The organism is Rheinheimera tilapiae (assembly GCF_042432165.1).
GTDB lineage: Bacteria > Pseudomonadota > Gammaproteobacteria > Enterobacterales > Alteromonadaceae > Pararheinheimera > Pararheinheimera tilapiae.
On record NZ_JBHLXP010000003.1, the window covers coordinates 536,901 to 652,243 of the forward strand.

The following is a 115,343-nucleotide window of genomic DNA, read 5'->3' on the forward strand; positions in this document are numbered from 1 at the left end:
AATTTATAATTATTCTGGGCCATCGGGCATCTCCTGCTGATCTCGGCTATCACTTATCTTTCTGATGTATTTCAGTTACTTGTTATAGGTCCCCCGAGCGGTCTGCTCTGATACTAACCCGCTTGGTTGCCGCTGTCATAAAAATCGGGGCACGGGTAAATCAGTGACGGCACGCTCAGACTGATAGCGTTACTTTAGGCTGAACTGATGAAATGTTAATCTGTACCTTAGTACTATAGAGATACCTGCCCTGATGGCTCAGACTCAGAAAAAACCGAATCAAGGACCTTTTTTATGCTGAGTTTAACCGGCTTGCTGCTTGGGCTGTGCCTGCTGATCTGGCTGACGATGCGGGGGCTGAACCTGTTTATTCTGGCGCCTTTATGCGCTTTATTCGTCGCAGTCACCAACGGCATCCCATTTTGGCAAACCACTGGCAACGCCGATTTTATCCACGCCTACATGAATGGGTTTTCCGGTTTTGTCGCAGCCTGGTTCCTGATGTTTTTGTTAGGTTCCCTGTTCGGCAAACTGATGGAACATAGCGGTGCCGCCGATGCCGTCGCCTTGTGGATTGTGAAAAAACTGGGCCGGGCACATGCAGTAGCCGCAGTGGTACTGGCCTGCGCTGTACTGACCTACGGCGGCGTGTCGGTGTTTGTCGTCGCGTTTTCTGCTTACCCGATGGCCGTCAGTTTGTTTAAAGATGCCAACTTACCGCGCCGTTTTATTCCGGCTGCGCTGGGCTTAGGCTCAGTGACCTTTACCATGACCTCAGCCGGCTCGCCGGAAATTCAAAACTGGATCCCGATCCAATATCTGCACACCTCGCCTTATGCTGGCTGGGAAGTCAGTATTGTCGTGGCGATATTTATGGCGGCTTTTGGTTACGCCTGGTTAAGCAAAATGATCCGCAGCGCAGTCGCGCAAGGTGAAGTGTTTATTGGCCGTGACAGCGACCCACAGCTGACCGACCGCGCCCTGCCGCACCCGTTAATGGGACTAATCCCTCTGCTGGTAGTGCTGGGATTATCGAACTGGCTGCATCACAGCCTGCAGCAGGCGGCGCTGATTGTAGCGCTGAGTGGCGGTGTGCTGACGCTGTATTTATTAAACCGGCGTTTTATTCAAAACCTCGATAAAGCATTGAATGAAGGCGTGATGGGCTCTTTGCTGGCGATTGGCAACACGGCGGCAGTGGTTGGTTTTGGCGCTGTGGCGAAACTGACACCGGCTTTTACTGATATTGTCCAGACGATGACGCATCTGCCTGGGCCTGAACTACTCGGCGCTGCGGTGGCGGTCAGTGCCATTGCCGGCCTCACCGGCTCTGCTTCCGGCGGTCAGGCCATCGCGCTGCCGGAACTGGCGCCGGTGTATCTGGACCGTGGCGTCGACGCTGAAGAACTGCATCGTGTTGTCGCCATTTCTTCCGGCGCTTTGGATTCTTTGCCGCATAACGGTTATGTGGTCACCACCATCCGGGCGATTTGCGGCGAAACCCATCAACAGGCCTATTGGCCGGTGGCGGCGGTCACAGTAGTCGTACCGGCGCTCGGCACTGGCTTAGCGATTTTATTATTTCAGTGGTTTTAAACAGGATAGTTTCGCATGCGAAATCTAATAAAATCGGGCGCTCTTTTACTGAGCTTAGTACTGAGCTTGCTGCTGTGCAGTATTGTCGGTCAGGCCGCAGAACTGCCGCTGGTAAAAAAACAGCGCTTTGAACTGGCGACGTTTACCACACAAAGCGGCACGACGTTAAAGCAAGTTCAGGTCGGCTGGGAAGCCTACGGCCAGCTCAATGCCGATAAATCGAATGTCATTCTGATCACACATTATTTCTCCGGCACTTCGCATGCGGCCGGGCGTTATCAAGCAACAGACGCCGCGCCTGGTTATTGGGATGCCATTATTGGCCCAGGCAAAGCCATTGATACCAATCAGTTTTATGTCATCAGCGTCGATACGTTGGCCAATGCTAATGTCAAAGATCCGCAGGTGATCACCACAGGCCCTGCCAGCATCAATCCGGCAACTGGCAAACGCTACGGCCTGAGCTTTCCGGTGGTCACCATCACCGATTTTGTCGAAGTGCAAAAAGCGTTATTGGACAGCCTTGGCATTCACAAACTGCATGCGGTGGTCGGTGCCTCAATGGGGTCTTTTCAGGCAATTGAATGGGCGCAGCGTTATCCAGCGCGGGTGCAGCGGCTGGTGCCAGTGATTGGCACCGCTTATATCGATGCCTACAGTGCGATTAAGTTAGAACGCTGGGCCTATCCGATTAAAATGGACCCGCATTGGCAACAAGGCGATTATTACGACAAGCCACAGCAACCGACTGCCGGGCTTGCGATGGCACTGGCCTGGATCACGTTAGACGCGCTGAATCCAGCCGGTTTTAACCAGAAATACCCGGATTTGCGCGCAGATAAAGCCGCCCATCTGGATATCCGCGCCAGTTTTAGCGCACTGGATCAGTTGCTCGCCGTCGCCACGCAGCGTGCGTCCCTACAGGACGCCAATCACCTGCTGTATCTGGTGCGCGCCTCGCAATTATGGCGCGCCGGTATGGGCGATAACTGGCAACAAGCCATCAAAAACATCAAAGCACCGGTGCTGTGGCTGCCGGCCGCCGGTGATTTATTGCTGACACCGCAGATGGCGCAGCAGAGCCAGCAAGCGCTCAGCGCGGATGGCACCCGCAGCACAGCAAACCAGCTATCGCTTATTCCCGGCCAGATGGGCCATTTAGACGGTTTATTCAATATTCAGGCAATCGCGCCTGAACTGAAAGCGTTTTTACAACAACCGCTGTGATCAACCCTGTTCTTCCTTGTCCTGCCTGCCCCGGCGTGGCCTATTCCTGGCACGCTGTTGGGGCCTACCGTGGCAAAGTTATGCCGCTTTGCCCGGTTTTTTCTTCTGCGTGAAATTTGTGCGATACTGCAATTCCGGTGGTCTTGGATGGCGTGCTGTGCTGCGAAACTCTTCTGTGCTGACCTTTGTGTTAACCATGCTGATTGCAGGCAACCTGCAGGCGGCTCAATCCGCAATTGCGCTGGATAAACCTGTTGCCCTGCGTTTTTGTTACGAAGACAAACCGCTGGAGCCGTATTATCGGGGGTCTGGCGCACAGGTCCCGAAAGACTTTCCCGGCGCCACCATCGAGCATTTACATCAGCTCACAGCCGCAATCCCCGGGGTGACCCTGCAACTGGAACGACGTCCTTGGAAACGCTGTCTGTCAAAACTGCAGACAGGGGAAACTGATGCCTTAGTGGCCAGCTACAGGCCGGAACGGGAACAAATTGGTAACTACCCGATGCTGGATGGCAAACCGGATCCTAGTCGCGCCTTTAGTGAGCACCACACTTGTCTGGTGAAAAAAGCAGACAGTACATGGACTTGGGATGGTGAACGGGTGCGCGGTATTGATAGTTTGGTGGTCGCAAGACCGCTCGGCTATGCGCCGCTGATAGTGCCGGGCCCCCAACAAGTCAGCATGCATTACACTTTATCCGGCACCATGGATCTCGACTTACTGCAAGCGGGTCGGATCCATGCGGTCACAACACTGTGTAAAATTGCCGGCCAAGCTGTAGTTTCATCCGTCATTAGCGACCTTGGCTTACAAGTGTTACAGCCCCCGCTACACAGCAATACCGGCTATCTGGTTTTCAGTAAGCAATTTTCAGCGCGCCACCCACAGCTGACCGCGGCGCTCTGGCACCAGTTACATCTGAATAAAGCGATACCGGTGTACCACGCTTATCTGAAGCTTCATTTTCTGCAACCATCGGCGGAAAAGAACACCCAATGAGCCAGCTCAGCTCTGATCCCAATCCATTCACCAACCGCGTGACAATGGTGGCTTTGCAGCTGACAGCTCAATAGCTCACCATGCTCAAGCCTGAGTTCGTAGTGGTAGCAACTGCCGCGAAAGGCGGTATTGATCACCTGCGCCTTCAGCGGGCTGACATCATCATGTTCGATATCTTCCGGGCGAACCATGAGCCAGCGGGCATCGTCTGGGACTGTGACAGGTAAAGGGCCTAAAGCAGTGAAGTACTCACCGCTGTGGCTCCGCTGTACCGACAGCAGATGCCCTTCGCCGACAAAATCCGCGACAAAACGGTTTACCGGTTGATGATACAATTCATATGCACTGCCCCACTGTTGCAATCGCCCTTGCTGGATCACGCCGAGCTGATCAGCCATCGCAAAAGCTTCATGCTGGTCATGGGTCACCAGCAAAGCAGTAATACCTTCATGCTGTAAAATCTGCCGGATATCTTTGGCCAACGCTTCCCTTAAATCGGCATCTAACCCTGAAAACGGCTCATCTAATAACAACAGTTCGGGTGCCGGCGCCAGCGCACGCGCCAGCGCTACCCGTTGTTGTTGTCCACCGGATAACTGATGGATCGACCGTTCAGACAACTCGGCGAGACCGACTAATTCAAGCATCTGGGCGACCCGTTGCCGGCGGATCGACGCATTGCTGCGAAACAGGCCAAAACCGACATTGCCGGCCACGGTTAAATGCGGAAACAGCGCATAATCCTGAAACACCATGCCGACTTTGCGCGCTTCCGGACGCAATTGCACCGCCGCGGATCCGACACAGGTTGTTCCCAGAAATATTTCACCGGCACTTGGCAACTCAAAGCCGGCAATAGCACGCAGGATGGAACTTTTGCCAGAGCCGGACGGGCCCAGCAAACAACCAATCTGCCCTTTCGCCAGTTCCACACTGAAATTCTGCACGACCGGTGTGGAACCATAATGCAAATCCAGCTGTTTGATTTTTAACATCAGTCTGTTCTCCTGCCGGGGTTCGGTCAGCGTTTCAGCGCAGCTCTGTTGAGCAATATCACCGGTAGTAAGCCCGCCAGCACGATCGTCAGAGCCGGCACTGCAGCCGATGCCAGCTGCTCGTCCGAAGCCAGTTCAAAAGTCCGTACGGCGAGAGTATCGAAGTTAAAGGGACGCAACAGTAAAGTCGCCGGCAGTTCTTTCAGCACATCGACAAAAACCAGCAATGCCGCGGTCCATAAAGACGTTTTCAGTACAGGCAAATGCAGACGGAACATCACTTGAGCACGCGAGCAGCCCAGGCTCGCCGCCGCCTGATCCATGCTGGGTTTGATTTGACTCAGCCCGGACTCCAGCGACTGCATCGCCACCGCCAGGAAACGGACCAGATAAGCCAGCAGCAAGGCGACAACGGTACCGGACAGCAACAGTCCGGTGCGGATGCCGAATTGCTGTTCCATCCACTGGTCGACCGCATTATCGATGGCGCTCAGGGGCCACATCACGCCAATCGCAATTACAGTCCCGGGTACCGCGTAGCCGAGACTACTGAGCCGGATCAGGAGTTGTTGCCAGACCGGCAAACGCTGTCGCAATCCATACACCAACACCATCGCGACAACCAGTAATAAAACGGTGCTGGCCGCAGCCAGACTGATGCTATTGCCGAGGAGCTGCAGATAGTCCAGCGACAGCCAGGTTTGCGGCGTTTCCAGACTCCAGACTAATAAGGCCAGGGCAGGCCAGAAAAACGCAAACCACAGCACAGTGACAACAGCACCGGTCGCCAAAGCTGCCCGCACACCGCGAAGACGTTTTGCTGCGACCGGCCGACCAGCCTGACCCGTATGGTAAAACCTGAGCTGACGCCGGCTGTATAACTCCAGCAGCATCAGGCACAAGGCTAAAATACACAATAAAGACGCTAACTGCGCCGCGCCGGCACGGTCATTCATACCAAACCAGGTGCGGAAAATACCGGTCGTCAGGGTCGGGATACCAAAATACTGCACAGTGCCATAGTCAGCGAAGACTTCCATCATCACCAGCGCCATACCACCGAACAAAGCCGGTCGGGTTAATGGCAATAACACTGACCAGACATAACGCCGGCGGCTGACGCCAAGAGTTTGCGCAGCTTCCTGCCAGCGGGGGCTATGGCCGGCCAGAGACGCCCGGGTCAAAAGATAAACATAGGGATACAGCACCAGCGTGAACATACAGATCGCGCCGCCAACCGAGCGGACAGAGGGAAACCAATAATCGCCAAATCCCAGTCCGGTCAGGTGCCGGATCCCGCTTTGCACGGGTCCGCTAAAATCCAGCAATGCGGTATAGCTGTAGGCGATGATGTAAGCAGGAAATGCCATTGGCAGTATCAACAGCACATTAAACAGTGCGCGGCCGGGGAACTGGTAAGCATGTAACAACCACGCCAGCCCTCCGCCAAGCAGCAATGCCAGCAAGCCCGAACCGCCAGCAAGCAACACCGAGTTCCACAGATAGTCGGGCAATACCGTGGCCGCCAGATGGGACCACAGCTGCGGCTCAAACTGTCCCCAACTGGCAAATACAACCAATAAGGGGACCAGTAAGATCCCCGGCAACAGCGATCCCCGCAGGTTTAACAGCGCAGCTTTCATCAGTCGCTCAGCAACAACGCCATGCTATTTCCAACCTGCTTTATCCATCACCTGGATCGCTTGTTGGTTCAGCTCACCTAATTTGACCAGCGGAACATTGTCGGCTTTGAACTCACCAAAACCCTGCAATACGCTGCTGCGGGCAACACCTGTCACCACCGGATATTCATGGTTCGTTTGGGCATACCAGGCTTGCGCCTCTGCACCACTCATATATTCCAGTAACTGGGCAGCTTGCTTGGCATTGGGTGCATGTTTCGCAACAGCGGCACCTGAGATATTAATGTGCACGCCACGGTCAGCTTGATTTGGCCAAAACACCGAGACAGCTTTTGCTGCCGCTGCATCTTTTGGATCATCAAACATCGCCGCAAGGTAATAGGTGTTCGCGATAGCGATGTCGCAAACGCCGGCCGCCGCCGCTTTGATCTGGTCACGGTCGCCGCCTTTGGGTGGCTGGGCAAAATTCTTCACCAGACCATTAGCCCAAGCCTGGGTTTTTTCTTCACCCAACACGGCAATCATGCCGGCCAGCATTGATTGGTTATAAATGTTGTCTGATGAGCGGATACAGATTTTGCCGCGCCATTTCGGTGCGGCTAAATCTTCATAGGTACTGAGATCTTTCGGGTCGACTTTCCCGGTGACATAAATAATAGGCCGCGCTCTGGTGGTTAAGCCGAACCAATGACCGGCCGGATCACGTAAACCAGCAGGAATGGCCTGCTCCAACGTATTTGATTTCAACGGTTGCAGCAGCCCCAGTTGCTGCGCCCGATACAAACGGCCCACATCAGTACTGATTAACAAATCAGCCGGGCTATTGCGCCCTTCACTTTGCATCCGGCTTAACAACTCATCCGGTTTACCGGTGATCAGATTTACTTTAATACCACTTTGCTGGCTGAACTTATCGAGCAAAGGTTTAATCAGTTCTTGCTGACGCGCGGAATACACATTCACTTCGGCCGCCTGTACCGCGGTCAGGCCGGACATCACTAAAACAAGGCTTAATAATCTGAATTTCATAAAAATCCATCATCCTGTGTGTTGAAGACAACGCAGTATATCGGGAAAAATTGCGAAACTGAGCACATCTATCGGTTTTTCCTTGCAGTCAGCCTCAGCCGCACTCTCTGCGGCGGTCATGCTGTTGCTAAGCCTGTGTAGCTTCACCTATGCTAGCGACTGTTCTTCAGTCCGGGTTCTATATCTATGTTCCGACATTCTCAGATCAGTTTATGCGCAGTTGTTTTTCTCGGGATGAGCAGTCAGGTGTATGCCAGTACGCCGGCACCGCTGACGGCCACCGATTTATATCAGGTACAAAAACCGGCTGGGATGCAGGTGTCGCCCGATGGGCTGCGGGCCGTATTCAGCCTGAACCGCTATGATCTGGCGAAAAATAATAGTAATACTGACCTGCACGTACTGGAGCTGGGTTCTGGCCGCCAGACCCAACTGACTTTTCATCCGGCAGCCGACAATCAGCCTACCTGGAGCCCGGACGGCCGCCAGCTGGTGTTTGTCTCCAAACGTGATGGTGAAAAAAACCAGCTGCAAATGCTGACTTTGGGCGGCGGCGAAGCACGCCAGCTGACCGATTTACCGGTTGGTGTTAGTCATCCACGCTTTTTCCCGGACGGCAAAAAAATTCTGTTTAGCGCCGAAGTGCCGGCTGGTTTTGCCGGTGATTTTAAGTTGTTAAAGGACGAAAAAAAGCCGCTGCACTCGGCCAAAGTCAGTGAAAACCGCATATATCGCTACTGGGATCATTTCCTGACTGACGACAAAGTCACCCAGTTTTTCGCTTACGACATTCAAAGTGGTGATATTCAGGCACTGACGCCAGGCTGGACACAATGGACCAGTCTGGATGGCGGGCCGGAATTCGATTTGTCCCCAGACGGTAAGCAGCTGGCACTCAGTGCAGTCAGCAGCAAACCGCCGTATAACAGCCTGAATTTTGATGTGTACTTAGTGCCGACCGACGGCAGTGGCAAAGCGGTGAATCTGACCGAAGCCAACCCGGCGGACGACAGTAAACCGGTGTTCAGCCCGGATGGCCGCAGCCTGCTGTACGGAGCGCAGAAACGCACCGATTTTGGCAATGACAACGTCAAACTGACGCGGTTTGATCTCGCAAAAAAAACCGCCACAGTACTGGCCGGTAATATCGATTTATCACCACAGCAATGGTTCTTCAGCAAAGACAGCCAGATGCTGTATTTCCTCGCTGAAGACAAAGCCCGGGTGTCATTATTCTCAGTGCCGGCCGCCGGTGGCCCGGTAAAACAGGTGTTGCGTCAGGCCAGCAACGAACAGGTACAAATGGCTGGCCCGCAAAGATTTGCACTGGTGCAACACGGCATCAGCCAGTTGCCGGAGATCTTTTTACTCGATAACAAAAGCCGTACGTTAAAGCAAATCAGCCAAATCAACGCCGCACTGCAGCAGAACACCCAGTGGGGCAAAGTCGAAGAGATGAACTATCCGGGCTCGGATGGCAAACCTATCCAGATGTTTGTGATTTTTCCGCCGAATTTTGACACCAGCAAACGCTGGCCACTGCTGAGCCTGTTACACGGCGGCCCCCACAGCGCTTTTAATGACGCATTTGGCACCCGCTGGCATCCACAGGTGTTTGCGGCGATGGGTTATGTGGTGATTATGCCAAATTTCCATGGTTCCACCGGTTTTGGTGAAGCTTTTACGGCTTCGATCCACGGCGATCATGCCACTAAACCGTTTTTTGACAGCGAAGCCGCCATCGATTACATGACCTCACGCGGTTATATCGACGAAAGCCGGGTCGCTGCGGCCGGTGGTAGTTATGGCGGCTATCTGGTCAGCTGGATCGCTGGTCACAGCACCAAGTACAAAGCGCTGGTTAATCACGCCGGTGTCTACGACCTGATGGCGCAGTTTGCCTCGGACAGCACGCTGTTGCGCACTCATGCCTATGCCGGCTCACCGTGGAAAGACAAAGAGAATGTACTCAAAGCCAGCCCGGCGATGTTCGCGGAAAACTTTAACACGCCAATGCTAATCACTCATGGCGAACAGGATTACCGCGTGCCGGTGACACAAGGTCTGGCGCTTTATGGCGTGCTGAAAGGCAAAGGCGTCGATGCACGGTTGGTGTATTTCCCGGACGAAAACCACTGGATCTTAAAACCGCAAAACTCGATTTACTGGTACCACGAATTTGGTCAGTGGTTGGAGCGATATCTTGGTAAAGGGCCAACTGAATAAGTGACAGTGCGCACTGAAAGCAGTCGGCCAGACTCGGTAAAACGTCGTTACCAGTCCGCCGTTCAGACCGGCCAGTTGAGCGCTGATCCGGCGCAGCAACAGCTGGTCAGTCAGCTGGATCTCCTGCAACAGCAGGTAGCAAATGGCGAAGCGAGCACAGGGATTTATTTGTACGGCCCGGTTGGCCGTGGCAAAACTATGCTGATGGACTGGTTTTTCGATGGCACTGCAACACCGCGTAAATTACGGCTGCATTTTCATCATTTTATGGCGGCAGTGCATCAGGAATTACGCGAAAGGCAAGGTGAGGCCGATCCGCTCGTGCAGGTCGCGCGCAGCTGGGCCGGGCAATATCAGCTGTTATGTTTTGACGAGTTTTTTGTCAGCGACATTGGTGATGCGATGTTACTCGCCACTTTATGGCGCCAGCTGTTTGCTGAAGGTGTGGTACTGGTTGCCACATCAAACTGCGCACCGGAAGATTTATACGCCAACGGCTTGCAGCGCGCCCGCTTCCTGCCCTTTATCGCCTTACTACAACAGCATTGCCACATCTGTAACCTTGATACCGGCATTGACTACCGCCGCCAGCAACCAACCGACTGGCGCTATCTCGGCATCAATAAAACGAGCGATTGGCTGCGACAACAAGCAGAACAGCTGTATGGCGCTGTCGAACCCTGCCCGCAGATCCAGCTGCATGGGAGGCCGATCCAGGCGTTGTGGCGCAATGATCAGGTGATTGCCTTTGATTTTATGGCGCTTTGCAGCGGACCGCGCAGTCAACTCGACTACATGGCACTATGTCAGCCCGATCAGAGCAGTCAGGATCAGAGCAAACAGTATCGGGCCATCGCGCTTGTCGATGTTCCGCAGTTTCTGCCCGAAAGCGACACCGCCATTTTGCATGGTGTGGAAGAGAGCTATCAGCGCGAACACAGCAATGTGTTTGTCAGCAAACTCGACAATGAAGCCCGCCGGCTGATCGCGCTGGTCGACGAATGTTACGAGCGCGGGGTGTTGTTACTCTGTACGGCGACCACGCCACCTGAGCAATGGTATCAGGCCAGTCAGCTCAGTTTTGCTTTTGAACGCACGGTGTCAAGGCTGCATGAAATGCAGCGCTGGTAGGTGGTGAATCCGGCTTTGCAGCCTTCACAATAGCGGCTGGTTTAGTGGGGCTTTGTGTCAGTTGCAGACTTTGGCGACACCCGTTGTGCGACAACCGGTGTGCGACACCCGGTGGGTTTCGCTTCGCTCTACCCACCCTACCAGCTAGCTGCCCGATCGTAGGGTGCAATGAGCAAAGCGAATTGCACCTTTGATACCCGTCGCAGCATCAGACAGCCTGAACCGAACATCTGCAAATCACTCATACCAGCTATTCACCGCATCATTTGAACTGAGCTGCCGCTTTGGCAACCCGGCTCAAGACTCACCCGAACACCATTATTTCGCCGGATCAAACCGGCGCTGGTGGGCACTGAAATCCGGGACAGAACGCTGATAATCGGTCTGGAATAGACTGGAATGCACAATAAAATCCGCGGTGGCTTTGTTACAGGCCACCGGGATATTCCATACCACCGCCAGGCGGATCAGCGCTTTTACATCGGGGTCGTGTGGCTGGGAACTCAATGGATCCCAAAAAAATACTAACCAGTCGATTTTCTGCTCGGCAATTAAAGCACCGATTTGCTGGTCGCCGCCGAGTGGCCCGCTGGCAAAACAATGCACTGGCAGCTGCAATTTGTCGCTGATCAGCCGCCCTGTAGTGCCGGTTGCGTACAAGGTTTTATGTTGGAAAAAACCGGCATGAGTGGCGACCCAATCCAACAGTTCAGCTTTTTTACCGTCATGGGCGATGAGCGCGATCGATTTCATTAAGAACCTTCTGTTTTATCAGTTGGATGTGGATGTATCACAGTGCAATGTCTGGTGTGTTTCGCGTTGCTCTACACACCCTACCCGCTAAATGTCATGTAGCACCATAAATGGTGCACATAATAAATTGCCTGGAGCAATTTTTAATAACGCAAAGCGTTGGCCCGTAGGGTAAGCGCCATAGATGGTGCTCATCACCGAAAATTGCTCCTGCATTTTCGGTGTACCGTACTTCCTGTACATAAAAAAAGCCCGGCAAAGCCGGGCAAACAACCAAGGTCCACGTAAAAAACTCAGTGTGGGGTTGGTAGCGCTACTTAAGCGCTAACTACAATCCGCTTCATCGCGGTCATGTAACCCCGTAATGTCTTGCCAACGATTTCCACCGGGTGATTGCGGATGGCATCGTTTACTTCAATCAATCGCACGTTATCAACACCGTTGCTGCCTGCAGCTAAACCTTTACCCAGCAGCTCAGGGCTGATGTTGTTCACCAGGTCGCGCAGCATCGGCACTGCAGCGTTGCTGAACAGGTAGTTGCCATATTCAGCAGTGTCACTGATCACCACGTTCATCTCATACAGACGTTTCCGCGCAATGGTATTGGCAATCAGTGGCGTCTCGTGCAGAGACTCGTAATAAGCAGATTCTTCGACGATACCGGCTTCCACCATGGTATCAAACGCCAGCTCTACCCCTGCTTTGACCATGGCGACTAACAAAATCGCCCGGTCGAAATAATCTTGTTCTGCGATGTTTTCACTAGATACCGGTGCATTTTCAAAACCGCTTTGACGGGTTTCTTCGCGCCAGCCAAACAGTTGTTTGTCATCGTTCGCCCAGTCCGCCATCATGGTCTCGGAGAATTTACCGGAGATGATGTCGTCCATATGTTTAGCGAACAGCGGCTGCAGAATGCCTTTTAATTGCTCAGCTAAGTCGTACGCTTTGATTTTCGCCGGGTTCGACAGGCGGTCCATCATGTTGGTGATGCCACCATGTTTCAGCGCTTCAGTGATGGTTTCCCAGCCGAACTGGATTAACTTGGCAGCAAAACCGGCTTCGTAACCATCAGCAACCAGCTTGTCATAAGCCAGGATCGCACCGGTCTGCAACATGCCGCACAGGATGGTCTGTTCGCCCATCAAATCTGATTTCACTTCAGCGACGAAGCTGGATTCCAGCACGCCGGCACGGTCGCCGCCGGTAGCTGATGCGTAAGCTTTGGCGATGGCCAGGCCGTTACCATTCGGGTCGTTTTCCGGATGCACCGCAATCAGCGTCGGCACACCAAAACCACGTTTGTATTCTTCGCGCACTTCAGTACCCGGGCACTTCGGCGCCACCATGATGACGGTGATGTCTTTGCGGATTTGCGTGCCTTCTTCAACGATATTAAAACCGTGTGAGTAAGCCAGCGTCGCGCCTTGTTTCATCAACGGCATTACCGCTTTAACCACTGAAGTATGCTGTTTGTCCGGCGTCAGGTTCAGTACCAGATCAGCCGTTGGGATTAATTCTTCGTAAGTGCCTACGGTGAAACCATTTTCACTGGCTTGCAGGAAAGATTTGCGTTTTTGCGCAATGGCGTCAGCCCGCAGTGCATAAGAAATATTCACACCAGAATCGCGCATGTTCAGGCCCTGGTTTAAGCCCTGAGCACCACAGCCAACGATGACCACTTTCCAACCTTTGATAAAGTTACAACCGTCTGCAAACTCTGCTTTTTGCATAAAACGGCATTTGCCCAGCTGCTTTAACTGCTGGCGTAAGTTCAGTGTGTTGAAATAATTAGCCATGTGTCGATCCTAAAAATTCTGTATTTGCCGGTCCGGGCAATGTGGCTTCAAGCAACGACTGCGGGACGTTTCGGCAGAACAACGCTCTGTGCGCTGTTTTGATAAAGCCAGCATACGACGCTGGTTTCATTGCGTGAAGTGATATATTCTCAAAACAGTATTTCACTTTTTGCAATTAAGAATAAGCATCTGATGGATATCCGCAGCGCTCAGCTTTACCTGCACCTGGCCAGCAGCCTGAACTTCACTAAAACCAGCGAACAGCTATATGTGTCGCCGTCGACGCTGACGCGGATTATTCAGCGGCTGGAAGAAGATTTAGGCGTGCAGCTATTTAGCCGCGACAAAAGGTCAGTGCGGCTGACGCCGGCCGGCGTGCGCTTTGTGCAATTTGTGAAACAATATCTGGCGGACTGGCATCAGTTGCAGGTCGATTTGTCATTGACCTCGGACGCACTACTGGGCGAGATCCGGCTGTTTTGCACGGTGACCGCGAGTTACAGCCATTTGCCGGCCATTCTGGATAAATTCCGCCTGCTGTGCCCCAAAGCAGAAATCAGCCTGACCACCGGCGATGCGGCGCTGGCGCTGGAGAAAGTCAAAAACGACGAAGCAGATATTGCTTTGGCGGTGTACCCGCCGAATTTACCGCTGAATATCGCGTTTGCCAGCATCGCTAAACTACCGCTGCAGCTGATTGCGCCAGTGATCCCTTGCAAGGTCAATGATTTACTCAATGAAGCGGTACCAGATTGGGATAAAATCCCACTGATAGTGCCGGAACATGGCCCGGCGCGCAGTCGCCTCGATGCCTGGTTAAAGCATCAAGGTATCACACCGAATATTGTCGCCAAAGTAGAAGGGCACGAAGCGATGGTCAGTATGGTGGCGCTTGGCACCGGCGTGGCAATTGCGCCCGATCCGGTGGTGCAGCACAGCCCGGTGCGCGACCGGGTGCGCGTGCTGGCGCTCGATTACCAGTTTGCCCCTTTTGATTTGGGCATCTGCATGCAATCCAAACGCCTGCACGAACCGTTGATGCGCGCCTTCTGGCAAGTCGCCTCAGGTGGCCCGGCCCTGCAGCAATAAGGCGATGGGCTTTTGCAATAAGCGCAGCGCGGGCAGCGCGGTCGCCAGCAGCACCAGCGCCAGCATAATCACCAGCGCCGGCAGCACAGCGCTGTGCTGAAACACCGGCGCCCCGAGTTTGCCACTGAGCCAGGGCGAAAGCCCCCAAAGCAACAAAGCACAGACCGGGACACTGAATAGCAATAACCCCAGCTGATGGCCACATAAGCGGCTGATTAAACCCGGTACTGTAGCGCCGACTGCCAGTTTGGTTGCCAGTAAACTTTGCTCTAACAGCAGCTGGGTTTTCAGCTGATAATACAAACTTAACGCGGCCAACAAGCTAATCACCCCGGCTAACAGCAACGAGATGCGGGCAAAAATCCAATAGGGTTCATTCATCTGCTCAAGTTGGGTGGCCAAAGTGCCCCTGTAGCTGATGTCTAGATCCTGACCCTGCCGGTCGGCCCAGTCTTCCAGTGCTGTGGTCACTTCATCGACTAACGCCGGGGCGGTGGTCAAAGTCAGATTGCTATACGGCATAAAACCATTGGGTTTTAGCTGGCTATACATTATTGGTATCGATGCAGCAGCAACCCCGCGATGCGGCAAATTATGAATGACCCCACGGATTTGTGTCTGCACAGAAAAAGGTACCATATAGCTCAACGTCGTGCCGGGTAAATCTGCATAAGTCTGGCCAGGCTCCAGTAAACGATCAGCCAGTGTCTGGTTGATTACAATACTATCGCCGTCTGTTGCTGTATCACCCGCTAACAGCTCAGCACCTAAAAATTGCAGATAATTACTGCTGACCATCACACTGCCGACAAACACCTCAAGGCTATGCCCTGCGACTGTCGTCGTCAGTTTTCGTTCTTCAGGCTCAGTAAAGGGCACAGACAATGCGACTTGCTCTGGAGTATAAACCCCAAATTCACCACGTTGCAGCTTCGCATCAGGCTGAATGCCCGGATTTAATCGTAACTGCAACTCTTCGAATGGTAACCAGCGGCTGATGGTTTTTTCCTGTTGCAGCAATTGAAACTGCAATGACAAAGCCAGCACCAACGCCAGACCGGCAAAACTCAGTTGCAGCACCTGCTGCGCCCACGCCAGCCGTTGCTGCAATAAGTTACGCTGGCCTTGTCGATTACGAAACATCCGGGCGCGGCGCAGCAGCCACAGTAGCGGCAGCTGGCTGCACAGCAGTAAAAATACAGTCAGCCCCAACACAGCAATGGCGGCATAACCCCAATCAAAAGGCACCCCAGCGCTGCCAAAATACTGCTGATACACCTTGAGCCCGGCCAACAGGCCTGCCCCCTGCCAATACAACAATCCACCAATAGCGACAGCTGCGCACCAAAGCGGTAACTGCTCCAGCGCCAGCTGCCGGCTAAGCTGTAGGCTGCGGGCGCCCAACACCTGACGCATGCCCATTTCATGCTGGCGCTGTACCAGCTGACCTATCAGGCAAAATACCAGGTTAATAGCCACTACGGCGCCGCACAACAAAGTCAGGCAACACAGTAACCAGAATTGCTGCAATAAGTCAGCACGCTGCTCCGGAAAAAGCTCAATGCCAGGAATAATGTCGGCCTGATGTTTATCTTCCAGCATTTTAAAGGCTTGCAGACCCAACCATTCGACTGACATGGCGTCATAATTTTGGGCAAGCTTTGTTAAGTCTGAACCGGCTTTGTACTGAATAAAGCCTACGCTGTCAGGCATATTCTCAGTAAATGCTAATGCTTTAGGCCCGGGCCCCTTAGCAAGGTTATTACCTTTATCCATCTGACTATATGGCAGGAACCGGTCTTCCCAGGGTAACCACAAGCCAGGCCGTTTTTCGCTAAAGCGGTCCAGTGCTGGGGGTAACACAGCAGCAATCACATAGCGTTTGTCATTTTCACGGACCAATACATCGAGGCCCTGCACCTCTGGTTTGCCCAATAACTGCCAGAGCCAGTGACTTAGATAAACCTGCTGCGCCTGCCCTGCATCCGGACGGGTAAAAGGTGCTTTAAGGCCTAACACTGCAGGCAGATTTTCGCTGTAATACATCAGCTTAGTGCGGTCGATATTCTGTTCGGCAATCCGCAGCTCGCTGCCCTCAAATTGCGCGATAGCCAGCGCCGTCACTTCAGGTTGCCGCTTTAACCGATACAACTCCGCATTGCTAACGGGCCGATAACGACCTTGCGGGTCGGTGCGGTGCACAGTCGCCACTAAATCTGCCGGCTGCGCCCACCCCGGCAATGGTGTGCGCAGCTGTGGCCCTAATTGCAGTAACAGCAGCAATAAGGCACTAAAACAACCTAAGCCAAGCGCCAGTAAACTCCATTGCAGCCGTTGGCCCCGCCACAAGCGCCAGCCAAACTTCAGCGTGAACAGCAAATGCATTAGCTGGCCCTCTGCTCGGTTGCTGCTGTAGTCATTGACATAGGCACTGGCGCAACAGCAGTTGGCGGTGTCGCTGTAAGCGGCGCTGATGCTGTAGCGACAAACTGACCATCAGCCAGATACAAACGGCGCTGCGCGCGTACTGCCAGCTGTGGGTCATGCGTCACCATCAGCACAGTCGCGCCATCCTGGTGCAGTTTGCTTAGCAGATTCATCACAATTTCGGCACTTTGGGAATCGAGGTTACCGGTCGGTTCATCTGCCAATAACAAACTCGGGTTAGTAATCAGCGCCCGCGCTATCGCCACCCGTTGTTGCTGACCGCCGGATAACTGCTCCGGATAAGCATCCAGCTTGTCTGACAGCTCCACCTGGGCCAGCACTTGCGCTGCGCGGCTGCGGTAGTCGGCTGCTTTGACACCGGCTAAATATCGCAGCGGTAAACTGACATTCTCCGCCACTGTCATGCTGCTGATGAGGTTAAAATTTTGAAAAATCCAGCCAATATGACGGTTACGCAGCACACTATGCTGATAAGCCGACAAACCCGGCACCGACTGGCCAAGCAGCAAATACTCACCGGCTGAAAAGCTATCAAGCAAGCCGATAATGGATAACAACGTCGATTTACCACTGCCGGAACGGCCTTCAATCGCAACAAACTCGCCGCGTGTTACCTGAAAATCCAGTGCCTGTAACACCGGCAGTTGCAGCTTGCCCTGAGTAAAAACTTTAGACGCCTGCCGGATGTCGATGAGGGTTTCCGCCTGATGGGTTGGTGTGTTATTGGCTTCAGCCATTGAGATCCTCCGGTGCAATCACTTCGTTGTTTAACAGCGCCGCCGGCACCTGCAATAGAATTTGTTCACCGGCTTTGACACCGTCTAACAGCTGCATTTGTTTGTTGGTCAGGCTGCCGATCAGTACTTCGCGGCGCTGGTACTGTGCCGAAGACGCATCCCAGACAAACAGCGCCTGGCGTTGTTGTGGCTTTTGAATATAAGAAGCGCGGTCACTGAGCAGCGTCTGCTCGTTGGCACCGACATTGATATCTGCCTTCACTTCAATATTGGCGCGGGCGGTATCCGGTAGCTCACTTAATAAAGCCACATCGACCCGTAAAAAGTTATCCACCACATTCGGCGACACCCAGCTCACTTCACCGAGCATGGGTTTGCCTTTGATATTCAGCGTCACCGCCTGGCCGGGCTTCACTAAAGCCGCATCGACAGCACCGATTTTCAGCTCCGCTAACAATTGCCCGGGCTCAGCTACTTGCCCCAAAGCTTGCCCCGCCACCACCTGACTGCCCGGTTTTAAGCTTTCATCGAGCGCAATCAGCTGGCCGCTGATATCGCTGCTGACGGCCAACGCCAGCACATCCTGTTTGGCGATATCCCGTTGTTTTTCTGCGCGTTGCCGGTTGAGTTCGGCTGCAGCCAGCCGGTTTTGGCTGGATCTGGCAAAGCCTTTGAGTTTCTCTTCGGCCAGCATTACTTTTTGTTTGGCCTGCGTCAGCAATGCTTCGCTTTGGGCAAAATCCAGTGCTGAGACAATTTGCTGGCGAAACAGCTCTTGTTTGGCGGCCAGCTGGGTTTGCAACAGTTGTTGCTCGGCCTGAGCCAGCCGTAAATCATGCTGCAGTTGCAACTGTTCTTGCTCCAGCTGCTGCTGCAGCAATAAAAATTCGGCCTGCTGCGCTTGTAATGCCAGCTCCTGCTCTTCCAGCTGGCGCTGTAATTTTGGATTGACCAGCTGCAAAATCGGCTGGCCGGCCTCAAGCATAGCGCCGGGTCTTTGCGCCAGCTGCAACACCCGGCCTTCGGTCATCGCGATCAGGCTTTGCACTTTTTGTGGCACTAAAACGCCGAAAGCGCTGATAGTAGCGTCTAGTATTCCTGCTTGAACTTTTGTAGTGAAAAGTAGTGGAGGGGAAGCAGTCATTTTAGGAAATAAGATAGTCGTAAAAACTAATCCAAAGATTACTACTCCTGCTAACAATACGATACGATTACTGGTCGCTTTCCCGCGGTCTGCTGGAATTTCCATTTCAATCACCCACTACCCAAAATTCTTCATAAACATTCATCTAGAATTAAGGCTCAAAAATATGAATCAGTATTTCAAGTCGAAAAAGTCTAGTAAAGTCGGGCCAAATAGGCCCGACACTCATAACATTAATTAGTCTTTTCCCACTCACATGTCATGCCGCCTGGGCCACCGGAACAACACAGTTTTTGCCCCGCATTTTCAATACACTGAATTGTAATCGGCCCCTCTGAATCAGAAACAGGCAATAATTCAGTTGCATATACGCTCGCACTCAGAGCCATCGATACTAATGCAGAAGCAACAACTACTTTTGGTGAAAGACTATTTACCTTAAACATATAAATTTCCTTTTTAAACAAAGCAATAGATTTACACTTATTTTGAAAGTGCGGTATGAAATTAATTAACAGAGACAATCAAAACCTTACCGAATCATGATAAAGACCTAATAAATAAACGACATGTACGTTTTTTTAAACTGGTAAATTACCTAAGATTCTGGCACTCCGAAATTTGCCGAAACAGCAAATAAGCCTAAATAGTCAGTAGTGGAATTACTTTTGTCACTACGCTGCCCACCCCATCAATTTCTTGTTATTTCACATTCCTTACCATTATCGGTACAGCACAAAATTCGGTCGCCATTGACCCTTACACAGCCATTTGGGGTTGTCATTGAATCCTCCACGTCTGCCGGAGTTAATTCAATTGCAAACACACCAACGCTAAAAACTAACGCCGCAGAAGTTAATCCAAAAACACTTTTAGGCGATAAAAGCTTGAACTTAACCATTTCATTTTCCTTATTAATCAAAAATTTAGATAAGCATTATTTTAAACAATGCTTGTCTAAACTACGGAAACCGTTGCCTTGTAACTTCATAAAATTCTGATTATTTTCTTATAAAGCCCGACTTTGCTTATTTATTTGCCTAAATCATTCGTTGCTTTACCCAACCTTTACCTGCCTTTTCGTCGCATTGACGCAGCAATGGCTAGACTCAGCAGTATCTGAGACCAAGCCAAAAAGGTGTTGATATGAACAAGGTTGTGAACTCATCAAGCAGAATTGGATTGATGACTTTGATAGCGCTGCTGATGCTGTCAGGTTGCGTGGTGCATCCGGCACATCACCGAAATGTGGTAGTGGTAAAGCCGGTGCCGAAGACAGTGGTGGTCAAGCAGGTAGTCGTGAAAAAACCTGTGGTCGTGCGAAAAGTCGTGGTGCATTGATTTGTCGGGCCAGAAAATGAAAAAGCCGCATACAGCGGCTTTTTGGTTTTACTCAGGCAATGTCTATTTCACTACCCGCAAATGACTACCTTTTTTCGGTTTGTCATCATCCGGACCAGGTTCCGGGCTGTCACTGGCTGCGGCTTCTTCAACGTCAGTGTCCGCGTCATCCAGCTCATCTTCCTGCCATTCTTCTTCCGGCGTGAACATAGTGCCGGCGCCGTTTTCACGGGCATAGATCGCCAGCACTGAACGCTGCGGAATATACAGCGCAAAGGGATTACCGCTAAACCGGGCATTAAAAGTCACTGCATCATTACCCAGCAATAAATTGCCAATGGCTCCCGGGCTGATATTCAGCACGATTTGACCATCTTTGACATGCTGCAATGGCACTTTCACGCCAGGCATAGTGGCATCAACGACCAGATAAGGCGTGCAGTTGTTGTCGACAATCCATTCGTAAAAAGCACGTAACAGATAAGGCCGGTTTGGAGTCATTTGCATGATGAATTCTCTTAATACATACCGGGATGAATGCGGCGCTCTGCTTCAGTCAAGGACTGTTGGAAGGCATCGCGCTCGAACATCCGCAGCATATAATTTTTAATTGGTTTACTGCCAGGACCGGACAACTCAATGCCAAGCAGCGGCAGGCGCCATAACAGCGCTGACAGGTATACGTCCTGTAAGCTGAATTCGTCACTCATAAAAAACGGTGAGTCAGCAAAAATCGGCGCGGTCGACAACAGACTTTCACGTAAATCGTGCCGGGCCTCCGCCGCACCGGGCGCATCAGCCAGAATTTTATTAGCAAGACCATACCAGTCGCGTTTGATGCGATACATCATCAGCCGGGTCTGGCCACGCGCGACCGGATAGACCGGTAACAATGGCGGATGCGGAAAACGCTCGTCCAGATATTCCATGATGATATCGGCCTGATACAACGCCAAATCCCGGTCAATCAGGGTGGGCAAACTACCATATGGATTCACTTCATACACATCTTCCGGCAGGTTACCGGGATGTACGACCAGAATATCTGCGCTGATGCCTTTTTCGGCCAGCACCATCCGCACGTGATGGCTATCCATATCGGCTGCGGCACTGAACAAAGTCATTGTATTACGTCTGCTGGCGTTGCTCGCCATGGCTTCCTCCGAAAAAGGCAAAGGGGCCTTGCGGCCCCTTATACTGACAGCGCGTGGCGCTTAATGAACGTCTTTCCAGTATTCTTTCTTCAGCAGGAATGCCAACACAAAGAAAATAAACAGGAAGATCATCACTTTAATACCCAGGCTATGGGATTCAAGTTTTGAAGGCTCGCCAGTGTACTCCAGATAGTTCACCAGATCAGCTACAGCACGGTCATATTCTTCCGGGCTAAGTTCACCTGAACCATCGGCGACAATACCGACATAAACTTCTTTCGACTCGCCATCGACCATTTGCGTTTCGTGTTTTTTATGCGGAATACCCTGCAATTCCTGCAGCACATGCGGCATACCAACCAGCGGGAACACTTCGTTGTTCACGCCAAACGGACGCGTTGGGTCTGCATAAAACGAACGCAGGTAGGTGTAAATCCAATCCGGACCACGCACCCGGGCGACGTTAGTCAGATCCGGTGGCGGCGCGCCAAACCATTTGGCCAAATCGGCTTTTGGCGTTGAGTTCTTAATGAAATCACCGACTTTATTTGCCGTAAACGCCAGTTCTTTCATCCCGACGTCATCCGGAATACCTAAATCACGGAACGTACGTGAATAACGCTGGTATTCCATCTGGTGGCAACCCAGACAGTAGTTCTGGAACATCTTAGCGCCGCGCTGCAATGATTCTTTGTCATGCAGGTTAATGGGTGCTTTGTCCAGGTGGACAGCAACACCACCTGCAGCCAACACTGAAGCAGACGTCACCAGTGCCAGTACTGAGAATAACTTTTTCAGCATTATGACAACCTCACAGGCAATGGTTTGGTTTTTTCGTTTTTGCTGTACCACCACAGCAGACCGAAGAAACCGAAGTAAGCAACGGATGCAATTTGCGCAAACAATGTATATGTTGGCGTTGCTGGTAACACACCCAGGACCCCTAACACGACAAAGCTAATCACAAAATTAACCAGATTCAGTTTGTGCAGTGTTGAGCGGTAGCGTACTGAACGCACTTTGCAGCGGTCTAACCACGGCAACAGTGCCAGCAGAATGATGGCTGCGAACATCAGGATCGCGCCCCACAGCTGGTCTGGAATCGCCCGCAAAATGGCGTAAAACGGCGTGAAATACCACACTGGAGCAATATGATCTGGTGTTTTCATCGGGTTGGCCGGTTCAAAGTTCGGCGCTTCCAGCAGGTAACCACCGCCTTCCGGTGCAAAGAAAATCACTGCACAGAAAATAATCAGGAAACCGACTACACCAACGATATCTTTCACCGTGTAGTACGGGTGGAATGGAATCGCATCAACGATGATTTTCTTGCCACCTTTGGTGAAATATTCATGGAAGGTGAATTTTTCTGAAACGTTGTTCTCAAATTTCTGCCCTTCGTTTGGTACTTTTACATCGATACCATCCGGGTTGTTTGAGCCCACTTCGTGCAGTGCAATGATGTGTAAGAACACCAGAATGACCAGCACCAGTGGCAGCGCAATCACGTGTAACGCGAAGAAACGGTTCAGTGTTGCGCCAGAAATGACGTAGTCACCGCGGATCCACAGGGTTAAATCATCACCAATCCCCGGAATAACACCGAAGATAGAAATAATAACCTGAGCACCCCAGAACGACATCTGACCCCATGGCAGTAAGTAGCCCATGAAAGCTTCAGCCATCAATACGACAAAGATCAGCATGCCGAAGATCCACAGCAGCTCACGTGGTTTCTGGTACGAACCGTACATCATGCCGCGGAACATGTGCAGATAAACGACAACAAAAAAGGCGGATGCACCGGTTGAGTGCATATATCGCAGCAGCCAGCCGTAGTCGACATCACGCATGATGTATTCAACAGAAGCAAAAGCGCGTTCAGCAGAAGGTTCGAAGTTCATCGTTAACCAGATGCCGGTGACAATTTGGTTAACCAGTACCAACATCGCTAACGAACCGAAGAAGTACCAGAAATTGAAGTTTTTTGGTGCTGGGTACTGCATGACATGGAGATTCATCTTCTCCATAAATGGCATGCGGTACTCAATCCAACTCATGAAATTTTTAAACATCAGGCAGTCCCCTCGTCAACACCGATAACCAGTGTTGTGTCATCAGTGAACATATATGGTGGGATCATCAGGTTTTTTGGCGCAGGAACGCCGGAAAATACCCGACCAGCCATGTCATACGTGGAGCCGTGACATGGGCAGAAGAAACCAGATGCGATCCCTTCAACATGGGCATCAAAATCAGCCATCTTATAAGTTGGCGAGCAGCCCAGGTGGGTACAAATACCGACCGCGACAAACACTTCTGGTTTTTTCGAGCGATGCTGGTTCTTCGCGTAAGCCGGCTGCTGTTCTTCATCAGAATTCGGATCCCGCAGCTGACCTTCAACGGCCGCCAGACTCTTTAACATATCCGGTGTACGGTTCACGACCCACACCGGTTTACCGCGCCATTCCACCCGAATTAACTGACCTGGCTCGAGTTTGCCGATATTCGCAGTAACAGGCGCACCGGCTTGTTTTGCTTTCTCACTCGGATTCCAGGACGCAATAAAGGGAACGGCTGCTCCAACAGCACCAACACCACCTACAACAGAGGTCGCGATGGTCAGGAAGCGACGGCGACCATGATCAACTGGCGCATTGCTCATCCACTCATCTCCACGTTTACGCTTAAAACTTAAACAGTTTAAGCGGCTGAATTACAGCGATTATTATAAGTTGCAAAATACGGCGGATCATAATGAAAAGCCCTGCCTGTTACAAGGATTTACACTGATTCTATGCGACCAGCTGCAGTTTTTTTTCGCAATTTTTTGATCCCGGACAATGTGGGCAACAGACTGAATTTGCTTTACAAATTAATAACGATAATCAGCAGCGCATCTGAGTAGATTCCGCGCCTTTATCACCATAGCTGTTTTATGCCGGACGCAAACAAGTATTACCGGACTTTGTCGAATTGCCAGAGTGCTGGACATTGTTTCAGACGAAAAAAAACCCGGCAGAAGCCGGGTTTTTCGGGAAAACGAATTAACGTTTTGAGTACTGTGGGCGCTTACGCGCTTTGTGCAGACCGACTTTCTTACGTTCTACTTTACGAGCGTCGCGGGTTACGAAACCAGCTTTACGCAGCGCAGGACGCAGAGACTCGTCAAATTCCATCAGTGCACGGGTGATACCGTGACGGATAGCACCAGCTTGACCAGAAATACCACCACCTTTCACAGTGATGTACATGTCAAACTTGCCAACCATTTCAACTAACTCTAATGGTTGCATAACAACCATACGAGCAGTTTCACGACCGAAGTATTCAGTGATAGTGCGTTGGTTGATAACGATGTTACCAGCACCCGCTTTCAGGAATACACGTGCAGTAGAGGTCTTACGACGACCAGTACCGTAATATTGATTCTGTGCCATGTCTATGCTCCCGTTAGATGTCTAAAACTTGTGGTTGCTGGGCAGCGTGCTGATGCTCGGCGCCTGCATACACTTTTAACTTACGGAACATAGCGCGACCCAGTGGACCTTTTGGCAGCATGCCTTTGATCGCGGTCTCCAGTACCATCTCAGGTTTTTTATCCAGCAGCTTTTCAAAGTTAATTTCTTTGATGCCACCTGGGAAACCAGAGTGAGAATAGTACATTTTGTTTTTCGCTTTGTTACCAGTTACAGTCACTTTGTCAGCGTTAACTACGATGATGTAGTCGCCGGTGTCAACGTGTGGCGTGTATTCTGGCTTGTGCTTGCCGCGCAGACGGCTAGCGATTTCAGTTGACAGACGACCCAGGGTTTTACCTGCGGCATCAACAACGAACCAGTCGCGTGTTACGCTTTCTGGTTTAGCAGTAAAAGTTTTCATCAAAAACTACCCAAAAATAAATATGTTACACCTTACACAACCTCTTCAGGCTGCGTCGTTTATCGTACCCCTTCGAGTACTGCAAACTGCCAGGCTACGGCAGTATCAGGCTGTAACGTGGGCCGGCGGCGGATTATAAAGGAAGGCTGCGCAAAAAACAGCTGTTTTGTGCAGATTTTTTCGATCGAATCAGTGTTTTACGGCAGATGAGCCAGCGCCAGATAGTCCTGTGACTGCATTTCCTGCAGCCGGCTCAGACAGCGTCTGAACTCAAACGACAGAATACCCTGCGTGTACAACTGCTCCATTGGCAGCTCAGCGGAGATAATCAGCTTCACTTTACGCTCATAGAACTCATCGACCAATGCAATAAAACGTCGGGCCACATCGTCGTTGCCCTGCCCCATCTGCTTCACACCGCTGAGCAGCAGCGTATGATAGATTTTTGACAGTTCCATGTAGTCATACTGGCTACGCATTGTTTCGCATAACTCACTGAACTCAAACCAGATGATACCATCAGCCTCACGCCGGTACCGCAGCTTGCGGCTGGCGATTTCAATCTGGCCATCCTGCTGTCGCGGCTCCACCGACAAGGCCAGAAAATACTGCTGCAAATTCTGTTCAGCTTTTTCATCCAGTGGCGCGTGATAAATTTCGGCCTGCTGCAAGGTACGTAACCGGTAATCAATACCGCTGTCGACATTCACCACATCAGTGTGTTGTTTAATCAACGCAATCGCCGGTAAAAACCGCGCACGCTGCAAACCATTGCGATACAAACCATCCGGTTCAATGTTCGATGTCGCCACCAGTGTGATGCCTCGCGCAAACAAGGCCTGCATCAGCGTCCCCAGGATCATCGCATCGGTAATATCAGAGACAAAAAACTCGTCAAAACAGATGATATCCACATCACGTTTAAAGTGATCCGCGACTTTTTCTAATGGATTTGACTCACCGGCCAGCGCTTTCAGTTCGTCGTGGACTTTGTGCATAAACCGGTGAAAATGCACCCGCATTTTGCGGTCACCGGGTAAACATTCAAAAAATGTATCGACCAGATAAGTCTTGCCGCGGCCGACCCCACCCCAGAAATACAAACCTTTGAGCGGGCTTATATCTGCCTTTTTACCTAGTAACTTATTGAAAATCGATGAGCTTTTTGGCTTTCGGCTAACGAAATCGTCATACAGGCGTTGCAGTTGCAACACGGCATGTTGCTGCGCTGCATCAAACTGAAAATCGGGGCGCTGTAAATCAAGCTGATATTTTTGCTGTGGCGTCATCATACAATGCAGTGCAGGCGCAGGTTCTGGCCGGGAAAAGTTAGCGCTTATAGTAACATGCCTTACCACTACCGATAAGAAGATCGGTTACACTTGGCAGTAAATCGTAGTTCCAGGAGTTGTTATGTTGATGTCTTCCATTCTTTGGCTGATTGCCGGTTTAGTGATTGGTGCTGCAGCAGCCCGTTTTTACAGTGTCCGGCAATTTAATCAGAACAAACTGCAGGTTGAACTCGAAGAGAGTAAAACCCAACTGCAAAATTACCGAACAGAAGTGTCCGACCATCTGGAGACCACGCAACGGCTGATGAGTCAGTTGCAGGACAACTACGAACAAATCGTCCGCCATATGGCCAGTACCAAGATGACGCTGGTCGACAAAGCCCCGGTGCAGCGCCCGACGCATTTGAATTATTTGTCGACCGATACGGCGGAACACATTCGTAAATCGCTTGGACAAATCGATGAACGGCGACGCAAACAAGTGTCACATGCGCAACAACCACTTGATTATGCGGGTCATTCCAGCGGGTTAATGAAAACCTTCCCAACAGAAAAAAATTCAGGAAACTGAAACTTTTTAAAAATGCACCGGTCTTCAGAGGCAGTTACCCGATGGAGACAAGTGCGTTATGAATATGAAGTTATCCTTTGTCACCGCAAGTATTCTTGCAGTTTTTCTGTTAGCTCAACCCAGCCCTGCAGCGGCAAAACTCCCTTTCTTCGGTGCCGAAGCCGGCACCGAAATGCCAAGCCTGGCACCAATGCTCGACAAAGTGACCCCGGCAGTAGTCAACATTAACGTCGCTGGCAACCGCGAAGTGCGTCAACGTGTGCCGGATGCGTTCCAACAGTTTTTTGGTCAAGGCGAAATGCGCCGCTCTCAGCCGTTCCGCGGCTTGGGTTCTGGTGTGATCATTGATGCTGCCAAAGGTTATGTGGTCACCAACTCTCATGTGATTAATCAAGCCGATGAAATACAGGTCACCTTAAAAGATGGCCGGACTTTTGATGCAAAAAAAATCGGTGAAGACCCCGACAGCGATATCGCGCTGTTGCAAATCAAAGCCGACAACCTGACTGCTATTACGGTCTCGGATTCTGACACACTGCGGGTCGGCGATTTTACCGTCGCCATCGGTAACCCTTTTGGCCTCGGTCAGACAGTCACCTCAGGCATCGTCAGTGCGCTTGGCCGCGGTGGTCTTGATATTGAAAAATATGAAGATTTCATCCAGACCGATGCAGCGATCAACAGCGGTAACTCCGGTGGTGCACTGGTCAATTTAAAAGGTGAACTGATCGGCATTAACACCGCCATTTTAGGACCAAACGGCGGCAATATCGGTATCGGTTTTGCTATTCCATCGACGATGATGAAAAATCTCGTTAATCAAATTATTGAATTCGGCGAAGTAAAACGTGGCGTGCTGGGTATTGAAGGGAATGACCTGAATGCCGAACTGGCCAAAAATATGAACGTGAAAACCAATAAAGGTGTGTTTGTTGGGAAAGTCACACCGGATTCCGGTGCACAAAAAGCTGGGGTGAAAGCCGGCGACACTATCGTTAGTCTGAATGGCAAGCCTATCCAGAGCATGTCAGAACTTCGGGCGAAAGTGGGCACGCTAGGAGTTGGGAAATCAGTGAAGCTGGGGATTCTGCGCGAAGATAAGCAAGTCTCCATTGACGTGAAGCTGTCTGCAGCAGATCAAGCTAATGTTACTGCCGAAAATTTACATCAGATGTTAGCCGGTGCCAATTTCGCCAACGGCAAAACAGTTGATGGTGAACCAGGTGTCGTAGTCAGTGAAGTCGCCGAGGGTTCACCTGCGGCCCGTCTTGGCCTCAGTAAAGATGACGTCATTATTGGTATTGGCCGGACGCGGATTGAGAATATCGCACAACTTAGATCCGTACTGGAACAGGCGCGTGGCGTAGTTGCCTTGCAAATTCAACGGGATAACACTGTATTCTATACATTGATCCGTTAATCAGCACGACCAGATAAAGCCGGGGCAACCCGGCTTTTTTTATTGCGCTCATTGCAGAATCTAGTCAGTTTCAATTTGATTGCAACAAGCCCAATTTCATGATCAGTAACGTTTTTTCTGCTGCAGCTTTACAGGCATCAATGCTATGCTGAAGCATTGCTGAGCTCAGATAAAACCGTCGTGACTAATTTCCTGCTGCTGATTTTTAAGAGCGTGGCCTATGGGCTGGCACTTGCACTGCTTTACTTGCTGCTTGCCCCGTCCGGGCAATTGCAGCTTGCTCATCTGTTGCAGCCTGCAGAATCTGAGCCTGCCGCCATTTCATACGCCAAGGCGGTCCGTGCCGCTGCACCAGCAGTAGTCAATGTTTATACGCGCAGCACACAGTTGGACGAGCGTTCGTATGAGCGCCGCGTGATCCAGAATCAGTCGCTTGGTTCAGGCGTGATCATGCGCAGCGATGGTTATATCGTGACCAATTACCATGTTGTACACGGCGCTGATCAAATAGTCGTAGCGCTGCAGGATGGCCGACAGCTCGATGCATTGCTGATCGGCCAGGACCAAATGACCGACCTTGCAGTGCTAAAAGTCGAAGCAGAAGATCTGCCGGTTATTCCTCAAAACCCTGAACTAGCGCCACAGGTGGGCGACTTGGTACTTGCGATTGGCAACCCATTGAATCTGGGCCAATCAATCACCCAAGGCATCATCAGCGCGACCGGCCGGGCTGGGCTAAGTACCAATTCGTACACCGATTTCATGCAGATGGACGCGGCCATCAATGAAGGCAACTCCGGTGGCGCGCTGGTCAACAGCAATGGCGTATTAGTCGGCATCAATACTGCTGCGTTTCAGCGTCAGCGCAATCTGGAAGTGCAGGGAATTTTCTTTGCGGTACCGTACAAACTGGCCGCGACTGTGATGCAAAAGCTGATTAAACACGGGCGAGTTGTGCGGGGGGCGCTTGGGATGAATGGTATTCCGGTCGTTAATGCTGCTGGCGAGCGTCAGGTATCAACCGGTCAGCCATTTTATGGCGTGCTGATCGACCAGGTTGAGCCTTTTGGTCCTGCTGATACTGCCGGTGTGCAACAAGGCGATATTCTGTTGCAGGTCGATCATAAGGCGCTGACGAGCGTTGGTCAGGCCTTGGACATCGTGGCTGAAACCGAGCCTGGCTCAGAGATTGATTTATTACTGGAACGGCAAGGCCAGAAAGTGACGCTCAAATGCCGGATTGGCTTAAGGCCCGAAGCCGAGTAACCTGCAATAAAAAAACGCCCGCAACTGCGGGCGTTTTTTAAGTATTAAATACAGAACGATTAAACCGGCGCGTTAATCCGCGTGATCTCTGCACCTAATTTCTGCAATTTGAACTCAATCTGTTCATATCCGCGGTCAATATGATAAATGCGGTCAACAACAGTGTCGCCTTGCGCTACCAGACCGGCAATCACCAGGCTGGCTGAAGCGCGCAGATCAGTCGCCATCACTTGCGCGGCGTTCAGCTGCGGCGTGTGCTGACACACTGCCGTATTGCCTTCCAGCTGGATCAGCGCGCCCATCCGTTGTAATTCCGGCACATGCATAAAGCGGTTTTCAAAGATAGTCTCGGTGACAACACCGACACCACTTGCCACCACGTTCAGCACAGTGAACTGCGCCTGCATATCAGTCGGAAAACCCGGATGTGGCACTGTTTTCACGTTCACAGAGTTTAAGCTGCGTCCGGTCATATTCAGCCGGATCCAATCAGCCCCGGTGGTGACTTCAGCACCGGCTTCCCGCAATTTTTCCATCACGACTTCAAGCTCAGCCGGATCGGTATTGGTACAGGTTACATCCCCGCCAGTCACAGCTGCTGCAACCAGAAAAGTACCGGTTTCAATCCGGTCCGGCAGCACTTTGTGCTTGGCACCGACTAACGACGGCACACCTTCAATCCGGATTGTTGCACTGCCAGCACCAGTGATTTTTGCACCAAGAGCAATCAAATAATTAGCTAAATCAACTACTTCAGGCTCACGAGCGGCGTTTTCGATAATGGTCACACCATCAGCCAGGGTTGCAGCCATCAACAAGTTTTCAGTGCCGGTGACGCTGACCATGTCCATCACCAGATGGGCGCCTTTTAACCGGTCAACCCGCGCTTTGATATAGCCATTTTCCACGACAATCTGCGCACCCATTTTGCGCAAGCCATCGATGTGCAGATTGACCGGACGCGCGCCGATCGCGCAGCCACCCGGTAACGATACTTCGGCATAACCAAAACGGGCTAACAACGGCCCTAACGCCAGAATAGATGCACGCATCGTGCGCACCAGCTCGTAAGGTGCGACCTGGCTGGTGATGTTGGTCGCGTCGACGGTCACCCGATCGGCTTCACGTTCAACGACGGCGCCAAACATCCGAAGCAGCTTAAACGTGGTGTCGATATCTTTTAACGCAGGCACATTGCTGATCACTGACGGCTGTTCAGCCAACAGAGTTGCAAACAGGATCGGTAATGCGGCGTTTTTCGCACCGGAAATGGATACTTCGCCTTGCAGGCGGGCGCCGCCTTTGACTAAAAATTGTTGCATCTTTGCTTACACCGGCGGGTTAAGAAGTTTTTCACGACGCCATTGGGTTGGCGTGAAGGCTTTAATTTGCAGGGCATGAATACTGCCATTCGCGATATCGCTCATCAGCGGTGCGTATACCAGCTGCTGTTGTTTCACCCGGCTCAAGCCGTCAAAACAATCGCCCACGGCCGTGACGGAGTAATGACTGCCATCAGTTTTCACATACACTTCAGCCAGTTGCAGCTGCTCAAGCAACCGCTGTTCAATCTCTTTACAATCCATCTGGATACCCTTGTGCCACAGTGTGGTGGTTTGCGAGCGCCCGTAAACCGGACAATCGCCAAAAATAAAACCCGGCATACTGGAGCCGGGTTGTCATTATATCCTGCCTCGGAGTGCTTTTCAGCTCTCTGTCGGTAAAAGGCTTAATACATCGCTGACCGCAGCCAGTGAATGTAACTGCGCCGGCATGCCGCGCAAAGTGACTTGCAGGGATTTTGCTTTGGCCTGCGACAACACCTGAATCAGCCAGGCGAGGCCTGCTGTATCCACATGCTTTAATGCAGCAAGGTCAAACACCGCATTCCCCTGCAGACTCTGCAATGGTTTAAATGGCCAGAACTGCACGACGGTGTTGCGATCCAGCTCACCGCTGAATACCAGCACTTGCTGTTCCTGACGGATCTCAAGCATTTTTTGCTTTCTCAGGCGCTTTAATCGGCGCTTTGGCTTTTTCTTCTAACTGAGCAGCAACGCTGACCAGGCCTTGCTGACGGATCAGGCTGCCAAGTTCTGAACGCTTACTATCCAGTAAAGAAATACCTTCAGCAACCATATCGAATACCAACCAGTTGGTCGCACCTTTGACGCGACGCAGTTTAAATTCGATTTTGATATCCGGTTTGCCAGGGTCGATCACGCGGGTTTTGATCGTGATAATTTTCTTTTGCGCTTCAATCGGTTGGCCCGGTTCAATCATCACTTGCTGATCGCGGTACTGGGTGAACACACCGGCATATGTACCGACCATGTAGTTTTGGAAGGCGCCAACAAAAGTATTAAAATCTTCCTTCGGCACTGTATTCAGTTTGACTGCGTTGCCAATGACATAACCAGCAGCGTAACGGCTGTCGATATAAGGCACCAGTTCTTCTGTGACGATTGTACGCAGAATTTCCGGATCCTTTTTGATGTCAGCCTGTTGCCGGGCAATACGTTGGAAGGTTTTATCTGCCAGCACTTCCATCATTTTGTATGGGTCGTCATATTTCGGCACTGCAGCGTCTGCCGCCTGAACCTGCGAAAACGCCAGCAGCGCAGTCGCCGCCAGCAATACTTTGAATAATGCTTTCATCATTGATTCCCACGATTAAATAAGAACTGGCCAATGAGCTCTTCCAGCACAATGGCGGATTTGGTGTCTTCGATGTAGTCACCGTTTTTCAGAATTTCAACGTTCTCATCGACAAAACCTGGCTGCAATCCGATGTATTGTTCCCCCAGTAGCCCTGAGGTCAGGATCGCCAGCGAGCTGGTTTCCGGAAAGTTGTTATAACTGCTGTTGATCTCCAGTGTGACCACCGGCTGAAACGACTCCGGATCTAATTGAATTGAGGCAACCCGTCCAACCACAACACCACCGACTTTGATCGGTGAACGTGCTTTCAGGCCGCCAATATTTTCAAACTTAGCTAATAACTGGTAGCTCTGATCCGAACCGGCGACACCGGTATTGGCCACTTTCAGTGCCAATAACAACAACGCTGCAATCGCCAATGCGACAAAAAAACCTACAAATAACTCTAATTTACGTGATGCCATTTCTCATCCACCAAACATGACAGCGGTTAATACAAAATCAAAACCCAGTACAGCCAGTGAGGCTGTCACCACAGTCTGAGTCGTTGCCTGACTGATCCCTTCCGATGTTGGGACCGCATCAAAACCTTTGTGCAGCGCAATCACGGTCACCACAAAGGCAAACACGATGCTTTTGATCACGCCATTAATAACATCCTGCTGGAAATCCACATTGGCCTGCATTGCTGACCAATAGCCGCCACCATCCACGCCGAGCCAGTCGACGCCAACCAGATGGCCACCCAGAATGCCGACAGCATTAAAAATCAGCGCCAATAACGGCATACTGATGACGCCAGCCCAGAACCGCGGCGCGATGACGCGACGCAGTGGATCAACTGCCATCATCTCCATACTCGACAACTGTTCCGTGGCTTTCATCAGACCGATCTCTGCGGTCAGCGCACTGCCGGCCCGACCGGCAAACAGCAACGCCGTCACGACAGGTCCCAGTTCACGCAACAGACTGAGCGCCACCAAAGGCCCTAACATCTGTTCGGCACCGAACTTAGCCAGAACGGTATAGCCCTGTAGCGCCAGCACCATGCCGATAAACAGGCCGGATACCAGAATGATCAGCAAAGACAACACGCCGACCACATAAATCTGTTTCATATACAGATGCCAGTTTTTCAGCGGCCGTGGCCGCCCCCATAAGGCACCAAACAACATCAGGGTTGCCCGGCCAAGGCCCTGCAATGTACCCAGTGTGTTGGCACCTAACTGCTGGATTTGCTTCAGCATCAGCGGCTTAACTCCATTAATTCAGTAGCATAATCGGCTGCTTTAAAGTGGAACGGCACAGGCCCGTCCGCTTGTCCCTGCAGGAATTGTTGCACCAACGGTGATTCATGCTGACGCAACTGCTCAGGAGTCCCGTGGCCAATGACACGGCGTTCCGCCACCACATAAACGTAATCAGCGATGCTCATCACTTCGGCGACGTCGTGCGATACCACAATAGAAGTCAGCCCCAGCGCATCGTTCAGCGAGCGGATTAACCGGACTATCACGCCCATCGAAATTGGATCCTGTCCGGCAAATGGCTCGTCGTACATAATCAATTGCGGGTCGAGCGCAATGGCGCGGGCCAATGCCGCACGACGCGCCATACCACCGGATAATTCGGCCGGCATTAAATCCCGGGCACCGCGTAACCCAACCGCTTCGAGCTTCATCAGCACCATAGTGCGGATAATCGCTTCCGGCAGCCGGGTATGTTCGCGAATAGGAAATGCGACGTTGTCGAACACCGACATCTCGGTAAACAACGCACCACTTTGGAACAACATGCTCATTTTTTTACGGGCCTGATACAGCTCCTGCCGGCTGAGCGTTGGAATATCAGCCCCTTCAAACAGGATTTTGCCGCTATCTGGCTTTAACTGACCGCCGATCAAGCGCAGTAAAGTGGTTTTACCGATGCCGCTTGGGCCCATGATCGCGGTGACTTTGCCACGCTGAAATTGCATGCTCATGTCGTCATAGATGACACGTTCGCCGCGGCGGAAAGTCAAATTCTGAATATCAACCAATGGTTTATCCAAACCAAACTCCATTCGTTTCACGCTATGCACATTCCTGGCCGGAGTGCTGATTCCGGTCCCTGCACTGGCAGGCGGGAAAAAACGGCGCAATATACGGGGACTGTCAGTACTATGCAAGGCAAATGCCTAATTAATCACCGCATTTTAACCGCATTCAGCGCCGGCGTCGCTCTGAAAAATTGTAATCATCAGTTGCAGAAATTCGAACTGTTGACATTTACTTGACCCAACGCCCGCAGAGGCGTTGTTCTGATCACTGATCAGCTGCTGAAATAGCCGTCGCAACACCGAGCGTTGAAGCCTGCAAACGGCCATCGGTTCAGGTTTTTTTGCAATTACCGGACAGAAACTGGAAAATGCTGCGTCATCAACGCCTGCTTTCAGTGTGCAGCTGATTGCATTTGCTTATAATTCGCATTTTGCCGGCGTTAACTGAATATCAGCTTAATAAAGCTGTGGTGTCGGGCACGAAAGGGCTGGAGGATTGGGGTGAGCACGAACTTTTGCGAGACCGCCACGCGAGTGCTGGATATTGAGGCCAAAGCAATCACTGGCCTTAAAACATATATTAATCAAGACTTTAACGATGCCTGCCAATTATTTTTTAATACCCGGGGCAGAGTCATTGTCAGTGGCATGGGCAAGTCGGGCCATATAGGTAATAAAATTGCCGCCACATTGGCTTCAACTGGTACACCTGCCTTTTTTGTTCATCCGGGCGAAGCCAGTCACGGCGACCTCGGGATGATCACACAATCCGATGTGGTGCTGGCATTATCTAATTCCGGTGAAACCGAAGAAATTTTGAAGTTGTTACCGGTGCTAAAACGTCTGGGGATTGCGATTATCGCGATGACCGGTAACCCGGATTCTACGCTGGCAAAGCTGGCTGACATTCATTTATGTGCCCGTGTCGAGCAAGAAGCCTGCCCGCTTGGCTTAGCTCCGACTGCAAGCACCACCGCGGCTCTGGCATTGGGTGACGCTATCGCCGTCGCCTTGCTGGAAGCTCGTGGTTTTTCCGCCGATGATTTTGCCCTGTCTCATCCGGGTGGCAGTCTCGGCCGCCGTTTGTTACTGCGCATCAGTGATGTAATGCACGATGGCAGTCAAATTCCCCTGGTTGACGAGCAGGCAACGATTTCAGCAGCGCTGCTGGAGATTTCCCGAAAAGGTCTGGGCATGACCGGCGTATTAAACGCACAAGGTCAATTGGCCGGCATCTTTACCGATGGTGACCTGCGGCGGATCCTCGACCAGCGCATTGATATTCATCAGACGCTGATTGTCAGCGTGATGACACGTAACTGTGTCACAATCCGGGCAGAAATGCTGGCCGCTGAGGCGCTGAAAATTATGGAGCAAAAGAAAATTAATGCCCTGATGGTAGTCAATGCCGAGAAAGTGCCGGTCGGCGCTTTGAACATGCATGATTTGTTGCGTGCAGGAGTGCTCTGATGACACTGGGTTATCGCGAACTCTATCAGCCCCTAAGTGCCGAAGTAGAAGAAAAAGCACGCCAGATCAAGCTGTTAATTTGTGACGTCGACGGGGTTTTTTCCGATGGCCGCATTTACCTCGGCAATGACGGCGAAGAACTGAAAGCGTTTCATACACGGGATGGTTATGGCGTGAAAGCACTGCGCCAAGCCGGCATTGAAGTCGCTATTATTACTGGCCGGCGTTCATTGATTGTTGAAAAACGCATGCAGGCTTTGACAGTGCAGCATATTTTTCAGGGGCAGGAAGATAAAATGCCGGCATATCAACAACTAAAGCAGCAGCTGAAGCTGGAAGACCAGCAAATCGCTTATATAGGCGATGACTTATCCGATTGGGCCGTGATGCAACATGTGGGTCTGTCTGTCGCCGTTGCCGATGCTCATCCGTTGTTACGCCATCAGGCGGCCATGACAACTAGCCTGCCTGGTGGATTTGGCGCTGTACGTGAACTTTGTGACCTGTTATTACTCTCTCAGCACAAGTTTGGGAATTTCTCAGGAAGCAGCACATGATCAGGCAATTGCTCTGGTTATTTCTGGTACTGACCGGCGCCACAGTGTTATACAGCTGGATTGAAGCGGCTGATGAGCCAAAGCAAAAACCGGTAGAACGTGAATTGGTACCGGATTTTGTCGCCTACCAGCTGACCCGGCGCAGTTTTGACAAAGACGGTAATTTGTCCGGCCAGGTCAAAGCTGCGCAGATGGCGCATTTTGAGCAGCTGGGTCAGATCCAGTTTGAACAACCGGCTTACACGCTGTATGAAGATCGACAACCACGCTGGCAAATTAGCAGTGCTCAGGGTGTGTTTTATCAGGATAACAAAGTGATCCTGGAGCAAAATGTTCAGGTGGATAACCTGCATTCTGACGAAATGTTCAAACAAATTCAGACAGAACAGCTGGAAATGCTGCTCGATACGCAAATGCTGCAAACCGACCATCCGGTACTGGTACTGGGCCAGAGTTTTCAAATCCATGGTCAGGGTTTGCAAGCCGATTTAGCCGCGCAAAAATTGCGCCTGTTCAAGCATCAGGGGACGGTATATCAACATGAAAATCAATAAGCTGGGTTGTTTGTGCCTGCTGTTAATCAGTATGACAGCCGCGACAAAAACAACCGATTTCAGCGAACCTATTGAAGTCAACGCCGACCGCAACGAAGCCAGCCTGAAACAGCAAATGCTGGTCTACTCTGGCAATGTCATCGTCAAGCAAGGCACCTTATTGATTAAAGCTGAAAAGCTGACAGTCGATCGCTCCGCCGGTGAAGGTAAAGAAGTCTTCATCGCTGTCGGGCAACCTGCGGTGTACTCACAGGTGCTGGATGGTGACAAACCGATCCAGGCCAGTGCCGAGGAAATTCGTTATGCGATGGCAACCCGGGTGCTGACACTGACCGGTAAAGCGGAAATTACCCAAAGTGGCAGCCTGGTACGTAGCGCCAAAATTGAATATGACCTGCTGAAACAACAACTCAGTGCCGAAGGTGAAAAAGGCAAAGAGCGGGTCACAACTATCTTTACCTCTGAAGGAAAATAGGGTGAAAAAGCTTGTTGCTGCGCACCTGGCGAAGAGTTACAAAGGCCGCCAGGTAGTCAAAGACGTCAGTCTGGAAGTCGGTGCCGGCCAGATTGTTGGATTATTAGGTCCAAATGGCGCCGGCAAGACCACCACATTTTATATGATTGTTGGCCTGGTGCCGTCTGACAAAGGTCAAATCACTTTGGGCGGTAATGACATCACTTTTGACCCGATCCACGCCCGCGCCCGTCAGGGGATCGGTTATTTACCGCAGGAAAGCTCGATTTTCCGCAAGTTAACGGTGTTTGATAACCTGATGGCTATTTTACAGATCCGTAAAGATCTGAGCGAAGACCAGCGTGAACAAACTGCTGACGAACTGCTGGATGAGTTTAATATCACCCATATCCGTAACAGTCTGGGCATGAGTCTGTCCGGTGGTGAACGGCGTCGGGTAGAAATCGCCCGCGCTTTGGCTGCCAATCCAGCCTTTATTCTGCTGGATGAACCTTTTGCCGGTGTGGATCCAATCTCAGTGCTCGACATCAAAAAAATCATTCAGCACCTGCGTAATCGTGGCATCGGCGTATTAATTACCGACCATAATGTCCGCGAGACCCTTGATGTTTGTGAGATCGCCTATATCGTCAGTCATGGGGAGCTGATCGCCTCTGGTACACCGGCTGAGGTATTAGCCAACCAGCAAGTCAGAGATGTATACCTCGGTGATCAATTCAGGCTATAGTTAGCAAAAAACCAGTCCCCAGCTGGTCGTCAGGAGTGACAAGAAGTACATGAAGCCATCTTTACAACTTCGGCTTGGACAGCAATTAACAATGACGCCTCAGCTGCAGCAAGCTATCAAGCTGCTTCAGCTGTCGACCATTGAATTGCAACAGGAAATCCAGGAAGCACTGGACGCCAACCCGCTGCTCGAAGCCGAAGATGAATTTAGTTTTTCCGAAGCCCCCAGCGGCAATGAATTGCAAAATACTGACCCTGCGCCTGAACACAACAGCGCTGATGAATATGCTGAACCGGAAGTGCCGGATAGCAGCGAGTCAATGACCGAACAGAACATCAAAGAAGATTTGCCACTCGACAGTAACTGGGACGACCTGGTCAGTGCAGCCCCGGTCTCTGGCACAGGTTCACCAGACGAAGATACTGTGTTCCAGGGCGAGACCACCGAAACCCTACAAGATTATCTGCGCTGGCAAATGCAGCTGACACCGTTTAGTGAAACAGACCGCGCCATTGCCGAAATTATTATCGAAGCCATCGACGAAAACGGCCTGCTGACCATCAGCTGTGAAGACGTGCTCGAATCGCTGGGCCTTGATGATATCGAAGCGGACGAAGTGGAAGCCGTGCTGAAACGGATCCAGCTTTTTGACCCGGTTGGTGTGGGTGCCCGCACAATCCAGGAATGTCTACTGATTCAGTTGCGCCAATTTGACCCGCATACGCCTTTCCTGAAAGAAACCTGCGAAATAATTAAGCATCACAGCGAATATTTAGCGAATCGTGATTTCCGTTCTCTGATGCGCGTGTCTAAACTGAAAGAGGATGATCTGCGTGAAGTGATGCGACTCATCCACAGCCTGAATCCCCGCCCTGGCGCGGATGTGATCCGGCAGGAACAGCAGTATACGGTGCCGGACGTGTCGGTGAAGAAGGTCAAAGGCCGCTGGATGGTCGAACTGAATCCCGACGCCTTCCCGAAAATCAGAATTAACGAACAATACGCGGCGATGTCGCGACAAGTACGCAATTCATCAGACAGCCAGTTTATCCGCTCGCATCTGCAGGAAGCCAAATGGTTCCTGAAGAGTCTGGAGAGTCGCAACGAAACGTTATTAAAAGTGGCCAACTGTATTGTTCAGCAACAACAGGCGTTTTTTGAACATGGCGAAGAAGCCATGAAGCCGATGGTGCTGAATGATGTGGCAGAGATGGTCGGCATGCACGAATCAACGATTTCCCGGGTCACTACCCAGAAATATATGCATACCCCGCGCGGAATTTTTGAACTTAAGTTCTTCTTTTCCAGTCATGTCAGTACAGAGAGCGGTGGCGAATGTTCGTCAACCGCAATCCGGGCCTTTATTAAGAAATTGGTGGCGGCGGAAAATCCGGCCAAACCGCTCAGTGATAGCAGAATGGCCGAGATCCTGTCGGAACAGGGGATAAACGTCGCGCGGCGCACCATCGCCAAGTATCGGGAATCTCTTTATATTCCGCCGTCTAATCAACGTAAGAGCTTGCTCTAAGTAAGTGCTCACCTAAGAAGGAAATGTCTATGCAAATTAATCTAACTGGTCGTCATGTAGAAATTACTGCAGCACTGAGAGAATATGTAGACAGCAAATTTGCCAAGCTTGAAAAGCATTTTGAACATATCAACAATGTGCATGTTGTGCTCAATGTCGAAAAGTTAAAACAAATCGCCGAAGCCAAACTGCATTTAAACGGCGGAGAGGTGTTTGCGCAGTGTGAAGATGATAACATGTACGCCGCGATTGACCTGTTGATCGATAAACTGGATCGTCAGGTCATCAAACACAAAGAGAAGATTTCTCGTCACTGAACTCTGGATTTATGAACCTAAGCTCAATGTTATCGGAGGACTGCACAAAAAGTGCGGTCCTTTTTAATAGTAAAAAACGCATCCTTGAATACGTCGCGGAGCTTGCACACCAGCATATGCCGGAATTGTCCGAGTCCACAGTATTCGAAGCGCTGATGGCGCGGGAAAAGCTGGGCTCAACCGGTATTGGCGGCGGCATCGCCATTCCTCATGGCAAACTGAAAGGCGTGACAACCCCTGTGCTGGTGTTTGTTGTCAGTCAGGATGCCATTCAATTCGATGCAATTGACAATCAGGCCGTGGATATATTCTGCGCCATCCTCATTCCGGAAAATCAGTGCCAGACGCATTTGACGACGTTAGCCGGCATCGCCCGACTGCTCAGTCAAAAGGATCTGACGCGAAAAATCCGTCATGCTGGCACGGATCAGGCACTGTATCAGTTGCTGCTCAGCCATGCTGACACAGGCAGCGCCAAATGAAATTACTGGTGGTTAGCGGCAGGTCAGGTTCAGGTAAATCCGTCGCGTTACGGGTGATGGAAGATTTAGGCTACTACTGCGTTGACAATATTCCGGTCAATTTGTTGCCCACCCTCGCCAATGCGGTGATGGGACAATATGAACGTGTCGCCGTCAGTATCGATGTGCGCAACTTACCGCAGGAACCGGAGGAACTCACCGAGATCCTGTCGTATCTACCGCGTAAAGTTGAACTGACCATCCTGTACCTCGATGCCGACCATACCAGCCTCATCAAACGTTTTAGTGAGACCCGCCGGCTACACCCGCTGTCGCATCAGGCGATGTCACTGGACGAAGCCATTCAGCGCGAGCAACAGTTACTGGACCCAATATCCAGTCGCGCCGATCTGTATATCGACACCACAGAACTAAACGTACATCAGCTGACCGAGCAGTTACGCGAGCGGATCCTCGGGCAGAAAACCGGTCGCTTGGTGATGTTATTTGAATCTTTTGGCTTTAAATACGGCATTCCGAAAGACGCAGACTTTGTCTTTGACGCCCGCTTCCTACCCAATCCACATTGGGAACCTGAATTGAAGATCCTGACTGGTCTTGACCAACCAGTGAAAGATTATCTGGAAGCGCAGCCGGTGGTCGCGAAATATACCTGGCAAATTAACAGCTTTATCAGCACCTGGTTGCCACACCTCGAACGCAATAACCGCAGTTACCTGACGATCGCCATCGGTTGTACCGGCGGACAACATCGTTCGGTTTATATTGTTGAGTCTTTGGCAGAAAGCTTCCGGGCTTTACGCGAAGACGTGCAAATCCGCCACCGGGAGTTAGTCCGTCACCATGGCAAATAGCTTTAAAGATACTGTCACCATCGTCAATCAACTGGGTTTGCATGCCCGTGCCGCCACCAAGCTGGCGCAGCTATGTATGCAATTTGATGCCAAAATTGAACTGCAACAAGACGGCCGCAGCGCCGATGCCAGCAGTGTGCTGGCGTTGTTAATGCTGGCCAGCAGCAAGGGCAAAAATGTTGATGTGGTGACCAGCGGTGAGCAGGCTGAAGATGCACTGGTCGCAGTGACTACACTGATCCGCGCAGGTTTCGACGAAAACTAAAACTCGCAGCCAGCCGCGCTTTAGCCTCGCGGTTCCAGTCCTGCGGTTTCTCAGTCTTTTGGTATTTGATCCTGTCCCTGCGTGTTGTCACAGGCTTTTAGTCGATGGTGCAACGCCACTTTAATCAGCATGTGCGCGGTCACTGGTGCCGAAATAAACAAAAACAATGCAATTAACAGTTGTTGCAGACTCAGCGTTTGCTCATGCAGATTAAAATACAGCAATGACGCAAGCACAAGGCTGCCAAGCCCTAAAGTAGTGGCTTTAGTCGGGCCATGTAGCCGGGTATAAAAATCCGGTAACTTCAGCAGCGCCACCGACCCCAGCAACACAAATAATGCGCCCAATAGCAACAAGCCACCAATCACCCACTCCAGTATGCTCATCTAGCCCCCTATTCGATAATATCGCCGCGTAGCATAAACTTGCAGACAGCAACTGTACTGACAAAGCCCAGCATCGCAATCAGCAGCGCGGCTTCGAAATACAGCTGGGTCGAGACATAAATCCCATACACCAACAACAGCGCGATACTGTTGATATACATGGTATCCAGCGCCAGTAAACGGTCTGCTAAATCCGGTCCACGCAATAGTGACAGCCCATTTAACAATAGTGCAAACACGATCACACTCATCACAGCAATCAGGATCAGACTGAACATGCAAAAATCTCCTTCAGCGGCATTTCATAACGCTGTTTCAGCTCCGCGATCAAGCGTGCTTCATCTTGCAGATCTAACACGTGTAATAACAGAAACTGTGGTTTATCAGCACTTCGCGGAAGTAATTCAGCGCTGACTGTGCCAGGGGTCAGGCAAATCGTGCCAGCCAAAATCGTTAGCGGCAATGGCTCAGTCAAATCTAATGGCAGCAGCACAAAACCTGGCCGCAGTGACCTGTTAGGTCCAAGTACAACTTTAATCACCTGCATATTGGCGATGACGATGTCCCATAACACCATCAACAAATACCGCGCCAATAAGCCATACCGGCGCACTGCCGGCTGTGGTTCACGAAAACCACGACTAAGCCATGGGATCAGCAGCGCCAACAACACTCCCGTCAATAGAATCAACGGTGAGAAACTGTTGTGCAGCGCGCACCAGACCAAGAGCAGCGATGCACTGCGCAGGGGGGTGGCAAATAAGGTCTGTCTCATCAGTGTACTCCCACGCCAGCCTGCAGCTGTGCAATTGCATCAAGGCAAAATTGGGTCCACCAGTTGCCACACAGCACCAACGTCAGGCCAGATATCAACAATAAAGCCACTGCGCTAACCGGCAACCGGCTGGCCGGACTTAGATCCTGAGCCGGTGAGTTGGCACGCCAGAACAGCATGCTGCCGGCCCGACTTAATGCAATCAGCACGGCCAGACTGCTCAGTAACAGCACCGCAACCAGCAACATACCCGCCGGATGGCTGGTAATGCCCTGAAGCAGCCAAAGCTTGGCGATGAATCCAGAGAATGGGGGCATACCAATCACTACCAGCGCACTCAACGCAAACAACCAGCCATACAGTTGCGGCTGGACCAGACGGGGCCCAGGCACGAGACGATCGCCGACACTGCCGCGTTGCTGGCCTATCTGGTCGGCCAATAAAAACCATACTGCGCCAATCCAGCTGGAATGAACCGCATACAACAAGGCCGCAGCTTTGACTTCAGCGACTCCACTGCCCAGCGCGGTCAATAAGGTACCGGCTGATAACAATACCAGCGCGGCCGCCATGCCTTTTAAATCCACCGCAGCCAACACCATCGCAGTGGCAAGCAGCATCGTCAGCAACCCGCCCCACCACAGCAATGTATCGCCATAACCACTTAGCGTGCCGGCTGTTGCGCCAAACAACAGACCAAACACCCGCAGCAGGCTATAAATACCAACTTTGGTCATTACCGCAAAAATCGCCGCTACACTGGCATTGGCTTGGCTGTAGGCCGCCGGCAACCAGAAATGAAACGGTAACAACGCAGCTTTTAAACCAAACACAATCAGCAACAACGCCGCCGCCGCTTTTACTGCCAGCGCCTGCGACGGCTCCAGCACGCTGATCCGCTGCGCCATATCGGCCATATGCAACGACCCCAGCATCGCGTACAGCAACGCCAACGCTAGCAAAAACAGCGCCGAACCAACCAGATTCAGCACCACATAATGCAGTGCCGCCTGAATACGTTTTTTGCCACCGCCATGCACTAACAGGCCATAGGACGAGATCAGCAGCACTTCAAAAAATACAAACAGGTTAAACAAATCACCGGTCAGGAAGGCGCCGTTCAGCCCCATCAGCAGAAAATGTAATAACGGATGGAAATACGCGCCCTTTTCATCATCACCGCTGCAGCTATATAGCGTCACCGCCAGCGCCAATAACGATGTCAACCAGACAAACAGCGCCGATAGCTGGTCCGCCACCAGCAAAATGCCAAACGGCTGCGCCCAGTTACCAAGTAAATAATGTTGTGCCGGTACATTGGTTTGCTGCCACAACAGCACTGAGCTGACCAAGAACGTCAGCAGCATGGCCACAACACTGTAACTACGCCGTCGCTGCGCGGCCCCCGTCAGTGGCTGCAGCAACAACAACACCGCAAATAAAGCCGGCAATAAAATCGGCAGAATGACTAAATGTGACATCAGGGCATCCCCCGCTTCGGCGAGCGTTGATTATCTAATTCGTCATGCCCAAGTTCGGCACGCGAACGGATCGCCAACACGACCAGGAATGCGGTCATGGCAAAACCAATCACGATTGCGGTCAGCACCAGCGCCTGCGGCAGCGGATCAGCGTAGCGGGCAGAAGCCCCCAGCACTGCGCCGGCGCCGGCAGTGAGTCCACCGCTGACAAAAATAAACAGATTCACTGCGTAAGACAGCATGGTCAGGCCCAGCATTACGGCAAAGGTACGGCCCCGCAACAGCAACAACACACCACAGCCAGTTAGCAGGCCGATGGCGACTGCCAGTAATAATTCCATCAGGCTTGCTCCTTGTGTTCCGGTTTATACCTTGTCGTCAACTTGCCGAGGTTGGCCAGGATTAACAGCGTGGACCCCACCACTGTCAGGTAAACCCCTAAATCAAATGCCATCGCACTGGCCAGCTCAATTTGTCCCAGCAATGGCAGTTGGAAATAATCAAACCAGGAGGTTAAGAAAGGTTTACCAAACAGCCAGCTGAAAGCACCGGTCAGTCCGGCAATCAAAATACCGCTGGCGATAAGCGCCGAAAATTGTAGGTTTAATCGCGGTTTGACCCAATCCACGCCGTGGGCAATGTATTGCAAAACAAGCGCAACTGCGGTGACAAGACCCGCAACAAAACCGCCGCCCGGCAGATTATGGCCACGGAAAAAGATGTACACCGATACCAGCAATGCCAGCGGCAATAGCCCTTGTGAGACCACCCTTAATAACAAAGGATGCGCATCCAGTGCCCACTTACGACCATCAGCATCGGCACTGGGTTTAAAGCGCGGAATGCCGGTCAGCAGCTTATAGATCCCAAGCGCCGCTATCCCTAACACGGTGATCTCACCAAAAGTATCAAAACCGCGGAAATCGACCAGGATCACATTAACCACATTGGTGCCGCCACCACCGGTTTTGGCATTGGCCAGAAAATAAGCCGACACCGAATCCACCTGTTGCGTCAGCATCAGATACGACAAACTACCGACCACAATGGCACAACTGCAAGCCAACACCAGATCGCGCAATAAGGTCGAATGCGCACTCTGTTTCGGGCTGCGGTGCGGTAAAAAATACAACGCCAACATCAACAACACCGCAGTCGCAACTTCAACAGCCAGCTGGGTTAACGCCAGATCCGGTGCGGAAAAACGGATAAACAACAAACTCAGCATCAGTCCCACCACCGACACCATGATCAGCGCCAACAGGCGTTGCCGTTGCCATAGCACCGTAGCAACAGCGGCAAGTACCATTACCAGTAGCAACGCGGCGGTCAGCAGGTCCGGAGCCATCGTTGGCCGCGGTCCCTGTAAATCGGCAAGTTGCACTAACGGATAGCCAGCCAGTAATACCATCGCCCACAGGATGATAGCGATATACCACTGCAGACGACCGGGCTCGGCCCATTGACTGAAGCGACGACAAGCGTGTACCAGACGCTGCACCAGCGCTTCAAAGCGATAGATTGCTAACGTTGACTGGAAACCAGCCTGAAACAAAAACAACTGTTTGCGGTTGATATACAGCACAATACCGGCAACAAATGCCACTGCACTCATCAACAGCGGCAGGTTCAGTCCATGCCATAACGCCAAGCTATAAGTCGGCGGCGCTTGCTGCAACGCAGCTGTTGACGCCGCCAGCAGAATATCGCCCACCAGCCACTGCGGGAATAAACCGACGCCAATACAAAGTGCGACCAAAATTTCCATTGGCACCCGCATATATCGCGGCGGTTCATGCGGAGTTTTGTCGAGGCCTATTGGCTTACCGTTAAAAAATACGTCGTGGATAAAACGGGCTGAATAGGCCACTGAAAACATCGCAGCGACAGTCGCTAGCAGTGGTAACAACCAGCTCAGTGAACCCAGCACGCTTTGGTGCAACGTCTGACTGAAAAACATCTCTTTTGATAGAAAACCATTTAACAGCGGTACGCCGGCCATTGCGGCAGCAGCCACCATCGCCAAGCTGGCAGTGACCGGCATAAAATGCCATAACCCGTTGATTTTACGCATATCACGTGAGCCAGTTTCATGATCAATAATACCGGCAGCCATAAACAACGACGCTTTAAACACGGCATGGTTGATAATATGAAAAATAGCAGCGACAGTCGCCAGATCGGTATCGAGACCCAGCAATAGCGTGATAAGACCAAGATGTGAAATGGTCGAATAGGCTAATAAGCCTTTGATATCGTGTTGGAATAAGGCGAAATAGGCGCCAGTCAGCAATGTCAGTAAACCGGCAAGACTTACCAAACTGAACCATAAATCGGTCCCAGCCAAGGCCGGATATAAACGGATCAGTAAAAAAATACCAGCTTTGACCATCGTCGCCGAATGCAGATAGGCGCTGACCGGCGTCGGCGCTGCCATCGCATTGGGCAGCCAGAAATGAAACGGAAATTGCGCGGATTTGGTGAAAGCCCCCAGCAACACCAAGGTCAGGATCAGCGGATATTGAGCATGAGCAACAATCTCCGCTCCTTTGCTGAGGATAACATCAAGCTGATAACTGCCAGCCACCTGACCGAGTAACACCAGACCGACCAGCAACGCCAGGCCACCGGCCGCTGTTACCGTAAGAGCCAGCCGCGCCCCTTTGCGCGCATCGGAGCGATGAGACCAATAGCTGATGAGTAAAAACGAGCTGATACTGGTCAGTTCCCAGAACAGCCAGAGTTGCAAGACGTTGCCCGACAACACGATGCCAAGCATCGCCTGCATAAACAACAGCAGGCAGGCATAAAACCGGCCCATTGGGTCTTTTGGACTGAGGTAATACCGAGCATAAAAAATTACTAACAGGCCGATGCCGAAGATCAACAGGACAAACAGCAGCGCCAGCGCGTCTAAGCGTAAGGTCCATTGCAAGCCCAATAATGGCAACCACTGCCATTGTTGTTGCAGCACCTCGCCTTGCAGCAATTGCGGGATCAACGGCGCTAACAGCAGCAGACCAAATGCCGGCGCCGCCAGTGCTATCCATGTCTGTTGATTACGGCTGAGCTGTCTGAAACACAACAACAGCGTAATACCGAATAAAGGGGCAGACAAAATCCAAGGGAGTATCGACACCATGTCATCGCCTCTTTAGCAGTTTTGTGTGCTGAGCTCAGTCAAAACTCTGTACCTGCTCACACAACAGATTAAAAGATATCCTGATTTGTCTGGGTGACAGCGGATGAAAACAAGTCCTTAACCGATCAATGGGGCATTCTAACCGGTGAATGCCCCAGTTTTGCCGATGAATTAATGCGCCGCACCTGGCACATAATGATGGATCCAACCGACACTGTAGAAGTAATGCGTCACTTCCGGCAGCAGGAACACCGTCGCTAATAAGCCTGCCGCTGTCAGCACTATCGTATACGGCACTGCCATCCACACCATCCGCATGTATGACAAACGGATAAGCGGGGCTAATGCGCTGGTTAGCAGGAACAAGAACGCGGCCTGGCCATTTGGCGTGGCGACACTTGGCAGGTTGGTCCCAGCATTGATAGCAATTGCCAACATTTCAAACTGCTCACGGCTGATCCGGCCGGCTTCCCACGCTGCTTTGACCTCGTTGATGTAAACAGTGCCAACAAAGACGTTGTCGCTGACCATCGATAACACACCGTTAGCCATAAACAACACAGCTAGCTGCAGCTGTCCATCAAACGTCAATACCCAGGTGATGATTGGGGTAAACAGATGCTGGTCAATAATCACCGCGACCACGGCAAAAAACACCACCAACAGGGCGGTAAAAGGTAACGCTTCTTTAAAAGCATTGCCGATGGCATGTTCGTCGGTGACACCGCAAAAAGTGGTCGCCAGAATGATGACCATCAAACCAATCAGGCCGACAGACGCAATGTGCAGACTCAGGCAGATGATCAGCAATACCGAAATAACGCCTTGTACCCACAGCTTAGATATATCTGACGCAGTCAGTTTGGCGCTTTGGTGTGCATCATAGTCAACCAACACTGTCCGCACGGCATCCGGCATTTTATAACCGAAATCAAACCACTTTATTTTCTCTACCAATGCGGTGGTCAACAAACCACAAATTAATACCGGCACACTGACGGCACACATCCGCAAAGCAAATTCAGCAAAGCCCCATTCAACAGCTTCGGCAATAATCAGGTTTTGTGGTTCCCCCACCATAGTAGAAACGCCGCCCAAGGCCGTACCGACCCCGGCATGCATCAACAGGTTGCGCAGGAAACCACGGAAATTTTCCAGATCGGTGCGCGATAACTCGCGGACCTCACCATCAGCATTGTGATCATGATTATCCAGAAACGTCTTGCCTGAGGAAATTTTGTGGTAAATCGCATAAAAACCAACGGCAACACTGATCACAACGGCTACCACGGTCAGCGCATCAAGGAACGCCGATAAAAATGCTGCCATCACACAAAATGCCAGCGAAATTCCGGTTTTGGATTTCACCCGCAGCAACAGCTTGGTAAACACAAATAACAGCAAGTCTTTGACGAAGTTAATGCCTGCAACCATAAACACCAGCAGCAACACCACTTCAATATTGACAGACACTTCATGCATGACTTTTTCCGTGCTCGTCATGCCCATTGCGACCGCCTGAATCGCTAACAGACCACCAGGTAACAATGGATAACATTTCAGCGCCATCGCTAGTGTGAAAATAAATTCCAGCACCAACAACCAACCCGCAATATATGGGTTCTGAATAAATACCAATGGATTCACAAACAGAAAGGCAATTATGGTCAGTTTGAACCAGTTGGGCGATTGCCCGAGAAAATTGGTGTACAGCGCCAGCGCAGTGCCAGATGGTTTCATAGCGGATCTCACTTGTTATTATCTGATTTGATCTTTATCGGCAGTTTCGTCAACGTTTAATGTAGCGTAACTGAGATGATTCGCCTGCCCTACCAAAGAGTAAATTACAGTCCAGTCTCGAAAAACATCAACGACGTCAGATTCTTATACCTGAGTTCAGCCAAATATGTCTATGGCAGCTCCGTGACAATTATGAATACAGCCTGAAATTTGCGACCAGTCAACTCACCACGTCGCTGTTCAACGTCTATGCCTTGCCGCACTGAAAGCGGCGAAAAAAAGCCCGGCAAATATGCCGGGCTTCAGTTCATACATATTATATTACTGATATATCAGGATTTCTTATCCAGTAGTGACAGAATAAAGGCATATTCCTGCGCCACTTCTTTCATCCGCGAGAAACGACCGGACTTACCACCGTGACCAGCCTCCATATTGGTGCGGAATAACAACGGTTGCTGGTCAGTTTTTTCTGTTCTGAGTTTTGCCACCCACTTGGCTGGCTCAAAATACTGCACTTGGGAATCGTGCAGACCTGTTGTCACCAGCAGTGCCGGATAAGCCTGCTTTTTCACCTGGTCATAAGGCGAATAGGACAGCATATAGTCGTAGTAGGCTTTTTGTTTTGGATTGCCCCATTCGTCAAACTCGTTTGTAGTCAGTGGGATGGACTCGTCCAGCATCGTTGTCACCACATCGACAAAAGGCACGTTGGCCACTAAAGCCCGGTATTTCTCCGGCGCCATATTGGCAACAGCACCCATCAGCAGCCCCCCGGCGCTACCGCCCATACCAAATACTTTATCTTTGGCCGCATACTGCTGTTTTACCAGATAGTCTGTGACATCAATGTAGTCAGTGAAGGTATTGATTTTTTTCAGTAATTTGCCGTCTTCATACCAGTGACGCCCCATTTCCTGACCACCACGGATGTGAGCGATGGCATACACAAAACCACGGTCGACTAACGACAATACGCTGGAGCGAAAGCTTGGGGCAGATGAAGAGCCATAAGAGCCGTAGGCATATTGGTACAGTGGCGCTGAACCATCCTTTTTAAAGCCTTTGCGGTATAACAAACTGACCGGCACTTTAGTACCATCACGCGCGATGGCCCAAACCCGTTCGGTCTGATAGTTGGCACGATCAAAACCACCCAACACTTCCTGTTGTTTCAACAAACGTTTTTCGCCACTGCGCAAATTCACTTCATACACGGAATTCGGCGTGGTCAGCGACGTATAGCTGTAACGCAACCATTCGGAGTTTTGTTCCAGATTTACATCTGTAGCTGCGACATACACCGGTTCATCCGAACTGATATAGCTGGCCTTCGCCGGGTTTTGCCACGGCAGCACACGGATCCGGTTTAAACCTTCACTGCGCTCGTTGATCGCCAGATAGTCGTTAAACAACTGAAAGGATTCGATAAAAACGTTTTTGTCATGCGCCAGTAATTCAGACCAGCGAGCGCGGTCACCGATTTGATCGTCCGCCACAGCCATAATGCGGTTATTCGGTGCATTCCAGTCAGTGCTGATAATCCAGCGATTGCCTAAGTGGTCGGCCTCGTATTTGAAGTCCCGTTGCCGTGGCGCAATGGCTTTAAATTCACCCGTCGGCTGGTTTGCCGGTAATACGCGGATTTCAGACGAGACAGTACTGCCCAGCCATAACACGACAAACTGGTCGTCACTGCTATTGCCGATGCCGGTGTAGAAGCTGGTATCTTTTTCTTCATACATCAGCACATCTTTAGCGACCGCTTCACCCAACTGATGACGACGGATTTTATTGCCTAGTAATGTTTGTTTATCTTTTTCAATATAAAACAAATGCTTGCTATCAGATGACCAAGCCAGCGATGCTTCGACGCCCGTCAACACATCGGGCAGATCTTTACCGGTTCTGAGATCGCGAACCCGCACCGTATATTGGCGGCGGCCATTGGTGTCTTCGGCATAGGCCACCAAATTGTTATCCGGACTCACCGCATAATTACCAACCTGGTAAAAATCTTTGCCGGCGGCCATTTTATTGACGTCCAGGATCACTTGTTCTTCGCCGGTTTTCAGTGCTTTACGCAAATACACCGGATACTGCTGGCCAGTTTCATAACGGGTATAAAAGCTATAATCACCTTTTTTCGCCGGTACAGAACTGTCGTCCTGTTTGATTCGGCCAATAATTTCGTCGGTCAGTTTGTTCGTCAGGTCCTGATACTTATCGGCATATTGTTGGTAATACGCGTTTTCGGCCTGCAGATGCGCCAGCACTTTTGGATCTTGCCGTTTGTCATCACGCATCCAGTAGTACGGATCTACCCGATCGCCGTTGGCCGATTTGACGGTATATGGGATTTGTTCCGCCACGGGTGCCTGCACTGGTTGACTGGCATGACTGATGCCGCTAATCAACATTGCGCCGGCCCCCAATAGTGCGGTCCATTGAGAGAGAGGTCTATTTGCCATTTTTGCTTCCTGTTATTTTTTTGCTTCATGCTTAAAAACTTACAACATTGCTTTTTTAACATAATAGATACAAGGCTGCCCACCGTATTGCGCTCAAACGCCTGCGTTGCCCGACTTAAAAAGTGTAACTAAGGATTTTTCCGGACTTAATCCGGTTAAATTTCGCCTGTTCCGGCATTCAGTATTCACAAACCAGAATATCTGCGCTTATATTACTGGGATACATCATGCAGGAAATCATCATGGCTTTAATGACTGTAGCCGAAGTTGCGGCTTTTTTATCAATTCAGGATATCCGGGTCGAACGACTGGCACGGGAAAATTTATTAGTTCCAGCCGACAAGGACGCCGCAGGTAAACCGATGTTCGAAGAAGAAGACGTGAAGCGTTACAAGGTGTTAGCTGAGCGTCTTGGCGGCATCTGAATGCTGACAAGGAAACTGGCGTAATGTAAGTTGCGCCAGTTTTGCTTTATCTGCACCGCCTTCCAGTGATTTGTACCACAACCAGCAAAACCCACTGTATAACAACGACGCTAACTGCAAGCGCTGAGCTATATCTTGCCGCGCCTGAGGCCGGAATTGCAGATATAAATTCAGTAGTTGCTCTTGCTCCTTCGTATTCAGCTGCAGATTCAAACATAACGCTGCCAAATCAAAGGCACTGTCGGCCTGCTGACAATACTCATAATCAATCAGCCATAACTGCTGGTGCTGCAACAAAATATTGCCGCTGTGCAAATCCATATGACACAACACCTGATCACCCGGTAATAAGCTAAATGCACTGGCCGCAGTGCGAAGTCGTTGCCAGTCTTGCTCATCGTCCGCACTCCAGGCTGCATCAAACACTTTGTCGCGTAGTTGCTGCAGGTAGACAAAAGGGTCTAACACCGGCGTCTGCACTTTCAGTTTGTGCAGCCGCACCAGTTTCTCCACCAGCTGCAATAAATGCGTATGGTGCAGTTCCCAGTCAAAATGCCGGCTGTGGGTCAGGAAGTCACTGATCAGAATACGTTGATGGTTGTTCAGGCAAAGTGGCGCCGGTGCCACGCCTGCGGCGGCAGCTGCATGCTGGCAGCGCAGTTCTTGCTGCCGGCACACGCCCGCTACGCCCGGTTTATAGTGCCGCACCAGATAATGACCACGCTGCGTATGCACGTAGTAATTGTCGTTGGTACTGCTGGCGGCCAGCTTCTGTAGCGCCAGCGGCACGTGATTCGCAAAGAACTCTAGCCGCTGGCACAGATGCCAGATGCGTTGTTCAGTTGCTGTTGACGGTAATTGCTGCGCCATGCGAAATATCCCGAAGCTGCGGTCAGCGTATAAATAACAAAAAGCGCACTGAAAAAATACAGATCTTTTTGCAGATACATGTAAATAGAGGCAGCATCGATGACAATCCAGTACAGCCAGTTCGACACCACTTTCTTCGCAACGAGGTAAGTTGTCACCACGGCAAAACAACTGATTTGCGCACCAAGCCAAGCAAAATCGGTACTGGTGTATTGCTGCATCAGGTATCCCAGTAACAATCCAGCAAGCGCAGTCAGGCTGATTAGCCGCAGATGTTGCGAGCCGCGCCACTCTACGACTTGCTGTGCCAAACCACTTTGGTTGCGAAGTTGCTGCCAGTTCCACCAGCCATACAAGGCCATGCCGGCGTAATACAGCTGCAGCAATGCATCAGTATAGAGATTGGCGCTCAGCATGATTTGCAATGTCAGCACTGTACTGGCCAATGCTGCCGGCCAGCACCACAGACTATGGCGGATAGCCAGCACTGTATAAGACAGCGCCAGCACAGTTGCTATCAGCTCCAGCGCGGTCTGTAATTGCCATTGATTCAGCAGCTGTTGCCACAGTTCCGTCATGGCCGCAGGTCACCGTGCAGGAACTTCACGACAAACACCACTTTGCCATAACGCTCAAACGACCAGCGGATACAGCGTTGCAGCGCCGCCATCACAGTGTCGTATTCACCAAAAACCTGTGTGCTCATGGTGTTGGTTATTACGTGCAAGCCCGCTTCTTTATTCAGCTCTTCAATAAAACCTTTGATAGGCTCGATATAATCGCTGGTCAGCGGATATTTACTGATTTCGATCGAAAGTTGCATCACGATGTCCTTTTAAAGTGCTCAGAACTGATAAGTCGCGGTCAGGCCGATACGGCGCGGTTCACCAAATTGTTCATATAAATGCTCGGTATAACCATCCCGTGGGTCGTTACCGAAATAAAAACCGCGCACGCCGTAAGTTTCATCCAGCAAATTGCGGCACCATAGTGCCAACTCCCATTGCGACCACTGATAGCTTGCTCTGAGATTCAGCAAGTTATTGTGCGAAGCGCGGATGTTTTCAGAATCAGAGTAGTAATAGCCATCTTTGTGCGCATACTGCGCCGAGATTTGCAGCGCTTCCAGCGGCGACCAGTCGGCTCCGACACTAAACTGATATTCTGGGGCCTGTGCCTGTGCGCGGCCGCTCATATCGAGGCCACCTTTAGTGACAAAACCGCGGATCTCCGACTTCAGAACAGCCCCACTGAAATGTGCCACCAACGCAGGGGTCAGCTGCCAGCGGTTTTCGGTTTCCAAACCATAGTTACGTCCACTAAACGCATTATCGATATAACCGACAAACTTCGTACCCTGATTGATCCAGCCTTTGAGCTGCATGTCATCCCGCCACATATAAAATGCCGAGACACGACTGACCAACGTGTGATCCGCATTCTGACCTTTTACGCCAAATTCAGCGTTAATCAGCTGCTCCGGCGCAAAAGTGGCTTTGCTGAGCAAGAAATCCTTTAATCCGGTCAGTTTTGGATTCAGGGTTTCCGCCAGTGCTTCGCCATTGACGCCGCCCACTTTGTATCCTTTCGACACCAAGCCGTAAATCTGGCTGAGTGAGCTAACCTGATAGGCCAAACTAAGTTTACCGCCCCACATCTGGTCATCACCATCAGTACGGATACCATTGTTGTCGGCATATTCATCCTGATATTGCTCCAGGCGACCACCATAAGTCAGCGTCAGGTCCGGAGCTAATTGCTGTTCATTCTCTGCATAAACTGCCAGATTCTGCCGTTCGAAATCACTGATAAAGTTCTGATCAAGCCAAGTGTATAACCGCGTTAAATCAATGGTTTGCTGACTTGCATATAAACCTGCGACCCAGTTGTGGCCCTGTTGATTTTTGCTGATGAACCGTTGTTCCAGACTCATAAAATCACGCTCACGCAGATATTGGTCTGTTGACGAATATTCATCCGGGTGCAATCCAACATAACCCCAGTCTTCGTCATAACCATAGTCAGTGTCCGCTTTTAACAGGCTCAGCTGCGTCAGGCTATCTGCGCTGGCGAACCCCTGATACTGCAACTTCAGTGCACTGGCATCCACATCTTGTTTGTCCTGACCAGGTTGGTCTGACAAAGTGGTGCGGTTACGATCAAGCGAAAATGCATCGTAGCCGTTATCAATATCGTGGTGGTTCCACAACCAGTCCAGTGTCAGATCCTGATTGGGTTGGTAGCGAGTTTTCAGCCGGAACGTGGTTTCATCGATGCCGTTGGTGTCTTCGCGTTGCAGAAAATCGTTGCGGATAAAACCATCTGATTTTTGCTGATCGGCCACCAGGCGCACGGCAAATTGTTCTGTCAGCGCCTGATTCACCATCATACTGGCTTGCCAGCTGTCGTAATTCGCTGCCGTTAGTTGGACACGGCCTTCGCTGGCAAATACCGGGTCCGCCGTTTGCAGGTTCAGCATGCCCGCCAGCGCATTAGCACCAAAGCGGGTTGCTTCCGGGCCACGGAACACTTCGAGCTGTGCTGTGTCGGCCAGCGACAACAGTCCAAGCGCTGAATAGTCAATCCCGTCGACCAGCAAGCCAACGGATGGGTTGATGTTGTCGACAAACTCACTGCGCTCACCCACACCGCGCATCTGCAAAAAACGACTACGCGATGCGCCGGCAGACGCATTTAAATTGGCGATATTGGCAAGTAAATCATCAAGATGCTGCGCAGATTGGCGTTTGATATCGGTTTCACCCAGCACGACCACACTGCCCGGCAACTTTTGTAGATTGGTCTGACGAAAATCTCCACGCACTTCAATGCGTTCGACATCCTGCACTGTGACAGCCTGTTCTTCGGCGTGCAATGCGCCGGACACAAGCAAGGCAATGGCAGATAACGCCGGTAAAAACGGCGGACGCTGAAGAGTTACAGAAGAAAAATGACCGACAGATAAAGGCGAGAATGCACGTAACATCAACTTACTCCGGTTAGGACCGGGATCACGCGCGCGCAGCTGGAAGTTTTAACACCATCCCTCCGCCGGTATGACCCGGATCAGGTTCTAAGGGTTTGCCTTGCGGCATCTCAGCTTTCGCACCCCTTGGTTTGGCCGGCAGTTTAGCGGCTTTTCTGTACAGTCGCAAGAAATCAGAAAAATTCATCTGGGTACAAGCTGGCAAAATATTTTTCAGCAGCTAGGGTTATTCAGAACGTCATTTTTGACGTGCAGTTATAACAAGAGGAAAACTATGAAAAAAAGTCTTATCGTACTGTTGGCAGCCGGGGCTCTGACCAGCAACATCGCTTTTGCTCAGGAAGCAGAAGACGTCGTGTACTCTACTGAAGGTTACTGTTTACTGTCGAATGAAGGCGCATCAGACGAATATCTGAAAGCCTACGCCAAAAAACTTGGCGCTAAACCAACCAATTCCGTTTGTGCCAGCTTCAAAAAAATCGTTGAAGAATCACGGCCACGTGAATGGGATTACCCAGCCGGCCGCGCTTATCCGGGCAGCGTGATCAAACTGTCACCCAGCCAAGTTGCATTATTAAAATCACTGAAGAAAAAAGACGGCAAAATGTAAGTCGTCTGATCAGCTCTGCCAGCAGGCAGAGCTGATCTCTTTGTTACTTCTGACAATTTTATCTTCCCTCTTGCATTTCCACGTCAAACCGCATTAACTGAGCCGCATCGTTCCGGAACCAAGGAAGCTGTGATGCGACGGATCCGATCCCTGCCGACAATACTGAGCATGGCTGTATTGCTAACGCTTTGCGGCAAAGCAATGGCTGCGGAGAACTGCACCAAGCTGTCTGCAACTGAACCTCTGCCCACAGCGGCACAACATTGGCGCATTGCCAAAGTCCTGTTTGCCCGTAACGATATTTTTGACCTGAATAGCAAACACAGCGTCTGGTTTCACCGTTTTGCTAATGAATATCATGTGATCACCAGCGAAACAGCGCTGCGTGAGGACTTGTTGTTTCAGGAAGGTGACCAGCTGGATCAGGCTGTACTGGCAGAAACAGAACGTCTGCTGCGTTCCCGTCGTTACTTACGCCACGCCGAGATTAATATCACTGCCTATTGCCAGGCCAGTCAGACCGTGCAGGTTACAGTGCAGACCTGGGATAACTGGTCATTACTACCGCGAATTTCACTGGGCCACACCGGTGGCGCGACCAAAGCCAATCTGGGCCTGTCCGAAGACAATTTATGGGGCACCGGCAATCAGGCACAAATTGAATACTTTACCGACAGCGAGCGCGACGGTTACAAATTGCAGTTTCATAGCCCGAACATCAGCGGCAGTCACTGGCAGACCACGGTTCAGTATGCCGACACCTCAGATGGTGAAAGTTACCGGCTGAATCTGGCCAAACCTTTTTACCGGCTGTCGTCAGAGCGCGCTTACAACTTGGATATCTTTAAAGAAATCAAAGATATCAGTGAATATGCCCGTGGTGATGTCTACAACGAGTACAAAAGTAACCAACAGTTGATCGAATTGAGCAGCGGCTGGAGTTTCTGGCGGGACAGTGACAGCGTGCAGCACCTGAATAGCGGCGTGACACTGGACGAGCGTCAATTTGATTTGAACAGTGATAGCACCCAAGCCGCACCGGAGAACCGCGATCTATCGCAAGTCTGGTTAAGCTGGGAGTTCCTGCAATCGGATTATCGCGAACTGACTAACTTCTTTTTGTGGAACCGGGTGGAAGACGTGAATTTTGGCTGGCAGGGATCTCTACGACTCGGCCGGTTGCTGGAAAGCCTCGGCGCCGATCAAGGCGGCTGGCACTGGCAGGTCAGTGTGCAAAAGAATTTTGTGATCAATGACATTAGCTGGTTAGTCGGTCAGATCAGCTATTCGCAATTACACCGCAACCAGTTGCAGGAACAGCAGTTGTTTCAAAGTGAACTGCGTTATGTCCGGCATTTGTCAGCGCAGCAAGTACTGACCGCGGAGCTGCAATGGTCGGTTGGTAAGAACCTGTTTCGCGACCAGCGCATGACAATTGGCGGTGACGAAGGGATGCGCGCATTTCCACTCTATTATCAAACCGGCGATAAAGCCGCGATAGCGTCACTGGAGTACCGCTATATCACACACTGGCATGTGTATCAGTTGCTGGATGTCGCATTGGCCGGCTTTGTCGATGCCGGACGCGCTTGGGACAATCCACAGCGCCCGGCTGGCCCGGACGATGATCAGAATCTGGCGGGTTATGGTATCGGCATTCGCCTGTTACCGAGCCACTCCAGTCGCGGCAGTGTGATCAGTATCGATTTGGCAAAACCGGTTAGTGACAATCCAGATTTATCCGGCTGGCGCTGGCGTCTGATCGCGAAAAAGCCGTTTTAATGACGACCCGCTAGGCCTGACAATGCCGGCAGAACACCGTGCTGCGCTGGCCTAAACGGATCTCCTCCAGCAGGCTATTGCAGCTGATACAGGCTGCGCCACCACGTCCATACACCAGTAGTTCCTGTTTAAAGTAACCTGGTTTACCGTCAGCCTGACTGAAGTCTTTTAACGTGGTGCCGCCCTGCGTGATGGCCTGCGCCAGGATCTGTTTCACTACTTCGACCAACACGGCACATTGCGCTAACGTCAGTTGATTGGCAGGTTTGGTCGGTAAAATCCCGGCTTTAAACAGCGATTCATTGGCGTAAATATTGCCAACCCCTACTACAACATGGTTATCCATCAGCACCAGCTTGATGGCGCTGCTGCGTTTTTGGCACTGCGCGAACAACTGCTCCGCGTGAAACGCCGGCGTCAGCGGTTCTGGCCCTAAAGTAGTCAATAATGGATGTTCCGTCCCGGTAGACTGCCACAGCACAGCACCAAAACGGCGGGTGTCGTTCAGGCGCAATAAGGTCTTGTTATCAAGCACAATATCGACATGGTCATGTTTACCAGCGGGCGTATCGGCGCTGAGGATCTTCAGGTTACCAGACATCCCCAGATGCAGAATAATGCTGCCGTCTGGCACTTCAATCAGCAGATATTTGGCGCGGCGGCTAACGTTCAGCACCGGCGCATTCGTAACAGCCATCACTTCTGCCGGCACCGGCCAGCGTAACATAGGCTGGCGCACATCAATACGGCGGATGGTTCTGTTAGTCACGTGTGGCGTGATGCCTAACCGGGAGACTTCAACTTCTGGTAATTCAGGCATAACAACTCCGGTTTAACGTAAGGACGGCGGACACAGCTTGTCGGCGGTGGCCTGATCTATCGGGAATATCACCTGCTGGTACTGCAGATACCATTGCTGTTGATCAACCGCAATCAGCCACAGCATCGGTTGCGCCTCACCACTTTGATAAAGCAGGACGCGGCACACTTGCGCCATAATTTGTGGGCCTTCAGGCTTTGCGGCAGGTAACTGAAAATTCAGCCAATGCTGCAAAATGGTTTCGGGCACCGGCTGATCTAACTGCGGTTCGAAGCGCCAAACCGGTCCAGCTTGTTTCAGTGTGGCACGTGGGAATTGTAATTGCAGGAGCTTTTGTCCCGGCGCAACGATGCTGATGGTCTGGTCGCGGCTTAACATAAAAGCCAGATGACTGGGGGCAATGTAAAACAGAAAAAACAGCGCCAGCACACCGAAGATAATCAGATTGTTCCAGGATTGGCGGGATAATCTCAGCATAGGTTTTGTTGATGGCCTGAAGATGCTGGCAGTGTACCGGATAGTGCTGCCAGCGCCAATTTGTCTTAGAGATGGATTTGACGCTCGCGCGGGCGTTAAAGGCCTGAACGACAAACCGCTAAAGATTTATCAGAGGCTAAAAAAACAAAACCCGACACAAGGTCGGGTTTTGTTTTTGGAAATAAATCCGATTACTTGATTTTCGCTTCTTTGAAAATCACGTGCTTACGCACTTTAGGATCGAATTTTTTGATTTCCATTTTTTCTGGCATGGTGCGCTTGTTCTTATCAGTTGTATAGAAAAAGCCTGTACCAGCAGAAGAAACTAAACGGATCTTATCGCGCATTTGCTAATTCCTTAAACCTTATGACCTTGCTTACGCAGATCAGCTAAAACGGCATCGATACCATTTTTATCGATGATACGCATAGCCTTAGTTGTCAGGCGCAGCGTGACGAAACGGTTTTCACTGTCAACCCAGAAACGGTGAGTTTGCAGGTTTGGCAGGAAACGGCGCTTAGTTGCGTTGTTGGCGTGTGAACGACGGTTACCTACCATCGGACCTTTGCCAGTGATTTGGCATACTCTAGACATGTCAATAAATCTCCAAAATTACTTCAGCTCGAGCTATCGTCATCCTTCTGGCCAAGAAGAATGCCCCGGATTTCTGAAAGGGCGCAATTTATACACGATCAGCTAAAAAAACTCAAGCAATAATGCCTGAACTTTATGCATAGATCGTGTTGATCCTTTCAGATCTTAAAGCCAGCCGCGTTCGGCGAAGGATATGACCTCGGCGTCGCCGACCACAAAGTGATCCAATAACTTAATGTCGACCAAAGCCATGGCTTGGGTCAGGCGCTCCGTTATCGCTCTGTCAGCGCGACTCGGCTCAGCAACTCCGGATGGATGATTGTGAGCCAAAATAACGGCGGCGGCATTATGCGCTAAAGCGGCCTGAACTACAATACGCGGATAGACCGGCGAGGCATCTATCGTGCCATAAAATAGTGGTTCGGCTTTAATCAGCCGGTGTTGGCTGTCTAAATACAAGGTCATAAAGACTTCCCGTGTTTCGAGACCAATGCTGTATTGCAGATAATGTTTCACCATGCCGGGGTCAGAAAACACCGTATCACGCTGCATGTGCTGATATAAACAGCGCTTACACAGCTCCAGTACCGCCTGCGTTTTCACATAACGATGTACGCCAAGCCCTTTGTGCCGGCAGAATTGGCCACGCGGGGCGGCGAAAAACGCCCGCACACCACCAAAATCATGTAATAGCTGCCGCGACATCGCCACCGCGTCTAGGCCAGCGCAGCCGTGGCCGAGGAAAATCGCCAGTAACTCGCCATCGGATAAGGCGCCGGCGCCGTAACTTAATAATTTCTCGCGAGGTTGTTCGGCCGTCGGCCATTGCTTGATGGTCATGATTACTCGTCCTTGAGTTCGTGGTATCTTATCGGCCAGTTTCTGGCTGATGGTTTTCTTATGCACAACATCCTTGCTGGCAAAAAGATCCTGCTTGGGATCAGCGGTGGCATTGCTGCCTATAAATCTGCAGATTTGGTCCGCCGTTTAAAAGAACGTGGCGCCGAGGTCCGGGTGATCCTGACCCCGGCCGCCGCTGAATTTATTACGCCCCTGACGCTACAGGCGTTATCCGGCAACCCGGTGGGCCAGTCGTTGCTGGACCCAGCGGCTGAAGCTGCGATGGGCCATATCGAGCTGGCAAAATGGGCCGACTTCATCTTAGTAGCGCCCGCTTCGGCCGATGTGATAGCCCGTATCACCCATGGCATGGCCAATGATTTACTGACCACCTGCATTCTTGCCAGTAGCGCGCCGCTGGCAATAGCACCGGCGATGAATCAGCAGATGTATAAGAACATAGCGACTCAAGCCAATTTAGCAACTTTAATTTCACGCAAAATTCACATATTTGGGCCCAATGCCGGTGAACAGGCATGTGGCGATGTCGGCCCGGGCCGAATGCTGGAACCGCTGCAGCTGGTCGATGCCGTGATTGGCGTGCTGGCAGCACCGGCGCAGCAACCGTTGCAAGGCGTGAAAGTGACCATTACTGCCGGGCCAACGCGTGAAGCGATTGACCCGGTGCGCTACATCAGTAACCACAGTTCCGGCAAAATGGGCTATGCCCTCGCCACTGCCGCTGCCGCGCTTGGTGCTGACGTGACGCTGATCAGCGGCCCGGTACAACTGGCCACGCCAACCGGTGTGACGCGAATTGATGTCACCACCGCCGAACAGATGTATGTCAGCAGCATGCAACAAGCGTCCAATAGCGACATTTTTATCGGCTGTGCCGCTGTGGCTGATTTTCGCGTGGCAGCCCTCGCATCACAGAAAATCAAAAAAACCGCTGACAATGACGGCCTGACGCTGCAGTTAGTGAAAAATCCGGACATTATCGCCAGCGTCGCGGCAATGAGCGCACAACGGCCATTTACTGTCGGTTTTGCCGCCGAAACAGAAAAAGTCGCGGAATATGCCCGGCAAAAACTGCAAAAGAAAAACCTCAACCTGATATGTGCCAACGACGTGTCTGATCCGGCGCTTGGCTTTAACAGCGAACAAAACGCCATCACGGTGTACAGCACCACGGCTGAATTCGCGCTGGGCCAACGCAGTAAAACCGATCTGGCCCAAGCCTTAATTTCCTTAATTTATGAGCAATATCAACATGAAAAAAAGCATTGAACTGAAAATCCTCGACCGGCGCATTGGCACTGAATACCCGTTGCCGGAATACGCCACGCCAGGTTCTGCTGGTTTGGATTTACGCGCTTTGTTAGATGAACCGCTGACGCTGTTACCGGGTCAGACCGAGCTGATCCCAACCGGCCTTGCTATTCACATTGGCGATGCCAACCTGTGCGCCACTATTCTGCCGCGTTCGGGCATGGGCCACAAAAACGGCATCGTGCTGGGCAATCTGGTGGGCCTTATCGATTCGGATTACCAGGGCCAGCTGATGATCTCGACCTGGAACCGCGGTCAAAACGCTTTTACCATTCAGCCGGGCGACCGTATTGCCCAGCTGGTGTTTATGCCAGTCGTCCAGGCGCAATTTGAACTGGTCGAAGAATTCGACACCTCTGAGCGCGGTGAAGGTGGATTTGGCCACTCAGGCCGGTCGTAACCGCTGATGTCGACGCCCAGAAGCAGTAATCGCAAAGCGGAAATTCTGGATGCGCTGGCCGTGATGCTGGAAAAAAGCCCCGGTCAGCGTATTACCACCGCTGCGCTTGCAACGCAGGTGGGCGTCACTGAAGCCGCGTTGTACCGTCATTTCCCCAGTAAAGCGCGGATGTTTGAAGGCTTGCTTGACCTGATTGAACACGAGCTGCAACACGAATTTCGCATCATTTTTCAGACCCACAAACAAGCCGAAGCGCGTATTCAGCTGATGCTGGAGGCCTTGCTGCAATTTGCCGGCCGCAGGCCCGGTTTGTGCCGGCTGCTGACCAGTGAAGCCTTACAGGGTGAGCAGGAGCGGCTACGCGAGCGCGTCAGCCAGCTGCTGGAAGGGTTGGAAAAACAACTGAAACAATGCCTGCGCGACCGCAAACTCGGCACCGGTAAACGCCATGGTGACGAAGCGGCGGTGGCAAATTTACTGCTGGCGTTTATCGAAGGCCGGCTGCTTCAGTATGTCCGCAGCGGTTTTAAAGAACCGCCCCATCAGAGTTTTGCCAGCCAATGGCCCGCACTGAAAGCGGCACTGTTCGCGCAGGACTAACATGGAGCGGATGAGCGTGATCCGCCTGTCAGCGGGATGGTCATCAGGCGCGGTGCTGCAACATAGTACCCCGCAACAACTTCAAGGCAATGCAGCACCGAAGCAACGGCTACATATCACTCTGCAATGCCAACACCAGTGTCATCAGCTCAACACTCACGCAGATGAGTTGGGTGTATTCAGCGTCGAGATCGCAGCGCAGCCCCCTTCTGGCCCCTGGACGCTGAGTATTTCAGACGAAGCTTCAAACAGCATCAGGCTGGATGACCTGTGGTTTGGCCTGCGCTTAATCTGCGCCGGGCAGTCGAATATCGGCTGGCCGCTGCGGCACTATCCAGCGCAGCTGGCCGATGTCCGCGAACAACTTTTCGCATCATCCACCCAGCCTCTTGTGCGGGCATATTTAACTGACGCTTACGATCCAGTGCAGCCGGCGGACTATCGCAATGCCGGCAGCTGGCAAGCGCTGACCGCAGAACAATGCGCCGACTGGCCGGCACTGCTGTGTCATTTCAGTCAGAGCTATCAGCCGTCAGACACAACCCCGCTAATGCTGGGTCTGGTCGATATCAGCTGGCCAGGTTCTGCGATTGACGCCTGGACCGAAGCCTCTGTTCCTGCCAGCAGTGCGTGGCAACCCGGAGCATTATTCACCTCGCGGCTGGCGCCCTGGCTGCAACAGCCTTTTGCCGCGTTGTTGTGGTATCAAGGCGAGCAGGATGCGATGGGCAAAGAGGCAGCCTGCTATGCTGACAAGCTGCAGCATTGGCTATTCCGTTGCCGTCGTTATGCCGGTTGGGATTTCCCTTTGCTGTTGGTGCAAATCGCCGGCTTTGGCAAACTGGGTTTGCCGGACCTGCAGCATGGTTTTGTCCAGGTCAGACAAGCGCAACAGCAATTCGCAGCCTGCACGCCCAACTGCGTTTTAGTGTCGGCCGCTGATTTGGGCGATGTACAGGATATTCATCCGCCTTTGAAAGCAGAGCTGGCACGGCGGCTAGCGCTACAACTCCATGCAATGATGCAGGCAGACGACAGCAGCACTCTGTTGCCGTTGCAGGCAAAGTTACATCAGCTGACAACGGCTGTGGCGGTCTTGCGCTTACCGGATGGCGTCTATTGGCCGCTGATTCAGCCGATTGAAGGTTTTTTTGCGGATTGCCCGCCGACAGGTTGGCAAGCGGTCCCCGCGAGATCCACAACAGATCAGCAGCAGATTGAGATCATCCTGCCGCCCGCAGCTAAAACGCTATGTTATGGCATGGCCGCTCAGCCAGCGTTGACCCTTTATAACGCAGATGGCTTGCCGCTATTGCCGGGGATTTGGCCGTTACAGTCGTCTTAACAAGTTTATTGCGCTGTGGCCACTGCCTGCTGCCACTGGGCTTTTTTGGCCGCCAGATGCTGCCAGATTTGCTGACATTTTGACGCCGTGCCCTGGCAATACCCTGGATAAAACGCCAGATACAGCGGCATCGCAAACAACGGCGTGTCCAGTTGCTTCAGCTGAGCAAAAGCAGGTTGCTGCCGGAAAACCCGCTCGACGGCGCCGGGTGGGATCACAAAACCATCGAGTCGGCCTTTAGTGACCAGCTCTACCGCCTGATGGATATCCGTCTGCAGCGGTGACAAAGCGCCTAGTTCGCGCAATCGTTCTTCTGCCAAATAACCTTTGAGGGTGATAAGGCCATAAGTTAAGCCGTTGAAATGCTGGCCGTTCCATTGCACTTTGCTGTCGCGGTGTACATAGATGTGGTACGGAACTTCGTATAACGCCAATTGGGTATCCGCCGCTTTGCCTTGTTGTGGGAAGCTGAACCATTGGGCCCGTTCTTCTGTCCAGCCAATCGACAATAAACCGGTGACGCGCCCTTGCTGGGCCTGAGTCAGACAACGCTGCCACGGTTGATTGACAAACTTGGCGCCAGGCAACACATCCAGCACCCAGCCCGCGATACGCGCGGTATGCTGACCGTCGACACGCTGGCCTTTGACCTGAATTTGTTCAGCAGCCGGGACTTCGCCCGGCATGTCGTAGCAGAACACTTCTGCGGCAGATGAAGCAGGTTGCCAACAACAGCATAAGAGGAAAAGGCCGCGCCAATACATAGTCCGGACAGCTCCGCCAACATAGATAGAACTACCTTAGCACAGCCTGGTCCGGCGGCGGTAAAAACCAGCGCCGTGTGGTTTTATTGTAGCAATTGCCAGATCGCCGCGCCCCATACCAGTGCAACAATGGTCAGACTTAATGTGACGGCGGCAGAGCCCATATCTTTGGCGCGGCCGGAGAGTTCGTGGCGTTCCAGGCTGACGCGGTCGGTCAGCGCTTCAATCGCCGAATTGAGCAGTTCAACAATCAGTACCAATAACAACACGCCGACCAGCAAAGCCCAGTGACCAACCGATTCAGCCAGCACAAAAGACAAAGGAAACATCAGCATCGCCAGTAGTGCTTCCTGCCGGAACGCCGCTTCAAAACGCCAGGCGGCGACAAAACCTTTGCGTGAACATTCAGTTGCTTTCAGAATGCGGCCAAAACCGCTGCCGTTTGGTTTGTTGATCAACACAGACTCCGCTTTAAAACAATCAGGCCAGCAGCGCTGGCCTGTTCAGATGACAGATTGTATTCAGTTATCGCAGCTTAAACTTAACAATTCCTGAAGACAAATCTGTCCGGACCAGAAGCTAAATTCAGGTGCTGAACTCAGACGCCAAACTCAGCGCGGTAAGCTTTGACCGCATCCAGATGCGCAGCCATTTCTGGTTTGCCTTCGAGGTATTGGATTAAGTCTTTCAGACCAATGATCGACACCACTTTGGTGCCAAAATCACGTTCCACTTCCTGGATGGCCGACAGTTCGCCTTTGCCGCGTTCCTGCCGATCCAACGCGATCAGCACGCCAGCCAGTTCCGCGCCTTGCGCCTGAATGATTTCCATCGATTCACGGATCGCAGTGCCTGCAGTGATCACATCATCCACCAGCATGATGCGGCCTTTGAGGGCAGAACCTACCAACGAGCCACCTTCACCATGCGTTTTAGCTTCTTTGCGGTTAAAGCAGTACGGTACGTCGCGGTTATGGTGTTCCGCTAACGCGACGGCTGTGGTCGTCGCGATCGGGATACCTTTATACGCCGGGCCAAACAACACGTCGAAGTCAATGCCAGCATCCATCAGCGCCGCAGCATAAAAGCGGCCCAGTTTCGCCAGATCGCCGCCGGTATTAAACAAACCGGCGTTAAAGAAATACGGGCTGGTACGGCCGGATTTCAGCGTAAATGAACCAAATTTCAGCACCTGACGCGACAGGGCAAATTCAATAAATTCTTGTTGAAAAGCTTTCATCGGAAGACCTTTTAGACAGATTCGTTATGCCAATACACGTTTTTGTTCGTCGACGATTTCGCGGATCGCGTCTTTCGCCAGCGCCAGCATCGCCTGCATTTCTTCGAAGCTAAATGGCTCAGCTTCGGCAGTACCCTGAATTTCAATCAGTTTGCCGGTTTCGGTCATCACCACGTTCATGTCGGTTTCAGCGGCTGAATCTTCGACATATTCCAGGTCAGCGACAGGTTCGCCTTTGTAGATGCCGACAGACACCGCAGCAACCATGTATTTTAATGGGTTGGTTTTAATCATGCCTTTAGCACGCATAAAGTTCAGCGCGTCACATAAAGCCACGCAAGCGCCGGTGATGGCTGCTGTGCGGGTGCCGCCGTCGGCCTGGATCACGTCACAGTCGAAAGTGATGGTGTTTTCACCGAGTAATTTTAAATCCACCGCTGCGCGCAGGGCGCGACCGATTAAACGTTGGATTTCCATAGTGCGGCCAGCTTGTTTGCCACGGGCGGCCTCACGGTCGTTGCGGGTATGGGTTGAACGCGGCAGCATGCCGTATTCCGCCGTGATCCAGCCTTTGCCCTGGCCTTTCATAAAACGTGGCACGCCTTCTTCGACCGACGCGGTGCACAGCACTTTGGTGTTACCAAACTCGACCAAAACCGAACCTTCGGCGTGGGCAGTAAATTGACGGGTGAAACTGATAGGACGGATCTGACTGGCTGTTCTGCCGCTTGGACGCATGGGAAACCTCGGTGGCCGGTGAATTGGCGAAAAAAGATGGCGGCATTATAGGGCTTTCACCATCATCCTGCCATCTATTCGCCTAAAGGCATTGTTCTGGGTATACTCGGAATTTCCGCTATTCCAGATGTATAAAAGGATAATCGCATGATCCACAGCATGACCGCTTTTGCCCGCCACGAAGTTAAAGCCACCTGGGGCAACGCCGTGTGGGAGATCCGCTCCGTTAACCAAAGATATCTCGAGAGTTATTTTCGGTTACCTGAGCAATTCCGTGGCCTGGAAAGCCTGTTGCGCGACAAACTGCGCCAGAGCCTGCAACGCGGCAAAGTGGAAGTGAATCTGCGTTATAACGCTGCGCAGCAAAGCGGCGACTTAAAAATCAACGAAGCCTTTGCCGGCCAGTTGATCAAAGCGGCGCAGGCGTTATCTGCGCAGTGCCCGCAAGCCCAGCTGAATATCGCCGACATCTTGCGCTGGCCTGGCGTGATGGAAACACAAGAAGAAGACATGGACTCGGTGCAGGCCGAACTGCTGGCCGGTTTTGATATCGCGATGAAAGACTTCCTCGCTGGCCGTGGCCGCGAAGGCGTTGCGATTGAACAACTCATCCGCGACCGCCTCGACCAAATCACCACCCACGTCGCCAACTTACGCGTGCATCTGCCGCAAGCACTGCAATGGCAACGCGACAAAATGCTGACCCGCTTACAGGAAATCAAAGCCGAGATGGACCAAAACCGCCTCGAGCAGGAAATGGCCTTTCTGGCACAAAAATCCGACGTCGCCGAAGAACTCGACCGCCTCGACGCCCACATCAAAGAAACCCGTCACCACCTGAAACAAGGCGGCGCCATCGGCCGACGCCTTGACTTTATGATGCAGGAATTTAACCGCGAATCGAATACGTTATCGTCAAAAGCGATTTCGACTGAGATCACCAATACTGCGGTGGAATTGAAAGTGTTGATTGAGCAGATGCGGGAACAGATCCAGAACGTGGAGTGATTGAGCAGGAGGTAATTCGCTGAATGAGTTACCTCCAAAACAGGCTATAGAAAGTCGTTGCTCGTAGCCAGATGTGTTGCTGCATCATTATCTAAGCGTTTGTTATTTAATCACTTGCTGCCAGTTGGCGTCGGCATAAACTTTGGCGGCATATGCGGTTGTTTCCGGGCTCATCATCTCTTCACTGATGCCACGTTCACGGCGCTTTTGTTGCCAGGCCGCCTGATATGCAGGCGACATCGGATCTTGCCCACGGCGGCGGATCCGCGCATCTTCGATGCTGTCGTACAGATGGTCGTAACACTCGGGGAATAGCTTCAGATGCAGCGCATCGATGCGCTGTTGCCGCGCGGCCTTCAGCTCATTGGCGGCCATGCTTTGTAGGAGCGCTAACACTGCTGTGGCTTTGTCTGCAGCGAGCTCCTCAGTGAATAAATCGGTCAGCGCAGAGCTCACCGCTGTTGGCAACGCGCCATCAGTAGCAACGCTTTCACTGATCCCGCGCGCCAACTGATCATATTCGTTTTCCATGCCGGAGTTTTGCTGACAACCGGTATTGAGCACGTCAGCGTGATAAAGCAGATAACTGATTTCACAAGGTAATAACGCGCTGTCTGTAATGGCTTGTTGCTGGCGCGCCTCAAATTCTCTTAACTTCGTTTTTGACATTCATGCTCCGTGTTTGATGTATCAAATGCCTTTCCTACCCTTGTTGATTAGCAAGGTTCTGACTTTGTAGATCCGAACTAAAAACTGAAGGTTGGGCCTCCTTGCCCGGTATTCGTCCTGTCGCGTCCTGGCGAACCAACATCGGCCGTTTTCCTACTGCCGGTCCCTGCTGGCACATCCTCGTTCCCTGTGCCGGCAATGCGTCCTGCACTGCTTGTTGTTTCTCCATTCCCTCAGAGCATTTCCCTCGACCATCATGCTAACAGCGTAAATTTTCGCCGCCAGAGCTGTGTTTTTACTCATGTATGATTTGGCTACAGCACTTGCCGGCCACACCCACAGCAGCCGCAGCAATGTTGCCTGACCGTACAGCGGGAATAGCCTAAATTCGTCAAGACTATCAATGAATTACAGAAGGAACAGTGAGATATCTCAGCCACTGGCTAGCGCCTGGCCAAAGCACTTTGATGTATGGTTGTGATAGCCGTCGCTTTAGGCGCTTTCTGCAGCGAATGTTGCCGCTACTGCAGCAAAATCAGCACTACATTGCGCAATCAGCTCGAATGCCTTGGCGACTAGCTGCTGGGCGTCAGGATGTTGCGGATCATGCTTTAACAATTTTTCGATAGCGGCAATCTCATTGGAAAAAGCACTTGCGCCCATCATTGCCGATGAGCCTTTTAAAGAATGCAACTCACGGCTGAATGTGACCATATCATCGGCGGCCGCCAGTGTTTGCAGCCGGTTTGGTAATTCATCCAACTGTTGCATGAAACGAGGCAGAAGTTTCAGATACATACTCTGATTGCCGCCCATGCGCGCAATTGCATCCTGTAAGCAAATTGCATCTTGTGTGTGAGGCGCCACGCGCTCTTCGCTGCTCATGGCTGGCGATGGGTCGACCTTTGCTACGGTTTGATTGTTGGCAACATCACACTGTCCTGTGTACTGGCAGATGATCTGGATCAGATGCTGTGCATCAAATGGTTTGCCTATGTGATCGTTCATGCCTGCGCGAAGACAAGCGTCGCGGTCTGATGCCATCGCATTGGCTGTCATCGCTATAATGGGTAAAGTGCTGAGTTTTAATTCTGCCCGGATCTTTTGCGTGGCCGTGATGCCATCCATTACCGGCATTTGTAAATCCATTAAAATCAAATCGACATGGCTGGATTGTTCAGGCCGTGAATGTTGGATTAAATATTCAATTGCTTCTTGGCCGTTATTTGCCACCGATACTTTCGCACCTTCAGCCTCTAACACTTCCACAGCGATCTGTTGATTAATAATATTATCTTCAGCCAACAATATATGTAAGCCGGTCAATCTCGCAGCTGTATGTTCCTGCGTTTCTAATCGTTGATTTAATTTAAATGTTTCAATCTGACTAGCAGATAACCGCGGAATATCAATTGAGAAACTAAACACACTGCCAAAGCCGACCTGACTTTGCAGTGATAAAGTGCCCCCCATCAGCTCTACCAGATTTTTACTAATGGCCAGGCCTAATCCAGTGCCACCAAAGCGTCGAGTGATATCCCCTTCAGCCTGAGTAAAGCCACTGAATATTTTTTTCTGATTCTCTGGGGCTATACCAATCCCGGAATCCTTGATTGTAAAGGTAATATTAACCTTATCTTCAGTGATTACATTTTGCTGAACAGATATCACTACAGAACCCTGCTCAGTAAATTTAATCGCATTGCCGCCCAAATTAATTAATATTTGCTGCAGCCTTAATGGATCACCAAACAAGTATCTAGGTACATCATTGCCTATATCAAAAAGCAACACGACTGGTTTAGCACCAATATAAGTAGACAAAATATCTGAAATATCCGCAACCAAACTATCCAGATTAAAGTCAATTAAGTACAGTTCCATTTTGCCGGCTTCGGCTTTTGATAAATCAAGAATATCGTTCAGGATGCTGAGTAATAACCTTGCCGCAGAAGAGGTTTTGTCGGCGTAGTCCGCTTGTTTTGGTTTTAAACCCGTTCTCTTCAACAGCGACAACATCCCCAGGATCGCATTCATTGGCGTGCGTAATTCATGGCTCATATTGGCAAGGAACTGGCTTTTCGCCAGATTGGCCGCTTCTGCTTTTTGCACTGCGAGTTTTAAATCGATTTCACGTTGTTGTAACTTAAAACTGAAATCTTCCGTCTGCGCCAGCAATTGATGGGTGCGCACATTGGTTTGGCGGAAAATGTCGGCGGCGCTGGCTAACCGGCCTATCTCATCAGATCGTTCTGCTTCTGGAATTTCCGACACATGTTCACCACTGGCCAACTGACTAAAGGTGGTCGTGATTGATTGCAACGGTCTACGAATATTACGACTAATCTGCAGGGCAATGGCGATAGCAAAAATGGTCCCGAGCAGAGAACTCACAACCGCGATCTTTTGTAGATAACTGATTTGCTGATCTGTAGTGACGATTAACTCTTCCAGCCTCGCCAGATACTCAATACGCAGGCTATCAGAGAGCACGCTAATTTCGGCGGTTTCACCGGCCAGTACAACGTTAATCAAAAATGAGTAACTTCGGTCTGCTTGGACTGCTTGGTTAAAAATATTTTTCGCTTGTTCTAGTTTATTTTCAATACGGAGAATAATTTCTTTGTTTTCATTGCCGCCAGGTAGAGATTGAATTGTTTTTAACCTGTCTTGCGCCTCACGAATGCTGGATAAAACCTTACTTTTTACCGACGATTCGTGTTTATTAAAATACCGCGTAGATAAAACACTAAAATTTGTCACATCAGTTTTTATCAACCATAAAGCATCAGCTGCAACTGCTCTACCGTTCTTGTTATTCGAAATAAAAAACTCATTTACCAAACTATCAAGCTCAGTGTAAACACTATTCAGCTGACCATAAATAATTTCAGTGCGCGATTGCTGCTGCGATTGTAAATTTTCTATTTCTTCCTCGAGCCCCACCACCAACGCTAACATTTTATTGATTTGATCTGGTACAGCTTCGTTATAACCTGCGCTTTCACTAACAACTCTGTTTATCTCAGCAATGATTAACCGATGATTCCCTTTTATTTCATCGATATTATTTACTCTATCTGCGCGGCTAAAAGTCAAAATATGCCGTTGCAGATCTGAAATTTCTTTATCTACGGTAGCTATGGCGCGAGCCAAGGTACTGGCCTGTTGATAGGTATCAAAATAATGATGAAACTTTTTCAAGCCAGACAGATGCAATCCTGTCACAACCAATAGAATCAGCATCAATAGAGAAAAGCCAACAACAATACTTTGGATAATGCCAAGCTGGATAAATTTTGGAGCGAATTTTGTCATGCCAGTAGAAACTCGTACCAGCGATCTAATGAATATTCATAGTTCTCCATGACACTATTCCACACCCGCACATGACTAAATCGATTGACATAAGAGCCACCGGTTCTGATATCGCCTGCTGGCACTGAAATGCGCCCATCCGTACCTTTCAGCGCTATCTGAGTCGGTTTACCGTCATACCAATAATCCCATTCATTGGCGGATAACAACGGGCGGGAACGCTCGGGATTGGAGATGTAGTAGCCCTGCCGGGCAATAAAGGCGCCAGCCCAACCACTCAACCACCAATTCATATAGTCATATGCCGCATCTTTCACCGCCCCCTGGCACTCACGCGACATACACATCACGCCATGCCAGGCCCGATAGCCTTCTTTTGGCGCGGCATAAGTGACCGGGACCCCTAACCCATTTGCGCTGGAAACGCCTGGTGAAAACATGCTTTGAATGGCAACACGCTTGCTGGTCATAAAGTCGACGGATTGCGGCACTGAGTTCCAAAAACCGGCAAAATGTTTTTGTTTCTTAAATTTCATCAAAATGGCAAACAATTGATCAATTTCCGCAATGGTCATATTGCTGATGTCGGCAAATTTCATCAGTCCGTTCGCTTCTGCAGCGAGGGCTAAATCAAAAATACCAATGGTTGGCGCGTTCACGACAGCGACTTTGCCATGCCATTTTGGGTCGAGTAACCAGCCCCAGCTTTCAGTTTGATAGGGCACACCTTTTGGGATCACGTCGGTGTTATAGCCAAATGAATCGACATTATGGACATAGGGTAAAAAGCTGATATTGCCGGTGAATTCACTGCCCAGGCTGCCATCGGCTTGGACGTTGAGAATTTTGTATGGCGCGTCTCCCGCACCGATGGGTGCTTCAGGTGTGATGCGGCCTTTTTTCGAGATGTCGTTGATTTCTTTCCAATAAGTCAGGCGGTCTGTTTTGATCGGTTGGATGGCGTTGGCTTGCCATAAGGTGCGGATACTGTCTGTCCACTGCTCGAATAGGTCAAATTGATGCGGATAGGTTGTCGCTTTTTGTACCAGTTCCGCTTCACCTTTGGTTTCAAACTCCAAATGGATGCCCAAATCGGCCATGGCTTTTTGTCTTATTTCTTCTTGTAAGGTGACGTGTGTGCCTAACACCCGCAAAGTCGTTTTTGTTTTTGCAAACACGTATGGCGCTTTGGCAGCTGCCAAACCTACGCCCGCCAGCGTAAGACTTTGCGTTAAGAATCGACGACGTGTTGAATTAAAACTATCCATAGAAACCAACCACCTGAGCAAGCCTGTAGGCCGAGTATAGTTAATGTTTCAACACTTTCCATTGGCCCCAAAGCAGCAGATAATGAAATGAAATCCGTGAATAGTTGTTTAAATACAGATATTTAATCAACACAACCGCCTTCACCACAGTCCCTGAAGTTTTAACAGAAGCTGCTAACCAGCAATAGCGGACACCGGTATTAAAGGTGAAATTCGCTGTGCTCATTGCACCCTACGATAAAACAGCCGGCTCGTAGGGTGGGTAGAGCGAAGTGAAACCCACCGGGTGTTGCACACCGGTATCAACGGTGCAATTCGCTGCGCTTATTGCACCCTACGATAATCTAGCTGGCTCGTAGGGTGGGTAGAGCGAAGCGAAACCCACCGGTTGTCGCACACCGGTTGTCACACACCGGGTGTCGCACACCGGGCGTCGCACTGCGAATATTTGGTACTTTTAAGCTAAGTGCATACAGGCAACAACCCGGCATCTTCAAGGATGCCGGCTATTTCCGGCGTAGCCATCGATGTCGTAATATCGGGGGTTAGAATTGAAGTGGCCGATAATCGGTGACCATTCGATTTGGTAAACCCCGCCGCAGCCTTCGTGGATAAACGGCTCGCTGGCAAACCTTTCCGACTTCCAACTAATTCGGCTGCCAAACCGCAGATAATAATGATGCGACCTATCGCTATCGCGGTAACTGTAAGCAGGATAAGGCGTGATCTGTGTGCTGGCGCATTCTAAACAGCGCGCCGGACGGTTTGGCTGCGTCCGGATGAATAGCAACAATTCAATGTGCTGTTTCATCACTATCAGTTCTGCGACTTGCTGCGCCGTTTTTTGCCCGATCCGTTGCCACCAGGGTTTTTGTTGCAACCTGACAATAGCCTGCTCGCTCTGCCAATAACGCTTCTGCAAAGACGACACCGGCTCAGAGAAATTCTCCACCCCCGCCAGCCGCTGACAGTCCTGACAAAACCCCAAACACTGCGGTATCGGTACGTCTAGTTCAACCATCAGGTCGGCATTGGGCGAGCACGCACCGCCAGCACGCGGAGCCAACGCCGACAATGGTACACCGCGATAACGATAAAATTTCGGCGCGTGGAACACCGGTAAATGCGTGATCTGCTCACAAGATTGGCACAGCAGATAAGCCGAAGGACAGTTACCCATAACGGACAAATTCGAAATGATGTACTGACATCAGACACCCCAGCTGCATGAATATGCCCGTCATCCTTGAAGATGCGGGGGATAAGTTGAAATAAAAACGGAAGGATGGGCATCCTTGCCCGGTATTCGTCCTGCAACGTCCTGTTGAACCAACATCGGCAGTTTTCCTGCTGCCGGTCCTTACTGGCACATCCTCGTTCCCTGTGCCGGCCATGCATCCTGCACGGCTTGTTGTCGCTCGCATCCCTCAGAGCATTTCCCTCGACCATCATGCTAACAGCGTAAATTTTCACCGCCAGAGCTGTGTTTTTACTCATGTATGATTTGGCTACAGCACTTGCCGGCCACAACCACCGCAACCGCGGTAATTGTCATTGACCGTAAAGCGGGAACAGCTTAGATTCGGCAGGACTATCAATGTATTACAGAAGGAACTGTGAGATGTCTGAGCCTGTGGCGAGCGCCTTGCCTTATAGCTTTGAAGTACTGATGCGCTATCGCCTGATTGAAATCATCGCGTTATGGGAAGGGCGGCTGACGACTAATCACCTGTGCCAAAGCTTTCAAATCAAACGCCAGCAAGCCTCCAAAGATATCAATAAATACAATCAGGACATCGCCCCCGGCAACCTGGTACTGGACCGTAAACTCAAAGGCTACCGCCCCTCTGCGACTTTTAAACCGGTGTTTACCCGCGGCATCGCCGAAGAGTACCTGCTGGCGCTGGCCAGCAATCGCGACATCTCACACAACTTCAGTACGCTGGATTTAGGCTTTCATCAGACCGAAATGCTGCATTCGCCGATGCGCCATGTCGACCCGCAGATCTTACGGGCATTAGTGCAAGCGGCCCGCACCGGTGAAAAAATTGATATGGGTTATGTATCGATGACGTCGCCCGACGAAGAGAGCCGCATCATCACGCCGCACTCGCTGGTGTGCACCCCGCTGCGCTGGCACGTGCGCGCCTACTGCGAGAAAAACCGCGACTACCGCGATTTTGTGTTAAGCCGCTTTCGCTCCATCAATGATACCGGCGGCCCCAGCGCGAACCTGAAAGATCAGGACCGCCGCTGGAATACCGAAGTCAGCATTGTGCTGCGGCCAGATCCGCGCCTGACCGACTACCAACGCGCCATCGTCGAACACGACTACGGCATGGTAGATGGCGCGCATACCGTACGCACCCGCTCCGCCTTAGTGCCTTATGTGATCCAACAATTAAACCTCGACCTGAGCAAACTGGAAATCAAACCAGAGGCGCAGCAAATCGTGGTGGATAACTTAGAAGAAGTGAAGAAGCACGCGTTTTAGGGCGATGTGTCTGCTTTGCAGACATGACAAAAACCACAGTATTGGTCGGCAAGCAGCAGCGTTCTAGAATCAACACAAAATGAAACACCCGACCTGGGAGTTGCGATGAAACCTTTGCTGTTAAAAACGCTGCTGAAACCGTTGTTGCCGCTCAGCCTGCTGCTGGTATTGAGCCCGCTGCCAGCCATGGCTGATGGGCAAGCCAATAAACATCTGGCCAGCAAAACCTATGATGCCAAAGGCAAGTTGCTGCAAAAAACCGACGACAAAGGCCGGCATTACAATGCCAAAGGCCAGTACCAGGGCAAAACAACCCGCGACGGTAAACACTATGACGCCAAGGGCAAACTCACCGGCAAAACCGTCACAGCACCCAACGGCAGCAAAAGCTATGACGCCAAAGGCAAGTTGCTGCAAAAAACCAACGAGCACGGCCGTATTTACGACGCCAAAGGCAGCTATCAAGGCAAAGTGAAACCGGTCAGCCCGGTAAAAAACGAAAAGCGCGATGCTAAAGGCAAGTTGGTTGAAGTGAAGAAGACTGATGATCCAGGCCTTTGATGACATTGCCGCAGCAGAGCAAGCCTGCATCGAAAGCCACTTGCCGCCAGATCAGTACTCTTGCTCGACCAATTCGGCTTACCGCCCCAAGGTTTGACTTTTCGCCAGAATTAATACCAATCCCATGATGAGATTTTCCAGCTTATGACAGGCTTTGACTTCGTCCAGCACCGCGTTGGTCACTTGGGAAATAAAGGTAGGTGAAACCTAGATGCTATATACATCTTCAAAATGGGCCTGAATGTCGCGAGTCAACATGCCACGGGTATACTACGAGACAATGCGCTCATCAAAGCCACCCACCTGTTTTTCACCTTTTTCAACAGTTGAGGTTCAAAGCTGCCATTGCGGTCACGTGGAGTTTCAATATCAATGTCACAATGAATGCTACGAACCGTTTTATGGCTTTTTCATTACGGAAGTTGCCTGTATTTTTACCGGCTCCACCATGTTTGACATAACCAAGATGTTGTTCCATCTCGGTTTCAAGCGCACGTTCGGCAAGCTTCTTGGTGCTCTGCTTGGGCAGACCTTGCCCACCGAGCAAGTCTTCAGGGTATTTGTAGTCAGCAAACAACTGGTCGACAACTGGCATTCTTATGTCATTGCAAATACATTGATAGAATGCCACTCACAGAGATTATTTTACACTCTGCTAGTCAACCGCTTTATTGTAACTCACAGCGTGACCAGAAGCTAAAACTGGCAAATCATTAAGAAATGTCTAATTTAAGTGCAATTAGGGGAATTCCAGATCAAAGAAATATTAGGTGAAGCCTTCTATAGACGTACAAAATCACGGATAATCAATTAAAAACAAGAAAGTAAATTACTTAGGTCTAAAAAATTGACTTATAGCACCGAATAATTAACTGTACAAAAACACAGCAAAACCTTGATTTATTGAGATATTTCTAATGTTGAGAAACAATACGTTAACCTATGTAACATTATTCAGCTCTGCTGGTATCGGATGTTATGGCTTTAAGAAGCAAGGATTTAAATGCGTTGCCACTAATGAATTAAGATCTGAAAGACTAGAAATTCAGAAAAAAAACAAAATTTGCGATTTGGAGTCTGGATATGTTCTTGGTGATATTTCTAACTTAGACGTCAAAAGCAAGATTTATTCTGAAATTGATAAATGGAAAACTCGTGGAAATGACAAAGTTGATGTCCTCTTCGCGACTCCACCATGTCAGGGCATAAGTGTCATAAATCATAAAAAAAATGAACATGACATAAAAAGAAATAGTCTTGTTGTTGACTCTATTGAGATTGTTAAAACAATTCAGCCAAGAGTATTTATTTTTGAAAATGTAATGGCTTTTCAGAAAACACTGTGCACAACAAATGAAGGGAAAAATATCCCTATCGGCCAGTACATAAATAAAGCCCTTGGCGATGATTATGTTATTACAGGTCGGATTCTCAACCTAATGAACTACGGCTCAAATTCTTCTAGAACTAGAACTTTAGTTATTGGGGTGCATAAATCTTATAGAAATAGCGTTACTCCTTATGACCTTTTCCCTGAATTCCAAACTGAGAAAAATCTGCGCGAGGTAATTTTTGACTTTTCGCCTTTAGAGTGGGGAGAGATCAGTTCTAATGATTTCTATCATGCCTTTCGAACTTACGATATAAGAATGCGCTCTTGGATTTCTGGGCTTAAAGCCGGAGAGTCTGCATTTGATAACAAAGAAATTGAAAACAGACCTCATAAAGTTATTGATGGAAAAATAGTCCAGAATGTCAAAAAGACAAGAGACAAGTATACAAGACAACATTGGGATAAGTTTATTCATTGTATACATACTAGAAACGACCAGCTTGCTGCTCAAAATACAATACATCCAGTAGAAGATCGCGTCTATAGCATTCGAGAGCTGATGGAAATGATGACTATTCCAAATTGCTTTAAATGGTTTGATGCAGATCTGAGTGAATTAAATATATTGTCTCTCAATGATAAAAAGTTGCTGTATAAGAAAAGTGAGTTAAACATAAGACGATGCATTGGAGAAGCTGTTCCAACTGAAGTTATTAGAAATATCGCAAAAAAAATTGAGCGCTTTCTTTTGCAGAAGAATTTATCTCCCGCAGAAGTAAACAAAGTAATATATGATTATAAACTTTCACAAAGAAATGAACTCAAATCATTTTTGATTTCAAACCCACTTAATCTAGACGTTTCAATCCTGATGCGAATTACCGAATTGTGCAATGCAAAAAGAGAAGAAAACGCTGCATTTTACACAAACAAATTCATTGTTAATCAGATAATCTGCGGACTTCCTACTTTTAGCAAGGAGAAAATCCGAATTTTAGAACCATCAGTTGGCGCTGGAAGTTTTGTACCATTTTTAATAAAGAGATATGAAAATGTCGCACATGTGACTATTGACTTAGTTGACATTGATTATGACAGTGTAGAAACACTAAAAATAATACTTACCAAAATAAATATACCGAAAAATTTTGAAATAAACATTATTTGCGGTGATTTTTTGTTAATTGATATAGGACATTACTACGACTTAATAGTTGGCAATCCACCATTTTCTAAAGTGATATCGTCCGCCGGGGAGAAAGAAAAATACACAGAACAGTTCGACAATAAAGAAACGAATAACTTGTCTGTTATGTTCCTTGAAAAATGTATGAAACATGCTTCAAGTGTTTGCTTGGTCTTAAATAAAACAATCCTAAGCAATGGCGAATTCAAAAAAACCCGTGACATTCTAAAAAAGGTCAATATTGAACAAATAATTGATTTTGGACGGTATGGCTTTACTGGAGTTTCTATTGAAACTATAGCTATGTTTATAAATCCAACAAAAGCACCAAAAGACACGCATATATATAACATGAAGCTCAACACACATTATATACAAAAACAAGAGTACATTACTGATAGCAAGCTTCCATCTTTCATTATTTATCGTGATAATGAATTTGACAAAGTAGCTAATAAGATGGAGTTCGGTATTTTCGATGTCTTTAGAGACAGGCAGATTACGAAATCTTTGACACAAGCTGAGCCATTCTCGGACTCGATTTGGGTAATAAAAGCAAAAAACATAGTTGACACTGGCGGTAAGGCAGAAAAAATCGAGAGTTATGACCAATATATCCCGCTAAAAGTCGCGAAAGGCCTAGCCGCATTTAAATACGTTAATAATAATTCTGTCTACTTAACACCTAACATGACTTACAATCCTAGAGTGATGGAGAATATTGAAAATGCCATACCGGATGGTTCGACTGCCGTACTCATACCAAAGTCTAGTTTCAAATTAAGCCAGAGACAGATATCTTATTTCTCAACGGATGAATATAGGACATTTTACAGAATTGCTAGAAATCTATCTACACAATCGATAAATGTAGATAAAACTAGCGTATTTTTTTACGGAAGATTAAAAGATGACGCCGAATTTACTTGCTAAATACATAGCCAGGCATAGCTATGACATTCGTAGAAGCAAAAATGGTAGATGGATCGACCAAAAATGTGCTTTCGATAACCTTTGTTTTGTATCTGATTGTATAGTTGAATACCTTAGAAATGGTGGTGCACAACCATTCTCCTCTCCAGATATATGGAAGTCTCAATACGCTGTAAACAACGTACAAGCATGGTTTGGGAAGCCAGACCCTCTCCAAAAAAGTACTATGGATGAATACAATAAGTTTTATAGACAACCTAAAAAGCTGTTAGCTGCGGCCGGTGTACTTGAAGAAAGAAAAATTGGCGGAAAGATAGAGTTCAGAGTAGCTAACATAGATATCCTTGAATATATAGCACAACGTGAAAGGAACTCCTTTGACTTTCTATGCCAATATATAGAAAAAACGCTACTTGATAGCGGACTCTCGGACAGTTTTGAATCATTTTTTGATATGCAAGATAAAGATCACTTACAAATTGCAAAGAAAAAATTTGTTCAATTCTGTATAGATAACACTCCCATCAATACAGAAATTGAAGCAAACAGAATTTTTATAAAAGTCCTTAATCCATTAGCTTGCAAGTATCACAAAAAGGGGATTGTGAAGGGCAGAGTATCCACCGACATGATTACTTTCGACAAAATAGTATATAACCAGCCTAATTGGAGAGATATTCGGGCTGGGAAAAACAAGAATGTTTCTAGGGGAGACTATGACCCCACTGAGAAAAATAAAACACTTCACAAATACAAAGTATCTAGAGCATCTAAAAACTTGCGCAGGTTTAATGATAATTTTAATAATAAAAAATCAGAAGTGTTGGACAAATACTCTGTTGGAAGAGAAGCGACACATATGCATCACATATTCCCGCAAAGTCAATTTCCGGAAATAGCTGACTCAATAGAAAATTTAATCGCCCTTACTACAGCTCAACATATGCAATGCGCTCACCCTGACGGAAACACGCAGGTAGTAGACAAGGATTATCAATATATCTGCTTAATTAACAAAGTGGAATCAATAAGAAAGAATACCATTAATAATCAAGGAGAGCCTATCATTTACGACTTCAAAGAGTTCATGAGCATATTGGACATAGGCTTTAAAACGAGCTATTTCTGTAATTTGAAGGAAGATGATTTTGAGTCTATTTTGAAAGGAATCGAGGTACAGTTCAGTTAAATTCAAACCGACACTGTCAAAAATAATTAAATTATGTGAATTAGTCTCGACTTGTTCTGACGCATTGCCTAGAAAAGGTGAGAGTTACCAGTTTTGATTGTGGGTGTCGAATCCTTAACCAAAACAAAAGGTAACTCTTCATATTTTCCCCCAAAATAAATACAATGACATTGATGAGATTTCCAATAAACTGGAGCCAATGGAGATCTCAAAATGAAAAAACGCTACACCGAAGAACAAATCATCAAAGCCATCAAGCAGCATGAATCCGGTTCTAAAGTCGAAGATCTTTGCCGCGAGATGGGCATATCTGTCGGCACCTTCTACAACTGGCGCAGCAAATACGCTGGCCTTGAAGTGAACGAAGCCAAGCGACTGAAGGAGCTTGAGACAGAGAACAACAGGCTCAAAAAGATGCTGGCCGACAAGATGCTAGAAGTTGAAGATATGAAGGATGTGCTGTCAAAAAAGTGGTGACGCCAGCGGCAAGGAAACCTGTTGCTCAACATCTGATGGCAGCATTTCGCCTGAGTGAACGGGTAGCCTGCAAGTTGGCGGGATTGAGCCGAACTGCACTGCGGTATCAGCCAAAAACGAATGCAGATAGCAGCTCACGGCAACGCTTAAAGGCGCTTGCCGCGCTATGTCCGCGTTACGGTTATCTGATGTTGCATGGACTGCTTCGCGGCGAAGGGATGGTCAAAAATCGCAAACATACCTATCGTCTTTATACCGAAGAAGGCTTGTAGGTTCGAACCAAGAAACGAAAAAAGCTGACTCGGCCACGCCAGCCTATGGAAGTGCCAACAGCAGTGAATCAGCGCTGGTCGATGGACTTTGTTTCTGAACAACTCAGTAATGGCAGGCGCTTTCGGGTATTGAATGTGGTGGATGACTATTCGCGGGAAATGGTTGGGCAACTGGTTTCGGTTTCTATCAGCAGCAGACAAGTCGCCAGATTTTTGAGTTTGCTGATTGAGCAACGTGGCAAACCTAACAAAGTGATTTGCGATAACGGCACTGAATTTACCAGCAAGGCAATGTTCTTCTGGTGCAAAGAAACTGGCGTGAGTCTGGGCGTTATTCAGCCAGGGAAACCAACACAAAACGCCTTTGTTGAAAGCTTAAATGGCAAGTTCAGAAACGAATGTCTGAACCAACACTGGTTCAGAACGATGGACGAAGCCAGATACGAAATCGATTTATGGCGCGAACATTACAATACGATTCGCCCACATAGTTCATTGAATTAAATGTCGCCTGTTGAGTATGCAAAACAGGCCGCATAAGCTGGAAAATCTCATCACGGGATTGGTATTAATTCCGGGGAAAGGTCAGGGGACCGTCAATGGGAAACTATCTACCACTCCGCCACCTGCAACCGCTGTTTAATCCCTGCCGACTGGAACTGCAGTGCTTCAAATACAGCGTCGAAATCAGTGCAGTTGTAGGCGATGTTGGGTAGGGACAGCGCGGCTTCGACAAAGAACCTTTTTTGCTCGGTTTCGCTGTGCCAGGCTTGTTGCCACCAGTCGGTGATTTGGCTACGCGAGGCGTGCAGCCGGGACTGGCTGGGTAAGCGGTCGCTTTTCTTGCGGTTCTCTTCACAGCTGGCTGGCAGCAGGTTCCATAAATCGTTGTTGGGCCAGTAACTAAATGGCAAACAATGGTCGATGTCGTAGCTGTACAGCGGCTTGCCACTCCATACACTGCGAACGTCATGCCCGGCACCACGCAGCGTTTCGACTTTCTTCCTGACATAGCCGGTATCGTGTTGCCGGTCGAGCCAGCGCAGGTGATGGTGGTAGGTATCCAGCGTTAGGCCTTGCTGCCGGTTCAGTTCATACTTTTGCATTTCGCTGACCCATTGCTGCACCAGCAAAGGTTCAATCCAGCAGCCGTACACGCGGAAGCAGTCCCACATCGATTCACTCAGAACAAAATGGCCGTAACTGTTTAAAAACGGCTTATCGATCAAAACAGTGCTTTGCCGCTGGGTTTTCTGCCGCTGCATACTGAACAGCTGGTTGTCTTTTTGCCCCTGCCAGATATAGGTAACAGGCCCGTCTTTGATGGTTTTTAGCGTATCGCTGAATAGGTTTTGCAACGCTTCAGCGTCGGGGCCGGCGAATAGGGTTCCGACCGCGAAATCGTCGGCGGTCAGATGCTGTAATGCCTGCCAGCCGCGCTCAGTAACAAAACCCAAACCTTTCGCCGGGTCCGAATTTTGCTGAATATTGTTGTCGACCAGACGCTTAAACAAGCGGATCCAATACAGTGCAACCAAGCCAAGCGAAATCGCTACTTTGCCGTCTTGCCGGTCCAATACTGCGCCCGGATGCGCGTCGGCGATCCTTACCAAGGTGCGCAGCAGCGCCAGCTTGTAGGTTGATGATTTGCTGTCATTGAGCACGATATGGCGAATTCTGCTTAGGCTGGCGCTGCCATCGTCGGGCAGTTCCAGCACCAGCGTTTGCCACTGCACACCGGCACGCCCGCCGCTATCTGCGGTCAGCGCGCTGACAAAACTCAGCACCAGACCAAACTGCCGGGCCAATTTTGCGATTTCATCGACACTGACCGGAAACGACACCCGGCCATCGCTAAATTCGCCAAAGCGCAGGCTGAGCACAAAGCGCCCGCCAGGAGCGAGTAAATTGGCAATTTTACGAAAAGCACGTTCGCGCTCGGACGGCGCCAGATGCATCCAGACGGCGCTCAGCAGGATGGTATTAAATTGCAGATTCAGCTGATAACAGGCTTTGAGTTCAGGCAGATTGTCGCTCAGCCATTGCACTCTTGATACAGAATGCTCAGCGGTTTTGCTTTGTCCGATGCGCAATAAATCGGCTGCAGGTTCGACGGCGATAACCTGACAGCCACGCTCTGCCAGCCACAAGGCATCGCGACCACTGCCGGCGCCGATATCCAGCACCATGCCGTTGTCAGGCCAAAATTGCTGCCAGCTTTGATGCACTTGCACAAAACTCAGCGCATCATATTGCTGTGCAAATAAAGCGGCGCCTTGATGGTAAATATCCAGCGTTTTGTTCATCAACATCCCTGTAAATCCCACAACGGGCTGGCACTTTTGTACCAATATTCACCAAAATCTGCAATCAGATTGGCAGTATGCCAGCCACGCAAAATACACTTTCAATCAGGGCTTTTGAAAAATAAGGGCGCTAATCCCCTCAGCATATGAGCAGATTAAACCAACTATTCCCCTCAACCATCTCAGCCCTCCTCCACCACCAACGGCGTCCACAGCTGTTTCCAGCGTTCGGTTTTGCTGTCTGCCGCTAATAACTTCGGTTGCACTGTCATAGCTGCGGCGAAGGGATGTTGCGGCTGCAGCAGGCTGGCGTTGATAGCGCCGACGCTGATGTCTGCTTCGCGATAGCAGACGGCGACGACGGTTTGGCATTGGCTGCAGGCGAGGAATTCGGCTTGCTCTGAGCCTTGTGTTAGCCGGGTCAGTGCGCTGTTGGCGCTGATGTGTAGCTGGCCGTTGGGGTCTGATAGGTAGAGCAAAGCGCGGGCGGTGCAGAAATCGCAGTCGCAGCGCCTTGGTGCGTAACTGCCTGGCGGTTGCGGCAGCTGGATGTTACAACTGACTGCGCCACAACGGCAGGTTCCGGTCACAGCGTGCATCTGTCTGTCCTGATGGGTTGCAATGCTGCCACATTAACGGAACTCGATGCTGTTGCCCAGTAGGCTAACTTCTCTGCTATTTTTTCAGCACAGCAACGGGCAGTTAACCGAGAGACAAAGCGTCTACACGAAGCCATGCCGTTTTCAGATGCAGAGGGACGATGAAAAAAATCCTGCTAGCCGTGTGGCTGCTTCACACCAGTACGTCCAATGCGACGGACGCCTTCGACAAAGCCCGGGCCGCGGCGCTGACGCAGCCAGCGGAAACTGTGGCGTTGTTTGAACTGCAGTTGCCGGAACTCAGCAGTACACCGGCCTGGCATCAGCGTGATTGGCTGGTACTGGCGTCGCGTGCTTACACCCGACTGAAGCAATTTAGTCAGGCCGAACAAAATCTGCGGCAGGCTGATCAGCTGCTGTCCGCTGGTTTGAGTAAAACCGATTTGTTGCTCGCTGCTGGTTTCGTCAATTTTATGCAGCAGAAGTATCCGGCGGCGTTTTATTGGTATCAATGCAGTGCCCGCTTTGATTTGCCGCCCATCGAGCAGGCGCGGGTCGGCACGAGCCTCGGGCAAATCAGCTATATGCAAGGCGATTTTGCTGCAGCCAAAATCCATTTCGAACAAAGCCTGACGGCGGCAACTTTATATAAACAAGCGGCGTTGGTGGCTTTGCTACAAAACAATCTCGGGCTGGTGTTGTGGCGCCAGCAGCAGTATCAGCCCGCACTAGCCCGGTTACGCCAGGCGATGTATGGCTATACCCAGCTGCAGGAACCGTATTCATTGCAGATGGCTTCGCTGAATTTACTGACAGTGGTGGTCGCGCAGCAAGACTGGCCGGCGTTTGACCGCTATGCCGCGGGTATTAGCAAAAGCATTGATGACAAAGCGCCGGCTGAACTACAAAACTATCTAGCGTTGCTGCAGGCGCTGCACCAGGCCGCGCGGCCTTTGCAGCCGGCTGATATGCAGCACCTGCAGAAGCTGGCAGCGCCTTTGCAAATTCCAGGTTTGGTGCAAAACGCTGCGTTGCTGTTGCAACAAGCCGGTGCGGGTAACAGCATAACGCCCTCGCCGGCCCGTGACCCGCAGCAGGATTTACGTCTGCCGCAGCTGGAACAGCATTGCGGGCCTTATCACGCGGAATAACAGATTGTTCAACAAGTTGAGGCGAGCGGGGTCTATCGTACGGCGACGCTTTGCTTGCCGTACCTACGATCTTGTTTGGGTGGTAGGTACGGCAAGCAACGCCCGCTGGCCACCACGTGGCGTACATCCATCACATAGCGTACATCTACCACGTGGCGCACATTGGTAAGCGCATGCCGGTGCATTACCCCCGCCGTTCGTCGCCGTTGTATAACCGATAGCCATTGCGGCCATGTTGTTTGACCTGGTACATGGCGCTGTCGGCTTTTTCTAATAATTCGGCCAGTTCCTGGCCGTGGCGCGGGTGCAGGCTGACGCCAATGCTGGCGCCGAGTTCGTAGCTGTGTTGATCAATGTGTACCGGCTGACGCAGTTGTTTCAGCAGCTTCTCGGCGATCTCCAGCACATGCTGTTCCTGTTCGATTTGGGTGGCTATCACGACAAATTCGTCGCCGCCGATACGGGCGCAAATGTCGGTGCTGCGTAAACAGGCTCTGAGCCGTTTGGCGACGTCCTGCAGCACTAAGTCACCGGTTTTATGGCCGGCGCTGTCGTTGATGGGTTTGAAGTTATCCAGATCGATATAAAACACCGCCAGCGCCTGGTGCGGCCGGTTGGCCAATTGCAGCGCCTGACCAAACAGCACATCAACATATCTTTTGTTGCTAAGGCCGGTCAGTGGGTCGTGATAGGCCATGTCCAACGCTTTGGCTTCGGATTCGCTCAGGCGCCGGACAAACAACACGATCACGGCGCTGAGGATCAGCAAATACTGCAGCATGGCCTGCACAGTACCAAATACAAAGCCTTGCTGCCGCCAGTCCGGCAACCACCACAAATACAGCGGTACAATTAGGCTCCAGTGCAGCGCAAGCAGGCTGACTACCACAACGATGCTGGATTTCAGCCAATGCGGCAGCCGGATCCGGCTGCGATATACCGCCGCGGCTAGCAACAATAAGGCGACAACATTCAGCGCCGCCAATCCAATATCATAAGGCACGCGCGGCAAGCCCAACTGGCCATAGGCGAAAATCCAACCCAGCGCTAAGCCCACCAGAGCATACAACCAGCGATCGGTCAGCATCCGCCTGCCGCCAGGTAAATACACTGGACCGAAAAAGCGGAAAGCACCGAGCAATAACAGCAATTTTTCCAACGTGATAAACACGGCATACCAGAGCAGACCGCCGCTCGCGTCGGATTCAGTAGGCAGTAATAACATGGCTAAACGGGCGCAACAGGCGGCGAGTGCTGCACCGGCCCAAAAGGTAATACCAGGATTGGTGCGCGGCACCAGCCGGGCACACAAAAACAGCAGAAACAACATGAAGTACACGGTACTGCCGACCGCATGGATGGTGGGATACAGCATAAATCGCATCTGCCTTCTGAAAATGAGACCTGGATAAAACGCGATTAGATAACACTGCTGGTGGAATCAGAATAAAGCTGTTCCGCCGGCCGACAAGCCGAAGGAAAAGCTTTACACAGAATGAGTGGGGACAGCGAAACTTGTCAAGAAAAGTCGCGTCGGCTACCGCGCATTACGAAAAAACGTTAGGCGCGGTAGTCACAGTAAGCAGTCTCTAGCGGCGTTTTTGCAAAAACAATTTATCCAGCGCCAGAAACACTACCGGCGTGGTCAGCAACGTTAAAATCTGGCTAAACGCCAGCCCGCCAACAATGGCCACCCCAAGCGGTACGCGCAGTTCAGAACCGGTACCAAAACCCAGCATCAGCGGCACGGCGCCGAGAATTGCCGCCAGCGTCGTCATCATGATCGGCCGGAACCGCACCAGACAAGCCTGATGGATGGCATCACGCGCACTTAAGCCCTGCTCGCGCTGCGCCTGCAGCGCAAAATCGACCATCAGAATGCCGTTTTTCTTCACGATACCGATCAGCAAGATGATGCCTATCAACGCCATGATGGAGAAATCCAGTCCCCACAACCATAGCAGCCCGATAGCACCAATCGCCGCCGACGGCAGCGTCGACAGAATCGTCAGCGGGTGGACAAAACTCTCATACAACACACCAAGGATGATATAAACCGCCAGCAATGCGGTCAGGATCAGCAGCGGCTGACTGGCGAGCGAATCCTGAAACGCCTGCGCTGCGCCCAAGAAAGTACCCAGCACCGCCGGTGGCATATTCAGTTCTGCCCGCGCCTGCTCCAGTGCTTTGACCGCATCACCAAGCGCCACACCGGCCGCCAGGTTAAAAGAAATATTCGCCGCTGGCTGCATGCCGTGGTGCGCAATGACCACCGGGCCACTTTGCGCTGGCAGCACTTTGGCAAAGCTCAACAGCGGCACCATGTCGCCGGTCAGCGGCGAGCGCAGGTAGAAATAATTCAGGCTGTCGGCACGGCCACGTTGCTCCGGGCTTACTTCCAGAATGACATTGTATTGGTTGGTCTCGGTCTGATATTCGCTGATTTGGCGCTGACCAAAAGCGTCATACAAAGCCTGGTCCAGATCGGCCGCGGTAAAACCAAGCCGCGCCGCTTCCTGCCGGTCCAATTCCAGCCGGATGATATTGGCGTCCCACTGCAGGTCGTTGGATAAGTCGGTGAACATCGGGTTTTGCCGCAACTTGGCGGTCAGCTGATTGGTCCAGCTGGCCAGCTCGTCACTGTCGAGCGCCTTTAATACATACTGATACTGCGCGCGGCCCTGATTGGCGCCGAGGTTAATATCTTGCGAGGCGCGCAAAAACACCTGCAGCCCCGGGATTTGCGCAAACTGTGGCCGTAAGCGGTCAATGACTTCACTGGCGCTGGCATCGCGATCATCCGGATCGCTCAGTACAATCCAGACGCGGCCGGAACCGGTGGAGTTATTGCCGCCGACCGCATGGTTAAAGCCGGTGATAGCCGGGTCTTTGCGCAAAATGTCTTCCAGCTGTTTATGTTTGGCGACCATATCTTCATACGAAATATCTGACGCCGCCTGCGTCGAACCGATGATAAAACCGGTGTCCTGCAGCGGGAAAAAGCCTTTGGGGATGGCGATAAAACTCATCACACTACCGGCCAGCGTCAGGCCGAACACGCCGAGCATAAAGCGCTGATGCGCTAAGGCCCAGGTCAGCACGCGGTCATAACGCTTGACCAGCCGGTCAAACAGCCCCGGATGGTTCGGGTCATGTTTAGGCGCTTTATCCATAAAAATCGACGCCAGCGTGGGCGCCAACGTCAGACACACCACTACCGAAATCAGGATGGCGGCGGCGGCGGTCAAGGAGAATTCGAGGAACAACCGGCCGATAATGCCGCCCATAAACAGCAGCGGAATAAAAGCGGCGATCAGCGATACGGAAATCGAAATCACCGTAAAACCAATCTCTTGCGCGCCTTTCAGCGCTGCTTCGGTTTTACTGAGGCCAAGTTCGAGATAACGGTGGATATTCTCGATGACGACAATCGCATCGTCGACGATAAAACCGACCGCTATCACGATCGCCACCAGCGTGAGGTTATTCAGACTAAAACCAGCGACATACATAAAGGCACAAGTGGCAATCAGTGATACCAACAACACGGCCGTGACGATTAAGGTCGCCGACCATTGCTTTAAAAACGCTGCCATCACCGCGATCACCAGCACCACCGCTATCGCCAGCGTCAGTTCGACCTCGGCCAGCGAGGCGCGGATGGTGCGGGTGCGGTCGTTAAACACTTCGACTTTGATGTCGGCCGGCAATGCCGACACCAGCTGCGGCAACGCCGCCTGAATGGCATCGGCGGTGGCAACAATATTTGCGCCTGGCTGCCGGCGGATAATCAGCGCCACGCCCGATTCACCGTTCGGCCAAATCTGCAAAAAGTCGTTTTCCGCGCCGGCAATCACATTGGCGACATCGCGTAAATACACCGGATTGCCATTGTCGTATTTGACGATGAGGTTGCCATATTCGTCGGCACTGAAGATTTGGTCGTTCACCGCCAGCGTCGACACCCGGTTCGCGCCAAACAGTGCGCCCTTCGGCTGGTTGACACTGGCTTTTTGCACCACGCCACGGATATCCGCCAGTGTAAGATTATTTGCGGCCAGAACTTCCGGCCGCGCCTGAATGCGAATGGCCGGCTTTTGCTGACCACCGATAAAGACTTCACCGACGCCATAAATCTGGCTGAGCTGCCGCGCCAGCACTGTTTCTGCCATGTCGCTGATTTGCGTGCGCGACAGCGTTTCGGAGGTCACGCCGATGATCAAAATCGGGCTGTCGGACGGGTTAGCTTTACGCCAGGTCGGCTGATTCGGCATGTCCGGCAAACGACCGGCGGCCTGATTCAGCGCAGCTTGTACTTCCTGTGCAGCGGCGTCGATGTCTTTTTCCAGCACAAACTGCAGCGTGATATTGACCGAACCGAGCGCACTGCTGGAGGTCATTTCGGTAATGCCGGGCACGACACTGAGCGCCACTTCCAGCGGCGTCGCCACGGCGGAGGCCATAGTCTCCGCGCTGGCGCCAGGTAAACGGGCACTGACTTCAATGGTCGGAAATTCGGCTTCCGGCAACGGCGCAATCGACAGGCGCGGAATGGCCAGAATACCCATCAGCACTAAGGCGCAGGTCAGCAGCACAGTGCCGATCGGGTGGTTCATACACCAGGCAAAAATACTGCGGCTATTCATGCTGCGTGCTCCGCCGCTGCTTGCTTGGCTTCTTTCCTGGTTTTGTTAGCCTGCGCTTGTTCAACGGCGGTTTTAATCACCACAGTCGCGCCCGGCCGCAACCGGCTCTGGCCATCAACCACCACTTGTTGGCCGGCACTGACACCACTGACCACAATGACTGTCTCGGTGGTTTCCAACACCTGCACCGGCTGGACTGTGGCTTTGTCGCCATCAATCCGCCAGACAAAAGCACCTTGTGGGCCTTGTTGCAGCGCTTTGACCGGAATGGTCAGCGCTTGCGGTAACAGTTTGCTGCGAAGCGCCACCACGACGGTCTGCGCCGGCCATAAGGCCTGAGTCGGATTAGCAAAATCGGCTTTGATGCGGATAGTGCCGCTGCCGCTGCTGACCTTATTATCGACGACGACCAGACTGCCGCTGGCGAGTTTGTCGCCACCATCACGGACAAAAGCCTCGACTGGCACTGCCTGCTGCTGCCGCACCTGCTGCATCAATTGTTGTAACTGCGGTAACTGGGCCTGCGGCAATGCCATCTCGACACTGATCGGGTCGAGTTGCACCACAGAAAATAAGCCCTGCGTATCAGACGGGCGCACATAGTTACCGGCATCGACATTACGGATGCCGACCTGGCCGGCAATAGGCGCATGAATTTGGGTGAACGACAATTGCACTTGCTGCGCATTAATTTGCGCTTCGACACTTTGCAGCTCGGCCTGCAGCTGTTGCACTGTGGCCTGCTGCTGGTCTTTTTGCTGAGCGGAAATGGCCTGGCTCTGGCTTAAGTTCTGATAACGTTTTAAATCGCGTTTGGCCACATTCAGTTTGGCTTCTGCCACGGCGCGCTGCGCCTGAGCCTGCGCCAGTGCGGCTTTGATGGCGCGGTCATCCAGCGTGGCCAGCAATTGGCCGGCCTGCACCATGTCGCCTTCGCGCACCAGTACCTGCTGCAACAAGCCATCGACCTGCGGCCGGATCTCCACGCTTTGTTGTGGCTTCACCTGGCCGATACCACGCAGCCAAACCGGCACGTCTTGCGCAGTCACCGCAGCAACCACCACCGGAACCCCTGCTTGCATTCTCGCCGCTTGCGGTTTTTCCTGAGCCGTCGCAGTACCAAGCGCAGCGAGCAGACCGAAGGCCAGCAGAAAGACCTGTGATAATTGCATTGTTGTACTCCCGAAAAGTTGCGGCACGGCTGACTCTTGCCAAATCATGCCCGATGTTGCCGATATTCTGCCCAAGCAAAACGCAGGATAGATCGGCGCCGATCAGCAGATGCGGCCAAGCACCGGCGAAAGGCGACTAAATGTCTGAGTGATCACAGGAAAGTAACAGGATCTGCCTGAAAGGAACAGCGTACCGGCCTGCTGGATGATTCAAACCGGTACTGAGGAGGCGACAATGTGCAGAAATAACGCACCCAGCGCCAGCGGCTGCGTTGTTTAAAACCAGCGGGTTGGCCAAATACAAAGCTCAATAGCTGCGGGCTCAGGCACCGCTTTAATAACTATCTTCGATATACTGGCCTGACTTTTTCAACTGCTCCACATCCAATGCCAATGGCGCCAACAGCGTATTGAGTGTGGTGGCAACATCGCTGGCCATCCGTCGCCCGCCACAGATTAGAATTTGCCCGCCCGCCTGCATCAACGCGCGGATCTGTGCGCCGTCTTGCTGCAAAGCGTCCTGCACATAGGCGGGTGTTGCGCTGCGCGAAAAAGCGGTATGCAACTGGGTCAGGCGCTTTTCTGCCAGACAGCTGTTCAGTTCATCCTGATATAAAAAATCAGCAGTGGCGAGCCGCCCGCCCCAGTACAGGTACATCGGGCGCTGTGCGCTGTTCGCACGAATAAATCCGATCAAAGGCCCAATGCCGGTACCGGCGCCAATCAATAGGATCGGCGACTTGCCGGCGGCAGGTTTAAAGCGGGCATTTTTCTGAATAAAACCAGCCGCAGTTTCGCCCAATTTCAGGTTGTATAAAAACCCTGAACACAGGCCATTCTCCTGCTGCCGGACACAAATTTCCAAGACACCGTCAGTATTGGCGGATGCCAGCGAATAGAACCGTGGCGCAGCGCCACCCGGTGGCAGGATGCCGACCAAATCACCCGCGCTAAAAGTTGGCAGCGCGCTGCCTGGAGCTGCGGCTTTAAAGCGCAATACACAAGTCGGCGTCTGCACCGCTTCACCGTAGTTTTGCCGTTCAACCAACATCAGCGTATGGCTGGGCGGCAGCTCCGGCGTATAGTGCAGCGTCAAAGGCCGGCCAATCGCTTTGCCAAGCGCGGTGCCCCAGTGCTTAAAGGTAGCGGCGGACTGTCGATCGACATAGTCGGTGGCCATTAGCTGTGGCCACTGTCGTTGCAGCAAAGCCTTAGTTACCCGATCGGCAAAAGCACAAAAGCTGCAAAATTGCCGATCGCCAAAACCCAACACGGCGAACGGTAAGCTGAGGGTTGGTGGCAGTTTCTGCAGCTTTGGTAAAAACTGACTGGCCGAGGCCGGTACGTCGCCATCGCCGTAGGTTGAGGTAAGGATCAACAACCGTTCGGCTTTGGCATAGTGGTTTGCCAGTTGATCCATCGGCGCGAGGTGCACGCGACAGCCGGCAGCCTTTAATCCTTCGAATAAGGCGTTGGCAAAACCCCAGGTACTGTTGGTTTCAGAGCCGACCAGCACAATAGTGTCGGCCAGATCCGCTGCCGAGTTGCCCTGCAGGTGCGGCATGGCTCGGCGCCGTTGCCACCAAATTTGCACACCGGTAACCGCCAGAACCGGCACCGTCAGTGCCGCAACACCAAACACCAGCCCAAGCCACCAGTACGCTTCGCCGGTATGTAACTCGACAATAAAGGTTTGTAGCCGTGCGCCCGAGCCATAGTCGGCGTAAGACAGCCATGCGCCGGTCGCTTGGTCAACATACCCCGAGCCCTGATGGGTGCGCAGTGCATACAAATCCTGTAAATCGGTGCGCGACGGGAAAATCAGCTGATGTAAATCAACCAAATCGGTTTGCTGCAATGCCGGCAAAGCGCCAACTGGCGCGGCAGCCGTGCCAGCCACACTTTGCGGAAAATCAGCCTCCAGTTCCGGGGCTTCAGTCAGCAAGCCAAACCGCAGTGCCGACATCCAGCAACCGGTCAGGGCCGACAGCAGCAAACCCAATGCAGCAATACGCGCCAGCTCGGCGTGCAGCCGTGGACTGACAGTACCACTGGCGGCACTACGCATCGGCCCAAATAACTGGCGCCAGCCGCCGGCGCGAGCGGCCAGCAAAAACAACCCAGAAATACACAGCACGCTCAGCAGCAGCGCAACAATGCCCGCGCCAGCCCGCCCTTTGTCATCCCACAAGAACGCGCGGTGCAAATCTTTCAGCCAGGCAAAAACAGCTGACTGCTGATAAGTCCCAAGCCGGGTGCCGGTGAAAGGATCAATCAGATCGGCCGCGGTTTGGCCATCTTCGGTGAAATAAACCACCACGGCGCCAGAAGGCAGACGTTCAATTTGCTCAGTGCCGGGATAAACCAGCAGCACTTTTGCCGCCACATCGGCCACGCTGAGCGCTCCACGGGCTGGCACGGGCGCCGCTGCGCGCTGCAGTGCAGGCTCCAACGACAGCAATGCCCCCGTAATCGCCGTGCTCAGCAAAAACAGCGCAGCAACAAGACCGGCAAAGGAGTGGAGGCGACGCAGCATTCGGCAATATCCTCTGGAACAACGCTTTTACAAGGTATAACTGATGGTTTTGACGTAACCGCGCCCAGCCACAGCAGTGCCAGCGCCCTGCCGTGTCAGCGGCACTTCGGCATCAACCCGGTGGTCGCGCTGATCTTCCACCGCACTATCGACGCGGATCAAATAACCGGCATCAATCAACGCATCATCAATGTTCACCTTGACCGTGAGTTGCTCACCTGCGGTGACACTGGCGCCGGTGAAGCCATCGTATTCGGTGCTTTTTAGGCCACTGCCGCGGGCCCAGCCCTGCAAGTGTTTGTAATATTTACTTTTACCACCCGCGACCCACAGTGTTTTGCTGTACTTACCGTTTGCATCGGTTAGATAAAACGCCAGATAAGCGCCATTGCCGCTATAGGCATTCAGTGTTGTGGTGATGGTCACTTCAGCGGCCTGCGCCAGATTGGGCAGACTCAGACCCAGGATGAAACTTGCGGCGGCCCATAATTTTTTCATCTGATTGCTCCTGACTATCTGTTGATCATATCTGTTGATCAATGTGGTTGAATCGGCTGACTGCGCGGCTATTCAGTGTTCCTGCGGCTCGCGCTGATTTTGCTGTTCGCGCTGCGCTTGGTGATCATGTTTCACCTCCAGTTCCAGTAAGGTCAGCGTTGCCGGCGCATAGGTGGCTTTCACCCGGCGGCCTTGCTCATCCATCGCGCGCACTTCATAGCAGCCGTCATCGATGCGAATACGTTTGACCACCCAGCCTTGTTGCTCAAGCCTGGCTTTAAGCACCTCGCGGGATTGCCACTGCGCGATCGGATCCTTACATTCCTCGTCGGCCCATGCCGCGCCGGCTAGAGTCACGCTGGCCAAAGCCACGCCGGTAAACAGCCTGAGGCTGATGCTGAGCAACAGACCACAGAGCATTGCTATTTTTCGAATGGCGGATAATTTACGCATCGCACTTTGTGCTCCAAAAAACACTGGCAACAATCACTAACAACAAGAGTGGTCCGGCAATAACGCATGTTAACCCGCTCCGGCAGGCGCAAACTTTGTTCTATATCAGCTAAAAGCGGGATCATGCCTGAAGGGGGCCGTAAGCACTGTGCAGTGCCACACGCAGGCAAGCTGGCTTTTACTCCAATGGCTGGCGGATGCGTAAAAACCGGGCAAAACGCGGGAGCCCTTTGTTGGTAAAGCCGTTGTAGCGGTAGGTCACCACGGTGCCCAGTGGTGGTGGGTTTTGCCGCAGTGCGTCGGTTAAACCACTGCCAATCGCAAAGGTTTTGCCGTCTGGTGTTTTCACCACTAACGCCCCAACCATGCCTTGATATTTGCCCTTACCGGGCCGGTAACCGATGACTTCGGCTTCGGTGTCCTGGTAACTTTTTAGCTTCAGTAAATCGCTGCTGCGCCCGGTTTTATAATGCGCATCTTGATGGTGCAGCATCAGGCCTTCGGCGCCTTGTTGCTCTAGTGCTGTCAGCTTGGTCATTAACTCGGCGTGGTTTGCCAACCGAAACTGGGGGATCACTTGCAGGTAGGGGCTCTGGTGCTTGGCGCTCAGAGCTTGCATGGCTTGAATGCGCTCAGTGAAAGTACCGGGGGCGTTGGGTAATTCGAAAATATGGTAGCGGATCTGCTGCCACTGCGCGTCTACGGCCTGCGCTTTACTGACAATACTCAGCGTCTGAGCAAACTGATTGCGCCCCAGCCACAACTCACCGTCCAGCGCTTGACGCGGGAATTTGGCGACAAACCAAGCCGGCGCCGCAATCACCTGCCCGCCGCGGGTTAACAGCTGCTGCCCGGTCCAAAACGCTCGCACGCCATCGAGCTTTTCACTGATCCAATACTGCTTTACATCAATGCCAGCTTCATAGCGTTGCGCCAAGAGCAGTGTTGGTTTGGTCGCCCCCGCCAGCAATAAGCAGCAGATTAACAGAAATATCTTATTCAATATTTACACACTTAATTAACATTAAATTTAACAAAGTGTAGTTGGACGCGCTATTTCAGCAAGCCGTATTGCTTTTTCGCTGCGGTTTTCACTGAGCCTTGCAGTAAAAAACACCGGCACTCAACGAGTGTGAGGCCGGTGTTTTGTGTAGAACATGCTTAGGGTCTGTTGACCTTAGTTAGCAATACCCAGCCAGGTCAGCTTGTGCGGGGTGTAGTTTAATTGCAGTGTCGACGTGACCTGCAGTTTGGCCAAATCGACCGCCACCACAGCTTTATTGACCGGGTTACTGACATAAGCGCGGTATTCACTGCCCGCCAGCGTCAGTTGCAGACTGCTGCCGGCTGGCATCGCACTCAAACCGGTCGCGACTTGCACTTTGCCGGCCAGCGTAAAGGCGCTGCCGCTGTAGTTCAGCACGGTCAGATAACCCTGGTTATCCAGCAGCACAAAGTGCTTAGCTTTGGCTGTGAAACCATAACCGACGATGGCGGCATTGGCCGGTGCCTGCCAGTCGATTTTATTGATGGTTTTGTTTTGCGGGTCGACTGCAAATACCAGCGCACCAGCGAGGCCAACAAAATGCGCCGCATCATCGTGCCCTTCGACAGTGCCGATGCGGCTGGTGCCGGTGATGTCCGCCGGATTGGCGATTTTACTGGCGGTATAAGTGCTGCCGGATTGCGTTATCACCAGCACACCGTCGGTACAACCAAAGCCGACAAAACCTTTATTCTGCGCACTGCCGTGTAAGCGTGGGCAGGTTGGCGCGAACGTCTGGCTCAGGCTGAATTTGCCAGCGGTCTGGCTATAAACCCCAACTTTATCCGGCAGAATATCGCTGCTGGCAGCGTCGCGGATGGTGGAGATCAGCTGGTCACCACGCGGCTGGGCCGCGCCATGCATATGCGTATCGTATTGCAGCAGCGGCAGGTCTTTTTTGTCGGCACTGATGTTGGCTTCGGTCAGCGTGACCACGGCGGCCGGTGTTTTGCTGGCTGCATCACCATCCATAAAGACTGCGGTGGTACTTGCATTACTTTGCACGTGCGTCGGGCGGCTGCCGTTTAGCTGAAAGCTCATCAGCTTTGGTTTCTCGGAATAGGGATGTAAATGGTCGCCATGGTCTTCCTGCCACTGGCCGCCATCGACCAGCTGGATCCGGTCATTGGGCCGCTGCACCACAAACGCATACCGCTGACCCGGCGACGGATAGACCGCATCAGGGGTGTTGATCAGCTGGAACTGTTCGATGAGTTCTGAACGGTCCAAATCATAAACACTAACCACTGCGCTGCTTTTATCGCTGACCAATAAGCGACCTTTCCCCACAGCAGCGACCGGTGGATGCGGGTCTTTAATCACGATCGGCTCTTTCTCAACGATGTTGGTTGTCGCATCGCCACAGCCCGCCAGAATGGCACTGGCGATGGCCAGCGGCAGCAATTTCATTTTTACACTGTACATATCAACTCCTGTTTTATATTCATGAGCCGGCCGCCATTAGGGCCTGCCGGCTGGATTTGGTCAGAATTCGCCACGAATACCGAGGCCAATAGAACGGCCCGGTAATGGCGCTTTGTCTTTTAAGAATGAGGTGTGGACGCGGGCGTCTTCGTCGGTCAGGTTCTGCCCTTTCAGATACACCGCCAGCTGCTGGTCAAACAGGTCGAGGTAATAACTGACATTGGCATCGAGCAGGTTGTAACTGCCGGTCGCGCTTTCCAGCGTTTCGACTTTGTCCTGTTTGCTGTAATGGCTGTAGCGCAGCTCGGCACTGAACGCGGCGGACTGCCATGACAACGCCGATTGCAGGCGCAGCGGCGGTGTGCGCGGTAAATCACCGTCTGCATCTAAGCGGGCCCGCACGTAGTCGACTTGTTGCGTCCAGCGCCACTGTGGCGCGAACTGCCAAATCAGCTGGGCTTCAAAACCGTGCAGGTTCACATCAGCTGCACGGAACAGATACACCGGCAATTCGCCGCTGTGGTCATGCGCCTCTTCGGTATGTTCTGCTTCGTCGTGCTCGTCATCAGTGTGGGCATGGCCATCTTCGGCGAACAAGCCGGTATTTTGCTGGTAATAGTAGTTATCCACCTGGTTGTAGAAGGCGTTCAGGATCAGCGCCACATCGCCGCTGTATTTGCGCCAGGTCAGGTCAATATTGTTCGACACTTCCAAATCCACCGGATCTTTATTCAGCGCAAAGGCCTGATGCGGGTCCTGCGTTGGATTGCGGCGGAATAAGGCGCCGATCTCATAGGCGTTAGTGCCTATATGTGGGCCGAAGGACAGCAACTCTGAAGCAGAAGGCGCGCGGCCTGAACGCGACAACGACAGCGCGGCGTTGTAACCGTCCTGATATTCCCAGACCAGGCCGGCCGACAGGCTGTATGGCTTGAAATTCTGATCGACGGCAAAAGTGCGGATCACCTGATCACCGCCATGGTCATGATCATCGTGTTCGCTGCCGTCATGGGCGTGTGCGGCCAGTTCAGGCAGCAGTACCTGATCGGCTTTGAGTGTGACGCGCTCCAGCCGGGCACCGGTTTGCAGTAACAGCGGGCCAAAATGCCGCTCTTCCATCCAACCGATCGCCAGCATTTCCTGCGTCGATGGCGGCGTAAAGGCTTCGTCGCCAACGGCAGCGAAATCGCTGTGTTTGTAGTGCAGACTGAGGCCGCCGCGCCAGTCCAGCCACTCGCGGTGCAGTAATTCCAGGCGCGCTTCGTCACTGCGGTTTTTGAAAGTGGTGCCAGTCGCGCCGTCTTCAATTTCGGCATGCTGATAATCAGTAAAACCAGCTTTGACATTGAGTTGCGCCAGCGGCCCGCCGCTGAAATTTAACTGGCTGTGCAGTTGCACCCGGTCTTGTTCAAGATCGGCAAAAACTCGTTCTTCGGCATGGCCGGCCTCAGCTTCGTGATCATGTCCGCCATGTGAATGGCCCGGAATACCGTATTGCCGTTCCAGCCGGCCGACCGACACACCGACAAAACCATTCGGCAGCAGATAACTGGCACCGACAGTGCCGCCTTTGCCGGTGGCATCGGTATTGGCGACGCGTCCACCGGCGGCTTCGTCACTGCCCGTTTCGGCGACGCCGGGAATTTTGTAATTGTCTTGTTCACGCCAGAACGCATCGGCATACAAGGCGACATCACCGACGCTGGTTTGGCCGGCGGCAGCGGCCAGTTTTTCGTTGTTGACGCTCTGGCGCTCCAGCTGCCAGTTGGCTCGGGTGTCGCGGCGCGTCGGTACGCGTTCGTCCACCACATTAACCACGCCGCCAATGGCCCCGCTGCCATAAAACAACGTTGCCGGGCCACGCAGTACTTCAATTTGCTCTGCGGTTCCGGCTTCGCTTGCCACGCTGTGATCCGGGCCAACCCGCGACGCGTCGCCGGCATCCAGACCGTTTTGCGTGATCATCACACGCGGGCCATCTAAACCGCGAATGATCGGGCTACTGGCAACAGAGCCATAAAAGTTGCTGTGCACGCCGACCTGATTTTTCAGCGTGTCACCCAAAGTCGAGGCCTGCTGCATTTTCAGCTGTTCACCGGACAGCACACTGACCGGCAGGGCTGACTCCGTCGCGGAGGCATGCAGCGGGCTGGCTTTGATATCAATGACTTCGAGTAAGGTTGGCGCCAGCCGCAGTTCGACGTTGTTCAGACCTGCCTCGGGCACATTCAGATGCAGATTGCGGTGGGCGAATTGCGGCGCTTCGACGTGCAGCTCTGCCAGCAGGAAAGTGCCGGCGGTATCGGTTTTCACCCGCGCCTGACTGCCGGCCAGCGACACTTCTGCCCCGGCGATAGGTTGGCCTTTGCTGTCCAGCACCACACCAGACACGGATTGCGCCCACAGCTGCTGGCTAAATGTCGCCGCCACCAGCATGGCTATTTTGTTACGGTAATGCATAGATCTCCCTGCGTTATACCCAAATCAGAAAACTTTACGTTCGATTCCGCGCTCGATAATGTGATAATATAACATTTCATTCAGACATGAAAACCAGCGTTTTCCGTTCAGGTGCAGCAGAGGTGAGACCAATGAAAGATTTAGTCGCGGCTTATATATCAGGGCTTTGCATTATTCATTGCTTAATAACGCCGATTTTATTGGCGTTGGGTGGTGCAGGTTTGTTGGGGCATTGGCTGGAAGCCGAGTGGGTACACTATTTACTGATAGCGCCGATTTTATTGCTGGTGATCTGGAGTTTGCCGGCGGCAAGGCGTCAGCATCAGCAGCATGCACCGTTGTGGCTCGGTGTTGCCGGGGCCGGTTTGATGTTGCTGTCGTTGTGGGTACCGGCACCGCTGGAGCCATGGCTGGCGATCAGTGCCGGTATTTTGTTAATGGCGGCGCATTTGTTTAACCGCCACTTCCTGAAGCTGCATGTCAACGCACAGCTCACCGCTCAGGCTCAGAAATAACGCACCCAGCGCCAGTGGCTGCGCTGTTTAAAACCAGCAAACCAGCGGGTTGGCCAGTATAAAGCTGCGGCGAGCAACACGGCGATCAACCAAACCCAGCCGACATGACTGACGCCGAGCATCGGGCCATAAGCGGTTTGCTGATTCGGCGCAAATACCAGCAATGCCAGGCTGTACAGCAGCAACAAGGCGTACAGATGCAGGATATAAAAAAACATCGGCGCCGCGCCAAAATCAGCAAGTACCTGCTGCCAGCGGGCGGCAGGGTTGGTCATGGCGGCCCGTTCCAGCGCCCGCAGCGCCAGACACATCAGGCCCAAAGTCAGCAGCAGGAAATCCAGCGACGGCGGATATTTGGTGAAATTCAGCAGGTCCATCATGGTCATAAGCAGCGTGGGCTGAACCTGCCAGTCCAGCGTTTCGCCATACAGATTCAAACCGCGCAACAGCATCAGCGTAGCCAGTGCCAACCAGCCGGTTCGCGATAAAAACCGCTGCCGCTGTTCCTCCGATTGCTGATACCAGCGACCAGCCAGATAACCTAGCAGAATGACGCCCACCCAGGGCAACAACGGATAACTGATTTTGACGGCGATGGCCGCTTCTGAGGGTGCCAGCAAAAAGCCGCGGTCATGCAGGATGGTCCAGAGCCAGTAGCCGGTTTCGCCTGGGGCAAACTGTATAGGCGTCAGCAGGTTATGCCCACCGACCAGCAACAGCCCAAGGACTGCCAGCACGGGTCTTGGCAAATGATGCAGCAGCGCCAGCAACAGCATGCAGAGGCCGATGACCCAAATCACCTGTAAATACAGCGTGTTGTAGCTGCCAAGCCAGGAGAAATTCACCAGCGTCATTTCCAGTAAAATCAGCACCCCGCCACGTTTGAGTAAAAATGGCGTCAGCGGCCGGCCCTTTTGCTGATACAAATAGGCCGACACTCCGGTCAGAAACACAAACACCGGCGCACACCAGTGCGCCAGCAAGCGGCTGAAAAACAGGCCGGGTTCAGTCTGGCTGATCTCCATCGGATCACTGACCTGCAGATGCAGCAGCACCCGCTCGCGCACATGGTCCAGCAGCATCATCAGCATCACCAGACCGCGCATCATATCAATGCTATTGATACGACCGCGGGATGGTGATTTATTCAGTGATGTATGCAGTGCTACATTCGCTGTGGTCATGCTCAGAACTCGTAGCGCAGGCTCAGGCGCAGCGAGCGTGGTTCACCCGGATAAGTCCAGATCGCTGAATATGAGCTCTGGATCCAGGCTTTATCCAGCAGGTTTTCGACAACCGCTTCCGCCTGCCATTGTGGCGTCAGCCGCGTGGTGGCAAACAGGCTCCACAGCGTGTGCGATGGCAGCACATAAGCAGGCGTGACGGCATCGCCTAATCGTTTGCTCTGATAACGCAGACGCACACCGATCTCACTGTCATAACCCGCCAGCTGCAGATTGTGCCGCAGCTGTGCACTCAACGTATGGCGTGGCACGTTCACCAGAGCACTGCCCTTGGGAATGAGCACACCCCAGTCAATGTTGATACTGTCTTTCAGAGTTTCGCTGTCAAGCCAGGTATAAGACACCGACAGATCGGTGTTGGCCGCCAGTGGCCCCGCCAGCTCCAGCTCTGCGCCGCGGCTTTGCGCAGCGCCCAGCGTGGCCGAAAAGCCAACGTTGACCGGATCGGACACCAGAATGTTGGATTTTTCCGCATCAAACACCGACAGCGTCGCCTGCCAGGAGACCAGCGCCAGCTTCATGCCAAATTCCACCGATTCGCTCAGTTCAGGCTCGAACGCCTTACCGGCGTAATCAGTGCCCGACAGTGGCAGGAAGCCCTCGGCGTAGTTGGCGTAGAAGGTGATCTGGTCGTTCAGCAAATAATTCAGGCCAAAACGCGGGCTGATCTGCTGGTCTTCGGTGCGGGCGACGGTCTTTTTCACTAGTTCTTCAATGCGTTGCTGGTAGCTGTCGTAACGCACACCAAGCAACAACTGCCACTGCGGATCAAGCTGGATCAGGTCCTGCAGGTAAACCCCGACCGCTTGCTGCGATTCGACGTTTTCATACAAAGTGGCGATAGTGCCGGGTTTAGCCACCCCATATTGTGGCGCCTGAATATTGATGGCATAGCTGCCTTTCGGGCCACGATACCGGCCCAGCAGCGTGTACAGTTCATAATCGTAGGCGTCAGAACCGAGCAACAACTGATGCGTCATGCCGAGGATCTGCGGACTGCCACTCAGTTCCAGTCGGGCAGTGCTGTCTTCAGAATGATAATCGCGGTAACGGCGTTGGCGCGTCAGCGTTTTTCCGTCATCAGACACGCCCTGGCGCGCCCGTGCCAGCTCTGCATCGGAAGAAAAACCCTGCAAACTGGAATCGCGATAACCGGCGCCCAGGTTCAGGTGCCAGCTGTTGCCTAAGTCGCGTTCGTAGCTCAGCTGATGACCAGTCGCTTCAATTTCAGTTGGTTTGTCACCCGGTTCGCCTAAATAGCGGCTGTGCGGCACGGTATTGAAGTTGTTATTCAGCACCACGATACCGCGGTCAAACAGCTGGTCCTGCCGCAGTACTTCAACTTCGTATAGCACGGAACTATCCGCATCGACCTGCCACAACACCGAAGGCGTCAGCACCTGCTTTTCACTGGTGACTTCATCGCGGAAACTGCCGTAGTCCTGCACAGCGCCATTGACGCGCAGCATCAGGCTGTCACTGTGCACATAGTTGTAGTCACCCTCTAACCGGTATTGCTGCTCAGTCGCGGCGCTGGCTTTGAGATAACCACCATTGGTCTGATTCGGTTTGCGCGTGATGATGTTGATAGTGCCGCCGGGCTCAGAGCGACCATACAAGGCCGAACCCGGCCCTTTTAAAATTTCGACCATCTCGATATTCGACACGTCGCGGTGACCACTAAAACCGCGCCCGCCGTTAAAGCCGTTGATGAGGTAACCAGACGGCATGTTTTCGTTGCCGGGAAAACCACGCAGCGAGAAACTGTCCCACAGACCGCCACCATTGTTCTGCCGCGCGATGCCGCTGGATAAATCCAGCACGTCCTGAAAGCGGCTCAGTGACCACTGGGCGAAATCATCCTGGCCAAGCACAGACACCGCCTGCGGCAGTTTCTCCACCGGCACCTGGCCGCGATAGCTTTGGTGGTGACGCACTTCAATATGTTCCAGACTTTGAGGCTCTTCGGCACCAGCCGGTGCAGCGCAGAGTAAAGCCAGAACAGACAGCGGAAATAATCGGTGGGGAATTGCCTTAGCAGCAGAGCGGCGCGCAGAAAATGACATAACAGCCTCAGGTAATGTGATGTTATCACATATTAACTTAAAGCATTCAGTCACGGGAAGCCCTGTGCCGGTCATTTCGGTTCAGCCGCCGGAAAACACTGTTGATTGGCGCCGAGGATCCGCGAGAGCAGCAATTGCCGCGTGCGTCGCTTGCCCTTACACTGTTGGCCTCACGCTGATTTCAGGAACTTAATGTGCTCAGAATGCCCCGCCCGGCACTGCTGCTGTGTTACCTGCTGTTGCTGTTATTGACAGCATCAGCCTGTCAGCACTGGATTTATCAGGATTTGCGTGCCGAAGCCGCCGGCCAGAGCAATAACCTGGCGGCATTTCTGCGGCATAGCATTGGTCGCCATGCCAATCTACCCGCCCAGTTGAGCCGCAGCCCGCTGTTGCAACAATGGTTAGCGCAGCAGGATATCCCGGCGCTGAACCGTTATCTGGCGGAGCTGCAGCAAAGCGCCGGCGTCGCCGATCTGTATCTGGTCAGTACCGCCGGGATTGTGCTGGCCAGCAGCAATAGTGCCGATGCGGCTTCTTATGTCGGCCGTGATTTTGGCTTTCGGCCTTATGTGCAGGCTGCGCTGCAGCGCCAGCAAGGGTTTTATTATGCGCTCGGTCATACCAGCGGCATGCGCGGCGTCTATTACAGTGCGCCGATGCTGCAGGATGGCGCAGTGGCGGACAGTCCGGTGCTGGCCGTGCTGGTGGTCAAAGTGGATTTAGAGCCACTGGAACTACAGCAACAACAAATCGCCGGTCTGGCCGGCAGCCATTTTATAGTCACCGGCCAGAGCCAGGAGATTTTCCTGTCCGACGTGCCGGCCTGGCGTTTGACCAAGCTTGATAGTCAGCCGCTAAGCGCCACCGAACAACAACGTTATCTGACGAAAAACATCACCGCGCTGCAACAGAGCCAGCGCCGCGCCTTGCTGACGCCGTGGCAGCAGCTGTGGCGGATGCCACTGGCCGGCGATCAACGTAATTTCCTCGCGCAGTCGCAGGACCTGACAGAATTTGGCTGGCAGCTAACGGTGCTGACGCCCGCCACAGACGCCTATCAGCAACTGAGCACCGCTTTGCTGCTGACGACCTTGCTGTTTGTGATTTTGTTATTGGGTTGGCGCCTGCAGCGCGAGCGGCAAAAACGGGCGGCGCAGCTGGAACAACATGCCCGTCAGCTGGAGCAACGCGTCATCGCCCGCACCGCCGATCTGGCCGCCAGTAATCAACAACTGGTGGCGCAGATCCGCCAGCGTGAACAAACCGAGACCGCGCTGGCGCAAACCGAACAGGAACTGGTGCAGGCTGCCAAACTCGCCACCATTGGCAGTTTGTCTGCGTCATTGAATCATGAGCTGAATCAGCCGCTGACTGCGCTGTCGAGCTACAGCCAGACCACCGCCAAAATGCTTGATAAAGCCATGTACAGCGAAGCACAGCAAAACCTGCAGGCGATGCAACAGCTGATCGCGAGGCTCAGTAATATCGTCGCGCAGTTTAAAGATTTCAGCCGCAAAAGCGCCGGCAAAAACCAGCCGGTGGATATCAACAAACTGGTGCTGGATGCAGTCGGTCTGGTGCACCATCAGTGCCAGCGCCAGGGTGTTAAAGTGCGGCTGCAGTTACCGGAAGCGCCGCCGCAGGTACTGGGCGACCCAATCCAGCTGGAACAGGTGTTGGTTAACTTACTGACCAATGCGCTGCAGGCGATGCAGCAACAAACTGATGCGGCGCTGGCTGTGGCGGTCAGAACACAGGAAACGCAGGTCCAGATCCTGTTAAAAGATCAGGGCCCCGGCATTGAGCCGCATCACCTCGAACGGATTTTTGAAGCCTTTTTCACCACCAAACAACGCGACGGCCTGGGGCTTGGTCTGTCGATTTCGCAGCGCATCATCCAGTCGTTTGCCGGTAAACTGGAGGTGCGCAATCACCCGCAGGGCGGCGCTGAATTTTGCGTCACTTTACCGCTATTACCGATGGAAACCTGCTGATGCCACTCTCTGTCACTGAATCTATGCCACAGATCCTGTTTATCGATGATGAAGCCGAGATCCGCACTGTGGTTGAGCAGCTGTTCCGCCTTGAAAGGCTGCGCTGCAGCAGCACTGCCAATCCAGGCGCGCTGCTAAAACAACTCAGCGCCGAAGGCTATGGTCAGGACTTTCCCGGAATCGTCATTACCGATATCCATATGCCGGCGATGCATGGGCTGGAATTGATGCAAGCTATTCACGCCATCGATGCCGAAATTCCGGTGGTGGTGCTGACCGGTTACGGCGCCGTGTCGCTCGCGGTCAAAGCGCTGCAGCAAGGCGCCTATGATTTTCTGGAAAAGCCCTTTGATAACACCCATTTGCTGGAAGTGGCGCAGCGCGCGCTGGAAAAACGCGCGTTGGTGCTGGAAAACCGCCAGCTGAAAGCCTCAGTCGCTCGCGCGCAGCAACCGGGCATGCGGATTCTGGGGCAAAGTCCGGCCATGGTGCAGCTACGCAGCGTGCTGGATGCGGTGCTGGACGCGCCGGCCGACGTGCTGATTTTTGGCGAAACCGGCTGTGGCAAAGAGCTGGTTGCGCGTTATCTGCATGAACAAAGCAACAGGCGGGAGCATAACTTTGTCGCGATCAACTGCGGCGCCATTCCGGAACAATTGATTGAAAGCGAACTGTTTGGCACCGATGCCGGGGCTTATACCGGCGCGGAGAAAAAACGCGCCGGCAAGTTTGAATTCGCCAATGGCGGCACGCTGTTTCTCGATGAAATTGAAAGTACACCGCTGTCGCTGCAGGTCAAACTGCTGCGGGTGCTGGAAGAGCGCCGCGTCACCCGGCTTGGCTCGAATCAGCCGGTGGCGCTCGACCTGCGCATTATTGCCGCCACTAAAACCGACTTAAAACAACTGGCCGCCAGCGGAGCTTTTCGCGCCGATTTGTATTACCGTTTAAGTCTGGTCGAAGTCAGCCTGCCGCCACTACGCGAGCGACGCGACGACCTGATGTTGCTGTTCAGCCATTTTGCTTTGGTCGCAGCAGCCCGCTTTCACAAAGAATATCAACCACTGACACCGGCACAGGTGCAGCAATTACAGCAACACGATTGGCCCGGCAACGTGCGTGAACTGCGCAATATGGCCGAACGTTATGTGCTGCTCGGCCCGGCCGTATGTTTTGGTAAAACCGACACAACAAACGACGGCATCAGCAGCCTGATGTCGCTGCAGCAGCGGGTTGAAGCTTACGAAAAAAGCCTGATTGAAGAAGCGCTGAACCAGTATCACGGCTCCATCAAAGACGTGATGCAGGAACTCGGCCTCGCCCGCAAAACCCTGTACGACAAAATGGCCAAGTATCAGCTGACCCGAAGGGATTTTTTGGAGTAATTTCGGTGTTAGCCTCTGCTGGCTTTTGCTGAATCATTTTTATCCTTGCGGATAGACCGTCTAGCAAAGATTTCACCTGACGGTGAGTTCCTTTCTTTTGTCTTGCCAAAAGAAAGGAACCAAAGAAAATGCGCTACCCGGTTCCGCTCGAAAGCCCGATGAAAATCAAAAGCTTGAGGCGCCAGGGTAACTCGCGGGCTGCTACCGTCAGCCCGCTCAGACACCCCCTGGCTTAAAACCTCAAACTATTGATTTGCATCGGCTCGCTCCAACGGGTGATGGGTCTTCTGAGATGTTCCTGCTTTTGACTCGAGTGAACTAAAAACAAATTTTGATGCTGAGCAGGCTGCCCGTTGGAGCGAGCCGGCTGGAAATCGTTGGCCAAGGTTTTAATCGTGCGACGACCGGAATGGGTGCCTGAGCACGGCGATGCTAGTCGTGTGACGCCCAACCGTGCGAGTTACGTTTTCGCCTTGGACAGCGACTTTTCAGACAGGCTTTCGAGCGGAACCGAGCGAGCGCTTTTTGGTTACTTTTTATCGCGATAAAAAGTAACTCGCCCATCGGGCGAAACAGCCGCCCGCAGGGCAAAGAACCTGCGTCAGCAACAAGTACCTCACCGTCAGGTGAAATCTCTGCTAGGCGGTCTAGCCGCAAAAGGCAAAAATGCCCCCCCCCCCGCGCCCCCGGCGGAAAAAGTGACAACCGCTAGATCAGACTGTGTGGAAATCCGCACAAAACCAGACGCCACCATCACCATCAGAAAAATAACCAATTAATAAATAAAGATATTTCCACAGTTCCAGTTCTGGCCCAGCCTTTGCCTAAGTCAAAACGACAGGGAGATATCCTCCGTAAACCAAAAAGAGAACAAGATGAAACAAGCAACAGGCCGGCTGTTTTCCAGCCTCTACTTTCAGGTGCTGCTCGCCATCACCATCGGTATCACGCTCGGACACTTTTATCCGGAAACCGGCACGGCGATGCAGCCGCTCGGCACCGGGTTTATCAAACTGATTAAGATGATTATCGCGCCCATCATCTTCTGTACTGTGGTGATAGGCATCGCCGGCATGGAAGATATGAAACGGGTTGGTAAAACCGGCGGTTATGCCCTGCTGTACTTTGAGATTGTCTCGACTGTGGCGCTGGTGATTGGTCTGGTGGTAATTAATCTGGTGCAGCCAGGCGTTGGTATGCACATCGACCCGGCGAGTCTCGATCAGCAATCGATCAGTAAATACACAGCCCCCGGCCAGATGCAGACAGTCACTGATTTCCTGCTGAATATCATTCCAACCAGCGTGTTTGACGCCTTTGCCCGCGGTGACATGTTGCAGGTACTGTTCTTCTCTATCCTGTTTGGTTTTGCGCTGCAGCGTCTCGGCGGCCGGCAGAACATCCTGTTCACTTATATCGAAAAAAGCTCTGAGCTGCTGTTTGCTATCGTGCATATGCTGATGAAAGTTGCGCCTATTGGTGCTTTTGGCGCCATGGCCTTTACCATCGGTAAATACGGCATCGGTACGTTGTGGTCGCTGGCCGGCCTGATGGCCACGTTCTATGCCACTTGCCTGCTGTTTATTTTTATCGTGTTGGGAGCTATTGCGCGCTACCACGGCTTTTCTATCACTAAATTTATCCGTTATATCCGCGAAGAACTGCTGATTGTGCTCGGTACTTCATCGAGCGAATCGGTGCTGCCACGGATGATGACCAAACTGGAAAAACTGGGCGCAGCCAAGTCGACAGTCGGTTTGGTGATCCCAACTGGCTATTCATTTAACTTGGACGGCACGGCGATTTACCTGACAATGGCGGCAGTATTTATTGCCCAGGCCACAGACACTCCGATGGACTTAACCCAACAATTGACGCTGCTGGCCGTGTTATTGGTCACGTCAAAAGGCGCCGCCGGTGTGACCGGTAGCGGTTTTATCGTGCTTGCGGCGACGCTGGCATCAGTCGGTTCAGTGCCGGTTGCCGGCATTGCCCTGATCCTTGGCATCGACCGCTTTATGTCAGAAGCCCGCGCTCTGACTAACCTGATTGGCAATGGCGTCGCGACTTTGGTCGTCGCCAAATGGTGTGGCGAACTGAATACTGACACCCTCAACCGCGAGTTGGCGCAGGGACCAGCTGCCACGCCAGTGGCCATCAGTAACACGGAGACGCAACATGCATAAACCACTATTGCTGACTGTTGCCGGCTTGGTTGCAGGCGTGGCGTCACCGCTTCAGGCGAATGATTTTAATTGGGATTTTTACGGCAAACTCGACGTACAGGCGCTCTATGCCGACGCCAATCTGCTGCGTTACGCCGACGAAGGCTGGCAAATCGAAGCGCCGTTCAGCCGGCTCGGATTCAAAGCTGATCAGGCTTTAACTGACGATTTGAAGCTAATTGCCGTCTACGAATGGCAGGTCAATGGTCTGGACGACAGCAATAAAGGCCATCGATTTGGCAGCCGCAATACCTACATCGGTCTTGCCAGCAACAGCTATGGCGAACTGATTTTTGGCAAAAACGATAGCAAGTTTAAAAAGTCCGAAGGCAAAATCGACTTATTTAACGAGACCTTAGCCGACATGGCGCAGCTGGCACCTGGTCAGGACCGGCTGGAAAACATCGTCAGTTATCAAAGCCCAAAACTGGGGTTATGGCAATGGAGCGCGACCTATCAGACCGGTGCCAGTGACGAAACGGCTGGTGGTTATGACTGGAGCCTCAGTTACGGTGACGCCGCTTTTAAGCAAGCGCCTTATTATCTGGCTTATGCCCGCGCCAATGAACTGAATAACATCAGTGCAGACCGCCTGCTGGCGCACGCCCTGCTACATGAATCGACGCTTGGCACTTTGTCCGGCGGCCTGATGTGGCAGCATAGTGAGCATCAGACTAAACCGCTAAAAGGCAATGCCTGGCTGGCAGAACTGCAGTTAAAACGCGATACCATCGCCTACAAACTGCAATTTATGCAGGACCACAGCCGCACCCGCCATAGCGAAGAAGGCTATAGCTGGTCAGTTGGCGCCGACTACAGCCTCAGCAAAGACCTGACTGCTTATCTGATTGGCACCCAACTGAAGCTTGAAACCCAGCACGACAGCGCCGCCGCTGTTGGTATCAAGTGGGTGTTTTAACAAATCTACTAGGCGCGGCAACCCTGCAGCGCCTGCTTTTTGCTGGTTGCACTTCTTGTGAATCGTCCCTTTTGTGACGCCGCTTTTGCAATCTGAGTTTTTCTTCAGGCTGGCACGAAAAAAACGCCGGGCGTTCAGCCCGGGTTTAAATTTCCAATGCTTAACTGCGGTCATCCTGTTACCATTTTGCAACTTTTACCGATAAAGGAAATTTACATGAACCCGACCTTGCACAAAATCGCACTGGTACTGCCGCTGATCGTATTAGCCGGTTGTACCGCTACAGAATCTGCCCGCACCATCGAAGCACCAAAAGTCAACGCCGCCTACCAGTCTTATCAGGGTCAAAAAAGCAAACTGGTGGTTGGTAAATTCCAAAACCGTTCTAACTTCCAAAATGGCATTTTTAATGCCGAAACCGACCAGCTCGGCTCACAAGCCAAAACCATTCTGATGACGCATTTACAACAAACCAATCGTTTTATCGTGATGGACCGCGCCAATATGGCCGAGCTGTCGCAAGAAGCGCAGTTTGCCGGTGCCAAGCAAAATGTGATCGGCGCGAAATATGTGGTGACGGGTGATGTCACCGAATTTGGCCGCAAACAAACCGGCGACAAACAACTGTTTGGTCTGCTCGGTAAAGGCAAAGAACAAATCGCATACGCCAAAGTGGCGTTAAACATTGTCGATGTGGAAACCTCAGCAGTTGTTTACTCCGCGATGGGTGCCGGTGAGTACAGTCTGTCGAATCGTGAAGTGGTTGGGTTTGGCGGTACTGCCAGTTATGACGCGACGTTAAATGGCAAAGTATTAGATCTGGCCTTACGTGAAGCGGTCAACAACCTCGTCAACGGCATCAATAACAATCAATGGCAACCGCAGTGAGACTTTCCGGCATGGGCGCACACAAACTGTTGCCTATCACAGGAGCGTCTAAGACTCTGTTGATCGCCGCGATAACCATCGCGACCTTGGCAGGCTGCCAGTCGACAAAGCCGCTGTATCACTACGGTTCTTACCAAGATAATGTGTATGAACACTTCAAAAATGAAGATGCGGCCGTTACTGAACAAATCGAGGCGTTGGAAAAAACCATCCGCGATAGTAACCGCAACAAGTTACAGGTAGGCCCCGGCATTTATGCCCATCTCGGTTACCTGTATCTGCAAAGTGGCCAGCGTGATACCGGTCTTGGCTATCTGCAAAAAGAAAAGCAGCTCTACCCGGAGTCGGCGAAATTCATCGACTTTTTACTGAAAAATGCCAAAGCAGGTCAATCATGAGCATGCTCAAACCCTTGGTGACGCTGGCACTGTTATCGACGTTGGCCGGCTGTGCCTCGACCCAAGGCCCGATGGATTACAGCGCGTTTAAAAAGAGTAATCCAAAGTCGATTCTGGTATTGCCACCGACCAACCATACCACTGAAGTGATCGCGCCTTATGGTGTGCTGGCGAACGTTACGGTGCCGCTGGCGGAAGCCGGTTATTATGTGTTTCCGGTGGCGCTGGTCGATGAAACCTTTAAAAACAATGGCCTGACTGTTGCCGAAGATATTCACGCCGTCTCGCCAAAAAAGTTAAATGACATCTTTGGCGCTGATGCGGTGTTGTATCTCGAAATTGAAGAATACGGCACTTCGTATGCCGTGCTGTCCAGCGATACCGTGGTGGTGGTCAAAGCACGGTTAACTGACAGCAGAACCAATGAAATTCTCTGGCAAGGTAAAGCCAGTGCCGCCAGCAGCGAGCAAAACAATGGCAACGGCGGTGGTATTGTCGGCATGTTAGTCGAAGCCGCGGTCACGCAGATTATGGAAACTGCGCTCGATACCGGCTTTGAAATTGCGGCCATAGCGTCAAACCGGTTGTTATCGCCGGAAGCACACAATGGTTTGTTATACGGCCCGCGCTCACCGAAATATGGCAAAGACAAACCAGTGAAATAACCAGGTTTATTCGTGTAAATGATGAAAAAGCCCCCGTTTTGACGAGGGCTTTTTGTTAGTACTGCGCTACGTTGTGCTGCCTTTGCTGCTCCAGCTGTAACGCTTTTTGCAGCGCCTGCGCTGCCGGTACTTTGACATCCGGCATCACGCCGCGTTGTTCAAAGTTATCGCCACTTTTTGGAAATACCGGCCTCGCCAGAGGAATGCGCACAAATAACCAGTCTGTCACCGCCATCGCGCCAGTGTAATGCGCAAGACCTGCGCTGGTTTCGCCAATGACTGTGGCGCGGCCCTGCTGCTGTAAGGCGTAACTGAAAAACTCAGCAGCACTGGCCTGATTGGCGGATTGCAATACATACAACGGCATTTGCAGCTGTTTTTGCAGTAACACTTTCGCCCTGACTTCTTCGGGTTGATCGGTATTTCGGCCTTCCAGCTGCCATAACAAGGTTTCCGCCGGTACAAAATGGCTGAGCAGAAAACGCACCAATTCCGGCGAACCACCGGCACTTTCGCGCAAATCGATGATCAGTGCACTGCTTCGACTTAAAAACTGCAGCGCCTGAGTGGCCACATCAAACGCTTCGTCGGCCTGGACAAACTTATTCAGTTTCAGATAACCAATATTGCCGGGCAGGATACTGAGCTGTTCAAAGGCAAAGTTGTTGCGGCGTTTCTCATCGCTTTCGTGGCGGATATAGGTGACTTCACCATAGCGCTCGGTCAGTTCCAGCCCGAGATGACCGTCTTTGCCAACGGCACGCAGCCAATCCCCCACCTCATCGACTAACTGGGCTTTGCTGTGCAGATGGTTAAACCTACCGTCGGCTTCAGCTTTTAGCAGCGCAGCAGACAGCTGCGCCGCCATCTCTGGCAACACATAATGCTGGGCTAACACGCTAGCCAGCTGCGTCAGCGCGGTTTTGCGCTCAAATGCAGTGAGCTCTTGCTGCGCTGGAGCAGACTTATCCGGAACAGCCGTTTGCGCGGCCGCCGGCAGACCAATGGCTTGCAGCAGAATAATCAGCAACAAGGCGAGCAGGACCAGCAAACGCCAGCGGCTTTTCACCGACGTTTTTTGTTTGAAATTTGACATAAATACCTCTATTGATTGGAAAAATTTAAGTTTTCAAATGCAATAGAGAAAATCAGTGATAGAGCTGACTTTTACAGCAGAGATTCGCATCACGCCAAAGCCCAAGGCGAAAACTACGCCTGGGGCCAGCGCGGATAAACCAGGCCAGTACCAGCACCACCGGCAGCAACAATACCAGCAGGCGCAGCAACAGCAGCACAGGTTCAGCGATGAGCACATACAGCGGTTGTTGTTTTGGATGTAAAAATAACTGCGGGCTGCTGCGTTCGCTTTGCGCCTGCAGCAACATGGGCTCCGCCTGATCAGGTGCGCTTTGCCACATAGTCGCAACAGCAGATGGCGCTGGCGACGCAGCGACGCTTGGCAACCCAACGACAAAAGCCAGCAACCACACCAGCGACAATGCACAAAGCAGCACGACCCATTGCCGGCGGTAGCCGACCGCTATACGAGCGTCGTCAGAAGGTGGGCTGTGAGAAAGGGTCATTCGCAACTGATCTGGCAAAAGGTGAATTGTCGATTTGGGGGGCCCGACTGCAGTTTACAAGAGGGCTTAAAAGTTGTTTGACTCGAGGTTGATCTGCAATTGCGGCCACAGCTGCAACCAGCGCTTCGCTGCGACGCGCTCAGCAAAAACCTCAGGCCGTGGGAAATCCGGATTAATCGCCACTTGCAGCGACCAGTTCAGTGCGAGGCCAAACGGGGCAAAAAACGCCAGGCTGTCGTCGTCCAACAACCGCACGCCGACGCAAGTTGGCAGCTCCACCCAGCGCCGGACGCCGTCGCCACAGTGCTGATACGGCGAATGACCATGTTTGAGATGCATCCGCGCCTGATTGCGCACTTCAAAACACTGGCCGCGAAATTGCGCTGCTAACTGTTGCTCCAGCTGCGTTTCGCGCGCGGTGCTCAGTTCTGCCGGGTCAAAAAATACCAGATCAATGTCATTCAGCGGCGTTTGCGGCAACTGATGCACCGCATCCCAAATCGCGTTTCTTAAAAAGCCGGCCGCCAGATACCAGTCCGGTAACTGCTGCGCCCGCACGGCACGAAGACAAGCCATCCGCCAGGGATCCGCTTGCAGCAACGCTGCGGTCTTTGTTTGCCACTCGTCCATATGGATCCTTTTGCTGTTCGTTGTGGTGAAGCTTGCCAGTTCTCTGGTCTGAGGTCGACCTTTACTATTTCAGCTGCGCTGAAAAAACCAAATCGTTGGTTTGTGGTTTTGGGCCAGTTGCGGACATTTTTAATCGTCATGTACGGCGTGTGACGCCCAGCGGGCGTTGCTTGCGCGTACCTACTCACTAATTGGGATCGTAGGTACGGTCAGCGAAGCGCCACCGTACATAACATATTTGGATTGTCCGCAACTCGCTGATTGCAAACATCAATCCAGAGCTGGCCCACAACCTCCGGTCTCATTTACACTTTTTATTGCGAATAATTCTCATTT

General features: G+C 51.7%; 107 protein-coding genes, 2 pseudogenes and 1 riboswitch. Of the genes and pseudogenes, 42 read left to right on the forward strand and 67 right to left on the reverse strand.

All coding sequences use genetic code 11. From position 1 onward, the window contains the following. The first annotated feature begins 294 nt into the window (after positions 1 to 294). The 3 genes from ACFFJP_RS13265 to ACFFJP_RS13275 all read left to right on the forward strand — a co-directional run bounded on the left by ACFFJP_RS13265 (position 295) and on the right by ACFFJP_RS13275 (position 3,826). Positions 295 to 1,596 carry a GntP family permease gene (locus ACFFJP_RS13265; RefSeq protein WP_377244774.1) on the forward strand — a complete coding sequence of 434 codons (1,302 nt, stop codon included), beginning with the start codon at positions 295 to 297 and terminating at the stop codon, positions 1,594 to 1,596. A 15-nt stretch (positions 1,597 to 1,611) separates the two neighbouring features. Next, a complete protein-coding gene (locus tag ACFFJP_RS13270) occupies positions 1,612 to 2,823 on the forward strand; it encodes an E22 family MetX-like putative esterase (RefSeq protein ID WP_377244777.1) in 1,212 nt (403 codons plus the stop codon). A gap of 157 nt (positions 2,824 to 2,980) precedes the next feature. Beyond that, on the forward strand, positions 2,981 to 3,826 hold the full coding sequence (locus tag ACFFJP_RS13275; RefSeq protein WP_377244780.1) for a transporter substrate-binding domain-containing protein: 846 nt from the start codon (positions 2,981 to 2,983) through the stop codon (positions 3,824 to 3,826). On the opposite strand, the gene ACFFJP_RS13280 is transcribed toward ACFFJP_RS13275, so the two are convergent. From ACFFJP_RS13280 to ACFFJP_RS13290, 3 genes are read right to left on the reverse strand one after another with little or no spacing between them, the layout of a single operon-like run. Next, positions 3,787 to 4,821, reverse strand: coding sequence for an ABC transporter ATP-binding protein (locus ACFFJP_RS13280; RefSeq protein WP_377244783.1), 1,035 nt, complete (start codon positions 4,819 to 4,821; stop codon positions 3,787 to 3,789). The genes ACFFJP_RS13275 and ACFFJP_RS13280 overlap by 40 nt on opposite strands. A 26-nt stretch (positions 4,822 to 4,847) precedes the next feature. Continuing rightward, positions 4,848 to 6,464 carry an ABC transporter permease gene (locus tag ACFFJP_RS13285; protein ID WP_377244786.1) on the reverse strand — a complete coding sequence of 539 codons (1,617 nt, stop codon included), beginning with the start codon at positions 6,462 to 6,464 and terminating at the stop codon, positions 4,848 to 4,850. Between the two features lie 24 nt (positions 6,465 to 6,488). Continuing rightward, positions 6,489 to 7,493 carry a Fe(3+) ABC transporter substrate-binding protein gene (locus ACFFJP_RS13290; protein WP_377244789.1) on the reverse strand — a complete coding sequence of 335 codons (1,005 nt, stop codon included), beginning with the start codon at positions 7,491 to 7,493 and terminating at the stop codon, positions 6,489 to 6,491. A gap of 186 nt (positions 7,494 to 7,679) precedes the next feature. Between ACFFJP_RS13290 and ACFFJP_RS13295 the strand changes: the two genes are divergently transcribed. Continuing rightward, the gene (locus tag ACFFJP_RS13295; protein ID WP_377244792.1) at positions 7,680 to 9,719 is read left to right on the forward strand and encodes a S9 family peptidase; all 2,040 of its coding nucleotides are present in this window, start codon (positions 7,680 to 7,682) and stop codon (positions 9,717 to 9,719) included. Beyond that, a complete protein-coding gene (gene zapE, locus ACFFJP_RS13300) occupies positions 9,720 to 10,850 on the forward strand; it encodes a cell division protein ZapE (protein ID WP_377244795.1) in 1,131 nt (376 codons plus the stop codon). It abuts the gene before it with no gap. A 318-nt stretch (positions 10,851 to 11,168) separates the two neighbouring features. Here the strand turns inward: zapE (ACFFJP_RS13300) and ACFFJP_RS13305 are convergent, their stop codons facing one another. After that, positions 11,169 to 11,603: a methylglyoxal synthase gene (locus tag ACFFJP_RS13305; RefSeq protein WP_208932819.1), complete on the reverse strand. Its 435-nt coding sequence runs from the start codon at positions 11,601 to 11,603 to the stop codon at positions 11,169 to 11,171. A 317-nt stretch (positions 11,604 to 11,920) separates the two neighbouring features. Then, positions 11,921 to 13,402, reverse strand: coding sequence for a ketol-acid reductoisomerase (gene ilvC / locus ACFFJP_RS13310; protein WP_208932820.1), 1,482 nt, complete (start codon positions 13,400 to 13,402; stop codon positions 11,921 to 11,923). 192 nt (positions 13,403 to 13,594) lie between these two features. On the opposite strand from ilvC, the gene ilvY reads away from it, so the two are divergent. Further along, positions 13,595 to 14,491 carry an HTH-type transcriptional activator IlvY gene (gene ilvY / locus ACFFJP_RS13315; protein WP_377244800.1) on the forward strand — a complete coding sequence of 299 codons (897 nt, stop codon included), beginning with the start codon at positions 13,595 to 13,597 and terminating at the stop codon, positions 14,489 to 14,491. Here ilvY and ACFFJP_RS13320 read toward each other — a convergent pair. The 5 genes from ACFFJP_RS13320 to ACFFJP_RS13340 form a co-directional block, all read right to left on the reverse strand. Then, on the reverse strand, positions 14,465 to 16,876 hold the full coding sequence (locus tag ACFFJP_RS13320) for an FtsX-like permease family protein (RefSeq protein ID WP_377244803.1): 2,412 nt from the start codon (positions 16,874 to 16,876) through the stop codon (positions 14,465 to 14,467). The genes ilvY and ACFFJP_RS13320 overlap by 27 nt on opposite strands. Further along, positions 16,876 to 17,676 (reverse strand): ABC transporter ATP-binding protein, encoded by an 801-nt coding sequence (locus ACFFJP_RS13325; RefSeq protein ID WP_377244806.1) that lies wholly within the window; start codon positions 17,674 to 17,676, stop codon positions 16,876 to 16,878. The genes ACFFJP_RS13320 and ACFFJP_RS13325 overlap by 1 nt, the downstream gene beginning before the upstream one ends. Further along, positions 17,669 to 18,736 (reverse strand): efflux RND transporter periplasmic adaptor subunit, encoded by a 1,068-nt coding sequence (locus tag ACFFJP_RS13330; RefSeq protein ID WP_377244809.1) that lies wholly within the window; start codon positions 18,734 to 18,736, stop codon positions 17,669 to 17,671. The genes ACFFJP_RS13325 and ACFFJP_RS13330 overlap by 8 nt, the downstream gene beginning before the upstream one ends. A gap of 317 nt (positions 18,737 to 19,053) precedes the next feature. Beyond that, entirely contained in the window at positions 19,054 to 19,266 is a 213-nt protein-coding gene (locus ACFFJP_RS13335; RefSeq protein ID WP_377244812.1) for a hypothetical protein, read from the reverse strand. 245 nt (positions 19,267 to 19,511) lie between these two features. Continuing rightward, entirely contained in the window at positions 19,512 to 19,721 is a 210-nt protein-coding gene (locus ACFFJP_RS13340) for a hypothetical protein (protein WP_377244815.1), read from the reverse strand. A 245-nt stretch (positions 19,722 to 19,966) separates the two neighbouring features. On the opposite strand from ACFFJP_RS13340, the gene ACFFJP_RS13345 reads away from it, so the two are divergent. Next, positions 19,967 to 20,161: a hypothetical protein gene (locus ACFFJP_RS13345; RefSeq protein WP_377244818.1), complete on the forward strand. Its 195-nt coding sequence runs from the start codon at positions 19,967 to 19,969 to the stop codon at positions 20,159 to 20,161. A 63-nt stretch (positions 20,162 to 20,224) separates the two neighbouring features. Here ACFFJP_RS13345 and ACFFJP_RS13350 read toward each other — a convergent pair whose 3' ends face one another. From ACFFJP_RS13350 to zapE (ACFFJP_RS13385), 8 genes are all read right to left on the reverse strand, one after another. After that, on the reverse strand, positions 20,225 to 20,668 hold the full coding sequence (locus tag ACFFJP_RS13350; protein WP_377244821.1) for a ClpXP protease specificity-enhancing factor: 444 nt from the start codon (positions 20,666 to 20,668) through the stop codon (positions 20,225 to 20,227). 11 nt (positions 20,669 to 20,679) lie between these two features. Continuing rightward, positions 20,680 to 21,315: a stringent starvation protein SspA gene (sspA, locus tag ACFFJP_RS13355; RefSeq protein ID WP_377244824.1), complete on the reverse strand. Its 636-nt coding sequence runs from the start codon at positions 21,313 to 21,315 to the stop codon at positions 20,680 to 20,682. 60 nt (positions 21,316 to 21,375) lie between these two features. After that, complete coding sequence (locus tag ACFFJP_RS13360) at positions 21,376 to 22,116, reverse strand: cytochrome c1 (protein WP_377244827.1); 741 nt, start codon at positions 22,114 to 22,116, stop codon at positions 21,376 to 21,378. After that, positions 22,116 to 23,390, reverse strand: a complete 1,275-nt coding sequence (locus ACFFJP_RS13365; RefSeq protein WP_377244830.1) for a cytochrome b — start codon at positions 23,388 to 23,390, stop codon at positions 22,116 to 22,118. The genes ACFFJP_RS13360 and ACFFJP_RS13365 overlap by 1 nt, the downstream gene beginning before the upstream one ends. Continuing rightward, positions 23,390 to 23,980 carry a ubiquinol-cytochrome c reductase iron-sulfur subunit gene (gene petA, locus ACFFJP_RS13370; protein WP_208932830.1) on the reverse strand — a complete coding sequence of 197 codons (591 nt, stop codon included), beginning with the start codon at positions 23,978 to 23,980 and terminating at the stop codon, positions 23,390 to 23,392. The genes ACFFJP_RS13365 and petA overlap by 1 nt, the downstream gene beginning before the upstream one ends. 382 nt (positions 23,981 to 24,362) lie before the next feature. Beyond that, complete coding sequence (rpsI, locus tag ACFFJP_RS13375) at positions 24,363 to 24,755, reverse strand: 30S ribosomal protein S9 (protein ID WP_208932831.1); 393 nt, start codon at positions 24,753 to 24,755, stop codon at positions 24,363 to 24,365. Positions 24,756 to 24,768: 13 nt separating this feature from the next. Beyond that, on the reverse strand, positions 24,769 to 25,197 hold the full coding sequence (gene rplM / locus ACFFJP_RS13380; RefSeq protein ID WP_208932832.1) for a 50S ribosomal protein L13: 429 nt from the start codon (positions 25,195 to 25,197) through the stop codon (positions 24,769 to 24,771). A 197-nt stretch (positions 25,198 to 25,394) separates the two neighbouring features. Beyond that, positions 25,395 to 26,489 (reverse strand): cell division protein ZapE, encoded by a 1,095-nt coding sequence (gene zapE, locus ACFFJP_RS13385; RefSeq protein WP_446686830.1) that lies wholly within the window; start codon positions 26,487 to 26,489, stop codon positions 25,395 to 25,397. A 121-nt stretch (positions 26,490 to 26,610) separates the two neighbouring features. Between zapE (ACFFJP_RS13385) and ACFFJP_RS13390 the strand changes: the two genes are divergently transcribed. From ACFFJP_RS13390 to degS, 3 genes are all read left to right on the forward strand, one after another. Next, a complete protein-coding gene (locus ACFFJP_RS13390; RefSeq protein WP_377244835.1) occupies positions 26,611 to 27,060 on the forward strand; it encodes a Z-ring associated ZapG family protein in 450 nt (149 codons plus the stop codon). A 58-nt stretch (positions 27,061 to 27,118) separates the two neighbouring features. Next, entirely contained in the window at positions 27,119 to 28,480 is a 1,362-nt protein-coding gene (locus tag ACFFJP_RS13395; RefSeq protein ID WP_377244838.1) for a Do family serine endopeptidase, read from the forward strand. Positions 28,481 to 28,660: 180 nt separating this feature from the next. Next, the gene (degS, locus tag ACFFJP_RS13400) at positions 28,661 to 29,746 is read left to right on the forward strand and encodes an outer membrane-stress sensor serine endopeptidase DegS (RefSeq protein ID WP_377244841.1); all 1,086 of its coding nucleotides are present in this window, start codon (positions 28,661 to 28,663) and stop codon (positions 29,744 to 29,746) included. Positions 29,747 to 29,805: 59 nt separating this feature from the next. On the opposite strand, the gene murA is transcribed toward degS, so the two are convergent. From murA to mlaF, 7 genes are all read right to left on the reverse strand, one after another. Beyond that, complete coding sequence (murA, locus tag ACFFJP_RS13405; RefSeq protein ID WP_377244844.1) at positions 29,806 to 31,068, reverse strand: UDP-N-acetylglucosamine 1-carboxyvinyltransferase; 1,263 nt, start codon at positions 31,066 to 31,068, stop codon at positions 29,806 to 29,808. 6 nt (positions 31,069 to 31,074) lie between these two features. Continuing rightward, positions 31,075 to 31,332: a BolA family protein gene (locus ACFFJP_RS13410; RefSeq protein WP_208932836.1), complete on the reverse strand. Its 258-nt coding sequence runs from the start codon at positions 31,330 to 31,332 to the stop codon at positions 31,075 to 31,077. A 120-nt stretch (positions 31,333 to 31,452) separates the two neighbouring features. Next, the gene (locus ACFFJP_RS13415; protein WP_377244848.1) at positions 31,453 to 31,743 is read right to left on the reverse strand and encodes an STAS domain-containing protein; all 291 of its coding nucleotides are present in this window, start codon (positions 31,741 to 31,743) and stop codon (positions 31,453 to 31,455) included. Continuing rightward, entirely contained in the window at positions 31,736 to 32,404 is a 669-nt protein-coding gene (locus ACFFJP_RS13420) for an MlaC/ttg2D family ABC transporter substrate-binding protein (protein WP_377244851.1), read from the reverse strand. The genes ACFFJP_RS13415 and ACFFJP_RS13420 overlap by 8 nt, the downstream gene beginning before the upstream one ends. Next, on the reverse strand, positions 32,404 to 32,871 hold the full coding sequence (mlaD, locus tag ACFFJP_RS13425; RefSeq protein ID WP_208932838.1) for an outer membrane lipid asymmetry maintenance protein MlaD: 468 nt from the start codon (positions 32,869 to 32,871) through the stop codon (positions 32,404 to 32,406). The genes ACFFJP_RS13420 and mlaD overlap by 1 nt, the downstream gene beginning before the upstream one ends. Positions 32,872 to 32,874: 3 nt before the next feature. Then, positions 32,875 to 33,654, reverse strand: a complete 780-nt coding sequence (gene mlaE, locus ACFFJP_RS13430; protein WP_377244854.1) for a lipid asymmetry maintenance ABC transporter permease subunit MlaE — start codon at positions 33,652 to 33,654, stop codon at positions 32,875 to 32,877. Next, positions 33,654 to 34,469 carry a phospholipid ABC transporter ATP-binding protein MlaF gene (gene mlaF / locus ACFFJP_RS13435; RefSeq protein WP_377245725.1) on the reverse strand — a complete coding sequence of 272 codons (816 nt, stop codon included), beginning with the start codon at positions 34,467 to 34,469 and terminating at the stop codon, positions 33,654 to 33,656. The genes mlaE and mlaF overlap by 1 nt, the downstream gene beginning before the upstream one ends. A 477-nt stretch (positions 34,470 to 34,946) precedes the next feature. Between mlaF and ACFFJP_RS13440 the strand changes: the two genes are divergently transcribed. The 10 genes from ACFFJP_RS13440 to ACFFJP_RS13485 are packed head-to-tail and all read left to right on the forward strand — an operon-like array spanning position 34,947 to position 41,674. Then, on the forward strand, positions 34,947 to 35,915 hold the full coding sequence (locus ACFFJP_RS13440; RefSeq protein WP_377244857.1) for a KpsF/GutQ family sugar-phosphate isomerase: 969 nt from the start codon (positions 34,947 to 34,949) through the stop codon (positions 35,913 to 35,915). After that, entirely contained in the window at positions 35,915 to 36,472 is a 558-nt protein-coding gene (gene kdsC, locus ACFFJP_RS13445) for a 3-deoxy-manno-octulosonate-8-phosphatase KdsC (protein WP_377244860.1), read from the forward strand. The genes ACFFJP_RS13440 and kdsC overlap by 1 nt, the downstream gene beginning before the upstream one ends. Further along, a complete protein-coding gene (gene lptC, locus ACFFJP_RS13450; protein ID WP_377244862.1) occupies positions 36,469 to 37,026 on the forward strand; it encodes an LPS export ABC transporter periplasmic protein LptC in 558 nt (185 codons plus the stop codon). The genes kdsC and lptC overlap by 4 nt, the downstream gene beginning before the upstream one ends. Beyond that, positions 37,013 to 37,501, forward strand: a complete 489-nt coding sequence (gene lptA / locus ACFFJP_RS13455) for a lipopolysaccharide transport periplasmic protein LptA (RefSeq protein ID WP_377244865.1) — start codon at positions 37,013 to 37,015, stop codon at positions 37,499 to 37,501. Before lptC ends, lptA begins: the two co-directional genes overlap by 14 nt. 1 nt (position 37,502) lies before the next feature. Further along, complete coding sequence (gene lptB, locus ACFFJP_RS13460) at positions 37,503 to 38,228, forward strand: LPS export ABC transporter ATP-binding protein (RefSeq protein ID WP_377244868.1); 726 nt, start codon at positions 37,503 to 37,505, stop codon at positions 38,226 to 38,228. A gap of 49 nt (positions 38,229 to 38,277) precedes the next feature. Next, positions 38,278 to 39,756 carry an RNA polymerase factor sigma-54 gene (locus ACFFJP_RS13465; RefSeq protein ID WP_208932844.1) on the forward strand — a complete coding sequence of 493 codons (1,479 nt, stop codon included), beginning with the start codon at positions 38,278 to 38,280 and terminating at the stop codon, positions 39,754 to 39,756. 29 nt (positions 39,757 to 39,785) lie between these two features. Further along, positions 39,786 to 40,073: a ribosome hibernation promoting factor gene (gene hpf / locus ACFFJP_RS13470; protein WP_377244874.1), complete on the forward strand. Its 288-nt coding sequence runs from the start codon at positions 39,786 to 39,788 to the stop codon at positions 40,071 to 40,073. A gap of 26 nt (positions 40,074 to 40,099) precedes the next feature. Continuing rightward, positions 40,100 to 40,555 (forward strand): PTS IIA-like nitrogen regulatory protein PtsN, encoded by a 456-nt coding sequence (gene ptsN / locus ACFFJP_RS13475; protein ID WP_377245728.1) that lies wholly within the window; start codon positions 40,100 to 40,102, stop codon positions 40,553 to 40,555. Further along, complete coding sequence (gene rapZ, locus ACFFJP_RS13480) at positions 40,552 to 41,409, forward strand: RNase adapter RapZ (protein WP_031566769.1); 858 nt, start codon at positions 40,552 to 40,554, stop codon at positions 41,407 to 41,409. The genes ptsN and rapZ overlap by 4 nt, the downstream gene beginning before the upstream one ends. After that, positions 41,399 to 41,674 (forward strand): HPr family phosphocarrier protein, encoded by a 276-nt coding sequence (locus ACFFJP_RS13485; RefSeq protein ID WP_377244878.1) that lies wholly within the window; start codon positions 41,399 to 41,401, stop codon positions 41,672 to 41,674. Before rapZ ends, ACFFJP_RS13485 begins: the two co-directional genes overlap by 11 nt. A gap of 50 nt (positions 41,675 to 41,724) precedes the next feature. Here ACFFJP_RS13485 and ACFFJP_RS13490 read toward each other — a convergent pair whose 3' ends face one another. The 8 genes from ACFFJP_RS13490 to ACFFJP_RS13525 all read right to left on the reverse strand — a co-directional run bounded on the left by ACFFJP_RS13490 (position 41,725) and on the right by ACFFJP_RS13525 (position 51,669). Next, complete coding sequence (locus ACFFJP_RS13490) at positions 41,725 to 42,060, reverse strand: Na+/H+ antiporter subunit G (RefSeq protein ID WP_377244881.1); 336 nt, start codon at positions 42,058 to 42,060, stop codon at positions 41,725 to 41,727. Between the two features lie 8 nt (positions 42,061 to 42,068). Beyond that, positions 42,069 to 42,338 carry a K+/H+ antiporter subunit F gene (locus ACFFJP_RS13495; RefSeq protein WP_377244884.1) on the reverse strand — a complete coding sequence of 90 codons (270 nt, stop codon included), beginning with the start codon at positions 42,336 to 42,338 and terminating at the stop codon, positions 42,069 to 42,071. Continuing rightward, a complete protein-coding gene (locus ACFFJP_RS13500; RefSeq protein WP_377244887.1) occupies positions 42,326 to 42,835 on the reverse strand; it encodes a Na+/H+ antiporter subunit E in 510 nt (169 codons plus the stop codon). The genes ACFFJP_RS13495 and ACFFJP_RS13500 overlap by 13 nt, the downstream gene beginning before the upstream one ends. After that, a complete protein-coding gene (locus ACFFJP_RS13505) occupies positions 42,835 to 44,316 on the reverse strand; it encodes a monovalent cation/H+ antiporter subunit D (protein ID WP_377244890.1) in 1,482 nt (493 codons plus the stop codon). The genes ACFFJP_RS13500 and ACFFJP_RS13505 overlap by 1 nt, the downstream gene beginning before the upstream one ends. After that, entirely contained in the window at positions 44,316 to 44,657 is a 342-nt protein-coding gene (locus ACFFJP_RS13510; RefSeq protein ID WP_377244893.1) for a Na+/H+ antiporter subunit C, read from the reverse strand. The genes ACFFJP_RS13505 and ACFFJP_RS13510 overlap by 1 nt, the downstream gene beginning before the upstream one ends. Then, positions 44,657 to 47,458 carry a monovalent cation/H+ antiporter subunit A gene (locus ACFFJP_RS13515; protein ID WP_377244896.1) on the reverse strand — a complete coding sequence of 934 codons (2,802 nt, stop codon included), beginning with the start codon at positions 47,456 to 47,458 and terminating at the stop codon, positions 44,657 to 44,659. The genes ACFFJP_RS13510 and ACFFJP_RS13515 overlap by 1 nt, the downstream gene beginning before the upstream one ends. A gap of 171 nt (positions 47,459 to 47,629) precedes the next feature. After that, on the reverse strand, positions 47,630 to 49,198 hold the full coding sequence (gene nhaB, locus ACFFJP_RS13520; protein ID WP_377244899.1) for a sodium/proton antiporter NhaB: 1,569 nt from the start codon (positions 49,196 to 49,198) through the stop codon (positions 47,630 to 47,632). A gap of 332 nt (positions 49,199 to 49,530) precedes the next feature. Next, positions 49,531 to 51,669, reverse strand: a complete 2,139-nt coding sequence (locus ACFFJP_RS13525; RefSeq protein ID WP_377244902.1) for a S9 family peptidase — start codon at positions 51,667 to 51,669, stop codon at positions 49,531 to 49,533. A gap of 242 nt (positions 51,670 to 51,911) precedes the next feature. On the opposite strand from ACFFJP_RS13525, the gene ACFFJP_RS13530 reads away from it, so the two are divergent. Further along, complete coding sequence (locus ACFFJP_RS13530; RefSeq protein WP_208932853.1) at positions 51,912 to 52,094, forward strand: helix-turn-helix domain-containing protein; 183 nt, start codon at positions 51,912 to 51,914, stop codon at positions 52,092 to 52,094. Here ACFFJP_RS13530 and ACFFJP_RS13535 read toward each other — a convergent pair. Genes ACFFJP_RS13535 through ACFFJP_RS13550 form a run of 4 tightly spaced genes read right to left on the reverse strand, consistent with a single transcriptional unit; the run spans position 52,068 to position 55,950 of the window. Continuing rightward, positions 52,068 to 52,964, reverse strand: a complete 897-nt coding sequence (locus tag ACFFJP_RS13535; protein WP_377244905.1) for a phosphotransferase — start codon at positions 52,962 to 52,964, stop codon at positions 52,068 to 52,070. The genes ACFFJP_RS13530 and ACFFJP_RS13535 overlap by 27 nt on opposite strands. Then, positions 52,901 to 53,542: a nicotinamide riboside transporter PnuC gene (gene pnuC / locus ACFFJP_RS13540; RefSeq protein WP_377244908.1), complete on the reverse strand. Its 642-nt coding sequence runs from the start codon at positions 53,540 to 53,542 to the stop codon at positions 52,901 to 52,903. Before pnuC ends, ACFFJP_RS13535 begins: the two co-directional genes overlap by 64 nt. Further along, positions 53,539 to 53,787, reverse strand: coding sequence for a YkoF family thiamine/hydroxymethylpyrimidine-binding protein (locus tag ACFFJP_RS13545; RefSeq protein WP_377244911.1), 249 nt, complete (start codon positions 53,785 to 53,787; stop codon positions 53,539 to 53,541). Before ACFFJP_RS13545 ends, pnuC begins: the two co-directional genes overlap by 4 nt. A 21-nt stretch (positions 53,788 to 53,808) precedes the next feature. Then, complete coding sequence (locus ACFFJP_RS13550; protein WP_377244914.1) at positions 53,809 to 55,950, reverse strand: TonB-dependent receptor; 2,142 nt, start codon at positions 55,948 to 55,950, stop codon at positions 53,809 to 53,811. Between the two features lie 40 nt (positions 55,951 to 55,990). Continuing rightward, a riboswitch (TPP riboswitch) is annotated at positions 55,991 to 56,087 on the reverse strand. Between the two features lie 137 nt (positions 56,088 to 56,224). On the opposite strand from ACFFJP_RS13550, the gene ACFFJP_RS13555 reads away from it, so the two are divergent. After that, complete coding sequence (locus ACFFJP_RS13555; RefSeq protein ID WP_377244917.1) at positions 56,225 to 56,560, forward strand: porin family protein; 336 nt, start codon at positions 56,225 to 56,227, stop codon at positions 56,558 to 56,560. Positions 56,561 to 56,692: 132 nt separating this feature from the next. After that, complete coding sequence (locus tag ACFFJP_RS13560; protein ID WP_377244920.1) at positions 56,693 to 58,342, forward strand: BamA/TamA family outer membrane protein; 1,650 nt, start codon at positions 56,693 to 56,695, stop codon at positions 58,340 to 58,342. Positions 58,343 to 58,352: 10 nt separating this feature from the next. Here ACFFJP_RS13560 and mutM read toward each other — a convergent pair whose 3' ends face one another. From mutM to radC, 5 genes are all read right to left on the reverse strand, one after another. After that, positions 58,353 to 59,162, reverse strand: coding sequence for a bifunctional DNA-formamidopyrimidine glycosylase/DNA-(apurinic or apyrimidinic site) lyase (gene mutM, locus ACFFJP_RS13565; RefSeq protein ID WP_377244923.1), 810 nt, complete (start codon positions 59,160 to 59,162; stop codon positions 58,353 to 58,355). A 12-nt stretch (positions 59,163 to 59,174) separates the two neighbouring features. Beyond that, on the reverse strand, positions 59,175 to 59,639 hold the full coding sequence (locus tag ACFFJP_RS13570) for a hypothetical protein (protein WP_377244926.1): 465 nt from the start codon (positions 59,637 to 59,639) through the stop codon (positions 59,175 to 59,177). Positions 59,640 to 59,830: 191 nt separating this feature from the next. Next, positions 59,831 to 59,986 carry a 50S ribosomal protein L33 gene (rpmG, locus tag ACFFJP_RS13575; protein ID WP_031566726.1) on the reverse strand — a complete coding sequence of 52 codons (156 nt, stop codon included), beginning with the start codon at positions 59,984 to 59,986 and terminating at the stop codon, positions 59,831 to 59,833. Positions 59,987 to 59,997: 11 nt separating this feature from the next. Further along, positions 59,998 to 60,234, reverse strand: coding sequence for a 50S ribosomal protein L28 (gene rpmB / locus ACFFJP_RS13580; protein WP_377244929.1), 237 nt, complete (start codon positions 60,232 to 60,234; stop codon positions 59,998 to 60,000). Positions 60,235 to 60,399: 165 nt separating this feature from the next. Then, positions 60,400 to 61,074: a RadC family protein gene (gene radC / locus ACFFJP_RS13585; RefSeq protein WP_377244932.1), complete on the reverse strand. Its 675-nt coding sequence runs from the start codon at positions 61,072 to 61,074 to the stop codon at positions 60,400 to 60,402. A gap of 60 nt (positions 61,075 to 61,134) precedes the next feature. Here radC and coaBC point away from each other — a divergent pair, with 60 nt between their 5' ends. Genes coaBC through ACFFJP_RS13605 form a run of 4 tightly spaced genes read left to right on the forward strand, consistent with a single transcriptional unit; the run spans position 61,135 to position 64,751 of the window. Beyond that, positions 61,135 to 62,364: a bifunctional phosphopantothenoylcysteine decarboxylase/phosphopantothenate--cysteine ligase CoaBC gene (gene coaBC / locus ACFFJP_RS13590; protein ID WP_377244935.1), complete on the forward strand. Its 1,230-nt coding sequence runs from the start codon at positions 61,135 to 61,137 to the stop codon at positions 62,362 to 62,364. After that, positions 62,348 to 62,806 (forward strand): dUTP diphosphatase, encoded by a 459-nt coding sequence (gene dut / locus ACFFJP_RS13595; protein WP_031566718.1) that lies wholly within the window; start codon positions 62,348 to 62,350, stop codon positions 62,804 to 62,806. The genes coaBC and dut overlap by 17 nt, the downstream gene beginning before the upstream one ends. Before the next feature lie 6 nt (positions 62,807 to 62,812). Further along, the gene (slmA, locus tag ACFFJP_RS13600) at positions 62,813 to 63,406 is read left to right on the forward strand and encodes a nucleoid occlusion factor SlmA (RefSeq protein WP_377244940.1); all 594 of its coding nucleotides are present in this window, start codon (positions 62,813 to 62,815) and stop codon (positions 63,404 to 63,406) included. Between the two features lie 10 nt (positions 63,407 to 63,416). Further along, complete coding sequence (locus tag ACFFJP_RS13605) at positions 63,417 to 64,751, forward strand: sialate O-acetylesterase (RefSeq protein WP_377244943.1); 1,335 nt, start codon at positions 63,417 to 63,419, stop codon at positions 64,749 to 64,751. A 5-nt stretch (positions 64,752 to 64,756) separates the two neighbouring features. Here ACFFJP_RS13605 and ACFFJP_RS13610 read toward each other — a convergent pair whose 3' ends face one another. From ACFFJP_RS13610 to rph, 4 genes are all read right to left on the reverse strand, one after another. Further along, entirely contained in the window at positions 64,757 to 65,437 is a 681-nt protein-coding gene (locus ACFFJP_RS13610) for a substrate-binding periplasmic protein (protein WP_377244947.1), read from the reverse strand. A gap of 161 nt (positions 65,438 to 65,598) precedes the next feature. Beyond that, positions 65,599 to 65,973 (reverse strand): diacylglycerol kinase, encoded by a 375-nt coding sequence (locus ACFFJP_RS13615; protein WP_377244950.1) that lies wholly within the window; start codon positions 65,971 to 65,973, stop codon positions 65,599 to 65,601. A 140-nt stretch (positions 65,974 to 66,113) separates the two neighbouring features. Beyond that, positions 66,114 to 66,755, reverse strand: a complete 642-nt coding sequence (pyrE, locus tag ACFFJP_RS13620; protein WP_377244953.1) for an orotate phosphoribosyltransferase — start codon at positions 66,753 to 66,755, stop codon at positions 66,114 to 66,116. A gap of 24 nt (positions 66,756 to 66,779) precedes the next feature. After that, positions 66,780 to 67,493, reverse strand: coding sequence for a ribonuclease PH (rph, locus tag ACFFJP_RS13625; protein WP_208932869.1), 714 nt, complete (start codon positions 67,491 to 67,493; stop codon positions 66,780 to 66,782). 147 nt (positions 67,494 to 67,640) lie between these two features. Here rph and ACFFJP_RS13630 point away from each other — a divergent pair, with 147 nt between their 5' ends. Beyond that, on the forward strand, positions 67,641 to 68,501 hold the full coding sequence (locus ACFFJP_RS13630; protein WP_377244956.1) for a YicC/YloC family endoribonuclease: 861 nt from the start codon (positions 67,641 to 67,643) through the stop codon (positions 68,499 to 68,501). A gap of 102 nt (positions 68,502 to 68,603) precedes the next feature. Here the strand turns inward: ACFFJP_RS13630 and ACFFJP_RS13635 are convergent, their stop codons facing one another. The 4 genes from ACFFJP_RS13635 to ACFFJP_RS13650 form a co-directional block, all read right to left on the reverse strand. Continuing rightward, the gene (locus ACFFJP_RS13635) at positions 68,604 to 69,170 is read right to left on the reverse strand and encodes a hypothetical protein (RefSeq protein ID WP_377244959.1); all 567 of its coding nucleotides are present in this window, start codon (positions 69,168 to 69,170) and stop codon (positions 68,604 to 68,606) included. 492 nt (positions 69,171 to 69,662) lie between these two features. Beyond that, positions 69,663 to 72,488, reverse strand: a complete 2,826-nt coding sequence (locus tag ACFFJP_RS13640) for an ATP-binding protein (protein WP_377244962.1) — start codon at positions 72,486 to 72,488, stop codon at positions 69,663 to 69,665. Then, on the reverse strand, positions 72,485 to 73,756 hold the full coding sequence (locus ACFFJP_RS13645; RefSeq protein ID WP_377244965.1) for an ABC transporter substrate-binding protein: 1,272 nt from the start codon (positions 73,754 to 73,756) through the stop codon (positions 72,485 to 72,487). The genes ACFFJP_RS13640 and ACFFJP_RS13645 overlap by 4 nt, the downstream gene beginning before the upstream one ends. A gap of 493 nt (positions 73,757 to 74,249) precedes the next feature. After that, positions 74,250 to 74,936 carry a hypothetical protein gene (locus ACFFJP_RS13650; RefSeq protein ID WP_377244968.1) on the reverse strand — a complete coding sequence of 229 codons (687 nt, stop codon included), beginning with the start codon at positions 74,934 to 74,936 and terminating at the stop codon, positions 74,250 to 74,252. Between the two features lie 441 nt (positions 74,937 to 75,377). On the opposite strand from ACFFJP_RS13650, the gene ACFFJP_RS13655 reads away from it, so the two are divergent. Together ACFFJP_RS13655 and ACFFJP_RS13660 are read left to right on the forward strand one after the other, a co-directional pair. Further along, a complete protein-coding gene (locus tag ACFFJP_RS13655; protein ID WP_377244971.1) occupies positions 75,378 to 76,250 on the forward strand; it encodes a BrxR family helix-turn-helix transcriptional regulator in 873 nt (290 codons plus the stop codon). A 105-nt stretch (positions 76,251 to 76,355) separates the two neighbouring features. Continuing rightward, positions 76,356 to 76,811: a hypothetical protein gene (locus ACFFJP_RS13660; RefSeq protein WP_377244974.1), complete on the forward strand. Its 456-nt coding sequence runs from the start codon at positions 76,356 to 76,358 to the stop codon at positions 76,809 to 76,811. 210 nt (positions 76,812 to 77,021) lie between these two features. Here the strand turns inward: ACFFJP_RS13660 and ACFFJP_RS13665 are convergent. Further along, positions 77,022 to 77,406 (reverse strand): annotated as a pseudogene (locus ACFFJP_RS13665) (transposase); the annotation flags it as partial. Between the two features lie 322 nt (positions 77,407 to 77,728). On the opposite strand from ACFFJP_RS13665, the gene ACFFJP_RS13670 reads away from it, so the two are divergent. The 3 genes and pseudogenes from ACFFJP_RS13670 to ACFFJP_RS13680 all read left to right on the forward strand — a co-directional run bounded on the left by ACFFJP_RS13670 (position 77,729) and on the right by ACFFJP_RS13680 (position 82,705). Then, the gene (locus tag ACFFJP_RS13670; protein ID WP_377244977.1) at positions 77,729 to 80,263 is read left to right on the forward strand and encodes a DNA cytosine methyltransferase; all 2,535 of its coding nucleotides are present in this window, start codon (positions 77,729 to 77,731) and stop codon (positions 80,261 to 80,263) included. Beyond that, positions 80,241 to 81,452, forward strand: a complete 1,212-nt coding sequence (locus ACFFJP_RS13675) for a hypothetical protein (protein WP_377244980.1) — start codon at positions 80,241 to 80,243, stop codon at positions 81,450 to 81,452. Before ACFFJP_RS13670 ends, ACFFJP_RS13675 begins: the two co-directional genes overlap by 23 nt. 213 nt (positions 81,453 to 81,665) lie before the next feature. Continuing rightward, a pseudogene (locus ACFFJP_RS13680) lies at positions 81,666 to 82,705 on the forward strand (IS3 family transposase). A 107-nt stretch (positions 82,706 to 82,812) separates the two neighbouring features. Here ACFFJP_RS13680 and ACFFJP_RS13685 read toward each other — a convergent pair. Then, on the reverse strand, positions 82,813 to 84,507 hold the full coding sequence (locus ACFFJP_RS13685; protein WP_377244983.1) for a class I SAM-dependent methyltransferase: 1,695 nt from the start codon (positions 84,505 to 84,507) through the stop codon (positions 82,813 to 82,815). Positions 84,508 to 84,689: 182 nt separating this feature from the next. Beyond that, the gene (locus ACFFJP_RS13690) at positions 84,690 to 85,106 is read right to left on the reverse strand and encodes a GFA family protein (RefSeq protein WP_377244987.1); all 417 of its coding nucleotides are present in this window, start codon (positions 85,104 to 85,106) and stop codon (positions 84,690 to 84,692) included. A gap of 161 nt (positions 85,107 to 85,267) precedes the next feature. Here ACFFJP_RS13690 and ACFFJP_RS13695 point away from each other — a divergent pair, with 161 nt between their 5' ends. Beyond that, the gene (locus ACFFJP_RS13695) at positions 85,268 to 86,257 is read left to right on the forward strand and encodes a tetratricopeptide repeat protein (protein ID WP_377244990.1); all 990 of its coding nucleotides are present in this window, start codon (positions 85,268 to 85,270) and stop codon (positions 86,255 to 86,257) included. 184 nt (positions 86,258 to 86,441) lie between these two features. Here ACFFJP_RS13695 and ACFFJP_RS13700 read toward each other — a convergent pair whose 3' ends face one another. From ACFFJP_RS13700 to ACFFJP_RS13740, 9 genes are all read right to left on the reverse strand, one after another. Continuing rightward, on the reverse strand, positions 86,442 to 87,632 hold the full coding sequence (locus ACFFJP_RS13700) for a diguanylate cyclase domain-containing protein (protein ID WP_377244993.1): 1,191 nt from the start codon (positions 87,630 to 87,632) through the stop codon (positions 86,442 to 86,444). 214 nt (positions 87,633 to 87,846) lie between these two features. Continuing rightward, positions 87,847 to 90,903, reverse strand: a complete 3,057-nt coding sequence (locus tag ACFFJP_RS13705) for an efflux RND transporter permease subunit (RefSeq protein ID WP_377244996.1) — start codon at positions 90,901 to 90,903, stop codon at positions 87,847 to 87,849. Next, complete coding sequence (locus ACFFJP_RS13710; protein WP_377244999.1) at positions 90,900 to 92,075, reverse strand: efflux RND transporter periplasmic adaptor subunit; 1,176 nt, start codon at positions 92,073 to 92,075, stop codon at positions 90,900 to 90,902. Before ACFFJP_RS13710 ends, ACFFJP_RS13705 begins: the two co-directional genes overlap by 4 nt. Before the next feature lie 334 nt (positions 92,076 to 92,409). Beyond that, complete coding sequence (locus tag ACFFJP_RS13715; protein ID WP_377245002.1) at positions 92,410 to 94,611, reverse strand: PepSY domain-containing protein; 2,202 nt, start codon at positions 94,609 to 94,611, stop codon at positions 92,410 to 92,412. 27 nt (positions 94,612 to 94,638) lie between these two features. After that, complete coding sequence (locus tag ACFFJP_RS13720) at positions 94,639 to 95,109, reverse strand: DUF2271 domain-containing protein (protein WP_377245005.1); 471 nt, start codon at positions 95,107 to 95,109, stop codon at positions 94,639 to 94,641. 72 nt (positions 95,110 to 95,181) lie between these two features. Further along, positions 95,182 to 95,562: a PepSY domain-containing protein gene (locus ACFFJP_RS13725; protein WP_377245008.1), complete on the reverse strand. Its 381-nt coding sequence runs from the start codon at positions 95,560 to 95,562 to the stop codon at positions 95,182 to 95,184. 178 nt (positions 95,563 to 95,740) lie between these two features. Further along, positions 95,741 to 96,565 (reverse strand): DNA ligase, encoded by an 825-nt coding sequence (locus tag ACFFJP_RS13730; RefSeq protein ID WP_377245011.1) that lies wholly within the window; start codon positions 96,563 to 96,565, stop codon positions 95,741 to 95,743. A gap of 174 nt (positions 96,566 to 96,739) precedes the next feature. Beyond that, entirely contained in the window at positions 96,740 to 98,032 is a 1,293-nt protein-coding gene (locus ACFFJP_RS13735) for a YncE family protein (RefSeq protein WP_377245014.1), read from the reverse strand. A 60-nt stretch (positions 98,033 to 98,092) separates the two neighbouring features. After that, positions 98,093 to 100,492: a TonB-dependent receptor gene (locus ACFFJP_RS13740; protein WP_377245017.1), complete on the reverse strand. Its 2,400-nt coding sequence runs from the start codon at positions 100,490 to 100,492 to the stop codon at positions 98,093 to 98,095. Positions 100,493 to 100,623: 131 nt separating this feature from the next. On the opposite strand from ACFFJP_RS13740, the gene ACFFJP_RS13745 reads away from it, so the two are divergent. Next, positions 100,624 to 101,007, forward strand: a complete 384-nt coding sequence (locus ACFFJP_RS13745) for a MerC domain-containing protein (protein WP_377245020.1) — start codon at positions 100,624 to 100,626, stop codon at positions 101,005 to 101,007. Here ACFFJP_RS13745 and ACFFJP_RS13750 read toward each other — a convergent pair. Both ACFFJP_RS13750 and ACFFJP_RS13755 read right to left on the reverse strand, forming a co-directional pair. Further along, on the reverse strand, positions 100,998 to 102,191 hold the full coding sequence (locus tag ACFFJP_RS13750) for an acetyltransferase domain-containing protein (RefSeq protein WP_377245023.1): 1,194 nt from the start codon (positions 102,189 to 102,191) through the stop codon (positions 100,998 to 101,000). The genes ACFFJP_RS13745 and ACFFJP_RS13750 overlap by 10 nt on opposite strands. 2 nt (positions 102,192 to 102,193) lie before the next feature. Then, complete coding sequence (locus ACFFJP_RS13755) at positions 102,194 to 104,317, reverse strand: TonB-dependent siderophore receptor (RefSeq protein ID WP_377245026.1); 2,124 nt, start codon at positions 104,315 to 104,317, stop codon at positions 102,194 to 102,196. Between the two features lie 203 nt (positions 104,318 to 104,520). On the opposite strand from ACFFJP_RS13755, the gene ACFFJP_RS13760 reads away from it, so the two are divergent. The 7 genes from ACFFJP_RS13760 (at position 104,521) to ACFFJP_RS13790 (ending at position 112,794) form a co-directional block, all read left to right on the forward strand. Next, positions 104,521 to 106,314, forward strand: a complete 1,794-nt coding sequence (locus ACFFJP_RS13760) for a sensor histidine kinase (RefSeq protein ID WP_377245731.1) — start codon at positions 104,521 to 104,523, stop codon at positions 106,312 to 106,314. After that, entirely contained in the window at positions 106,314 to 107,699 is a 1,386-nt protein-coding gene (locus ACFFJP_RS13765; RefSeq protein WP_377245029.1) for a sigma-54-dependent transcriptional regulator, read from the forward strand. Before ACFFJP_RS13760 ends, ACFFJP_RS13765 begins: the two co-directional genes overlap by 1 nt. Before the next feature lie 875 nt (positions 107,700 to 108,574). After that, on the forward strand, positions 108,575 to 109,885 hold the full coding sequence (locus ACFFJP_RS13770; RefSeq protein ID WP_377245032.1) for a dicarboxylate/amino acid:cation symporter: 1,311 nt from the start codon (positions 108,575 to 108,577) through the stop codon (positions 109,883 to 109,885). Then, complete coding sequence (locus ACFFJP_RS13775; protein WP_377245035.1) at positions 109,878 to 110,843, forward strand: porin; 966 nt, start codon at positions 109,878 to 109,880, stop codon at positions 110,841 to 110,843. The genes ACFFJP_RS13770 and ACFFJP_RS13775 overlap by 8 nt, the downstream gene beginning before the upstream one ends. A 216-nt stretch (positions 110,844 to 111,059) precedes the next feature. Next, entirely contained in the window at positions 111,060 to 111,731 is a 672-nt protein-coding gene (locus ACFFJP_RS13780) for a CsgG/HfaB family protein (protein WP_377245037.1), read from the forward strand. Positions 111,732 to 111,790: 59 nt separating this feature from the next. After that, complete coding sequence (locus tag ACFFJP_RS13785; RefSeq protein WP_377245040.1) at positions 111,791 to 112,129, forward strand: DUF4810 domain-containing protein; 339 nt, start codon at positions 111,791 to 111,793, stop codon at positions 112,127 to 112,129. Next, positions 112,126 to 112,794, forward strand: a complete 669-nt coding sequence (locus ACFFJP_RS13790) for a DUF799 domain-containing protein (RefSeq protein ID WP_377245043.1) — start codon at positions 112,126 to 112,128, stop codon at positions 112,792 to 112,794. Before ACFFJP_RS13785 ends, ACFFJP_RS13790 begins: the two co-directional genes overlap by 4 nt. A gap of 55 nt (positions 112,795 to 112,849) precedes the next feature. On the opposite strand, the gene ACFFJP_RS13795 is transcribed toward ACFFJP_RS13790, so the two are convergent. The 3 genes from ACFFJP_RS13795 to ACFFJP_RS13805 all read right to left on the reverse strand — a co-directional run bounded on the left by ACFFJP_RS13795 (position 112,850) and on the right by ACFFJP_RS13805 (position 115,007). Next, entirely contained in the window at positions 112,850 to 113,890 is a 1,041-nt protein-coding gene (locus ACFFJP_RS13795; protein WP_377245046.1) for a S41 family peptidase, read from the reverse strand. Between the two features lie 52 nt (positions 113,891 to 113,942). After that, the gene (locus ACFFJP_RS13800) at positions 113,943 to 114,377 is read right to left on the reverse strand and encodes a hypothetical protein (RefSeq protein ID WP_377245050.1); all 435 of its coding nucleotides are present in this window, start codon (positions 114,375 to 114,377) and stop codon (positions 113,943 to 113,945) included. Between the two features lie 66 nt (positions 114,378 to 114,443). After that, positions 114,444 to 115,007, reverse strand: a complete 564-nt coding sequence (locus tag ACFFJP_RS13805; protein WP_377245053.1) for a nucleotidyltransferase family protein — start codon at positions 115,005 to 115,007, stop codon at positions 114,444 to 114,446. Positions 115,008 to 115,343 lie beyond the last annotated feature (336 nt).

Coding starts and splice junctions, on each gene's coding strand:
- ACFFJP_RS13265 (WP_377244774.1), top strand. CDS start 295: ATGCTGAGTTTAACCGGCTTGCTGCTTGGGCTGTGCCTGCTGATCTGG.
- ACFFJP_RS13270 (WP_377244777.1), top strand. CDS start 1,612: ATGCGAAATCTAATAAAATCGGGCGCTCTTTTACTGAGCTTAGTACTG.
- ACFFJP_RS13280 (WP_377244783.1), bottom strand. CDS start 4,821: ATGTTAAAAATCAAACAGCTGGATTTGCATTATGGTTCCACACCGGTC.
- ACFFJP_RS13285 (WP_377244786.1), bottom strand. CDS start 6,464: ATGAAAGCTGCGCTGTTAAACCTGCGGGGATCGCTGTTGCCGGGGATC.
- ACFFJP_RS13290 (WP_377244789.1), bottom strand. CDS start 7,493: ATGAAATTCAGATTATTAAGCCTTGTTTTAGTGATGTCCGGCCTGACC.
- ACFFJP_RS13295 (WP_377244792.1), top strand. CDS start 7,680: ATGTTCCGACATTCTCAGATCAGTTTATGCGCAGTTGTTTTTCTCGGG.
- ACFFJP_RS13305 (WP_208932819.1), bottom strand. CDS start 11,603: ATGAAATCGATCGCGCTCATCGCCCATGACGGTAAAAAAGCTGAACTG.
- ilvC (WP_208932820.1), bottom strand. CDS start 13,402: ATGGCTAATTATTTCAACACACTGAACTTACGCCAGCAGTTAAAGCAG.
- ilvY (WP_377244800.1), top strand. CDS start 13,595: ATGGATATCCGCAGCGCTCAGCTTTACCTGCACCTGGCCAGCAGCCTG.
- ACFFJP_RS13320 (WP_377244803.1), bottom strand. CDS start 16,876: ATGCATTTGCTGTTCACGCTGAAGTTTGGCTGGCGCTTGTGGCGGGGC.
- ACFFJP_RS13325 (WP_377244806.1), bottom strand. CDS start 17,676: ATGGCTGAAGCCAATAACACACCAACCCATCAGGCGGAAACCCTCATC.
- ACFFJP_RS13335 (WP_377244812.1), bottom strand. CDS start 19,266: ATGTTTAAGGTAAATAGTCTTTCACCAAAAGTAGTTGTTGCTTCTGCA.
- ACFFJP_RS13340 (WP_377244815.1), bottom strand. CDS start 19,721: ATGGTTAAGTTCAAGCTTTTATCGCCTAAAAGTGTTTTTGGATTAACT.
- ACFFJP_RS13345 (WP_377244818.1), top strand. CDS start 19,967: ATGAACAAGGTTGTGAACTCATCAAGCAGAATTGGATTGATGACTTTG.
- ACFFJP_RS13350 (WP_377244821.1), bottom strand. CDS start 20,668: ATGCAAATGACTCCAAACCGGCCTTATCTGTTACGTGCTTTTTACGAA.
- sspA (WP_377244824.1), bottom strand. CDS start 21,315: ATGGCGAGCAACGCCAGCAGACGTAATACAATGACTTTGTTCAGTGCC.
- ACFFJP_RS13360 (WP_377244827.1), bottom strand. CDS start 22,116: ATGCTGAAAAAGTTATTCTCAGTACTGGCACTGGTGACGTCTGCTTCA.
- ACFFJP_RS13365 (WP_377244830.1), bottom strand. CDS start 23,390: ATGTTTAAAAATTTCATGAGTTGGATTGAGTACCGCATGCCATTTATG.
- petA (WP_208932830.1), bottom strand. CDS start 23,980: ATGAGCAATGCGCCAGTTGATCATGGTCGCCGTCGCTTCCTGACCATC.
- rpsI (WP_208932831.1), bottom strand. CDS start 24,755: ATGGCACAGAATCAATATTACGGTACTGGTCGTCGTAAGACCTCTACT.
- rplM (WP_208932832.1), bottom strand. CDS start 25,197: ATGAAAACTTTTACTGCTAAACCAGAAAGCGTAACACGCGACTGGTTC.
- zapE (WP_446686830.1), bottom strand. CDS start 26,489: ATGATGACGCCACAGCAAAAATATCAGCTTGATTTACAGCGCCCCGAT.
- ACFFJP_RS13390 (WP_377244835.1), top strand. CDS start 26,611: ATGTTGATGTCTTCCATTCTTTGGCTGATTGCCGGTTTAGTGATTGGT.
- ACFFJP_RS13395 (WP_377244838.1), top strand. CDS start 27,119: ATGAATATGAAGTTATCCTTTGTCACCGCAAGTATTCTTGCAGTTTTT.
- murA (WP_377244844.1), bottom strand. CDS start 31,068: ATGCAACAATTTTTAGTCAAAGGCGGCGCCCGCCTGCAAGGCGAAGTA.
- ACFFJP_RS13410 (WP_208932836.1), bottom strand. CDS start 31,332: ATGGATTGTAAAGAGATTGAACAGCGGTTGCTTGAGCAGCTGCAACTG.
- ACFFJP_RS13415 (WP_377244848.1), bottom strand. CDS start 31,743: ATGCTTGAGATCCGTCAGGAACAGCAAGTGCTGGTATTCAGCGGTGAG.
- ACFFJP_RS13420 (WP_377244851.1), bottom strand. CDS start 32,404: ATGAAAGCATTATTCAAAGTATTGCTGGCGGCGACTGCGCTGCTGGCG.
- mlaD (WP_208932838.1), bottom strand. CDS start 32,871: ATGGCATCACGTAAATTAGAGTTATTTGTAGGTTTTTTTGTCGCATTG.
- mlaE (WP_377244854.1), bottom strand. CDS start 33,654: ATGCTGAAGCAAATCCAGCAGTTAGGTGCCAACACACTGGGTACATTG.
- mlaF (WP_377245725.1), bottom strand. CDS start 34,469: ATGGAGTTTGGTTTGGATAAACCATTGGTTGATATTCAGAATTTGACT.
- kdsC (WP_377244860.1), top strand. CDS start 35,915: ATGACACTGGGTTATCGCGAACTCTATCAGCCCCTAAGTGCCGAAGTA.
- lptC (WP_377244862.1), top strand. CDS start 36,469: ATGATCAGGCAATTGCTCTGGTTATTTCTGGTACTGACCGGCGCCACA.
- lptA (WP_377244865.1), top strand. CDS start 37,013: ATGAAAATCAATAAGCTGGGTTGTTTGTGCCTGCTGTTAATCAGTATG.
- ACFFJP_RS13465 (WP_208932844.1), top strand. CDS start 38,278: ATGAAGCCATCTTTACAACTTCGGCTTGGACAGCAATTAACAATGACG.
- hpf (WP_377244874.1), top strand. CDS start 39,786: ATGCAAATTAATCTAACTGGTCGTCATGTAGAAATTACTGCAGCACTG.
- ptsN (WP_377245728.1), top strand. CDS start 40,100: ATGTTATCGGAGGACTGCACAAAAAGTGCGGTCCTTTTTAATAGTAAA.
- rapZ (WP_031566769.1), top strand. CDS start 40,552: ATGAAATTACTGGTGGTTAGCGGCAGGTCAGGTTCAGGTAAATCCGTC.
- ACFFJP_RS13485 (WP_377244878.1), top strand. CDS start 41,399: ATGGCAAATAGCTTTAAAGATACTGTCACCATCGTCAATCAACTGGGT.
- ACFFJP_RS13490 (WP_377244881.1), bottom strand. CDS start 42,060: ATGAGCATACTGGAGTGGGTGATTGGTGGCTTGTTGCTATTGGGCGCA.
- ACFFJP_RS13495 (WP_377244884.1), bottom strand. CDS start 42,338: ATGTTCAGTCTGATCCTGATTGCTGTGATGAGTGTGATCGTGTTTGCA.
- ACFFJP_RS13500 (WP_377244887.1), bottom strand. CDS start 42,835: ATGAGACAGACCTTATTTGCCACCCCCCTGCGCAGTGCATCGCTGCTC.
- ACFFJP_RS13505 (WP_377244890.1), bottom strand. CDS start 44,316: ATGTCACATTTAGTCATTCTGCCGATTTTATTGCCGGCTTTATTTGCG.
- ACFFJP_RS13510 (WP_377244893.1), bottom strand. CDS start 44,657: ATGGAATTATTACTGGCAGTCGCCATCGGCCTGCTAACTGGCTGTGGT.
- ACFFJP_RS13515 (WP_377244896.1), bottom strand. CDS start 47,458: ATGGTGTCGATACTCCCTTGGATTTTGTCTGCCCCTTTATTCGGTATT.
- nhaB (WP_377244899.1), bottom strand. CDS start 49,198: ATGAAACCATCTGGCACTGCGCTGGCGCTGTACACCAATTTTCTCGGG.
- ACFFJP_RS13525 (WP_377244902.1), bottom strand. CDS start 51,669: ATGGCAAATAGACCTCTCTCTCAATGGACCGCACTATTGGGGGCCGGC.
- ACFFJP_RS13530 (WP_208932853.1), top strand. CDS start 51,912: ATGGCTTTAATGACTGTAGCCGAAGTTGCGGCTTTTTTATCAATTCAG.
- ACFFJP_RS13535 (WP_377244905.1), bottom strand. CDS start 52,964: ATGGCGCAGCAATTACCGTCAACAGCAACTGAACAACGCATCTGGCAT.
- pnuC (WP_377244908.1), bottom strand. CDS start 53,542: ATGACGGAACTGTGGCAACAGCTGCTGAATCAATGGCAATTACAGACC.
- ACFFJP_RS13545 (WP_377244911.1), bottom strand. CDS start 53,787: ATGCAACTTTCGATCGAAATCAGTAAATATCCGCTGACCAGCGATTAT.
- ACFFJP_RS13550 (WP_377244914.1), bottom strand. CDS start 55,950: ATGTTACGTGCATTCTCGCCTTTATCTGTCGGTCATTTTTCTTCTGTA.
- ACFFJP_RS13555 (WP_377244917.1), top strand. CDS start 56,225: ATGAAAAAAAGTCTTATCGTACTGTTGGCAGCCGGGGCTCTGACCAGC.
- ACFFJP_RS13560 (WP_377244920.1), top strand. CDS start 56,693: ATGCGACGGATCCGATCCCTGCCGACAATACTGAGCATGGCTGTATTG.
- mutM (WP_377244923.1), bottom strand. CDS start 59,162: ATGCCTGAATTACCAGAAGTTGAAGTCTCCCGGTTAGGCATCACGCCA.
- ACFFJP_RS13570 (WP_377244926.1), bottom strand. CDS start 59,639: ATGCTGAGATTATCCCGCCAATCCTGGAACAATCTGATTATCTTCGGT.
- rpmG (WP_031566726.1), bottom strand. CDS start 59,986: ATGCGCGATAAGATCCGTTTAGTTTCTTCTGCTGGTACAGGCTTTTTC.
- rpmB (WP_377244929.1), bottom strand. CDS start 60,234: ATGTCTAGAGTATGCCAAATCACTGGCAAAGGTCCGATGGTAGGTAAC.
- radC (WP_377244932.1), bottom strand. CDS start 61,074: ATGACCATCAAGCAATGGCCGACGGCCGAACAACCTCGCGAGAAATTA.
- coaBC (WP_377244935.1), top strand. CDS start 61,135: ATGCACAACATCCTTGCTGGCAAAAAGATCCTGCTTGGGATCAGCGGT.
- dut (WP_031566718.1), top strand. CDS start 62,348: ATGAAAAAAAGCATTGAACTGAAAATCCTCGACCGGCGCATTGGCACT.
- slmA (WP_377244940.1), top strand. CDS start 62,813: ATGTCGACGCCCAGAAGCAGTAATCGCAAAGCGGAAATTCTGGATGCG.
- ACFFJP_RS13605 (WP_377244943.1), top strand. CDS start 63,417: ATGAGCGTGATCCGCCTGTCAGCGGGATGGTCATCAGGCGCGGTGCTG.
- ACFFJP_RS13610 (WP_377244947.1), bottom strand. CDS start 65,437: ATGCCGGGCGAAGTCCCGGCTGCTGAACAAATTCAGGTCAAAGGCCAG.
- pyrE (WP_377244953.1), bottom strand. CDS start 66,755: ATGAAAGCTTTTCAACAAGAATTTATTGAATTTGCCCTGTCGCGTCAG.
- rph (WP_208932869.1), bottom strand. CDS start 67,493: ATGCGTCCAAGCGGCAGAACAGCCAGTCAGATCCGTCCTATCAGTTTC.
- ACFFJP_RS13630 (WP_377244956.1), top strand. CDS start 67,641: ATGATCCACAGCATGACCGCTTTTGCCCGCCACGAAGTTAAAGCCACC.
- ACFFJP_RS13635 (WP_377244959.1), bottom strand. CDS start 69,170: ATGTCAAAAACGAAGTTAAGAGAATTTGAGGCGCGCCAGCAACAAGCC.
- ACFFJP_RS13640 (WP_377244962.1), bottom strand. CDS start 72,488: ATGACAAAATTCGCTCCAAAATTTATCCAGCTTGGCATTATCCAAAGT.
- ACFFJP_RS13645 (WP_377244965.1), bottom strand. CDS start 73,756: ATGGATAGTTTTAATTCAACACGTCGTCGATTCTTAACGCAAAGTCTT.
- ACFFJP_RS13650 (WP_377244968.1), bottom strand. CDS start 74,936: ATGGGTAACTGTCCTTCGGCTTATCTGCTGTGCCAATCTTGTGAGCAG.
- ACFFJP_RS13655 (WP_377244971.1), top strand. CDS start 75,378: ATGTCTGAGCCTGTGGCGAGCGCCTTGCCTTATAGCTTTGAAGTACTG.
- ACFFJP_RS13660 (WP_377244974.1), top strand. CDS start 76,356: ATGAAACCTTTGCTGTTAAAAACGCTGCTGAAACCGTTGTTGCCGCTC.
- ACFFJP_RS13670 (WP_377244977.1), top strand. CDS start 77,729: ATGTTGAGAAACAATACGTTAACCTATGTAACATTATTCAGCTCTGCT.
- ACFFJP_RS13675 (WP_377244980.1), top strand. CDS start 80,241: ATGACGCCGAATTTACTTGCTAAATACATAGCCAGGCATAGCTATGAC.
- ACFFJP_RS13685 (WP_377244983.1), bottom strand. CDS start 84,507: ATGAACAAAACGCTGGATATTTACCATCAAGGCGCCGCTTTATTTGCA.
- ACFFJP_RS13690 (WP_377244987.1), bottom strand. CDS start 85,106: ATGCACGCTGTGACCGGAACCTGCCGTTGTGGCGCAGTCAGTTGTAAC.
- ACFFJP_RS13695 (WP_377244990.1), top strand. CDS start 85,268: ATGAAAAAAATCCTGCTAGCCGTGTGGCTGCTTCACACCAGTACGTCC.
- ACFFJP_RS13700 (WP_377244993.1), bottom strand. CDS start 87,632: ATGCTGTATCCCACCATCCATGCGGTCGGCAGTACCGTGTACTTCATG.
- ACFFJP_RS13705 (WP_377244996.1), bottom strand. CDS start 90,903: ATGAATAGCCGCAGTATTTTTGCCTGGTGTATGAACCACCCGATCGGC.
- ACFFJP_RS13710 (WP_377244999.1), bottom strand. CDS start 92,075: ATGCAATTATCACAGGTCTTTCTGCTGGCCTTCGGTCTGCTCGCTGCG.
- ACFFJP_RS13715 (WP_377245002.1), bottom strand. CDS start 94,611: ATGCTGCGTCGCCTCCACTCCTTTGCCGGTCTTGTTGCTGCGCTGTTT.
- ACFFJP_RS13720 (WP_377245005.1), bottom strand. CDS start 95,109: ATGAAAAAATTATGGGCCGCCGCAAGTTTCATCCTGGGTCTGAGTCTG.
- ACFFJP_RS13725 (WP_377245008.1), bottom strand. CDS start 95,562: ATGCGTAAATTATCCGCCATTCGAAAAATAGCAATGCTCTGTGGTCTG.
- ACFFJP_RS13735 (WP_377245014.1), bottom strand. CDS start 98,032: ATGTACAGTGTAAAAATGAAATTGCTGCCGCTGGCCATCGCCAGTGCC.
- ACFFJP_RS13740 (WP_377245017.1), bottom strand. CDS start 100,492: ATGCATTACCGTAACAAAATAGCCATGCTGGTGGCGGCGACATTTAGC.
- ACFFJP_RS13745 (WP_377245020.1), top strand. CDS start 100,624: ATGAAAGATTTAGTCGCGGCTTATATATCAGGGCTTTGCATTATTCAT.
- ACFFJP_RS13750 (WP_377245023.1), bottom strand. CDS start 102,191: ATGACCACAGCGAATGTAGCACTGCATACATCACTGAATAAATCACCA.
- ACFFJP_RS13755 (WP_377245026.1), bottom strand. CDS start 104,317: ATGTCATTTTCTGCGCGCCGCTCTGCTGCTAAGGCAATTCCCCACCGA.
- ACFFJP_RS13760 (WP_377245731.1), top strand. CDS start 104,521: ATGCCCCGCCCGGCACTGCTGCTGTGTTACCTGCTGTTGCTGTTATTG.
- ACFFJP_RS13765 (WP_377245029.1), top strand. CDS start 106,314: ATGCCACTCTCTGTCACTGAATCTATGCCACAGATCCTGTTTATCGAT.
- ACFFJP_RS13770 (WP_377245032.1), top strand. CDS start 108,575: ATGAAACAAGCAACAGGCCGGCTGTTTTCCAGCCTCTACTTTCAGGTG.
- ACFFJP_RS13775 (WP_377245035.1), top strand. CDS start 109,878: ATGCATAAACCACTATTGCTGACTGTTGCCGGCTTGGTTGCAGGCGTG.
- ACFFJP_RS13780 (WP_377245037.1), top strand. CDS start 111,060: ATGAACCCGACCTTGCACAAAATCGCACTGGTACTGCCGCTGATCGTA.
- ACFFJP_RS13790 (WP_377245043.1), top strand. CDS start 112,126: ATGAGCATGCTCAAACCCTTGGTGACGCTGGCACTGTTATCGACGTTG.
- ACFFJP_RS13795 (WP_377245046.1), bottom strand. CDS start 113,890: ATGTCAAATTTCAAACAAAAAACGTCGGTGAAAAGCCGCTGGCGTTTG.
- ACFFJP_RS13800 (WP_377245050.1), bottom strand. CDS start 114,377: ATGACCCTTTCTCACAGCCCACCTTCTGACGACGCTCGTATAGCGGTC.
- ACFFJP_RS13805 (WP_377245053.1), bottom strand. CDS start 115,007: ATGGACGAGTGGCAAACAAAGACCGCAGCGTTGCTGCAAGCGGATCCC.